The sequence below is a fragment of the Paraburkholderia sp. RL17-381-BIF-C genome, from assembly GCF_046026435.1.
Classification (GTDB): domain Bacteria; phylum Pseudomonadota; class Gammaproteobacteria; order Burkholderiales; family Burkholderiaceae; genus Paraburkholderia.
On record NZ_JARESX010000004.1, the window covers coordinates 1 to 111,824 of the forward strand.

The 111,824-nt window shown below is 62.6% G+C and carries 115 protein-coding genes, 4 tRNA genes and 1 pseudogene (1 of these 120 running past the window's edge); 73 read left to right on the forward strand and 47 right to left on the reverse strand.

Features of this window, described 5'->3' with window-relative positions:
- The first annotated feature begins 80 nt into the window (after positions 1–80).
- On the forward strand, positions 81–455 hold the full coding sequence (locus P0D70_RS04315) for an MAPEG family protein (RefSeq protein WP_408182960.1): 375 nt from the start codon (positions 81–83) through the stop codon (positions 453–455).
- A gap of 155 nt (positions 456–610) precedes the next feature.
- Positions 611–1,942 carry a chloride channel protein gene (locus tag P0D70_RS04320; protein ID WP_408182963.1) on the forward strand — a complete coding sequence of 444 codons (1,332 nt, stop codon included), beginning with the start codon at positions 611–613 and terminating at the stop codon, positions 1,940–1,942.
- A 144-nt stretch (positions 1,943–2,086) separates the two neighbouring features.
- On the opposite strand, the gene P0D70_RS04325 is transcribed toward P0D70_RS04320, so the two are convergent.
- Positions 2,087–2,173, reverse strand: a tRNA-Leu gene (locus P0D70_RS04325).
- 251 nt (positions 2,174–2,424) lie between these two features.
- Positions 2,425–2,511, reverse strand: a tRNA-Leu gene (locus P0D70_RS04330).
- A 338-nt stretch (positions 2,512–2,849) separates the two neighbouring features.
- On the opposite strand from P0D70_RS04330, the gene rnr reads away from it, so the two are divergent.
- Together rnr and rlmB are read left to right on the forward strand one after the other, a co-directional pair.
- Positions 2,850–5,351, forward strand: coding sequence for a ribonuclease R (gene rnr / locus P0D70_RS04335; RefSeq protein WP_408182966.1), 2,502 nt, complete (start codon positions 2,850–2,852; stop codon positions 5,349–5,351).
- Between the two features lie 197 nt (positions 5,352–5,548).
- Positions 5,549–6,292: a 23S rRNA (guanosine(2251)-2'-O)-methyltransferase RlmB gene (gene rlmB / locus P0D70_RS04340; protein ID WP_011488090.1), complete on the forward strand. Its 744-nt coding sequence runs from the start codon at positions 5,549–5,551 to the stop codon at positions 6,290–6,292.
- 193 nt (positions 6,293–6,485) lie between these two features.
- On the opposite strand, the gene P0D70_RS04345 is transcribed toward rlmB, so the two are convergent.
- Positions 6,486–7,100, reverse strand: a complete 615-nt coding sequence (locus P0D70_RS04345; RefSeq protein WP_408182968.1) for a hypothetical protein — start codon at positions 7,098–7,100, stop codon at positions 6,486–6,488.
- A 119-nt stretch (positions 7,101–7,219) separates the two neighbouring features.
- Between P0D70_RS04345 and rpiA the strand changes: the two genes are divergently transcribed.
- Positions 7,220–7,915: a ribose-5-phosphate isomerase RpiA gene (gene rpiA, locus P0D70_RS04350; protein WP_091794751.1), complete on the forward strand. Its 696-nt coding sequence runs from the start codon at positions 7,220–7,222 to the stop codon at positions 7,913–7,915.
- Positions 7,916–7,997: 82 nt separating this feature from the next.
- Here the strand turns inward: rpiA and P0D70_RS04355 are convergent, their stop codons facing one another.
- Entirely contained in the window at positions 7,998–9,326 is a 1,329-nt protein-coding gene (locus P0D70_RS04355) for a glycosyltransferase family 4 protein (RefSeq protein WP_408182971.1), read from the reverse strand.
- A gap of 168 nt (positions 9,327–9,494) precedes the next feature.
- Here P0D70_RS04355 and P0D70_RS04360 point away from each other — a divergent pair, with 168 nt between their 5' ends.
- The 3 genes from P0D70_RS04360 to P0D70_RS04370 all read left to right on the forward strand — a co-directional run bounded on the left by P0D70_RS04360 (position 9,495) and on the right by P0D70_RS04370 (position 11,689).
- Positions 9,495–10,712 carry a glycosyltransferase family 4 protein gene (locus tag P0D70_RS04360; RefSeq protein ID WP_408182973.1) on the forward strand — a complete coding sequence of 406 codons (1,218 nt, stop codon included), beginning with the start codon at positions 9,495–9,497 and terminating at the stop codon, positions 10,710–10,712.
- Between the two features lie 258 nt (positions 10,713–10,970).
- Entirely contained in the window at positions 10,971–11,270 is a 300-nt protein-coding gene (locus P0D70_RS04365) for a type II toxin-antitoxin system HigB family toxin (RefSeq protein WP_091794742.1), read from the forward strand.
- Positions 11,267–11,689, forward strand: a complete 423-nt coding sequence (locus P0D70_RS04370) for a helix-turn-helix domain-containing protein (RefSeq protein ID WP_408182975.1) — start codon at positions 11,267–11,269, stop codon at positions 11,687–11,689. Before P0D70_RS04365 ends, P0D70_RS04370 begins: the two co-directional genes overlap by 4 nt.
- Positions 11,690–12,041: 352 nt before the next feature.
- Here the strand turns inward: P0D70_RS04370 and P0D70_RS04375 are convergent, their stop codons facing one another.
- The 9 genes from P0D70_RS04375 to P0D70_RS04415 form a co-directional block, all read right to left on the reverse strand.
- A complete protein-coding gene (locus P0D70_RS04375) occupies positions 12,042–14,450 on the reverse strand; it encodes a polysaccharide biosynthesis tyrosine autokinase (protein WP_408182977.1) in 2,409 nt (802 codons plus the stop codon).
- Between the two features lie 158 nt (positions 14,451–14,608).
- Entirely contained in the window at positions 14,609–15,562 is a 954-nt protein-coding gene (locus P0D70_RS04380) for a glycosyltransferase family 2 protein (RefSeq protein WP_408182980.1), read from the reverse strand.
- A gap of 2 nt (positions 15,563–15,564) precedes the next feature.
- Complete coding sequence (locus tag P0D70_RS04385; protein WP_408182983.1) at positions 15,565–16,950, reverse strand: undecaprenyl-phosphate glucose phosphotransferase; 1,386 nt, start codon at positions 16,948–16,950, stop codon at positions 15,565–15,567.
- 35 nt (positions 16,951–16,985) lie between these two features.
- Complete coding sequence (locus tag P0D70_RS04390) at positions 16,986–17,720, reverse strand: Crp/Fnr family transcriptional regulator (RefSeq protein ID WP_006048767.1); 735 nt, start codon at positions 17,718–17,720, stop codon at positions 16,986–16,988.
- A gap of 631 nt (positions 17,721–18,351) precedes the next feature.
- Positions 18,352–20,988, reverse strand: a complete 2,637-nt coding sequence (locus P0D70_RS04395; protein WP_408182985.1) for a glycosyl hydrolase 2 galactose-binding domain-containing protein — start codon at positions 20,986–20,988, stop codon at positions 18,352–18,354.
- A 40-nt stretch (positions 20,989–21,028) separates the two neighbouring features.
- Entirely contained in the window at positions 21,029–22,105 is a 1,077-nt protein-coding gene (locus P0D70_RS04400) for a DUF1839 family protein (protein ID WP_408182987.1), read from the reverse strand.
- Positions 22,102–23,166, reverse strand: a complete 1,065-nt coding sequence (locus P0D70_RS04405) for an amino acid--[acyl-carrier-protein] ligase (RefSeq protein ID WP_408182989.1) — start codon at positions 23,164–23,166, stop codon at positions 22,102–22,104. The genes P0D70_RS04400 and P0D70_RS04405 overlap by 4 nt, the downstream gene beginning before the upstream one ends.
- 1 nt (position 23,167) lies before the next feature.
- Positions 23,168–24,451, reverse strand: a complete 1,284-nt coding sequence (locus P0D70_RS04410; protein WP_408182991.1) for an acyl-CoA dehydrogenase family protein — start codon at positions 24,449–24,451, stop codon at positions 23,168–23,170.
- Positions 24,448–24,699, reverse strand: a complete 252-nt coding sequence (locus P0D70_RS04415; RefSeq protein ID WP_408182993.1) for an acyl carrier protein — start codon at positions 24,697–24,699, stop codon at positions 24,448–24,450. Before P0D70_RS04415 ends, P0D70_RS04410 begins: the two co-directional genes overlap by 4 nt.
- A gap of 348 nt (positions 24,700–25,047) precedes the next feature.
- On the opposite strand from P0D70_RS04415, the gene P0D70_RS04420 reads away from it, so the two are divergent.
- Genes P0D70_RS04420 through P0D70_RS04445 form a run of 6 tightly spaced genes read left to right on the forward strand, consistent with a single transcriptional unit; the run spans position 25,048 to position 33,054 of the window.
- The gene (locus P0D70_RS04420; protein WP_091794713.1) at positions 25,048–25,581 is read left to right on the forward strand and encodes a GNAT family N-acetyltransferase; all 534 of its coding nucleotides are present in this window, start codon (positions 25,048–25,050) and stop codon (positions 25,579–25,581) included.
- Entirely contained in the window at positions 25,581–27,131 is a 1,551-nt protein-coding gene (locus P0D70_RS04425; protein ID WP_408182996.1) for an O-antigen ligase family protein, read from the forward strand. The genes P0D70_RS04420 and P0D70_RS04425 overlap by 1 nt, the downstream gene beginning before the upstream one ends.
- An 11-nt stretch (positions 27,132–27,142) precedes the next feature.
- Positions 27,143–28,321 carry a glycosyltransferase family 4 protein gene (locus P0D70_RS04430; RefSeq protein WP_408183287.1) on the forward strand — a complete coding sequence of 393 codons (1,179 nt, stop codon included), beginning with the start codon at positions 27,143–27,145 and terminating at the stop codon, positions 28,319–28,321.
- Positions 28,318–29,475: a glycosyltransferase family 4 protein gene (locus tag P0D70_RS04435; protein WP_091794705.1), complete on the forward strand. Its 1,158-nt coding sequence runs from the start codon at positions 28,318–28,320 to the stop codon at positions 29,473–29,475. The genes P0D70_RS04430 and P0D70_RS04435 overlap by 4 nt, the downstream gene beginning before the upstream one ends.
- Before the next feature lie 13 nt (positions 29,476–29,488).
- Positions 29,489–31,903, forward strand: coding sequence for an NHL repeat-containing protein (locus tag P0D70_RS04440; protein ID WP_408182998.1), 2,415 nt, complete (start codon positions 29,489–29,491; stop codon positions 31,901–31,903).
- The gene (locus P0D70_RS04445) at positions 31,900–33,054 is read left to right on the forward strand and encodes a glycosyltransferase family 4 protein (protein WP_408183000.1); all 1,155 of its coding nucleotides are present in this window, start codon (positions 31,900–31,902) and stop codon (positions 33,052–33,054) included. The genes P0D70_RS04440 and P0D70_RS04445 overlap by 4 nt, the downstream gene beginning before the upstream one ends.
- 44 nt (positions 33,055–33,098) lie before the next feature.
- On the opposite strand, the gene P0D70_RS04450 is transcribed toward P0D70_RS04445, so the two are convergent.
- A complete protein-coding gene (locus tag P0D70_RS04450) occupies positions 33,099–34,559 on the reverse strand; it encodes an oligosaccharide flippase family protein (RefSeq protein WP_091794695.1) in 1,461 nt (486 codons plus the stop codon).
- Positions 34,560–34,895: 336 nt separating this feature from the next.
- On the opposite strand from P0D70_RS04450, the gene P0D70_RS04455 reads away from it, so the two are divergent.
- The 6 genes and pseudogenes from P0D70_RS04455 (at position 34,896) to P0D70_RS04480 (ending at position 40,891) form a co-directional block, all read left to right on the forward strand.
- Positions 34,896–35,888, forward strand: a complete 993-nt coding sequence (locus tag P0D70_RS04455; RefSeq protein WP_408183003.1) for a glycosyltransferase — start codon at positions 34,896–34,898, stop codon at positions 35,886–35,888.
- A gap of 162 nt (positions 35,889–36,050) precedes the next feature.
- Positions 36,051–37,955, forward strand: a complete 1,905-nt coding sequence (locus P0D70_RS04460) for an alpha/beta fold hydrolase (protein WP_408183005.1) — start codon at positions 36,051–36,053, stop codon at positions 37,953–37,955.
- Positions 37,956–37,991: 36 nt separating this feature from the next.
- Positions 37,992–38,150 (forward strand): annotated as a pseudogene (locus tag P0D70_RS04465) (mannose-1-phosphate guanylyltransferase); the annotation flags it as partial.
- Positions 38,125–38,691: a flavin reductase family protein gene (locus P0D70_RS04470; protein WP_408183007.1), complete on the forward strand. Its 567-nt coding sequence runs from the start codon at positions 38,125–38,127 to the stop codon at positions 38,689–38,691. The pseudogene P0D70_RS04465 and the gene P0D70_RS04470, both read left to right, overlap by 26 nt.
- Positions 38,692–39,025: 334 nt before the next feature.
- Entirely contained in the window at positions 39,026–39,745 is a 720-nt protein-coding gene (locus tag P0D70_RS04475) for a FadR/GntR family transcriptional regulator (RefSeq protein ID WP_408183009.1), read from the forward strand.
- 147 nt (positions 39,746–39,892) lie between these two features.
- Positions 39,893–40,891, forward strand: coding sequence for a Gfo/Idh/MocA family protein (locus P0D70_RS04480; protein WP_408183011.1), 999 nt, complete (start codon positions 39,893–39,895; stop codon positions 40,889–40,891).
- 127 nt (positions 40,892–41,018) lie between these two features.
- Here P0D70_RS04480 and P0D70_RS04485 read toward each other — a convergent pair whose 3' ends face one another.
- From P0D70_RS04485 to P0D70_RS04515, 7 genes are all read right to left on the reverse strand, one after another.
- Positions 41,019–41,678, reverse strand: coding sequence for an amino acid ABC transporter permease (locus tag P0D70_RS04485; RefSeq protein ID WP_091794684.1), 660 nt, complete (start codon positions 41,676–41,678; stop codon positions 41,019–41,021).
- Positions 41,679–41,785: 107 nt separating this feature from the next.
- Positions 41,786–42,580 (reverse strand): cystine ABC transporter substrate-binding protein, encoded by a 795-nt coding sequence (locus tag P0D70_RS04490; RefSeq protein WP_408183014.1) that lies wholly within the window; start codon positions 42,578–42,580, stop codon positions 41,786–41,788.
- A 127-nt stretch (positions 42,581–42,707) separates the two neighbouring features.
- Positions 42,708–43,769 carry a quinone-dependent dihydroorotate dehydrogenase gene (locus P0D70_RS04495; protein WP_408183017.1) on the reverse strand — a complete coding sequence of 354 codons (1,062 nt, stop codon included), beginning with the start codon at positions 43,767–43,769 and terminating at the stop codon, positions 42,708–42,710.
- A 79-nt stretch (positions 43,770–43,848) separates the two neighbouring features.
- Positions 43,849–44,670, reverse strand: coding sequence for an arginyltransferase (locus tag P0D70_RS04500; protein WP_091794680.1), 822 nt, complete (start codon positions 44,668–44,670; stop codon positions 43,849–43,851).
- Positions 44,671–44,784: 114 nt separating this feature from the next.
- Positions 44,785–45,522, reverse strand: coding sequence for a leucyl/phenylalanyl-tRNA--protein transferase (gene aat, locus P0D70_RS04505; protein WP_408183019.1), 738 nt, complete (start codon positions 45,520–45,522; stop codon positions 44,785–44,787).
- Positions 45,523–45,531: 9 nt separating this feature from the next.
- Positions 45,532–46,077, reverse strand: coding sequence for an NUDIX hydrolase (locus P0D70_RS04510; protein WP_091794676.1), 546 nt, complete (start codon positions 46,075–46,077; stop codon positions 45,532–45,534).
- 411 nt (positions 46,078–46,488) lie between these two features.
- Positions 46,489–46,565 (reverse strand) — tRNA-Met (locus P0D70_RS04515).
- A gap of 238 nt (positions 46,566–46,803) precedes the next feature.
- Between P0D70_RS04515 and P0D70_RS04520 the strand changes: the two genes are divergently transcribed.
- Positions 46,804–47,301 (forward strand): heme-degrading domain-containing protein, encoded by a 498-nt coding sequence (locus P0D70_RS04520; protein WP_408183022.1) that lies wholly within the window; start codon positions 46,804–46,806, stop codon positions 47,299–47,301.
- 10 nt (positions 47,302–47,311) lie between these two features.
- Positions 47,312–47,644: a DMT family transporter gene (locus P0D70_RS04525; RefSeq protein ID WP_408183291.1), complete on the forward strand. Its 333-nt coding sequence runs from the start codon at positions 47,312–47,314 to the stop codon at positions 47,642–47,644.
- 43 nt (positions 47,645–47,687) lie between these two features.
- Here P0D70_RS04525 and P0D70_RS04530 read toward each other — a convergent pair whose 3' ends face one another.
- Together P0D70_RS04530 and P0D70_RS04535 are read right to left on the reverse strand one after the other, a co-directional pair.
- Positions 47,688–48,077 carry a hypothetical protein gene (locus P0D70_RS04530; protein ID WP_408183024.1) on the reverse strand — a complete coding sequence of 130 codons (390 nt, stop codon included), beginning with the start codon at positions 48,075–48,077 and terminating at the stop codon, positions 47,688–47,690.
- 72 nt (positions 48,078–48,149) lie between these two features.
- Positions 48,150–48,341, reverse strand: coding sequence for a hypothetical protein (locus P0D70_RS04535; RefSeq protein WP_091794665.1), 192 nt, complete (start codon positions 48,339–48,341; stop codon positions 48,150–48,152).
- A gap of 299 nt (positions 48,342–48,640) precedes the next feature.
- On the opposite strand from P0D70_RS04535, the gene P0D70_RS04540 reads away from it, so the two are divergent.
- Both P0D70_RS04540 and P0D70_RS04545 read left to right on the forward strand, forming a co-directional pair.
- The gene (locus P0D70_RS04540; protein ID WP_408183027.1) at positions 48,641–48,919 is read left to right on the forward strand and encodes a hypothetical protein; all 279 of its coding nucleotides are present in this window, start codon (positions 48,641–48,643) and stop codon (positions 48,917–48,919) included.
- 176 nt (positions 48,920–49,095) lie between these two features.
- A complete protein-coding gene (locus P0D70_RS04545) occupies positions 49,096–49,389 on the forward strand; it encodes a DUF1488 family protein (protein WP_091800569.1) in 294 nt (97 codons plus the stop codon).
- Positions 49,390–49,586: 197 nt separating this feature from the next.
- Here the strand turns inward: P0D70_RS04545 and P0D70_RS04550 are convergent, their stop codons facing one another.
- Positions 49,587–50,585: an NAD-dependent epimerase/dehydratase family protein gene (locus P0D70_RS04550; protein WP_408183029.1), complete on the reverse strand. Its 999-nt coding sequence runs from the start codon at positions 50,583–50,585 to the stop codon at positions 49,587–49,589.
- 133 nt (positions 50,586–50,718) lie between these two features.
- On the opposite strand from P0D70_RS04550, the gene P0D70_RS04555 reads away from it, so the two are divergent.
- Both P0D70_RS04555 and P0D70_RS04560 read left to right on the forward strand, forming a co-directional pair.
- On the forward strand, positions 50,719–51,609 hold the full coding sequence (locus P0D70_RS04555; RefSeq protein WP_408183031.1) for a TetR/AcrR family transcriptional regulator: 891 nt from the start codon (positions 50,719–50,721) through the stop codon (positions 51,607–51,609).
- 46 nt (positions 51,610–51,655) lie between these two features.
- A complete protein-coding gene (locus tag P0D70_RS04560; protein ID WP_408183033.1) occupies positions 51,656–52,789 on the forward strand; it encodes an enoyl-CoA hydratase/isomerase family protein in 1,134 nt (377 codons plus the stop codon).
- A 117-nt stretch (positions 52,790–52,906) separates the two neighbouring features.
- Here the strand turns inward: P0D70_RS04560 and P0D70_RS04565 are convergent, their stop codons facing one another.
- A complete protein-coding gene (locus tag P0D70_RS04565) occupies positions 52,907–53,332 on the reverse strand; it encodes a hypothetical protein (protein ID WP_091800563.1) in 426 nt (141 codons plus the stop codon).
- Positions 53,333–53,954: 622 nt separating this feature from the next.
- Here P0D70_RS04565 and ssuD point away from each other — a divergent pair.
- The 4 genes from ssuD to P0D70_RS04585 are packed head-to-tail and all read left to right on the forward strand — an operon-like array spanning position 53,955 to position 57,275.
- Complete coding sequence (ssuD, locus tag P0D70_RS04570) at positions 53,955–55,115, forward strand: FMNH2-dependent alkanesulfonate monooxygenase (protein ID WP_091794655.1); 1,161 nt, start codon at positions 53,955–53,957, stop codon at positions 55,113–55,115.
- Positions 55,116–55,171: 56 nt separating this feature from the next.
- Positions 55,172–56,014: an aliphatic sulfonate ABC transporter permease SsuC gene (gene ssuC, locus P0D70_RS04575; protein WP_408183036.1), complete on the forward strand. Its 843-nt coding sequence runs from the start codon at positions 55,172–55,174 to the stop codon at positions 56,012–56,014.
- Positions 56,011–57,012 (forward strand): ATP-binding cassette domain-containing protein, encoded by a 1,002-nt coding sequence (locus tag P0D70_RS04580; RefSeq protein WP_091794651.1) that lies wholly within the window; start codon positions 56,011–56,013, stop codon positions 57,010–57,012. Before ssuC ends, P0D70_RS04580 begins: the two co-directional genes overlap by 4 nt.
- Positions 57,013–57,059: 47 nt before the next feature.
- Positions 57,060–57,275, forward strand: coding sequence for a TOBE domain-containing protein (locus P0D70_RS04585; RefSeq protein WP_011488137.1), 216 nt, complete (start codon positions 57,060–57,062; stop codon positions 57,273–57,275).
- Between the two features lie 8 nt (positions 57,276–57,283).
- On the opposite strand, the gene P0D70_RS04590 is transcribed toward P0D70_RS04585, so the two are convergent.
- Positions 57,284–57,610: a hypothetical protein gene (locus P0D70_RS04590; RefSeq protein ID WP_408183039.1), complete on the reverse strand. Its 327-nt coding sequence runs from the start codon at positions 57,608–57,610 to the stop codon at positions 57,284–57,286.
- 165 nt (positions 57,611–57,775) lie between these two features.
- On the opposite strand from P0D70_RS04590, the gene P0D70_RS04595 reads away from it, so the two are divergent.
- From P0D70_RS04595 to P0D70_RS04605, 3 genes are all read left to right on the forward strand, one after another.
- The gene (locus P0D70_RS04595) at positions 57,776–57,973 is read left to right on the forward strand and encodes a hypothetical protein (RefSeq protein WP_091794647.1); all 198 of its coding nucleotides are present in this window, start codon (positions 57,776–57,778) and stop codon (positions 57,971–57,973) included.
- A 111-nt stretch (positions 57,974–58,084) separates the two neighbouring features.
- Entirely contained in the window at positions 58,085–58,339 is a 255-nt protein-coding gene (locus P0D70_RS04600) for a DUF6566 family protein (RefSeq protein WP_408183042.1), read from the forward strand.
- Between the two features lie 108 nt (positions 58,340–58,447).
- Entirely contained in the window at positions 58,448–58,813 is a 366-nt protein-coding gene (locus tag P0D70_RS04605; protein ID WP_408183044.1) for a glyoxalase superfamily protein, read from the forward strand.
- A 211-nt stretch (positions 58,814–59,024) separates the two neighbouring features.
- Here the strand turns inward: P0D70_RS04605 and P0D70_RS04610 are convergent, their stop codons facing one another.
- Positions 59,025–59,291, reverse strand: a complete 267-nt coding sequence (locus tag P0D70_RS04610) for a hypothetical protein (RefSeq protein WP_091794641.1) — start codon at positions 59,289–59,291, stop codon at positions 59,025–59,027.
- A 311-nt stretch (positions 59,292–59,602) separates the two neighbouring features.
- Between P0D70_RS04610 and P0D70_RS04615 the strand changes: the two genes are divergently transcribed.
- The 18 genes from P0D70_RS04615 (at position 59,603) to P0D70_RS04700 (ending at position 72,701) form a co-directional block, all read left to right on the forward strand.
- Positions 59,603–59,827, forward strand: a complete 225-nt coding sequence (locus tag P0D70_RS04615) for a hypothetical protein (RefSeq protein ID WP_091794638.1) — start codon at positions 59,603–59,605, stop codon at positions 59,825–59,827.
- 158 nt (positions 59,828–59,985) lie between these two features.
- Entirely contained in the window at positions 59,986–60,231 is a 246-nt protein-coding gene (locus tag P0D70_RS04620; protein ID WP_091794635.1) for a hypothetical protein, read from the forward strand.
- Positions 60,232–60,566: 335 nt separating this feature from the next.
- Positions 60,567–61,940: a tyrosine-type recombinase/integrase gene (locus P0D70_RS04625; protein ID WP_408183047.1), complete on the forward strand. Its 1,374-nt coding sequence runs from the start codon at positions 60,567–60,569 to the stop codon at positions 61,938–61,940.
- A gap of 30 nt (positions 61,941–61,970) precedes the next feature.
- Positions 61,971–62,249 (forward strand): type II toxin-antitoxin system RelE/ParE family toxin, encoded by a 279-nt coding sequence (locus tag P0D70_RS04630; protein ID WP_408183049.1) that lies wholly within the window; start codon positions 61,971–61,973, stop codon positions 62,247–62,249.
- A 5-nt stretch (positions 62,250–62,254) separates the two neighbouring features.
- Positions 62,255–62,548 (forward strand): HigA family addiction module antitoxin, encoded by a 294-nt coding sequence (locus P0D70_RS04635; RefSeq protein ID WP_408183294.1) that lies wholly within the window; start codon positions 62,255–62,257, stop codon positions 62,546–62,548.
- A gap of 141 nt (positions 62,549–62,689) precedes the next feature.
- On the forward strand, positions 62,690–62,929 hold the full coding sequence (locus P0D70_RS04640) for a hypothetical protein (RefSeq protein ID WP_408183051.1): 240 nt from the start codon (positions 62,690–62,692) through the stop codon (positions 62,927–62,929).
- Between the two features lie 65 nt (positions 62,930–62,994).
- Positions 62,995–63,801 carry a hypothetical protein gene (locus tag P0D70_RS04645; protein ID WP_408183053.1) on the forward strand — a complete coding sequence of 269 codons (807 nt, stop codon included), beginning with the start codon at positions 62,995–62,997 and terminating at the stop codon, positions 63,799–63,801.
- Between the two features lie 93 nt (positions 63,802–63,894).
- On the forward strand, positions 63,895–64,116 hold the full coding sequence (locus P0D70_RS04650; RefSeq protein ID WP_408183056.1) for a DNA-binding protein: 222 nt from the start codon (positions 63,895–63,897) through the stop codon (positions 64,114–64,116).
- On the forward strand, positions 64,116–64,385 hold the full coding sequence (locus P0D70_RS04655) for a helix-turn-helix domain-containing protein (protein WP_408183059.1): 270 nt from the start codon (positions 64,116–64,118) through the stop codon (positions 64,383–64,385). The genes P0D70_RS04650 and P0D70_RS04655 overlap by 1 nt, the downstream gene beginning before the upstream one ends.
- Positions 64,382–65,251 carry a helix-turn-helix domain-containing protein gene (locus P0D70_RS04660; RefSeq protein WP_408183062.1) on the forward strand — a complete coding sequence of 290 codons (870 nt, stop codon included), beginning with the start codon at positions 64,382–64,384 and terminating at the stop codon, positions 65,249–65,251. The genes P0D70_RS04655 and P0D70_RS04660 overlap by 4 nt, the downstream gene beginning before the upstream one ends.
- 25 nt (positions 65,252–65,276) lie before the next feature.
- Entirely contained in the window at positions 65,277–65,945 is a 669-nt protein-coding gene (locus P0D70_RS04665) for a hypothetical protein (RefSeq protein WP_408183066.1), read from the forward strand.
- 162 nt (positions 65,946–66,107) lie between these two features.
- Complete coding sequence (locus P0D70_RS04670; RefSeq protein WP_408183070.1) at positions 66,108–66,770, forward strand: terminase small subunit; 663 nt, start codon at positions 66,108–66,110, stop codon at positions 66,768–66,770.
- Complete coding sequence (locus tag P0D70_RS04675) at positions 66,763–66,948, forward strand: hypothetical protein (RefSeq protein ID WP_408183073.1); 186 nt, start codon at positions 66,763–66,765, stop codon at positions 66,946–66,948. Before P0D70_RS04670 ends, P0D70_RS04675 begins: the two co-directional genes overlap by 8 nt.
- A 282-nt stretch (positions 66,949–67,230) precedes the next feature.
- Entirely contained in the window at positions 67,231–67,875 is a 645-nt protein-coding gene (locus tag P0D70_RS04680) for a hypothetical protein (protein ID WP_408183075.1), read from the forward strand.
- 181 nt (positions 67,876–68,056) lie between these two features.
- On the forward strand, positions 68,057–68,866 hold the full coding sequence (locus P0D70_RS04685) for a hypothetical protein (protein WP_408183077.1): 810 nt from the start codon (positions 68,057–68,059) through the stop codon (positions 68,864–68,866).
- Positions 68,867–68,973: 107 nt separating this feature from the next.
- Complete coding sequence (locus tag P0D70_RS04690; protein WP_408183079.1) at positions 68,974–69,621, forward strand: XRE family transcriptional regulator; 648 nt, start codon at positions 68,974–68,976, stop codon at positions 69,619–69,621.
- 722 nt (positions 69,622–70,343) lie between these two features.
- Positions 70,344–71,693, forward strand: coding sequence for an AAA family ATPase (locus P0D70_RS04695; protein WP_408183081.1), 1,350 nt, complete (start codon positions 70,344–70,346; stop codon positions 71,691–71,693).
- A gap of 3 nt (positions 71,694–71,696) precedes the next feature.
- The gene (locus tag P0D70_RS04700; protein ID WP_408183083.1) at positions 71,697–72,701 is read left to right on the forward strand and encodes a DUF4435 domain-containing protein; all 1,005 of its coding nucleotides are present in this window, start codon (positions 71,697–71,699) and stop codon (positions 72,699–72,701) included.
- 461 nt (positions 72,702–73,162) lie between these two features.
- Here P0D70_RS04700 and P0D70_RS04705 read toward each other — a convergent pair whose 3' ends face one another.
- The 7 genes from P0D70_RS04705 to P0D70_RS04735 form a co-directional block, all read right to left on the reverse strand.
- Positions 73,163–74,428 (reverse strand): radical SAM protein, encoded by a 1,266-nt coding sequence (locus P0D70_RS04705; RefSeq protein WP_408183085.1) that lies wholly within the window; start codon positions 74,426–74,428, stop codon positions 73,163–73,165.
- Positions 74,429–74,509: 81 nt separating this feature from the next.
- Positions 74,510–74,815 carry a hypothetical protein gene (locus tag P0D70_RS04710; RefSeq protein ID WP_408183087.1) on the reverse strand — a complete coding sequence of 102 codons (306 nt, stop codon included), beginning with the start codon at positions 74,813–74,815 and terminating at the stop codon, positions 74,510–74,512.
- A gap of 533 nt (positions 74,816–75,348) precedes the next feature.
- Positions 75,349–76,176 (reverse strand): TIR domain-containing protein, encoded by an 828-nt coding sequence (locus P0D70_RS04715; RefSeq protein ID WP_408183089.1) that lies wholly within the window; start codon positions 76,174–76,176, stop codon positions 75,349–75,351.
- A gap of 579 nt (positions 76,177–76,755) precedes the next feature.
- Positions 76,756–77,124, reverse strand: coding sequence for a hypothetical protein (locus tag P0D70_RS04720; RefSeq protein WP_408183091.1), 369 nt, complete (start codon positions 77,122–77,124; stop codon positions 76,756–76,758).
- Positions 77,125–77,298: 174 nt separating this feature from the next.
- Positions 77,299–77,374, reverse strand: a tRNA-His gene (locus P0D70_RS04725).
- Between the two features lie 88 nt (positions 77,375–77,462).
- On the reverse strand, positions 77,463–78,464 hold the full coding sequence (gene dusA / locus P0D70_RS04730; protein WP_408183093.1) for a tRNA dihydrouridine(20/20a) synthase DusA: 1,002 nt from the start codon (positions 78,462–78,464) through the stop codon (positions 77,463–77,465).
- 136 nt (positions 78,465–78,600) lie between these two features.
- Positions 78,601–78,966 carry a hypothetical protein gene (locus tag P0D70_RS04735; protein ID WP_408183095.1) on the reverse strand — a complete coding sequence of 122 codons (366 nt, stop codon included), beginning with the start codon at positions 78,964–78,966 and terminating at the stop codon, positions 78,601–78,603.
- A 346-nt stretch (positions 78,967–79,312) separates the two neighbouring features.
- Between P0D70_RS04735 and P0D70_RS04740 the strand changes: the two genes are divergently transcribed.
- Both P0D70_RS04740 and cysC read left to right on the forward strand, forming a co-directional pair.
- Positions 79,313–80,905 (forward strand): tetratricopeptide repeat-containing sulfotransferase family protein, encoded by a 1,593-nt coding sequence (locus P0D70_RS04740; RefSeq protein ID WP_408183097.1) that lies wholly within the window; start codon positions 79,313–79,315, stop codon positions 80,903–80,905.
- On the forward strand, positions 80,902–81,441 hold the full coding sequence (gene cysC, locus P0D70_RS04745) for an adenylyl-sulfate kinase (protein WP_408183099.1): 540 nt from the start codon (positions 80,902–80,904) through the stop codon (positions 81,439–81,441). The genes P0D70_RS04740 and cysC overlap by 4 nt, the downstream gene beginning before the upstream one ends.
- Positions 81,442–81,468: 27 nt before the next feature.
- Here cysC and P0D70_RS04750 read toward each other — a convergent pair whose 3' ends face one another.
- Positions 81,469–81,837 (reverse strand): hypothetical protein, encoded by a 369-nt coding sequence (locus tag P0D70_RS04750; RefSeq protein WP_408183101.1) that lies wholly within the window; start codon positions 81,835–81,837, stop codon positions 81,469–81,471.
- A gap of 108 nt (positions 81,838–81,945) precedes the next feature.
- Positions 81,946–82,158: a DUF3820 family protein gene (locus P0D70_RS04755; RefSeq protein ID WP_091794623.1), complete on the reverse strand. Its 213-nt coding sequence runs from the start codon at positions 82,156–82,158 to the stop codon at positions 81,946–81,948.
- A gap of 146 nt (positions 82,159–82,304) precedes the next feature.
- Here P0D70_RS04755 and P0D70_RS04760 point away from each other — a divergent pair, with 146 nt between their 5' ends.
- Positions 82,305–83,357, forward strand: a complete 1,053-nt coding sequence (locus P0D70_RS04760; protein WP_408183103.1) for an NADP(H)-dependent aldo-keto reductase — start codon at positions 82,305–82,307, stop codon at positions 83,355–83,357.
- Between the two features lie 150 nt (positions 83,358–83,507).
- On the opposite strand, the gene P0D70_RS04765 is transcribed toward P0D70_RS04760, so the two are convergent.
- Both P0D70_RS04765 and P0D70_RS04770 read right to left on the reverse strand, forming a co-directional pair.
- Positions 83,508–84,791: an MFS transporter gene (locus tag P0D70_RS04765; RefSeq protein WP_408183105.1), complete on the reverse strand. Its 1,284-nt coding sequence runs from the start codon at positions 84,789–84,791 to the stop codon at positions 83,508–83,510.
- Positions 84,792–84,933: 142 nt separating this feature from the next.
- Positions 84,934–86,337 (reverse strand): M20 family metallopeptidase, encoded by a 1,404-nt coding sequence (locus tag P0D70_RS04770; RefSeq protein WP_408183107.1) that lies wholly within the window; start codon positions 86,335–86,337, stop codon positions 84,934–84,936.
- A 260-nt stretch (positions 86,338–86,597) separates the two neighbouring features.
- Between P0D70_RS04770 and P0D70_RS04775 the strand changes: the two genes are divergently transcribed.
- Together P0D70_RS04775 and P0D70_RS04780 are read left to right on the forward strand one after the other, a co-directional pair.
- On the forward strand, positions 86,598–87,560 hold the full coding sequence (locus P0D70_RS04775) for a LysR family transcriptional regulator (RefSeq protein WP_408183109.1): 963 nt from the start codon (positions 86,598–86,600) through the stop codon (positions 87,558–87,560).
- Positions 87,561–87,878: 318 nt separating this feature from the next.
- Positions 87,879–88,301: a hypothetical protein gene (locus P0D70_RS04780; RefSeq protein ID WP_091794614.1), complete on the forward strand. Its 423-nt coding sequence runs from the start codon at positions 87,879–87,881 to the stop codon at positions 88,299–88,301.
- Positions 88,302–88,389: 88 nt separating this feature from the next.
- Here P0D70_RS04780 and P0D70_RS04785 read toward each other — a convergent pair whose 3' ends face one another.
- Positions 88,390–89,217 carry an ABC transporter permease gene (locus P0D70_RS04785; protein WP_408183112.1) on the reverse strand — a complete coding sequence of 276 codons (828 nt, stop codon included), beginning with the start codon at positions 89,215–89,217 and terminating at the stop codon, positions 88,390–88,392.
- A gap of 99 nt (positions 89,218–89,316) precedes the next feature.
- Entirely contained in the window at positions 89,317–90,231 is a 915-nt protein-coding gene (nodI, locus tag P0D70_RS04790; protein ID WP_408183114.1) for a nodulation factor ABC transporter ATP-binding protein NodI, read from the reverse strand.
- 284 nt (positions 90,232–90,515) lie between these two features.
- On the opposite strand from nodI, the gene P0D70_RS04795 reads away from it, so the two are divergent.
- Positions 90,516–90,980: a universal stress protein gene (locus P0D70_RS04795; RefSeq protein ID WP_091794608.1), complete on the forward strand. Its 465-nt coding sequence runs from the start codon at positions 90,516–90,518 to the stop codon at positions 90,978–90,980.
- Positions 90,981–91,065: 85 nt separating this feature from the next.
- On the opposite strand, the gene P0D70_RS04800 is transcribed toward P0D70_RS04795, so the two are convergent.
- The 3 genes from P0D70_RS04800 to lexA form a co-directional block, all read right to left on the reverse strand.
- Complete coding sequence (locus P0D70_RS04800; protein ID WP_408183117.1) at positions 91,066–91,734, reverse strand: DUF2939 domain-containing protein; 669 nt, start codon at positions 91,732–91,734, stop codon at positions 91,066–91,068.
- A 96-nt stretch (positions 91,735–91,830) separates the two neighbouring features.
- On the reverse strand, positions 91,831–92,175 hold the full coding sequence (locus tag P0D70_RS04805; RefSeq protein ID WP_408183119.1) for a hypothetical protein: 345 nt from the start codon (positions 92,173–92,175) through the stop codon (positions 91,831–91,833).
- A 130-nt stretch (positions 92,176–92,305) separates the two neighbouring features.
- A complete protein-coding gene (gene lexA, locus P0D70_RS04810; RefSeq protein ID WP_091794602.1) occupies positions 92,306–92,956 on the reverse strand; it encodes a transcriptional repressor LexA in 651 nt (216 codons plus the stop codon).
- Between the two features lie 311 nt (positions 92,957–93,267).
- On the opposite strand from lexA, the gene P0D70_RS04815 reads away from it, so the two are divergent.
- The 6 genes from P0D70_RS04815 to P0D70_RS04840 all read left to right on the forward strand — a co-directional run bounded on the left by P0D70_RS04815 (position 93,268) and on the right by P0D70_RS04840 (position 99,593).
- Positions 93,268–94,308 (forward strand): sulfate ABC transporter substrate-binding protein, encoded by a 1,041-nt coding sequence (locus P0D70_RS04815; protein WP_091794600.1) that lies wholly within the window; start codon positions 93,268–93,270, stop codon positions 94,306–94,308.
- Positions 94,309–94,452: 144 nt separating this feature from the next.
- The gene (cysT, locus tag P0D70_RS04820; RefSeq protein WP_091794598.1) at positions 94,453–95,355 is read left to right on the forward strand and encodes a sulfate ABC transporter permease subunit CysT; all 903 of its coding nucleotides are present in this window, start codon (positions 94,453–94,455) and stop codon (positions 95,353–95,355) included.
- Positions 95,352–96,389 carry a sulfate ABC transporter permease subunit CysW gene (gene cysW, locus P0D70_RS04825; RefSeq protein WP_408183125.1) on the forward strand — a complete coding sequence of 346 codons (1,038 nt, stop codon included), beginning with the start codon at positions 95,352–95,354 and terminating at the stop codon, positions 96,387–96,389. The genes cysT and cysW overlap by 4 nt, the downstream gene beginning before the upstream one ends.
- Positions 96,389–97,447, forward strand: coding sequence for a sulfate/molybdate ABC transporter ATP-binding protein (locus tag P0D70_RS04830; RefSeq protein ID WP_091794594.1), 1,059 nt, complete (start codon positions 96,389–96,391; stop codon positions 97,445–97,447). Before cysW ends, P0D70_RS04830 begins: the two co-directional genes overlap by 1 nt.
- 97 nt (positions 97,448–97,544) lie before the next feature.
- Positions 97,545–98,471 (forward strand): CysB family HTH-type transcriptional regulator, encoded by a 927-nt coding sequence (locus P0D70_RS04835; protein ID WP_408183132.1) that lies wholly within the window; start codon positions 97,545–97,547, stop codon positions 98,469–98,471.
- A 78-nt stretch (positions 98,472–98,549) separates the two neighbouring features.
- A complete protein-coding gene (locus tag P0D70_RS04840) occupies positions 98,550–99,593 on the forward strand; it encodes an asparaginase (protein WP_091800560.1) in 1,044 nt (347 codons plus the stop codon).
- Between the two features lie 154 nt (positions 99,594–99,747).
- Here P0D70_RS04840 and P0D70_RS04845 read toward each other — a convergent pair whose 3' ends face one another.
- The 4 genes from P0D70_RS04845 to gcl form a co-directional block, all read right to left on the reverse strand.
- On the reverse strand, positions 99,748–100,149 hold the full coding sequence (locus P0D70_RS04845; protein WP_091794589.1) for a DUF3597 domain-containing protein: 402 nt from the start codon (positions 100,147–100,149) through the stop codon (positions 99,748–99,750).
- 564 nt (positions 100,150–100,713) lie between these two features.
- Positions 100,714–101,622: a 2-hydroxy-3-oxopropionate reductase gene (locus P0D70_RS04850; protein WP_408183135.1), complete on the reverse strand. Its 909-nt coding sequence runs from the start codon at positions 101,620–101,622 to the stop codon at positions 100,714–100,716.
- Positions 101,623–101,729: 107 nt separating this feature from the next.
- On the reverse strand, positions 101,730–102,539 hold the full coding sequence (gene hyi / locus P0D70_RS04855) for a hydroxypyruvate isomerase (RefSeq protein ID WP_408183137.1): 810 nt from the start codon (positions 102,537–102,539) through the stop codon (positions 101,730–101,732).
- Positions 102,540–102,653: 114 nt separating this feature from the next.
- The gene (gene gcl, locus P0D70_RS04860; protein ID WP_408183139.1) at positions 102,654–104,429 is read right to left on the reverse strand and encodes a glyoxylate carboligase; all 1,776 of its coding nucleotides are present in this window, start codon (positions 104,427–104,429) and stop codon (positions 102,654–102,656) included.
- Between the two features lie 301 nt (positions 104,430–104,730).
- Here gcl and P0D70_RS04865 point away from each other — a divergent pair, with 301 nt between their 5' ends.
- The 10 genes from P0D70_RS04865 to P0D70_RS04910 form a co-directional block, all read left to right on the forward strand.
- Positions 104,731–105,645 (forward strand): LysR family transcriptional regulator, encoded by a 915-nt coding sequence (locus P0D70_RS04865; protein WP_091794579.1) that lies wholly within the window; start codon positions 104,731–104,733, stop codon positions 105,643–105,645.
- A gap of 223 nt (positions 105,646–105,868) precedes the next feature.
- The gene (locus P0D70_RS04870) at positions 105,869–106,609 is read left to right on the forward strand and encodes an RNA polymerase sigma factor (protein WP_408183142.1); all 741 of its coding nucleotides are present in this window, start codon (positions 105,869–105,871) and stop codon (positions 106,607–106,609) included.
- Positions 106,599–107,561: an anti-sigma factor family protein gene (locus P0D70_RS04875; RefSeq protein ID WP_408183145.1), complete on the forward strand. Its 963-nt coding sequence runs from the start codon at positions 106,599–106,601 to the stop codon at positions 107,559–107,561. Before P0D70_RS04870 ends, P0D70_RS04875 begins: the two co-directional genes overlap by 11 nt.
- A gap of 305 nt (positions 107,562–107,866) precedes the next feature.
- The gene (gene rpsF, locus P0D70_RS04880) at positions 107,867–108,241 is read left to right on the forward strand and encodes a 30S ribosomal protein S6 (RefSeq protein ID WP_408183149.1); all 375 of its coding nucleotides are present in this window, start codon (positions 107,867–107,869) and stop codon (positions 108,239–108,241) included.
- Positions 108,242–108,291: 50 nt separating this feature from the next.
- Entirely contained in the window at positions 108,292–108,591 is a 300-nt protein-coding gene (gene priB, locus P0D70_RS04885) for a primosomal replication protein N (protein WP_007182110.1), read from the forward strand.
- 2 nt (positions 108,592–108,593) lie between these two features.
- Positions 108,594–108,869: a 30S ribosomal protein S18 gene (gene rpsR / locus P0D70_RS04890; RefSeq protein WP_007182109.1), complete on the forward strand. Its 276-nt coding sequence runs from the start codon at positions 108,594–108,596 to the stop codon at positions 108,867–108,869.
- 27 nt (positions 108,870–108,896) lie between these two features.
- Complete coding sequence (rplI, locus tag P0D70_RS04895) at positions 108,897–109,349, forward strand: 50S ribosomal protein L9 (RefSeq protein ID WP_091794572.1); 453 nt, start codon at positions 108,897–108,899, stop codon at positions 109,347–109,349.
- Between the two features lie 134 nt (positions 109,350–109,483).
- Complete coding sequence (locus tag P0D70_RS04900) at positions 109,484–110,869, forward strand: replicative DNA helicase (RefSeq protein ID WP_408183154.1); 1,386 nt, start codon at positions 109,484–109,486, stop codon at positions 110,867–110,869.
- 127 nt (positions 110,870–110,996) lie between these two features.
- On the forward strand, positions 110,997–111,623 hold the full coding sequence (locus tag P0D70_RS04905; protein WP_091794570.1) for a DUF47 domain-containing protein: 627 nt from the start codon (positions 110,997–110,999) through the stop codon (positions 111,621–111,623).
- Positions 111,623–111,824, forward strand: partial view of an inorganic phosphate transporter gene (locus tag P0D70_RS04910; protein WP_091794568.1) — the 5' end (the start) only. 809 nt of this gene lie beyond the right edge of the window; 202 of the gene's 1,011 nt are visible here — the first part of the coding sequence; its start codon is at positions 111,623–111,625; its stop codon lies beyond the right edge, outside the window. The genes P0D70_RS04905 and P0D70_RS04910 overlap by 1 nt, the downstream gene beginning before the upstream one ends.

Genomic DNA, 111,824 nt, shown 5'->3' on the forward strand with positions numbered 1-111,824 from the left:
CGGTTGGCGACGGCGCGCACCGGCGGGTATAACAGCGGCTCGCGCGGCATTCGCGCCGCGCATACAAGGGAGACTAACCAATGACGATTCCGCATATATGCCTGCTCATCGTGGCTCTGCTGCCATTCCCGTGGACCATGCTGGCGAAGGTCAGCAAACGCTACGACAATCGCACGCCGCGCGCTTATCTTGCGAACCTCGAAGGCTGGCGAGCGCGAGCTCATGCGGCGCATCAGAATGCGTGGGAGGCATTGGCGATGTTTACCGCCGCGATCGTCGTAGCCGGACAGGCAGGCGGATCGAGCACGTGGATCAACTGGCTGGCGATCACCTTCGTGGTCACACGGGTGCTGCACGGCGTGCTGTATGTGGCTAACCTGGCGTCGCTCAGGTCGCTGGTCTGGTTCGTCGGTGTCGCGTGCGTGGTGTCGATGTTCTTTGTGTCTGCTCGCTAGGCAAGCGTGAAGGCGCCGCGGCTTTCGCGCGGCGGGTTGGACCGTCTTATATATGCGTGCAGTGAATCAGTCGAGCCAAAAAATCAATTTGATTCATGTTGCGTCGCGGAATAACATGGTTGGCATTCCACTTGTTTCGCCGTAGCCCACGCGCCATGTCATTCAAATCAATCACTTCCGAGCCAGTACGCCGCGAGCGGAGTCCGTTTGCCGTAGTCGCCGCCGTCACGCTGCTCACGGGTCTCGGCGCCGGTCTCGGCGGCATGCTGCTCGCGTTGCTGCTGCATGGCATTCAGCATCTCGCTTACGGCTACAGCGTGACGCACGTGATCAGCGCGGAGAGTTTTCTGCAGGGCGTAAGCGGCGCCTCGCCTGAACGCCGGCTGCTCGTGCTGACGGTTTGCGGACTCGTGGCCGGGCTCGGCTGGTGGGCGCTGTACCGGTTCGGCCGGCCGCTCGTGAGCATTCGCCAGGCCGTCAAGTCCGACGATCCGCAGATGCCTGTAGCAAGCACGACGGTCCATGCCGTGCTCCAGATCGTCACCGTCGCGCTGGGCTCGCCGCTCGGTCGTGAAGTGGCGCCGCGTGAAATCGGCTCGGCGTTGGCCGGCTGGCTGTCGCGGCGGGCGGGCCTGTCGGTCGCGCAGAGCCGGATCATGGTGGCGTGCGGCGCGGGCGCCGGGCTGGCCGCCGTCTATAACGTGCCGCTCGGCGGCGCGGTGTTCGTGCTCGAAGTGTTGCTGGGCAGCTTCGGCTGGCCCGTTCTGGTGCCGGCCATCGTGGCTTCGTCGGTGGCCGCGCTGGTCGCTCAGGTGGGCCTCGGCAACGAGCATCAATACCTCGTGCCTTCGCTGACGCTGAGTTCGTCGCTCGTGGTGTGGTCCGTGGTGTGCGGTCCGATTTTCGGCGCGGCGGCGTGGAGCTTCGCGGAACTGATGCAACGCTCGCGTGCGGCCGCGCCGAAGAATTGGCGCCTGCCGGTTTTGTCGCTGCTGAACTTTGCGATGATCGGCGTGCTGGCAATGCATTTCCCGCAGTTGCTCGGCAATGGCAAGGGCCCCGCGGGACTGGCATTCGATGGTGGCCTGACCGTGAGTCTTGCCGCGATGCTGCTGGTGCTGAAGGTGGTGATCACCGCGAGCAGTCTGCGGGCAGGCGCGGAGGGTGGCTTGCTCACGCCGGGGCTTGCGAACGGTGCGTTGCTGGCGATCGTGCTCGGCGGATTGTGGAGCGTCGTGTGGCCGGGGGCGTCGCTGGGCGCATTCGCGGTGGTCGGCGCGACCGCCTTTCTCGCTGCCTCGATGCAAATGCCGATCACGGCCGTGGTGCTGATGTTCGAATTCACCCGCGTGAGCCAGGATTTTCTGATTCCCGTTCTGTTCGCCGTGGGCGGCGCACTGCTGGGGTTTCGCGCGTGTGCGAAGTGGGTGCCGGCGTTGCAGTCGAGCTTTGGCTTGAACTGGAGCGGGGCAGGTAAAGCGCGATGAGGATTCAGCCTTTGGCCGGGTGGCATGTTGAATGTCACTCTGCCGCAGGCGAAGTTGGGCAGGTATCAAGAAGCGTCGCCGGAAACAAAAAACCCCGTGAAGCGCAGAGGCTCAACGGGGTGTTTCGTTTCACTTGAAAAGGGGTGGTGCCCAGGAGAGGACTCGAACCTCCACGGTGTTGCCACCGCTAGGACCTGAACCTAGTGCGTCTACCAATTCCGCCACCTGGGCACGTCTTCAAGCTAGACCGCTATTTTAGCGTGATGATGCAGCGTGTCAATCCCTACATGCAAACTAACTTCGCTTCACTCAACCGCCCGGATAAGTCGTGCAGCGAAGCGATACTTCACCGCTCAACAACCGTCCTGCAGACTACCTCCAACTACCTCTTAACCACGCAATCCACTCCGATCAACCGGAAGCGGATCACCAGGTCTCACACAAAAAGTAAAGCCGCTCGTAAGCGGCTTTACTTTTGAATCTGGTGCCCAAGAGAGGACTCGAACCTCCACAGTGTTGCCACCGCTAGGACCTGAACCTAGTGCGTCTACCAATTTCGCCACCTGGGCAGGTGATGAACAGCAAAGAACGCCATTATAGCGACAGATTAGGGCCTGTCAAGCGTTTCTCAAAACTTGCTTAAACATGGCGACGACGTGCCTGCAAGCGCTTCACAGCAACTGCCCAACGACTATTGTTGGGGCCGCTTGGCGCGCAATACGGGTGTTAGAATGCCTCGCAGTAGTTCGTTGGCACGGTGCACACGCCCGTCGGACTCAGCCTTGAACGAGCCGGACCCGAGCAGTCTTTTCTGTGCATTTGCAGGTGCAATTCAAGTGCGGTTCAAGCGCAACCGAAGCGCACCGTCATCGCTTCCTAGACCGAGCCACATCGCCGACCGACGTCCATGCAACGAGAAAAAATCATCGATAAGCCCTTGAGCAAATTTCCGTATCCGATTCCAAGCCGCGAAGAAATTCTGGGCGTCCTGCGCACGAGTGAAGCGCCGCTTGCCGCGAACGACATCGCCGAAGCGCTGTCGATCAAGCGCCAGGAGCGCGAAGGATTTTTCAAGCGCTTAGGCGCGATGGAGCGCGACGGCCAGATCCGGCTCGATCAGCGCAATCTCTATCAACTGACTCATCCGTCGAACTTCGTTGCGGGCCGCGTGCAAGGCCATCGCGACGGCTACGGTTTTCTGATTCGCGACGACGGTCAGGACGATCTGTTCCTGCCCACCGGCGAAATGCAGAAGGTCATGCACAACGACCGCGTGCTCGCGCGCATCGTCGGCTATGACCGGCGCGGCCGGCCGGAAGGGCATATCGTCGAGGTCACGGACCGCGCCAACAAGCGCGTGATCGGCCGCCTGCTCAACGAGAACGGCGCGCTGATCGTCGCGCCCGAAGACAAGCGCATCGGCCACGACATTCTGATCACGCAGAACACCAAGAAGGCCAAGGTCGGCCAGGTGGTGGTGGTCGAGCTGACCGATTTCCCGAGCCGTCATTCGCAGCCGCTCGGCCGCGTGGTGGAAGTGCTCGGCGATATCGACGACCCCGGCATGGAAATCGAAATCGCGGTGCGCAAATACGGCGTGCCGCACGAATTCAGCCAGGCCGCGCTCGACGAAGCCTCACGCTTGCCCGACGAAGTGCGCCCGGTCGACGCGCGTCATCGCATCGACCTGCGCGATGTGCCGCTCGTCACGATCGACGGCGAAGACGCCCGCGACTTCGACGACGCCGTGTACTGCGAGCCGGTTCAGGTGGGCCGTGGCGAGGGCTTCCGGCTGATCGTCGCGATCGCGGACGTCTCGCACTACGTGCACCCGAAGAGCGGGCTCGACGCCGACGCGATCGAGCGCAGCACCTCGGTGTATTTCCCGCGCCGCGTGATTCCCATGCTGCCGGAGAAACTGTCGAACGGCTTGTGCTCGCTGAACCCGAACGTCGACCGTTGTGTGCTGGTGTGCGACATGATCGTCACCGCGCGCGGCGAAGTGAAGGCGTATCAGTTCTATCCCGGCGTGATGCACTCCGCCGCGCGGCTCACCTATACGGAAGTCGCCGCGGTCCTGAAGAACACCAAGGGTCCGGAGGCCGCGCGCCGCGCCGCGCTGCTGCCGCAACTGCAGAATCTGTACGGCGTGTACAAGTCGCTGTTCGCCGCGCGTCAGAAACGCGGCGCGATCGACTTCGATACGACCGAGACGTACATCGTCTGCAATGCGCAGGGCAAGATCGAACAGATCATTCCGCGCACCCGCAACGACGCGCACAAGCTGATCGAGGAGTGCATGCTGGCCGCGAACGTCTGCGCGGCCGACTTCCTCAAGCGCAACAAACATCCGGGGCTGTTCCGCGTACACGCCGGACCGACCGCGGAAAAGCTCGAGAATCTGCGCACCTTCCTGCGCGGCATGGGCCTCACGCTCAACGGTGGAGAGACGCCGCACGCAAGCGATTACGCCGCGCTGATGGCGCAGATCCGCGAGCGGCCCGACGCGCAGATGCTGCAAACCATGCTGCTGCGCTCCATGCAGCAGGCCGTCTACAGCCCGGACAACATCGGCCACTTCGGTCTCGCGTACGAGGCGTATGCGCACTTCACGAGCCCGATTCGCCGTTATCCCGATCTGCTCACGCACCGCGCGATCTACGCGATCCTGCAGGGCCGCAAATATCAGCCGGAGCCACCGCAAGGCGTCGAGCTGAATACGGCGCTCTCGCCGCGCGCTCGCGCCATGCAGCAGGCTGACGACGAAAAACGCGGCCGCGTGCGCGGCAACAACGTGGCGATCTGGGAAGAACTCGGTCTGCATTGCTCGGCCAACGAGCGCCGCGCCGACGAAGCCTCGCGCGACGTCGAAGCGTGGCTGAAGTGCTACTTCATGCGCGACAAGCTCGGTGAAGAGTATGGCGGCATGGTGAATGGCGTCACGTCGTTCGGCATTTTCGTGCAGCTCGACTCGCTGTTTATTGAAGGCCTCGTGCACGTCACGGAACTCGGCTCGGACTACTTCCAGTACGACGAGATCAAGAACGAGTTGCGCGGCGAGCGCACCGGCATTCGTTATCGTCTGTCGGATCGTGTCCGGGTGCAGGTGAGCCGCGTGGATCTCGACGCACGCAAGATCGACTTCCGGCTCGTGCGCGACACGCCGATCAAGCCGCCTTTGGTGCGCGGGCCGGCGGCCGACAAGTCATCCGGTGAAAACGGCGGTGCACGCGTGCGTGCGTTGCCGCCGGCGGAAGGTGGCGCGGCCGCGCCGGGCGCGCGCCGCAAGAAGCCTGCGCCCGCGCAAACCGCGGCGGTGAAGGAAGCACGCGCGGCGCGCGGCGCGGCGAAGAAGCATGGTGCCGCGACCAAATCGGCGTCGAAACCGCAGGCACGCAAGAAGCGCTGAAGTCGCCTGACTGCTTGAACCGCGCGCATCGGGCACGTAGCAACGTGCCGGTTGCGCGCGGTCTGCATTTCATCGCAGCCTGCCGTCCGAACGCGGCTTACGAACGCGGCAAGCAGGCGCGGAAGACAGGTTCGCACAGGTTCATATTCATCACAGCAGCGCGCGTAGCGCGCGCTCAATCAAAGGTTGTATCAGTTATGGCACGTCTCAAGGTTCTATACGGTTTCCACGCAGTGACGGCACGTATCCGGCACGATGCGTCGACGGTCGAAGATGTCTACTACGACGCGACGCGCAAAGACCGCCGCATGACCGAATTCCTGCACGCGGCGAAAGAAGCCGGCGTGCGCCTGATCGCCGCCGACGAAACGCGTCTGTGGGGCCTCGCGCACACGGAGCGTCACCAGGGCGTGGTCGCGCGCGCGGGCGACATGCCGCTCGCGCAGAATCTGGCTGAGTTGCTCGACGGCATCAACGGTTCGCCGCTGATTCTCGTGCTCGACGGCGTGACCGATCCGCACAACCTCGGCGCGTGTCTGCGTGTTGCCGACGCTGCCGGCGCGCACGCGGTGATCGCACCGCGCGATCGCGCGGTCGGTTTGAACGCGACGGCCGCGAAGGTGGCGAGCGGCGCGGCCGACACCGTGCCGTACATCACGGTGACGAATCTGGCGCGCGCGCTGCGTGAGTTGAAGGACGCGGGGGTGTGGGTCGTCGGCACGGCCGGCGAGGCCACCAAGAGCCTCTACGACACGGAACTGGACGGTCCGGTGGCACTGGTGATGGGCGCCGAAGGCGAGGGCATGCGCCGCCTTACGCGCGACACCTGCGACGTGGTCATGCAGATCCCGATGGCGGGCACGGTCGAAAGCCTGAATGTGTCGGTGGCAAGCGGGGTTTGTCTGTTCGAAGCGGTGCGTCAGCGGTCGGTGAAGAAGTAACGCCGATAAAGCAAGAGCTTGCGCAAGTTCAAGCAGCCGCTTTCGGACAGTAGCGATTGAAGTGGTCTGCAACTGTCCGGCGAGTGAGTGGCAAATGCAAGCCGGGTTACGACGCGCGTGTGCTGGCTCGAGTGCCGCAAACACGCGCGGTTTCGTCAGTGCTTCGTTTTCCCGGCCGCCCTGTCCCGTTCGATTACGACGCAACTTTTTCAACGGCCTTTACCAGCGTGAATCCGGCCCTGTCCAGGCGGTAATAGTACACACCGGCGCCTGCCTCATTCCGGCTTCCGTGGACGATGATCAGGCTGCTGTCGCGTTTGAACTCGATCGGTTCGCTTATATCGCTGTCCCAGCAACACACGGTAAAGGGAAGCCACGCCACCTTTCCTGTCTTCGCATCAATTGCGACCGTCTGAATGCAGGACGCGCCGCATCCCCAACTGGCGAGCGTATAGTGCCCCGCAAAATTCGGACGCTGACCACTTAACGCGTGTAGTCGAGTGGCGAATTTTCTATCTCGGGAAGAGATAATTCTGACTTTCGACGGTTTGCCATTAAATAGGTCTGTGGCTGGAAAATCGTTAAATTTGGGCGCCGCTTCATCAGCGTAGGGCTGCCCGATAGAGAAAGCCGACAACGCAAGAAACGCAAAAAATAGCTTTTTCATTTTCAATACCAGTGATGTTTTTCCCAGAACGTCCTGGCCATCCGCGCCGTGTGATCTTTCGCTACCCAACCTTTTTTCTTGTGTTTTATCTCGCGATGATTGTGTGCATGCTTGCTCATGCGGGCGACTTGCCGTATCCACTCGGTTCCGCCGGCTGGACGCAATGCGGCAGCCCCCGCCGAAGAAGAGAAGTATTCCCGACGGGCGCTCGCGCGCCACTCCGGTAAACTAGCGTTTTTTACTGCTCGCCTGCCTCCCCCATGACTCAAGACGAACTCAAGCAACTGGTCGGCCAGGCCGCCGCCGACTACGTGAACGCCAACGTGCCCGAAGGCTCGGTGATCGGCGTCGGCACCGGCTCGACCGCGAACTGTTTCATCGACGCGCTGGCCGCCGACAAGACGCGCTATCGCGGCGCGGTGTCGAGTTCGCTCGCCACCACCGCGCGGCTGCAATCGCACGGCTTCAAGGTGCTCGATCTCAACGAAATCGATTCGCTGCCGGTGTATGTGGACGGCGCCGACGAGATCGACCACAGCGGCGCGATGATCAAGGGCGGGGGCGGCGCGCTGACACGCGAGAAGATCGTCGCGTCGGTGTCGGACGTGTTCGTGTGCATCGCGGACGCCAGCAAGCTGGTCGAGACGCTCGGCAATTTCCCGCTGCCGATCGAAGTGGTGCCGATGGCGCGTACCGCGATCGGCCGTCGCGTCACGGCGCTCGGCGGCGTGCCGGTGGTGCGCGTCACGAAAGAAGGCGTGCCGTTCATTACCGACAACGGCAATGAAATCATCGACGTCAAGGGTTTGCGCATCAGCGACCCGCGCACGCTGGAAACCCATATCAACGCATGGCCGGGCGTGGTGACGGTGGGCCTGTTCGCCACCCGCGGCGCGGATCTGTGCATGCTCGGCACGGATACCGGCGTCGAGACGATCCAGTACAGCAAGGGTTGAGCAACGCTGTCTGAGCACCGCGCGCGAGCCTGGGTCAACCGGCTCGCGTCGGCGTCGGGCATGGAGTTCGCAACGACAACCGTTAGCGTGCGGCTTGCCTGATTTCTTGCGTCATCCGCTGCAAATACTGCTCCACTGAAAATTCCGTTTGTGCGTCGGTCAGCGCCTGTTGTGCAAGGCGTTGCGCCAAGACCGGATCGGCGCGCAACGCGCCGATCGCGTCGGCCAACGCGGTGGCGTCGCCCGGTTTCACCAGCCAGCCATTGCGCCCGTGCCGCACGATCTCGGTCACGCCCCCGGCCGCCGAGGCGATCACCGGGCGTCCCGCCGCCATCCCTTCGACGACCACCCGCCCGAACGGCTCCGGTTCGGTGGATGTGTGCAGGATCACGTCCATCGCTTTCATCCACGCGGGCACGTCGTCCTGAAAGCCCGCAAAATGCACGCGATCCGTCACGCCGAGCGCCGCAGCCTGCTCGCGCAGGCGCTGCGCGTAGGCTTCCTCGCCGAATAGCGGTGCGCCCACCAGCACGAGATGCGCGTCCGGCAGGCGCGCGAGCGCATCGAGCGCGATATGCTGACCTTTCCACGGTGCGAGGCGGCCGAACAGGCCCGCTATCCATGCCTCTTCAGGCAGGCCGAGACGCCTGCGCAACGCGGCCACGTCGTTGCCGTTCACCCGGCTGAACGCGGCGGCGTCGATGCCGTTGTAGACGACCGGCGCCGAGCCGGCCGCGATACCTGTCAACGCCGCGAGCGAGCGCGCCGACGCCTGCGAATTCACCACCACGTGATCGACCGCGATACGCACGAGCCATTTGACGACGCTCAACTGCACGCGGCCGAAATGCTCGCGCGTGAGAATGTCGTGCTGATACCAGATTACCGGTTTGCGATGCAGCGGTTTGCCGAGCGCGCCGAGCACCAGCGCTTTTTGCGTGTTGAGAAACAGCACGTCGAACTGTCGTGCGCGCGTTGCGATCGCACGCACCTGACGCAGGATGCCGGGCACGACGCGCAGACAGCTCAACACGGACGCTTGCCGCTCGACGTTCGACACCCGCGCGTCGTTGATCACCTGGACGCGCACGCCGAGTGTTTCGAGGCGCGCGCGAAACGGACCATCGGAAAGCAGCACGACTTCGCTGCGCGCAGCGCAATGGTGCGCCAGTTGCAGCAGCGCGAATTCAGCGCCGCCGAGCTGGCCGCTCTGATCGACGAATAGCACGCGCGGTATCGCGGGCGCGGCGCCAATCGCCGCCGGCGAGGAAGGCGCTGACGCAGGCGCAGACGCAGGTGCGGACGCGCCAGCGGGATCGATCAGCGCGGGCTGAACCCGGGGCAAGGAATGCGCGAGCGGGGAGCGTGGAGCGAGAGGGGCGAGTGGCGTGGCGTCGATCGTCGGGCGCATAGGAAGGCGAAGTAATGGAACGCGCAGGTTCGCAATAGGCGAATGGCGATGCTTGATTATTCGCGTACAGTCGCGCGCCGAATGTGGGCACGCGCACGCACAGCTAACGATGCGCCACATACACTCGTTACCAGGCCCAAGAGGCATTAATTAAAAAACGGGGTGATCATGAAAGTGGCGATCGTGCACGACTGGCTGGTCGCGCCGGGCGGGGCGGAGAAGGTGCTTGAGCAGATCATCGAGTGCTTTCCCGACGCGGATCTTTTCAGTCTTGTCGATTTCCTTAAAGACCGTAGACCTTTGGGCGGCAAGCCCGTGACGACTTCATTCATTCAGCGTTTGCCGTTCGCACGACGCCACTATCGAACCTATTTGCCGCTGATGCCGCTCGCCGTCGAACAATTCGATCTGTCCGGCTACGATCTGATCATTACGAGTTCCTATGCGGTTGCCAAGGGCGTGCTGGTCGGCCCGGATCAGACGCATGTGAGCTACGTGCATTCACCGATGCGCTACGCGTGGGATCTGCAGCACCAGTACCTACGCGAAGCGAATCTGACGCATGGACCGAAGTCGTGGGCCGCGCGCGCGCTGCTCCATTATCTGCGCGGCTGGGATTCGCACTCGGCCAACGGCGTGGACCGTTTGATCGCGAACTCGCAGTTCGTGGCGCGCCGCATGATGAAAGCTTATCGGCGCGATGCGGCCGTGATTCCGCCGCCCGTCGACGTACACGAATTCGAACTGTGCACGCGCAAGGAAGACTTTTATCTGACCGCTTCACGGATGGTGCCTTACAAGCGCATCGATCTGATTGTCGAGACGTTCAACGCCACGCCGCATCGCAAGCTGATCGTGATCGGCGACGGGCCGGAGATGGCGGCGATTCGCGCCAAGGCGCGGTCGAATGTGACGATCCTCGGCTATCAGCCGTTCGAGGTCCTGAAGGATCATCTGCAACGCGCGCGAGCCTTCGTATTCGCCGCGGAAGAGGATTTCGGCATCGTCGCGCTCGAAGCGCAGGCCTGCGGCACGCCGGTCATTGCATTCGGCAAGGGCGGCGCGCTCGAAACCGTGGTGCCGATCGGCGAGGCGCATCCCACCGGCGTGTATTTCGCGCGCCAGACCGTGGTGTCGATGCTCGACGCGATCGCCCGCTTCGAGCGTCAGTGCGAGCAGATCACGCCGGCGGCGTGCCGCGCGAACGCGGAGCGCTTTTCGGCGGCGGTTTTCCGGCGCGCGTTCATGGCGGAAGTGACGCGCACGATCGCGGCGGCGGGGCTGCGCCATCGGGTCGGGGTGGTCGAGCGGGCCGAACCCGATCTGGCCACCCAGGAACTCCGGTGGCCCGCCGAGCCGACGCCGAAAAGCAGTTGGGGCCGCTGACGGGCGCGAAACGTGAGCTCGTCGGATGGGTCCGGTAGGGGTCGGGGGGAGCAGCCCGGAGAAGCGCTGGGTTGTCTCGTTATTCGCATATTGCGAACTTCGCGATATGCGAATAAAATGCTGTTCGTGGTACCGCAGTAAGCTGTAAACAGCCGTTCGGACTATGCCGTCCGGCCGGCTATCGGTGTCGATTCGCTCCGTTTAGCCTTGCAGGTGAAGCGCGCATGTTCAGCGCGCGAAAACGTGCGAGGAAATCCGATGCGGGTCATTTCAAAGAAAGCGTTGCTGGACTTCATAAAGAGACATCCGGGCGCGCGCAGTGCGCTATTGACGTGGTATTCACTGGCGCAGGCATGCCTCGCGTATGGCTATAACGACCTGAAGCAGACGTTCGCCCGCGTGGACTACGTGCCGCCTCAATACACCGTTTTCGATGTAGGCGGCAACCGGTTCCGGATCGTTGCGGCGATTCACTACAACAGGCAGTCGTTATTCGTTCGTCATGTCATGACGCATGCGGAGTACGACCATTGGACGAGGAAGAATCTAAACTCATGAATGCCGATCGCCTTCCGGGAGCCTTTCCCGACATCGCTCAAACCTGGGCGGCACTGCGAACCCAGTTGCCGATCACACCCATTCGTAACGAGCAGGACTACCAGACCATGGTGCGGCTCGCCAACTCGCTTGCCGATCATCTGAATGGCAACGAGGAAGATCCGCTGTCCGATCTGTTCGCGATCGTGACCGATCTGATCGAAAACTGGGAAGCGCACAACGTGACGATTCCCAAAGCGGAGCCGCGCGAGGTGTTGCGTCATTTGCTGGAAACGCATGGCTTGAGGCAGAAGGACCTGATAGGTATCGCGTCGCCTACCGTGGTGAGCGATATCCTCGCGGGCCGCCGCGCCATCAGCAAGAAGGTGGCCAAGGCGCTGGCCGTGCGTTTTCATACCGACGTCAGCGCGTTCCTGTAAACGCCGCGCAGCGTCGGCCTCGTGCTGTGCGCTGTGCCGGCCGGCAAGCCTTTTCTCGTCCATTCACCTCAGCCTGTCCACGCCGCACCGGCGGCATTGTTAACCGCCGGTGTCGGTGCTCGGCGCATTGGCGCTGTTCCTGTTTTGATCACGCGAAGCATGCGAAGCACCTTCGCGTAAGAAGCGCGTGCGCGCCCGCATCCTCGATCCACACGCAAGGATAGGCACACGCGAGCAGCGCGTTCTGAGCTCGCGCGTCGTCTTGGTCTGAATACCCCGCGCAAATACAAAAGGGCTGCGCCTTCATGCGGCGCAGCCCTTTCTTTGTCCAGCGCCCAACGCTCAACGCGCTTCAGCTCGGCGCATGAATGTCAGGCGGGTCACCGGCTGAGTAGGTGTACGCATAGGCATAGTCGTACGTGCCGTTGCGATTGTGACTCTTGAGCGGCACGGCATTCATTACGCCGCCCACCACCCGCGCACGCGCGCGCCGCAGTTTCTTCAGCGCGTCGGCCACGTGGCCCTCGGTGTGTGCGCCCGAGCGCATCACCAGCACCGTGGACCCGGCGATATGCGCGACCACCGCGGCGTCGGCCACCGCCAGCAGCGGCGGCGTATCCACAATGACCAGATCGAACTCCTGCTCGAAGCGCGCGAGAATTTCGCTGAAACGCGGCGAGGTCAGAATCTCCGACGGATTCGGCGGATAAGCGCCCGACCCGATGAAGTGCAGGCCATCCACGCCGGTCGCGCGCGCCACGGCTTCCAGATCCGCCTGGCCGGTCAGCAGTTCGGTCAGGCCGCCGTTAGGCGAGCGGCCAAGATAGTGGGCGAGCCGGCCGCGTCGCAGATCGGCGTCGATCAGCAACACGCGCTTGCCCGATTCCGCCATCAGCGCGGCGAGGTTCGCGCACAGGAAGCTCTTGCCGTCCGAGGGCGCCGGGCTCGTGATCGCAACGATCCGGTTGGGCGCGTCAAGCAGGCCGAATTGCAGCGTGGCGCGCAGCCCGCGCAAGCCTTCCACTGTAGTGTCGTACGGATGCGTCTTGACCAGCAGCGGCCGTATCGGCGTCTTGCCCGAACCGATGACGGTCTGCGTGCCCACCGCCACCTGGGCTTGACTGTCGGCCGCCGAACGCGAGCGCAGCAGGCGCATGACGCCGGACGGCTCGTGCGCGACCGCGCGTACTTCGGTCGGCGTGGAGCGCGGTCCGGGCAGGGCGGCGCGGCGCATCGCGCTCAATTGCCGGTCGCTGCGCGCCTGTTCCGGACTGAAGGCGATCGAGCCGAAAATCGGCAGATGAAAGCGCCGTTCGACGAACTCGGGGTCGGACACGCCGGTAAAGAACGTACGGCGGCAGAACGCGAACAGAATCCCGCCGATCACGCCGAGCACCGTGCCGGCCGAAATGATCAGCGCCGACTTCGGCCGCACCGGCTGGGACGGCAGCAAAGCTTCGTCGATGATATGCACGTTGCCGATCGTGCCGGCGCGCGAGATAGAAAGCTCCTGTGTTTTGTTCAGCAGCGTCACATAGATTTCTCCGGCCACTTTCGCGTCGCGCTGCAAGGCGATGGCGTTGCGCTCGGAACTCGGCAAGGAGGCGAAGTGATCCTCGAAGTTTTTCTTCTCGCGCGTCATCGCGGCGATTTGCGCGTCGACCTGCTGCACCTCCTGGGACGCTTCGGTGAAACGCTGCAACAGTTGCGCGCGCTGAATGCGCAACGTGCCGAGCTGCTTGTCATAGTCGAGGCCACCGGCGAGGTACACACCGGCTTCCTGAGTGGGCTGGAACGAGAACGAGCCGACTTTCGACTGATACTCCGACAACGCGGTTTCCGTCCGCTTCACTTCTTCGCGCAGACGCGGCAATTCGCCGTTCAGGAAGGTCAGCATGCGGCTCGCTTCTTCCTGCGCGCGTTCGGTGCGTTGCTTCAGATACGAGTGGGCCACCGCGTTGGCGATGTCGGTGATCGCGTGCGGGTCGGTGCCCGTGTACGACAGTTGCACGACGCCGGTGTCGCGGCCTTTCTCCGTGACCTGCAAACCGGCGGCCAAGCCGGTGACCGCGTCGAGCTGGTTGTAGCGCGTCACGTAGAACTCGGTGCCCGGACGCGCCACCAGCGTCTTCACGAACAGCGTGACGCCGCCGCCTTCGGCTTCCTGGCCGGCGACGCCGGTGAGGATCTGTTGGCCGAACGCATCGGTCAGTTCATAGCGGCCGTATTCGAGCACGCGCAGCGTGAGGCGCGCGCCTTCGAGCGACTTCGGCACGCCGATCGACTTGACCTCGAATTGCTCGCCGCCCCACGCATACGAATCCAGGCCGAACGCCACGCCGAGCGGATGGCCCGGCCGCGCGAACAGCGCCGAGATCTTGCCGAGCACCGGCACGGTCTTTTCAGACGTGGTGAAGTTCAGCTTGAACTGTTCGACCACCGGCTCGACCACCGCGCGACTCTTGATGATTTCGATTTCCGCGTCGGTGCGCATCGGTCCGACCGACGGCGTGAGCGTCGGCGAATTTTGCGACTGCGTGCTGCCGTTGTTGTTGCTTTGCGCGTCGACCTGGAGCAGCGCGTCGGCGGAATAGATCGGTGTGGCGACCTTCGTGTAGAGCACGGCGGCGAGAATCACGCTCGCGGCAATGCCGATCACCCACCAGATCTGATCCATGACCATGCGCAAGAGGTCGCGCATCACGGCGTCTTCGTCGCTGCTGGACGCCGGTCCCGGTTCCAGCATGTCGTATGTACTCATAGTGATACCCCGTTGCGAGCGATTGTTCTGAACAACTGTGGTGTGTGGAAAAGCGATGCTGCCGAGAGCCCGACGGCCATCGTTCTGATAGTCATGTTGTGGTCCCCCCGCGAGAAACCGGTGTGTCGATCAGTTGCGTTGATCAGTTGCGTTGAGCGTCAGCGCATCGCTTCCTGCCATGCCCCGCGCATTGCGCGTAGGCCGACTCGCCATTTGCGCAGCGCAAGCGCTACGCCTCCGCGCTCGAATGCCAGTGACAATGCGCGCAGAAACCCCGGGTCCGCGCGATCGCCGATCAGCGTCGAGTAAGCGACGAACGCCCATCGGCCAGGCGGCGTCAGGTATTCGCACATGATGAGTCGGAGATTGAACGACGCGTTATAGAACGCCGCGTCGTTGAATGTGAAACGCTGGTCTTCGTCGCTGCGCTGCGCCGGGAAGTGCTCTACCAGGAGCGCCGGGTCGTAGATCAGTTTCCAGCCGCGCCGCTCTATGTCGAGACTGAAGGCCATCTCGCAGTGAACCTGTGCGCCGGTGCCGCGCAAGCGGCCGTCGAAGCGCAACGCGCCGATCGCCTCGCGGCGAAACGACATGTTCACGCCTTTGAGCACCTGCACTTCGCGCGCCTTGCCGTGGCCGATATGGTGATTGCCGATAGTCCGCCCATACCAGCGCACGAGGCCCACGCGCGGCTTCTGCCCTTGCAGGATGCCGTGGCGTTCATGCACGATGTCGCGCCCGCCCAGGCCGCCGAGCGTCGCATCGCGTTCGAAGGCGCGCGCGATCCGCGCGACCCAGTCGGAATGCGGCGCGGCGTCGTCGTCGGTGAAGCAGAGCACGTTGCCGCTCGCGCTCTCGATGCCGAGGTTGTATGCGGCGACCACGCCGGGCTTGCGCACCAGTACGACCGAGCGGCGCGGATCGGGCCGGTTGGCCTCGCGGGTGCGTAGCCAGTCGAGCGTGGCGTAATCGTCGTGACGGGCGATCACGATCACCTCGTCGGCGCGGCGCTCCTGCGCGTCGAGTGCCGCGAGGCAGCGCGCCAGGTCGGCGGTGCGCCGGTAGGTCGGCACGATCACGGAGACTTTCACGAACGGTTCCCGTATTGGCATGATCAGTATGCGTTGCGGCCGACAAAGCCCTTGAAGATCGTAATGAACACGATCTTCATGTCGAACCAGAACGACCAGTTATAGATGTAGAAGAGATCGAACTTGACGCGCGCTTCCATTTTTTCCACCTTGCTGGTGGCGCCGCGATAGCCGTTAACCTGCGCCCAGCCGGTGATGCCGGGCTTGATCCGGTAACGGTACATGTAGCCGTACACCTGATCCTTGTAGAGATCGTCGTGTTCGACCGCATGCGGACGCGGGCCGACCACCGACATCTGGCCGAGCAGCACGTTGAGAAACTGCGGCAGTTCGTCGAGGCTCGTGCGGCGCATGAAGCCGCCGAGCTTCGTGATGCGCGCGTCGTTGCGTGAGGCCTGGGTGAGCTGGCCCTGCGCTTCGTGATGCACGGTCATCGAACGGAACTTGTAGATCGCGAACGGCTGACCGTCCACGCCTTTGCGAATCTGGCGAAAGAACACCGGCCCAGGCGAGCCGAGCTTGATGCCGATCGCGAGCACCACGAACACCGGCGCGAGCGCGAACAGCGCGGCTGCCGCGAACAGGCGGTCGAAGATCAGCTTGGGCCACATCTGCGGCGGCGAGAAGGGCGTCGCGCTCAGGTTGAGCGTCGGTAAACCGACGACATCGACCAGCGCGTGATTGAAAAGCGAGAGGCTGCGCACATCGGGAATGAAGCGCAGATTCACAAAGTCATGCCGGAACATGCGCGTGAACCGGTAAATCGTGTGTTCTTCGGAAAGCGGCAACGCGAGCCACACTTCGTTGACGTGTTCTTCGCGCACCTTGGCGGCGAACGCGTTCAGATCGGTCAGTACCGGCAGACGGTGCGGACGCGCACCGTAGTTCCCGGCCGCTTCAAGGCTGGTGTCGAACAGGCAGACCGGTTTGAAGCCGGCTTGCGGCGCATGTTCGAGATGTGCGAGCAGCGTGCGTGCGAAGCCGGGTGCGCCGACTATCGCGACGGTGCGGTAATTCATCCCGCGGCTGCGCACGAAGCGTAATGCCACATGCACGAGGCACTTGGCCGCGATGATCAGCGCGCCGGAAATCAGCGTGGAGTAGCCGAACCACAAACGCGACACGGCATCCATACGATGCAGCGTGAACGCGAGGATCAGCGCGGTGGCGACCACCACTATCCATGCGGCGGCAACTCTTGCCAGCATGGAGGACAAAGGTTTGCCGCGCCAGGTTTCATAAACCCCGAAGCCGGGAAACAGCAGCAGAACCAGCACGCAGTTGAAGGCGATCAGAAGACGCTCGGTGTCCGACACCGCGCTCGGCGTCGAGAACCGCATCCAGTGAGCGAGCAGGCCTCCCGCAATCACGAAGAGTGCGTCGAGGAATCGCGCAGTATTCCTGAACATGTTTGACTCTACCCATTAGTCGGACGAACCAGCGCTTACTCGACAGTTTCAGCCTGGCGCAGACGGGGTAGAAGGCGGTCGAATTCGCGCTTGACGAGGCCATAGCATTCGCAGGCGCGTGCTTCGAGTCCTTTACGGTCGAGCACCTTGATATGGCCGCGGCTATGGTGAATCAGGCCTTCGTCGTGCAACTTGCCGGCCGCTTCGGTAATGCCTTCGCGGCGCACGCCGAGCATGTCGGCGATCAGTTGCTGGGTCACGGTCAGATCATTCGACGCGACACGGTCCACCTCGATCAGCAACCAGCGGCACAGTTGCTTGTTCAGCGCGTGGTGGCGGTTGCAGGCGGCCGTTTGCGCGACTTGCGTGAGCAGAGCGTGCATGTAGAGCAGCATCAGGCGGCGCAGAAAGTCGGAGCGGGCGAATTGTTGCTTGAGCGCCTGTGCGCTCATCCGGTACGCGAAGCCGGCGCATTGAACCTGTACGCGATTCGGCATGGTCTCGCCACCCGTGAGAACCGGCACACCCGTCATGCCTTCGCGGCCCACCGCGGCGATTTCGACCGAACTGCCGTCTTCCATCGTCGAGAGCATCGAGATGATCGCAGTGGTCGGGAAGTAGACGTGATGAATGCGTTGACCGGAGTCACACAGCAATTGCTCGGTGCGCAGGTGAACCAGTTCGAGATGAGGAGCCAGGGCCTGCCATTCGTGGGACGGCAATGCGCCGAGCAAATGGTTACCGTGCAAATCGGATTGAAGTGTCAACATGATCGGTCCTCGCGTGAAAGTCGCGCTCTGCGTGACTTTCTGTTTTTGATCCGATGCCTGCATCCCTTGTTAGACGACTTGCTGCCTGGCGAGCAGCGAAGGATGAACAGGACCGGCCCCGTATTGGCCTGATGCGCCGCCGCCGTTGTTGTCGATCTCATCTGCGGTGACGCTGTGTTGCGCTCTTCTATTAGCGAGGAGCGTGCCAGCGATAGAGGAAACGAGGACTGGTGCGGGGTAACGTACCAAGTCTTAGCGGCGCGCGAAGCCAAACGCGCCTTTTTGTTTCAAATCTGTACAACGGCCTCGCGCTCCGAGGCCGCTTCGCGGGGTCTGTCGATTCGGATCAACGCCTTGCTGGGATTGGCCTGGCGGGTGCTGGGAGGGGCCTGGTGCCCGGTGTCTCAGGGTTGAATCAGCCCATCAGGATGCGTTTTGATGCGGCGTCCGGGATGTGCCGGATTTGATTCAGATGTGTTCGACACGCTGCGTGCGGTGGCGTACCGATGAGGTTTTTGGCGACGCAAAAGTCTGAGAAAAACCAACAGTGATTCCGCAGACCAGACAGATGGATCCGCGCAGCGCGAGGTTTTACGCGCTTCGCGAAGGGGTGGCTAGATCAGGGAGACGTTCAGCCGTAGAACGTGGCGGATATCGCATTGACCGCGCGAACTTCTCCGGCGGGCGCCGCATATGTTGCATCAGCTTTAAACACGGCATTCGATGCGTGTGCAACCAAACCGTCCGGCGGTGTGAGCGGGATGAGCGGCACGACGCAACGGCGGTTCGGTGGCAGATGGAACCAGTCGTGCGCGGCACGGTAGTGTGTGTCAACGATATGAAGGAAGCGCGCAAAACGCTTTGTTTCGATCACGAGCTGCCAGCCGTCGCCGTCACGCTCCGCGGCGACCGTCAAGCCCAGGTCGTGCCGTTCGCCAATGCGACGCTCCGGCAGATGAAACGCTTCCGAAACGATCCGGCCGCTTGCCTTGTCGCGCAGCGTGGCGATCGTCACGTCGTGCGCGCGCGGGCCGAAGCGGTACGCGTGCGTGAAATCGAAGAACTGGCCAAGGCACGCGGCCGCGCCCAGACGCTGTGCGCTATGCGGTGCCAGTTCGATAGCGCAGCTGGCGGAGGCGACCTTGACGCTGCCGTCGCGCAGACACAGCAGATCGAGTTGCGCGTGCAGTGGCTGTGCGCGCTCATTGAGCAGATGAATGTCGAGCCCGTTGAGGCCCTCGTCGGTGATGACCACCTGAATGGGTTGCAGCGCTCCGGCAAGGCCGTGCAGGGCGCTTTTAGGCCGTCCTGTGGCATCGATCAAGCCCCAGCCTGCGCCGGGTCGCAAATCCTGAAGCTGCCAGACGAGCGCGCCGCCGCATGACGAGCCGGCGCGTCGCCACTCGGCGAACACGTCTGCCATCAATTCGGCGACCACCGCGCGCGACAGGTCCAGATAGCGCTCGGGGTCTTCGTAACGCAGGCGGGCGGGCTCGACGCCATACAGCGTTTGCAGATAGTGGTCGCGCACGTCGTCGAAATCCCAGCCTGCGCCGGGATCGCGCGGCACGGCGGCTTTCCAGCGCGGATCGTGCAGATGGATCGTGCCCAGTGCGTCGCGCAAGGTGGCGTCGTCGGGTACGTTGGCGAAAGCGAGGCATTCGGCGGCAAAGCGCACTTGCGAGCGGCGCACGTCGTCGAGCGGACGCTGATAGGCGCCCACGCCATAGTAGTGAGTGACACCCTCGTTAGTCGAAAACGGCCACACGCCTCCCGATGGCGAGTTGCTCACATACGGCACGTCGGAGCGCTCACGCGCGACGATGGCGGGCAACTGTTCGGTAAAGAGTGGTTGCGCGCGCATGGAAGGCGGCAGGCCGAACATGGCCGCCTGCTGGTCGACTTCGCTGCCGCCGCACAATACCGCGAGCGAAGCGAAGCGTCGTGTGCGCGTGAGAAACTGGGTGGCCTCGCGTTCGATCGACGCGCTGAATGCGGCGTCGTTCGGGTAGTCGAAATTCGCCAACGTGAAGTCTTGCCAGACGAGCATGCCGTATTCGTCGGCAAGCGCGTAAAACGCGTCGGACTCGTACACCATCGTGCCGCCCACGCGCAACATGTTCATGCCTGCATCGCGTGCGAGCGTAAAAGCGCGACGCAATTGCGCCTCGCTACCGCTCAGGGTGACGAGGTCCGCGCTGGTCCAGCATGCGCCACGGCAGAACACGGGCAGGTCATTTACGCGCAATGCGAAGCCCATGCCGTCCGCGCCACGCTCCACCTCAATGCTGCGGAAGCCGACCAGACCCAACGCGTGAGATATCGCGCGCCCGTCATCAAGCTGCAACGACAACGCATATAAAGTGGGTTCGCCGTGCGTGTGCGGCCACCAGCGCTGCACGTGCGGCACGCGCACGCTGCCGGTCAGTGTATATGCATCGCGCCATTGCAAAGACGAAACAGCATCCCCGCATTTAAGTGAAGCGCGGCAGTTCGCATCATGATGCGGATGCAGGAAACGTAGCGTCAACGAAACAAGGCCGTCGTCGCCGTCGAGCCGGCTTGCTATGTCCACGGTGTCGAATGCGTGGGGCGCGTCGCTCAGGAGTTCGACGGGACGCCATGGGCCGACCGCCTGCACCGAAGGACACCAGCCAGGCATATGGCCAAGCAGGGTGGTGCGCACGTTGCGCAAGGTGGGCGGCGATACGAGCCGGGGCCGCCAGCGCGCGCGCGAACGTTTTGCCGCCAATGCCGGCGCGAGAGAGCGGAAGCACAGCGCGAGCGTCGCGCTGCCGTTCAGTTCGATGTCGAGATCGTGCGCGACGAACATCGAATCGGAGTCGAGAAGCCTGATGCCGCCGAGCCAGACTTCGGCGAGCGTGGCGAGCCCGTGCAGGCGCAAGCGGCGTTGGCCGGCGCCTTCGAGTGTGAGCCGATACCAGTGATCGTCGAAGGCGAGCGGTGGCGGATTGGCGAGGTCGAGAAGACCTGCGGCACGCCGCGCGCTCGCCACGGTGCCCGGCACTTGCGCGGCGAGCCAGCCGTGCGCGGGCAAATCGGCGGGCGACGCGCATGCGCCCGCCGCCGTGCTCAAACATTCCCAGCCGATCTCGAGGCGCTGCGGCCAGAGTGTTTGCGATGCCCGCGCCAATGCGGCATCGGTTTGAACGGCATCGCCAGAATCGCCGGCTTCGTGATGAACGTTCGCGAGTACGCCGCTCGCATCGCCATTGTCAGGCACCAGGTCGATCGTCAATGCGTCCACGGCGAGTTCCCGAGAAGTCCGCGAAGCCGTGCGCGGTGCGTCACAGCACCAGCGCGGCGAGCGGCGGCAGCGTCTTTTCGTAAGCGCTTTCGAGCACGTCGAAACAGTCTTCGCACAGATCGCGGCGTCCGCGCGCAATGGCCCGCACGAGCCGGAACTGCATGATCATCGACTCCGACGCGATGCTCTGCGCCGCGGCCGGAATCGATGCCGGAATCTCGAAGCCTTGTGCGGAAAGCCACAGCAGATACTTCGAGAGGAACTCGAAGTTCGCGCCGAGCTGCCGCATCAGGTTGAACGAGTACGGGTGGAAGAATTTTTCGCCGCGTTCGAGCAGCGTATCGAGATGCGCGGGAAATGCGGCACGCCATGACGAAATCGGATTGGTCAGCGGCCGGCGTCCCAGGTGCGCACACAGTAATTCCGCCGACGCTTCCGCCAATGCGGTGCCTTCGAGCGCGGGCCGCGCCTGCTTGGCGAACTCCACGTACGGAAACAGCAGGTCGGGCTGGTGCGCGAATTGCGGCAGCTTGCGGAACACGCCGTCGTAGTCCTCGCCGTCGAGCAGGTGATAGCCGGTGTTGTGGAAATAGCCGAGACGGCGCGCGTCGGGATCGATGAAGTCGATGCCCACCGTGGTTTTCGGATGCTCGCGCCGGTACGACGTGGCGCGCGTGTTCGGCAGGTAATAGCCGTCTACTTCCACCAGCACCGTATGGCCGCGCGAAGTCTGCGCGAGCACGCGCGCTTCGAGCGAATCGTAGATGGCCAGTTCCTGCACCTGGGTGCCGTAGAGCCGTTCGAGGTCTTCGAGCGGAAACTTGAAGAATGTGAACTGATCGCCTTCGAAATCCTGCGTGACGGTAAAGCCGAACGCCGCGCGCGGATCGAGCCCGAAGCCGTGCAGCAGTTCGATCCACAGGTCCACGTAGCAATTCGTTTCTTGCCACACGCGCTCGCCTTGATGCAACGCGTGCGGCGCATGCTCGCGCAAACGCGTGGCGGGCGCGGCCGGCGTGGCCGCGGCAACGCCGCCCGCGGCGGACAGATCGACGCGCCGGGTCAGCGGGAAGGTGGTGTGCGCGCCGTTCGGCACGGGTGTCAGCGACGGATTCATACGCGCTCTCCGGCGTCTTGCGCCGCCACGCCTGTTTCCGTCTGCATGGAGGCGATGCCGTGCGCCACGCGTGCTTCGGTATCGCCCCACAGCAGCGCGCGCACGTCGTCCGGCCAGGCGTTCACATCGAGCCCGTGATGACGGAACAGCGCGAGCGTGATGCGTTCCATGCCGAAGCCGACGCAGCCCGTATGCGCAACCGTACCGTCGTCGCACTCGATCTTCCAGATCGCGCCGAAGTGTTCCATGTGATAGTTGAACGACAGGCAAGCGGTCTTGCCGCGCGGATCGGCCACCGGAATCAGCAGTTCGAACTTGAGTGCCTGGGCGCGCTGGCTGTCGGCGACGATCTTGCCGCCGCGGCCGAAGAACGGGTCGTTGGCGAGATCCACTTCGACCGGCAGTTGCAGCAGTTTCACGAGCAGCGAGCCGCGCTCGATCCACATCTGGCGGAATGCCATCACCTGTTCGCCGCTGCCGAGGCGCACGTATTCGCGCTGACGGAACATCTGCATGCGGCCGGGATCGAGCGACGGCTCGTGACGGAAGCAATACGACAGCACGTCGATGGTGCGGCCGCCGGCGGGCAGCGGACCGCGTCGCGCCATCACCGGGTAGATCGGATAGCAGGCGGCCGGCGTGAGCACCACGCGGGTCGGTTTCTGCTGCGCCATCCACGAGTCGCTGCGGTCGTCGTCGCTTTCGGTCATGGCGTCGTCGAGCGCGCGCAGCAGGCGCCGGTGGCCCATGTCGTCGCCGCAGAACGAGTGGATCGTGCCGGCCAGATTCGGGAAGCTCTTCAGATACTCGCTGTCTTCGAAGTCGGTGCGGCGCATGGCGGGCGGAAAGCGCAGCACTTCGGGTTGCTGGTCCGCGCCCAGATGCGTGATCGCCACGTTCAGACGGTCCACCACGTCCTCGAAAATCTGACTACGGCCGTACAGGCCGTTTTCGCCGGTATCGATCAACAGGCCCGCGGCCAGCAGTTCGTCGCGAAAGCCCGGCGCTTCTGCTGCCTGAGCGGCAGCGGCGAGGGCGGCGGTATCGGTCATCGTGTTCATGTCAGGCTCTCCCCGGGGCGGCAGGACGTTGCGCGAGCAACAGGCTCGCGGTGTTCTGCGCAATGCGGTCGTTGTTGATCATTAGCGGCGCGGAGTACAGGTCGCGCAAATGGCGTCCCACGCTGTACGGCGTGCCGTTCTTGTAGCCCGCCATGCCGCAGATCATCAGCACTTCCTGCACGACCTGCAGCGCGGTGGTGGAGATGCTCGTCTTCAGCGTGTTCATGTCGGAGGCGAAGCCGAGCATGGCCGCGAGCGGCGCATCGGCTTGCGAGCCGCCGTGGCGTGCCTGGTGGGCGGCGCGCGCCGCCTCCAGCGCGACCGCGAGGCGCGCCTGCATCATCTGCAGCAGACCGACCGCTTCGGCGAGACGCAAGCCGGCCGGCGGAATCGCACCGGGCTTCGAGCGCGCCTGCGCGCGAAAGAACACTTTCGCGCGATTCACCGCGTCGCTGGCCACACCCGTCCAGACCGAGGCCCACAGCGTGTGCGAGACCGGCAGCATGGTCTGATCGGCGATCTCGGCAAAGGGCGTCGGCAGGATCTGTTCGGCCAGACCCGTGGCGACGAGCCGGAAGCCCTCGCTGCAGGTGCCGCGCATGCCCATCGAATCCCAGCCGCCGCGCTTTTCCAATTGCGTGTCGGCGCGCAACGCGACGATCAGCACCTGATCCGCCGCAGCCGACTCGGCGGTGCGGCGGGCCGTGACCAGAATGCCGTCGGCGTGCGCGCCGTAAGAGATCGTCGGTGCGAGCTTTTCGATGCGAAAGCGCGCAGCGTCGAGCTCGACTGCGCATGCACTGGTGCGCATGTTGCCGCCGATGGTTTCTTCGGAGGTGGCCGAAGCCAGCAGCCATTGGTTCTCGACCAGTTGCGCGAGCAACTGCCGGTGCCACGCCGAGTCGCTGCCATGCGCCTCGATACAGGCCACCTGGATCTGGTGCATCGCATACACCATCGCGGTGGACGCACAGCCTTGCGCAAGCGTTTCGCAGATCGCGCCGACGTCCGCGAGCGACAGCCCCGCGCCGCCGAATGCGGCCGGCACCATGGCCGAAAGCAGGCGCTCGCGTTTGAGCGCGTCGAACGCTTCGCGCGGAAAGCGTGCCTCACGATCCACCGAATCCGCGAACTGCGCGGCCACTGCGGCGCAGCGTTGCGCCGCCGCGCGCCAGCCGGGTTCGGCTTCGACCGCGCTCAGCACGGCCGGCGGGTCGCCTTCGTCGAGGGCCGGCACCTGGGTAGGGGCGAGCGAAGCCGCCGCATCCAGCAGCGGGGCGTTCATGCTGCCGCCTTCGCCTGTTGCAGTTCGGTTACCGCGGCGGCCATCGAATCGATGCTCGAAAAAAGCCGCCGCGTCAACAAACGGTCTGGAATTTCAATGCCGAATTCGTCTTCGATGGCCAGCATCAGATGCACGGTCGCGAGTGAGGACAAGCCCGCGGCGTACAGGTCGGCGTCGTCGGCGAGGCTCTCCGGCGCGACGTCGAGGCGGGCCGATTCGGAAAGGATGCGTCGCAATGCGGTTTTCATGGTGTGGTCCCCCAGTTGTTCAACGGTCTCGAATGTCGCGGACATCGATCTAACGCACGTGATCGTTTTTGTGTCGATTGCGCGCGGCGCTTGCCGGCGTGGTCGATTTGCCAGCGGCGGCGCGGTCACAGTGATTGCGTGCGGTTTCAGGCGGCGCTTTGCCACGCCGTGCCCGATGTCCCGTATTTAAGAATTGTCAAAGCCCAGCGTCAGTGCGATGGCGCACGGAAACACGCGGTTTGCGGACGTACCGTGTAGCCATCAGAACGGACCGGCGCAGGCAGCCAGGCCGTCGAAGCCGGCGCGTAAAGCCGGTCTCGTTGAACTTATTGACCGCTGGGGAACGTGATGAACTGGAAAACGCTGGAATTCGATCAGCTTTCGGCACGCGAGTTGTATCTGATCCTGCGGGCGCGCAGCGCGGTGTTCGTAGTCGAACAGTCGCATGTCTGTCTGGACGCCGACGGCCGCGACGAAAATGCGTTGCACGTGTTCGCGGTTGAGGACATGGCGCGCTCCATGCCGATTCTCGCTTACGCACGCGTGCAGCCCGGCGACGCGGAAGACCCGGAGATCACCATCGACAAGGTGCTGACGAGTCCGCTGCGACGCGGCGACGGCACCGCCGAACTGCTGCTCGAACGCGTGCTGCAGGCAATCGCCGAACGTTGGCCGGGACATGCCACGCGTGTCAGTGCGCCGCTCGGTTTGCGCGGCTTCTACGAGCAATTCGGCTTTCGCAAGACGGAAGGACCTTATCTCGAACATGGCGTGCCATTCATCGGCCTCACACGCCAGGCGCGCGTCAGTCAGCCGCTCTTCGGCGTGCGCCGCCGTGAGCGCGGCGCCGCCGTGCTCGTGAATACGTTCGAGTTGCTGTGATGGGGCGAATGCTCGTCACGCCTTCCAGCGCACAGCTTGCACTCGCGAGACCGACGTCGGACATACCACGCACTTCGCCGGGCGCGGCACCTGCTTTTGCCGCGCCGGCCGCCGGTGCGCGGGCGAGGGGCCTGCGCCATCCACTGCGCCTGCCGCTACTGCTATTTGCGGTGACGTTGGGCTTGGTCGCGCTGCATCAGGGCAGGGTGGTCGAATACTTCTTTCCGCTCGGCGCATTCGGCATTGCATTGTTGTTCTACTGGCGCTCGCCCGCGCATTATCTCGGCTTCGTCTGCTGGCTGTTTTTCCTGACGCCGGAAGTGCGCCGTCTTGCCGACTTCGTCAACGGCTCGTTCAACGATCAAAGCCCGATCATGATCGCGCCTCTGCTCGCGGTCGCGCTCACCGGCCTCACCTTGCTCAAGCACGTCTCGCTGCTGGGGCAGCGCCGCGCGGCGCCGCTCGTGCTGATCGTGATCGCGCTGCTGTACGCGTATGTGGTCGGCATGGCGCAGGTCGGTCCCGCTGCCGCGACCTACACGCTCATCAACTGGCTGTATCCCGTGATGGTGGCGTTTTATCTCACGGTCACATGGCGCCACTATCCCGACTATCACCGCGTGTTGCTGAAGACATTCGTTTATGGCGGACTCCTGATGAGCGTATACGGCCTGCTCGAATTCGTTTCGCCGATGCCGTGGGACGCGTTCTGGCTGATCGCTTCGAAAATGCAATCCGAAGGGCAACCGGTGCCGTTCGGCATGCGTGTGAGCAGCACGATGAATTCGTGCGGCCCGTTCGCTGTCACGCTCATGACGATTCTGCTGATGTCGCTCGCGGCGCGCGGCAAGGCGCGCATCGTGCTGGGCTGCGTGGGCATTCCCGTGCTGCTGCTCACGAGCGCGCGCAGCACGTGGGGCGGTTTTGCGATCGCGATCGTGTACTCGTTCCTCATGCTCGACGGCAGGAGCCGCATGCGGTTGATGGCCGGCGTGCTTGGGCTCGCCGTGATGGCCGCGCCGCTGATGATGATCGATCAGGTTGCCGAACCGGTGATCCAGCGCTTCAGCACGATGCAGAACCTCGGCGAGGACAACAGCTATCAGGCGCGCGCCGAGTTCTACAAGAGCTTTTTCTCCTCGGCGTTTACCGACATCGCAGGACAGGGGCTCGGCACGATTGGCCTCGGCACCAAGCTCTCCGACGACAAATCATCCGCGGCGAGGGTCGATTTCGACAGCGGCCTGATGGAAGTCCCCTTCGTGATGGGGTGGCCGGGCACGCTGCTCTATGCCACCGGCGTATTCGTGTTGCTCTGGCGCGCGTACCGGGCAAGCCGGCGGCATCCGACCGACCTGCTGGCGATTTCCGGCGTGGGCGTGGCGGTGGCGATTTTCTCGATGATGATTTTCATCAATACGCTGACCTCCGTGTCGGGAATGTTTTTCTTTCTCGGTGTGACGCTGCCCGTGATTTCGCTGCGTTATGCGCGTGAACGGCAGGGCGCGGCCGCCGTTGCTTCACTACGGCACAACAAGATATCCAGATGAAGGACACAAGGATGCGGATTCTGATCGTCACCCACGTCGTGCGAAAAAACGACGGGCAGGGGCGGGTCAACTATGAGATCGTGCTGGCGGCGCTCGCCGCCGGTCATGCGGTGACGCTGCTCGCCGCCGAGGCCGCGCCTGAACTGGTGCAGCACCCTCACGTGCATTTCGTGCAGGTTCCCACCAGCGGTTTGCCGACCAAGCTGCTTCAGTACCAGATGTTCGCGTGGCGTTGCGGCGCATGGATTCGCGCGCATCGCGACGAATTCGACGTGGTGCATGTGAACGGCTTCATTGCGTGGGCGCGTGCCGATGTCAACGCCGCGCACTTCGTCCACGACGGCTGGTATCGCTGCGGCTTCTATCCGTTCAGGCTGCTGCACAACCTGTATCACGCGTACCAGGTCGTCTACACGTTGCTGAATATCCTGTGCGAAAAGTGGGCGTTCCGGCATGCCGAGGTGATCGTGCCGGTCTCGCAGAAGGTGGCTGGCGAAGTTCGCGCGCTGGGCATCGGCTCGGCACGGGTGCAGGTGATACACAACGGTGTCGATGTCGGCGAGTTCACGCCCGGTACACCGGAGCGGGCCCGTTTCAATCTGCCGCAAGCGCCGTTCATGCTGCTGTTCGCCGGCGACCTGCGCATGTCGCGCAAGAATCTCGATACCGTCCTGCATGCGCTCGTACGCACGTCCCCCGAAGTGCATCTCGCGGTCGCCGGGATTCTGCACAACAGTCCTTACCCCGCGCTGGTGGAATCGCTCGGACTGACGCAACGGGTCCACTTCACGGACATGGTGATGGACATGCCGGCGCTGATGCGCTCGGTCGATGCGTTCGTGTTTCCCTCGCGCTACGAGCCGATGGGGCTCGTGCTGCTGGAGGCGTTGTCCGCCGGATTGCCGGTCATCACCGTGCGCACAGCGGGCGGCGCGGAAGTGATCGCGCGCGGCAGCGGTATCGTGCTCGACGATCCCAACGACGCCGCCGCGCTTGCCGTGGCGATCGAACATCTCGCCAGAGAGCCGGATTACGCGCGACGTCTCGGGCTCGCCGCGCGCGCGGTGGCCGGCACGTTGAGCTGGCAGGCGATGGCTGAGCGCTATCTGTCCGTCTACGAACAGGTGCATGCGCGGCGCGCGGCGCGCGAGCTGCCGGCGGCGTGTGCGACCGCATCGGCGGAACTATGAGCGATACGTCGATCGAATCACTGCAAATCGGAATGCACTGGTTCAACGAGCGGCCGGGCGGGCTCGACCGCATGTTCAAGGCATTGATCGATACGCTGCCCGAGCAGGGCGTCAATGTGCGCGGCATGGTGGCGGGCACACCGGGCGTGTTCGATGCGTCGGGCGGCCGCGTGCTGGCTTTTGCCGGCGCGCAGTCGCAACTCGGCACGCGGCTGTGGGGTTCGCGCGTGCAGTCGCGCGCGCTGCGCGCCGCGAAGATGCCCGATGTGGTCGCCTCGCATTTCGCGCTCTACGCGGCGCCGACTGTCGGCGTGTTCCGGCGCGTGCCGAAGGTCGTGCATTTTCACGGACCGTGGGCGGCCGAATCGTTTCCGGGCGGTGGTGGCGGCTGGTCCCGCGCCATGCGCGTCGCGCTGGAGCGCTTCGTCTATCGCAGCGGGACACGGCATATCGTGCTTTCGCAGGCATTTGGCCGGCTGCTTCACGAGAACTACGGCGTGCGTGAGGACAGCATTCGTATCGTGCCGGGCTGTGTCGACGTGGCGCACTTCAATACGCGGGCGACCAGGCGCGAGGCGCGGGGGCGTTTGCGTTTGCCGCAGGACAGGCCGCTGCTCTTTTGCATGCGGCGTCTGGTGTCGCGCATGGGCCTCGAAGACCTGATCGACGCCATGGCGCTCGTCAAGCCGATGATCCCGGACGTACTTCTCATCATCGCCGGCAAGGGGCCGCTGGAAGCTCAGTTGCAGGCGCGCATTGTTTCGCGCGGGCTCGAACGCAATGTCCGGCTGGCGGGTTTCGTGGCCGACGAGAAAGTGCCGCTGTGGTATCGGGCCGCCGATCTTTCGGTGGTGCCGACGGTGTCGCTCGAAGGCTTCGGGCTCACCACGATCGAATCGCTCGCCGCGGGCACGCCGGTGCTGGTGACGCCGGTGGGCGGACTGCCGGAAGCGGTGGCGCCGCTGTCGTCCGAACTGGTGCTGCCGTCGAGCGGTTTCCGCTCGCTCGGAGAAGGGATTGCCGACGTCCTGCTCGGGCGCCGCGTGGTGCCGGATGCCGAGGCGTGCCGTGCGTATGCGAGCGCGCATTTCGACCGGCCGGTGGTCGCCGCGCAGGTTGCGCGCGTCTATCGCGAAGCGATCAGCGCATTCTGATACGCCCGTGATCATGCGAAGCACCGCACGCAAAACCTTCGAGCGCCTGGTGTGCGTAATCGCCGTGGCCTTGCCTGTGCTGGTGGTGATCGGCGCGGCTGGTTCGGGATGGACGATTCACGGGCCGGCGCTGACCACTGAGGCGGCGGCAGCCATTACCACTCCCAACGCAACCGCAACCGCAACGACCGTCGCCGCAGCCGCGGCCAGCCGGCCCGCCGCCGAAGTGCAGGCGGCGTCCGCCCATCCTTCGCTATCCTACCGAACCTCGTGGATCGGCAATACGTGGGGTTATGCCGATCATCGCTGGATGCAGATCGACGTGCAGGCACTCGCCGTCACGCCGGATGGCGACGTATTCACGAACGCGCCCTGGGACGAAGGCGGCGGCGAACTCGGCCAGTACCGCAACGGCGAGCTGGTGCGGCACGGCGGCGAGTCGCATGGCTGGGGCATGATGGGGGGCGATGCGATCGCCGTGAACAGCGAGTACGTGTACGTCGCGCAGACCATGGTGAGCCTCGGCAACGAAGAGGCGAAACACCGCGCGACCCCGCGCGAGGGCGAAGTGTGGACGGGCGTGGCGCGCCGCAGCCGGGCCGACCTACGCGACGGCGTGCCGTTCGCCGGCCAGGTGAAGTTTCCCGCCGGCAGCCGGCTCGCGTATCTGCTGATCTCCACCTATTCCGACAAGACGGATTACGCGGTCCGCGGCCTCGCCGCGGACGGCACGCGGCTGTTCGTTTCGAATCTGCTCGATAACCGCGTGCAGGTGTACGACGCGCAAACCATGCAAGCGGTCGGTGCGTTCCCGGTGCCCGAGCCTGGCCGGCTTGCGCTCGCTTCCGACGGCTCGTTGTGGGCCATTGAGAACAGCCGCACGGACAGCGCGCGGCGCGTCGTTCACCATGCACGCGATGGCGCCCGTCTAGGCGAACTCGCAATGCCCGACGGCGTGGTGCCCGTAGACCTGACGGTCGACGCGCGCGGGCGCCTGTTGATCGCCGACAACGGCGTGCGCCAGCAGATCCTGATCTTCACGGCGGTCCCCGGCGCGACGACTCAGCAGGGAGCGGGCATGCAATTGTCGGCGAGCTTCGGACAGGAGGGCGGCATCTACGCGGGCCGGGCCGGCGCGCCGGGGCCACGGCGCTTCAACGGGCTGACGGGAGTGGGCGTGGACCGCGGCGGCAACGTCTATGTGTCGATGAACGGCGCGGGTCCGCGCCCGTTCGGCACGGGTCCGAGCACCTACGACGGCGCGCTGCTCGAAAGCTATACGCCCGATGGCAAACAGCGCTTCAGTCTGCAGGGACTGTTATTCGTCGACGGCGCGCAGTTCGTGGATGGCGAGCCGCCTTCGGTGTACAGCGGCAGCAAGCGCTTCACGCTCGATCTTTCGCGGCCACTCGGGCAGGAGTGGGCGTATGCCGGCTACACCGCGGACCGTTTCCGTTATCCGTACGATCCATATTTTCATCTGTATCTCGGCGGTCAGCGCGGTATGCCGATGGTGCGCGACGTGCGCGGTCACCGTCTGCTCTATACGACCGACATGTACTCCTCGTATCTGCGGATCTATCGTTTCGCCGACGACCGCGAGACCGCGATCCCCGCAGGGCTCTTCTCGCAGTCGCATATCGACGGCGCGTGGCCGCCCAATCAGCCGCGGCAAGGCGAATGGATCTGGCGCGATACGACGGGCAAGGGCGACTTCTCTCCACAGGCATTCGACCAGAACATTCGCAACGCCGACGCGCCGCCAATGCGCGGCTGGTGGGTAGATAGCCGCGGCGATATCTGGCAGGGCACCGAATCGCAGGGCATTCGCTGCTTTCCGCTGCAGGGCTTCGATCGCGTCGGCAACCCGATCTACCGCTACTCGGCGATGCGGCAGTATGCGCCGCCCGCGCCGTTTTACCGGGTCGCGCGCCTGAATTATTTCCCCGACGAAGACAGCATGTTCGTCTCCGGCTCGACACCCGCGCATCCATTCGTTCAGGAGAACTGGAATGGCGCGGGTTCGCAGTTGGCTCGTTACGACCACTGGAAAAGCGGCAAGCCCGTGCTGCGCTATGTGATCGGCTTGCCCGATCGCGGCGCGCCGGACTGGTCGTCGATCAGCGGCTTTACCGTGGCGGGCGACTACGTGTTCGCCGTCGAAACGCGCGGCGCCGTGGTGCGTGTGTACGACCGCGCGAGCGGACGCGATATCGGCCGCCTCTCGCCGGGCAAGGAAGTCGGCTCGACGAGCGGCTGGGTCGATGTGCCCATGCCGATGACTGCGCATCGCCTCGCCTCGGGCGAATACCTCGTGCTGGTGGAAGAAGACGCCTACGGCAAGGCGCTGATGTACCGCTTCACGCCGCCCTCGGCGCCGCTTGTCGCGGCTGCCCCTCATTCAACGACTGTCGCGCAGACTCCATGAAAATCATTCACCTCGCCAATCACGCGCAATGCGTCGGCAATGGCATCGTCAACGTGATGGTCGACCTTGCCTGCCTGCAGGCGCGCGCCGGCCACGACGTGACGGTGGCCTCGGCGGGCGGCGGCTTTGAAGCGCTGCTGGCGCGGCACGGCGTGCGTCACGTGCTGTTGCCGCAATCGCCCAGACCGTCGCGTGTCGCGAGCATGGTGGCGGGCTTCAGACGGCTGGTCGCGCAGGTCGACCCCGACGTCGTGCACGCGCACATGATGACCGGCGCGCTGATCGCTCGCGTGAGCGCGCTGCGGCGGCGCTACGTGCTGATCACCACGGTGCACAACGAGTTTCAGCGCAGCGCCACGCTGATGGGCGTCGGCGATCACGTGGTGGCGGTCAGCGATGCAGTGGCCGCGGCGATGGCGCGGCGCGGCATTGCGCCGGCGCGCCTGAGTGTCGTGCGTAATGGCACGATCGGTACGCCGCGCCTCGCCGACATGCCGGTGCCCGCGCAACCGCAACTGGCGCATCCGTGTGTCGTCACGGTGTCGGGCATGTATGAGCGTAAGGGGATTGGCGATCTGCTGCATGCCTTCGCGCTGCTGCGCGAGCGCGTGCCGGAGGCGCTCCTGTATCTCGTCGGCGACGGTCCGGATCGCGGTGCCATGGAAGCGCTGGCTCGGCAACTGGGTGTCGCCGCTCAGGTGCGTTTCGAAGGTTTTGTCGCTGACCCGCGTGCGTATCTCGCGCAGGCCGACGTGTTCGTGCTCGCCTCGCACTACGAGGCGGCCGGCCTCGTGCTGTGTGAAGCGCGTGAATTAGGTAGGGCGATCGTGGCGACGCGCGTGGGCGGCATTCCCGAGATGCTCGACGGCGGCGAAGCCGGCGTGCTCGTGCCGGTGCAGGACCCGACTGCGTTGGCGCAGGCGCTCGGGCATCTGCTGAGCGCGCACGATGCGCATGCGGCGCTGTCCGCACGCGCGCTCTGCAAGCTCGACAAATTCAGCGTGCAGCAGGTGAGCGACGGCTATCTGTCGATCTACGAACGCACTTTGGCGAGCTGCCAGCCGCGCCGCTTTGCGAGCATCGCCACACGCGGTATGACGGCGGTTGCACGAGTAGTGCCGGACACTGTCACGCACTCGAGCTCGATCTGAGAGAGCGGGCCGCGCTCAGCAGCGGCCCGCTTCAATCCTATGGACTAGCTGGTGGTGGACGGCGTAAAGCGCGCCCAGAGCTTGCCGACCAAGCCGCGAAGTTCACTCGACCCGTGCAACGATAGCCCCAGGTTCGCGAGGGCCAGCACGAGCGCCGCGACGATGAGCGTCGGCACCGCGCTGATCGAATCGGCGAGCGCGACTGCTACTAGCAGGAACGCGAGGTGGGCCAGCATATTGCGCACGATGGACCACACGTGCAGCCGCGCGAACACCAGCAGCACCGCGTAGTCGAATAGCGCTTTCAGCGTGACGACGACACCCGCGCCCATGATCCCGAACCAGTGAATCCCGCACCACAGCGCGCCGGCGAATACCGGCAATTCGAGCCAGCTCACCGTGGCGACGGCGGCCGGGCTGGTCTGCGCCTGGATCAGGATCCCCAGAATGCCGCACTGGCCGCTCAGCCACACGCCGAGCACGAGCACGCTGGCAACCGGCGCGGCGGCCGCGACCGTCGGCCCCAGCCAGAGCAGGAGGAAAGGCTTGAGTGCGAATAGCGCGACGATCACGCACGGCGTGAACGCGCCGTTGAGAAACGCGAGGGCGCTATGCGCCAATGCGTCCGCATCCGCGCGGGACACGGCCGACAGGCGTGGGAACAGTGTGCGCACCATCGCGATGGGCAGCAGATTCAGGCGCGTAATCAGATTCTGCGGCGTTGCGTAATACGTCACGTAGCGCGCGCCGAGCAGCGCGCCCACCAGCACCCGGTCGAGTGTCGACGCAATCATGTTGGCGCCGGAAAACATCAGCATCCAGCGGCCATAGCGGAAGAGTTCGGTCATCACATGCCATTGCGGCATCCGCACGCGGCGAATCCCGAGCGCGCGAAATGCGGCCGCGCCGAGCATCAGGCCGGCCACGAGGCGCGCCACTACCGCCGCCGGAATCACCACCGCGAGCGAGGGCGAAAAGCAGAAGATCGCCGCTAGCGGCAGTAACTGGAACAGCGCCGTGCCCAGTGTCTGGTTGATGTTGAAGCTGGTGAAGCGCTCCACGCCGTTGATGGCGCCGGCAAACACCCATGAGACGTTGGCGATCGGCACGGCCACCGCGATCCACGGCAGGCTCGCCATCACTTCGCGCTGGAAGGCGGGTTCGATCTTCACGCCGTGCGTGATATAGACAACCGTGCCCACGTAAATGAGAAGGCCGCCCACAATGCCGGTGCCCAGATTCATGAACCACGCGCTCCAGAAGATGCGCTCGATCGAATCGTCCGTGGCGGCGCGTGCTTTGGATATCTGATTTTCGGTGGCGAGACTCGTGCCGAGATCCAGCACGCTGAAGTAGCCGATCAGGGTCCACACCAGATTGATCACGCCGTATCGTTCGACGCCCATCAGGTGAATATAGGCGGGTACGGTGACGAGGGAGATAAACGTTGGAGCGATCGCCCCGGCGAAATTGATGACGATGTTCCTGACGATACTTCTTTCCATGGTGCGCTTTTCCGGCGTCTGAATTCCTGCAATTGTGTGGTCCGTTCTGGCCGCTGTCGGTGCGCAGTCGCACCCTGCAGCGCGCTTGACACGACGGTGTCGGCCCGTCGCAGGTTTCGATATTGCCCTGGCCCCTGGCGTGTCTATGTGTGTGCCCGTACAGATACTTGCCATCCGGCGGGGTTAAATGAAAATCATCAGAAGGTAATGCCGCGCGGCTGTGTTGTTGCCGCGTAATCATCGAACGGGGTTTGACAATGAAACGTGCCGGATTCGAGCGCCGCTCGTCGGCCAGAATGCAACGGGACCTGGGCGCGAGCGGTTTGCGGGGCATCCATGGCTGAGCGCATCGACGAACAGGGCGGGAGCGGCGCGAGTGAACTGGATGCGCTGCTCATCTCCATCTGCATTCCCACCTGTAACCGGCCTGCGTTGCTCGAACAGGCCATCGACAGTTGCCACGCGCAGGATTATGGCGAGTTCGAAATCGTGATCGGCGACGACTCGACCGACGACAGCGCGCGGCATGTCGTGGAACGCTGCCGCTTGCGCAGCGACCGGCCCATTCGTTACGAACGCAACGTGCCCCGGCTCGGTCAGGCGTCCAATGTGAATCGCCTGTTCGCGCGTGCTCGCGGCGCCCGGCTCGTGCTCCTGCACGACGACGATCTGCTGGAACCGCATGCGTTGAATCGTCTCGATGCATGCTGGCGAACCTCCCCCGACCTGACAGCGGCGTTCGGCAAGCAGCGCGTGATCGCCGACGACGGCACGCCGCGCCCCGAAGCCAGCGAACGCCTGAATCGCGATTACCGGCGCGTGCCCGAGCGTGCCGGCCGTTTGCCCATACCGGCGCTAGCCGGCATCGACCAGATGTTCCCGAACAACGGTTTTCTGGTCGATACGTTGGCGGCACGCCGCATTGGGTATCGCCCGGCCGCCGAAGTCGGCGAAGCATGCGACTTCGATTTCGGCTTGCGGCTCAGCGTCGACGCAACGGCGATCTGCTTCGTGAACGAGTGCGTCTCGGTATCGCGCGAAACGGCGCTGTCGATTTCAACGCATGCGTTGCCCGCGATGCACGCGTTTGCGCAACTGCGCGAGAGCCATGTTCCGGCTGCGGCACAGGCCGCGCGTGATGATGCATTGCGCCGCGTGGCGCCGCGCGCGGCCTCCGCCTATGCGCGAGCCGGCGAGCCCGCTGCCGCGTGGCGTGTGCTGCTGTCGAAGCATTACCCGATGCGCGACAGACTGCGCGCGCGGTTCTTCTATCACTTGCTGCTCGCCGCGCGCTCGACGTTCGCGCTGCGTGCGCCGCACGGCAACTGAATACGCTGGCCGTTTCCGATCACCCGCATCGAGCGGGATCAAGCGGGATCAAGCGCATTCGCCGATGAATCGGACTCCGAGACAATGTGGCAGGACGTACATATGAGTCATGTGACGTTTGTTGTAATGCGTTGAAAGGGAGGACCCCGTGAGGAGCATAGCGTGAGGCCAGTAGTCTTCGATGGCCAGTTCGGCTGGTTGCATCCGGCGAGTGGGCCGGACGGGGTGGTGTTGTGCTATCCGTTCGGCTACGACGCACTGTGCACGTATCGCGGCATGCGCAGGCTGGCCGAGCGGCTCGCCGCGCGCGGCGTGCCGGTGCTGCGTTTCGATTACCCGGGCACGGGCGATTCAGCAGGCGAGGCGAGCGAACCCGGCCGCTGGCGCGCGTGGATCGACAGCATCAAGCAAGCCGTGGCATTGCTGCGCGAATCGTCCGGTGTCGAACGCGTGACGTTGTGCGGATTGCGGCTCGGCGGCACGCTCGCGGCGCTCGCCGCTCAGGAACTCGGCGGGGTGAACGGCCTTGTGCTGCTCGCGCCGGTCCTGTCGGGCAAGAACTATCAGCGCGAGCTGCGCGCGCATTATCGTCAATGGCTGTCGATTCCGGCTGCGATGGACTGCGTGCCCGAGCCGGATACCGACGCTTTCGTCGAGGCGTACGGCTTTCGCCTCTATCAGGATACGTTGGAGAGTCTGCGTGCTGTCGATCTGACCCGCGACGCACCGCGGCCGGCCGGTCGCGTGCTCATGCTCGATTCGCTGGACCCCGCGCGAGTCGACGCGCTGGCTGCGCGCTATCGCGAGCAAGGCGTCGACGTTGAACGGCAGCCTTTCGATGAGTACAGCAGGTTCATGATGGAGTCGCTCGATAGTGAGATTCCGCAGTCCGCGTTTCAGTCGATAGAGAACTGGTTGGCGGATGGCGCGGCTCATGCGATTGCATCCGGGCGCGCGGGCACGATCAGCGATACCCATGGCGGCGCCCCACACACTTCTAATCGCGAGACGACCCACGTGGTCGAGTCCGGCGTGGTTGAAACGCCGATATGGCTCGACGGCGGCAGGCTGTTCGGCATCTATTGCCGGCCTGAAGCTCACGGCGCCGTTTCTGCGCCAGCGGCGCTGCTGCTGAATACAGGCGCGGTCTCGCGAATCGGCAATGCGCGGCTTGGCGTGCGCTTTGCCAGGCGACTCGCGCGACAAGGCATTGCTTCGCTACGAGTCGATCTCGGCGGTCTGGGCGACAGCATGCCATCTTTGGATGCGTTGAGCCTCGACGCGCTGTACGCGCAGTCGGGCGTCGGCGACGCCGCCTGTGCGGCGCGCTGGCTGACAGCGCAGGGCCATCGCGGCGCGGTGCTGCTCGGCATCTGCGCCGGCGCTTACGTCGGCCTGCATGCGGCGGCACGCGAACCGGCGGTGCTCGGCGCGGTGCTGGTGAACTTGCAGAAATTCACGTGGCAAAACATCTGCGACGCGCATGGCAAGCCGACCGTCGCGGTCGCGGCTTTTGGTTCGACACGCAGCTATCTGCGCTCGATGTGCGAGCCGCGCAAATGGCTGCGCGTGCTGAAGGGGCAGACGGGCGGATGGCCGGTCGCGCGCGAACTCGCGGGACGCTTCGCGGCACGGTTCGGCGCGACGCTTGCCGATCGGATCGAACGTATTTGCGGCATTGAACTCGGTGCACAGGAAGAACGGAGCCTCCTCGCCGCAGTGGACGCGCACGGTGTCGAGACACGGCTCCTCTTCGGAGTGCTCGACGAAGGCGTCGAAGAACTCGAGCGCCATTTCGGCGTGTGTGGCGCGCGGTTGCAGCGCTTCAGGCACATTCGCGCGGCGTTTTGCGAGCACACCGATCACGCGATCCTGTCGGCCAGCGCGCAGGAAAACGTGATGTCGTATTTCGAAGCGTTCTATCGCGACACCTTCAATGAGCGGCGCGTGCCCGACGCCGTCACCGCTCGCGAGCCGCTCGCGAGGCGCGCCGGTGGGCGGCGCGCGCGGGCCACGCAATGGCTTGTCAAGCGTGCGCGCGCGTTTCGTTTATTCGGGCAGGCGTAATGCCTGCGCCTGAATTGTCGGCTGACGTGTAGACACGGCGTCACGCACCGGCTCGACAACCCGGGCAAGATTCCGCTGGAAATAATCGAGGTGCAATCGGGCGGGCATCTCGGTGAAGACGACATCGTCCGTTTCGACGATCAGTACGGTCGCGATCAGGAGAACGGCCATGCAGGCAAGGGTACTTCACGCTGAAACGCCGCAGCCCGCGCAGGCCGCTTTCGACGAGCAGCGCTTTCGCCGTGCATTGGGGCGCTTCGCGACCGGGGTCGTGGTGATCTCGACCGGCAGCGGCGACAGTCTGCACGCGATGACCGCCAATGCCTTCATGTCGGGTTCACTCAAGCCGCCGCTCGTCGTCGTCTCGGTCGGACACCGGGCGCGTATGCACGAACGTCTGATGGACAGCGCGTTGTTCGGCGTGAGCGTATTGTCCGAGGCGCAGGAGCCGCATAGCCGCCACTTCGCCGGTGAGCCGCAAAGCTGGCTCGCGCCGCGCTTTGCGGCGGTCGAGGGGTTGCCGGATGTCGTGCTACTTGAACACGCGGCGGCGCGTTTCGCGGCGCGCGTGGTGGACCGGCATCCGTGCGGCGACCATACGTTGTTCGTCGGCGAGGTGCTGGTGTTCTCGCTGGATGAGCACGCGCCCCTGATTTTTTTCGGCGGACGCTACGGATCCGTGTCGGCTCAGGATGGCGCACTGAACTCGCCGCCGCTCGCGGCGACTACGCGTTGATGCGAATGCCAACCGTCGCTTTCCGCCAGTCCATATCCGCCTCGATCGTTGCAGATCAGACAATTCGTCTCGCAACGTGCGTCTTCGCACTATGCAAATTTCACGACGCAGGCACGCTTGAAACGCAAGCTTATGGCCCGTCAAGATATGCGGCGTTTCACGGAAGAAACAATTCTTCAGAGGGATAACCCTCTCAGGAAGTGTCCCAACTGGCGCAAGCGTTTTGAAGCTAGCAACGTATCGTAGAACAACATTGTCACACCAATAAAACGACACACAGGGCCGCTCGATCAACAGGCTACGCGGGGGCAAACACCGCTTCGGGGAGAGTGTGATGGAACACGCAAACAAAGATCGATCGCTCGTGAGCAAGGTCATGGATGGACTGGTCACGGGCATCGTCGAAGAGAAGTACGGCGCCATACTGCCACCGCAGGATGTGCTGTCGAAGGAGTTCGACGTCAGCCGCACCGTCATGCGCGAGGCGCTGTCGATGCTGCTCGCGCGCGACATGCTGGACGTGCGGCCAAAAATCGGCACGCGCATCCGGCCGATGAGCGATTGGCGCATGATCGACGAGGACGTCGTGCAATGGCGTTTTCGCGCGAAACCCGATCCGCTGTTTCTGCGCGACGTGATCGAGTTTCGCATCCTGATCGAACCGCGCGCGTCGGCGCAGGCGGCCGCACGCGGCAGCGCGGCGGATATCGCCGCGATTCGCGAGGCGTTCGAGGCATTCCGCGGTATTCGGCCGAGCGAGCCGGGCTATCAGGAAGCCGACGAACTGTTCCATACCCGTATCGTGGTGGCGAGCGGGAACCAGTTCTTCAAGCAGATGGCGGCGATCATTCGCGGCGCGCTATCGACCGTGAACCCCATCGTCACCGATCGGGATGGGCTGTGGGAAACGGCGGTGAATTCGCATCAGCGCGTAGTCGAAGCGATTGAACGGCGCGATCCGAAGGAAGCGGAAATCGCCTCGCTCGCCATGATCGACTACACCGCGGAAGAAGTCGGCAGCCAGTTTTCTGCGGACCCGCCGGCGCACGGCTGAGCGCGACCGCCGCGGCGGCACGCCGGATTCTGGTTTTTTCCTTGTGAGACTGCGCAGCACGAAAAGGCGCGAGTTCAGCCCTACGCGAGAGCGTGTGGCATGCGCGACAATAGCGCCTGTTCTGAACTGCATGGACTCGAAGGAACGATGACAATCGCAACGCAGGAAGCCTCGCCGGACGGCATGGTCCGCTGGGGAATCGTCGGGACGGGCCGCATTGCCCGTCGCTTCGCTCAAGGACTCGCTCATGTGCCACAGGCGCAACTGACCGCGCTGTGGTCACGCCGCGCGGAACCGGCCGCGGCTTTCGCCGCGGATTTCGGCGGCGAGGTTTGCGCGAGTTTCGAGGCGCTGCTCGCAAGCGGTATCGACGCGCTCTATATCGCCACTGTCCAGGACAGTCACGCCGGCTACGCGATCGACGCGCTGCAAGCCGGTCTGCACGTACTGTGCGAAAAACCCGCCACCATCAATCAGCCGCAACTCGAGCGCGTGCTCGACGCCGCGCGCGCCGCGCAACGGCTCTTCATGGAAGCCATGAAGCCGCCGTTCTATCCGCTGTACAGAAAGTTGCGCGCGCATCTAAGCGCCGACCCGATCGGCACGGTGGGGCTGGTGCGGGCCGGTTGCTCAGTGCCGGGCGTGCCGGACGATCACCCGTCGCTGTCGTTCGAGCATGCGGGTGGCGCGCTGCTCGATATCGGGATCTACGAGATGTTTCTCGCTGTCGACTGGTTGGGCGCGCCGCATGAGGTGCAGACGCTCGGGCGGCTCGGCAAGACCGGCGTCGATACCTTTGCGAGCCTGAACAGCCGGCACGAGGGCGGCATCGCCCAGCTGTTCTGCGGGCTCGATCTGCACGGCAAAGGCGATGCGTTGTTGATGGCGAGTCATGGCCACGTCACGATTCATGAGCCGTGGTGGAACCCGTCGCGCGCGACGGTCCGCTATGCCGATGGACGCGTGATCGAACTCGACGAGCCGTTCGAAGGCGGTGGCCTGAACTACGAGACGGCGCACTTCTGCGAATTGATCCGGGCGGGGCAGGTGGAAAGCCCGGTGATGCCGCATGCCAAGTCGTTGCAGATGATCGCGATGGCCGACGCGGCGCGCGCGGCGCTCGGGCTGAAGTTCGCCGGGGAGTGAGCGCGGGCTGGGCATGCGGCGACCCGCAGGCGCCGCGTTATCCGGCGCTTATCCGGGCGGATGCCTTCTGGGTGCGCCCTGTGCATCCCGGCGCTTCGGTGCGCCGCCGTGGTGGCGCGCCGGTTCTTCAGTGGCGCGACGGCAGCGCGAGGCGACGTTCGTACCAGCGCTGCACGCTTTCGAGTACCTGGCAGAGCACCCAGTAAACCGCAGCCGCCGCGAGATACAGCGGCAGCGGCTGATACGTCGAGGCGATGATCTCCTGCGCGCTGCGCAGCAGTTCGGTCACGGTAATCACCGACACCAGCGAGGTGTCCTTGATGAGACTGATCAGACTGTTCGACAGACTCGGCACGGCAATGCGCAAGGCCTGCGGTGCGATCACATAGCGCAGCGTCTGGCGGCGCGAAAGTCCGAGACTATAGGCGGCGAGCCACTGACCCTTGTGAATCCCCAGAATCGCGCCGCGCATGCTTTCCGACAGGTACGCCGCGACATTCGCCGACAGGGCGATCACACCGGCGGGCGTGGGGTCGAGTGAAATGCCGAAACTCGGTAAGCCGTAGTAGATCACGAAGATCTGCACCAGCAGCGGCGTGCCGCGCATCACGCTTACGTAAATGCGCGCGATCCAGTTCAGCACGCGGCTGTGGCTCACGCCCATCAAGGCGAGCACGGCGCCGGCAAGCAGGCCGAAGAACATCGACAGAACCGCGAACTTGATCGTCAGGACGGCGCCTTGCGCGAGCACGGGCAGCGATTCAACGAGCAGGGAAGTGGTGGACATGAGCGGTGGTCGGGTTGGCGCGCAAAAGCGCACATCATAAACGTTGCCGTCAAAGCGCGAAGGGCGGCATCGCCGACGATGCCGCCCTTCGTTTCAGTCAGCGCGTGTTACTTGACCGGCTTCGTGACGTCGATACCGAACCACTTGTCCGAGATCTTCGAGAACGTGCCGTCGGCTTCGAGTTGGGTCATCGCGTCGTCGATCGCCTTGGCGAATTTCGGGTTGCCCTTCCTGAACGGGATGCCGGACGGGTTGCCTGCGCCGACGTTTGCGCCGGTGCGCAGCGGCAACTGCGAGTTCTTCATCAGGTACGCGAGCATCAGGCGGTCGTTGAGCGCCGCGTCGAGACGCCCGGCGGCCAGATCGCGCAGGTACTCGGGCGCGCCCGGATATGTCTTCACGTCGATGCCCGGCACCGACTTCGCCATGTCCATGTAGTTCGTGCCCAGACCGACGCCGAGCTTCTTGCCCTTCAGATCGTCGAGCGACTTGAACTGGCGCGTGTCGTCCTTACGCTGGATCAGTTGCGCGGCCGAGTACGTGTAGGCCGGCGAGAAGTCGAGCGCCTGCTTGCGCGCGTCGGTGATGCCCACCTGGTTGACGATCACGTCGAACTTGCCCGCCTGCAGACCGGCGATGATGCCGCTCCATTCGGTCGTGACGAATTCCGGCTTCACGCCGAGCTTCGAGGCCACGGCCCTGGCGATGTCGACGTCGTAGCCGACCAGTTCGCCCGACGGCGCTTTCGAATTGAACGGCGGGAAGGTGCCCTCCAGGCCGATACGCAGCGTGCCGCGCTGCTTGACCTGATCGAGCAGGTCGTCGGCGTGGGCGGTCACGGCGGTGAACGACGCGCCGATCAGACCGGCGACCAGAATCTTTTTCAACAAGCCAAATTTCATCGAGTTCCTTTTTTTACGTCTGGCGTTTTAGCAGACGAAAGCATAACAAAGCAGACTATCGAAACCAAAATATCGTTTGTTTATGTCTATATTACTGGCGCGGTTGCCGCGCTGCGCACGCGTGCGCTCAGCGCAGTGCTTGCACGCATTCGCGCACCAGTGCTGGTCCGCGGTAGATGAAGCCGGTATAGAGCTGCACCAGCGACGCGCCGGCCGCGATCTTGGCGCGCGCATCGTCGCCGGAGAAAATCCCGCCCACGCCGATGATCGGCACCGTCTCGCCGACTTCCGCGCGCAGCTTGCGGATCACTTCGTTCGACGCGTCGAACACCGGCTTGCCCGACAGGCCGCCGGCTTCGTCGCCGTATTGCATGCCCGCGACGGCGGTGCGCGACAGCGTGGTGTTGGTGGCGATCACGCCCTCGAAGCGGTGGCGCAGCAGCGTGTCGGCGATCGATTTGATCTGTTCGTCGTCGAGGTCCGGCGCGATTTTCAGCGCGAGCGGCACCAGCTTGCCGTGCATGTCGGCCAGACGCTGCTGCTTGTCCTTGAGCGCGGCGAGCAGCGCGTCGAGTTCGCCCGCGCCTTGCAACTGGCGCAGATTCTTCGTGTTCGGCGACGAGATATTGACCGTCACGTAGCTGGCGAACGGATACACGCGTTCGAGGCAGTACAGGTAGTCTTCGGCGGCGCGTTCGATCGGCGTGTCGGCGTTCTTGCCGATGTTCAGGCCGAGAATGCCGCGGTAGCGCGCGGCCTGCACGTTCTTCACGAACTGGTCGACGCCGGCGTTGTTAAAGCCCATCCGGTTGATCACGGCATTCGCCTGCGGCAGACGGAACATGCGCGGGCGCGGATTGCCCGGCTGCGCGCGCGGCGTCACCGTGCCGACTTCGATAAAGCCGAAGCCGAGCGCGGCGAGACCGTCGATGCAGGCGCCGTCCTTGTCGAGGCCCGCGGCGAGCCCGACCGGATTGCGGAACGTCAGCCCCATCACGGTGCGCGGCGCATCCGGCACATGCGGCGCGAGCACGCCGGCGAGGCCGGTGCGGCCGGCGGCGCCGAGCATGCGCAGGGTCAGGTGGTGAGCATCTTCCGCGTCCATGCGAAAGAGTTGGGCGCGTACGAGCGGGTAGAGGGAACTGAACACGGGACGAAGCCGGGCGGCCGAAAAATGGGAACCCGCCATTTTACCGGCTTTGAGGCGTTACCTTGACGCATTAATGAGGCCGGCTTGCGCGAGTGCGCCGCGACCGGCCAAAGCGGGCTTACGGCTTGAATGGCGGGCGCCTGCCGTGAATCGCCAGATCGACCGGCGGCAGGTCGATGCCCGTGGGATCGAGCACCCGCCAGGCGCCGTCGATCAAACCTTCGAGCGGGCGAAAATTCGCCTTGTACGCCATCTTCGGACTCTCGCGGATCCAGTATCCGAGGTACACGTAAGGCAGCTTCAGGCTGCGCGCCTGCTCGATCTGCCAATAGATGTTGTAGGTGCCGAAGCTCGTGTTGGGCAGACCCGGCTCGAAAAACGTGTACACCGACGAGAGCCCGTCGCCGAGAATGTCGATCATGCTGATCATGCGCAGAATGCCCGGCGCATCCGGCCGGTCCGGCAGCGGCTCGCGGAATTCGACCAGCCGCGAATTGATCCGGCTCTGCAGCAGGAACTGTTCGTACTGGTCGCGGCTGTCGCGATCCATGCCGCCGCCCGCGTGCCGCGCCGACTGATAGCGCATGTAGAGCGCGTAGTGTTCCTCGTCGTAATGGAGCGGTGCGACGGTGGCGATCAGCTCGCCATGTTTCTTCCAGACGCGGCGCTGCGTGCGGTTCGGCTCGAACTGGTCGACCGGCACGCGCACTGGCACGCAGGCGCGGCAACCGTCGCAATACGGCCGGTAGGTGAACACGCCCGAGCGCCGGAAGCCGGCCTTGACGAGGTCGGTGTAGACGTCGGAGTTGATCAGGTGACTGGGGGTGGCGACCTGCGAGCGCGCGATGCGCCCATCCAGGTAACTGCAGGGGTAGGGCGCCGTTGCATAAAATTGCAGCGCCGAAAGCGGGGAAAGAGGCAGCTCGTTGGGATGAGTCACGTTGGCAGCTCTCGAAGCGTCTCTGGTAATGCAAACCCGGCGCCTTGCGGTTGACCACCCGCGGCGTGACCCGCGGCTCGGTGGGCGGCGGATCCGGATTCGGCCTGATTCTTCCTACGCCGCTGGCGCGACGATCTCGAGCAACACGGTCTTGTCGAAGCGCCAGGGAATCGGCGGTGCCTCGACCGACGCGCGAACATGCGCGATGAACGCCTTGCGCGCTATCTCGCGGCCGCCCAGCGACGCCAGATGCGACGTGTTCTGCTGGCAGTCTATCATTTCTATTTCGTGACGGCGCAAGTGTCCGACAAGCGCGGCCAGCGCCATTTTCGACGCGTCGGTGACGTCCGCGAACATGGATTCGCCGAAGAACATCTTGCCGAACGACACGCCGTACAAACCGCCCACGCGCTTGCCTTCGAACCAGGTTTCGATGCTGTGCGCGTCGCCTGCACGATGCAGCGACGAATACGCTTCGACGACGTCCGCGGTGATCCAGGTGCCGCGCTGTCCGCGTCGCGGCGCCTGAGCGCACGCGCGCATCACGGCGGCGAAATCATGGTCGACGCGGATTTCCCACGCGTCCTCGCGCAGCACGCGCCTGAGCGTTTTGCGCAGCGACGGCGACACTTTGAATTCGGCCGGGCGCAGGATCATGCGCGGGTCGGGACTCCACCACAACACGGGCTGGCCGTCCGAATACCACGGGAAGATGCCGCGCCGATAGGCGTCGATCAGTCGCGACGGCAGCAGATCGCCGCTGGCGGCGAGCAGGCCGGGCGCGCCACTGGTCGCGCCGAGCGCGCGCTCGACGGGCGGAAACGGATCGTCGGGGCCGAGCCAGGGAACCATGCGCGCCGCTCAACCTTCGCGCAGCGAGCGGAAGATGTCGCCCGTGTGCAGGCCGAAGCTGCCGGCGGCACGGTCGGCGAAAAAGAAACGCAAAGTCTGGCCAACCGTGGGAAAGGCAATCTCGTCCCAGGGGATTTCGTGTTCCTCGAAGAGCTTCACTTCGAGACTTTCCTCGCCGGCGGCAATGTCCAGATCGAGCAGGCGCGCCATATAGAACAGATGCACCTGATGCACGTGCGGGACGTTCAGCAGCGAAAAAAGGCTCTGCACCTCGACGCGCGCGCCGGCTTCTTCCAGCGTTTCGCGCGATGCCGCCTCGGCGGTCGTCTCACCCATTTCCATGAAGCCCGCGGGCAGCGTCCAGTAGCCGTAGCGCGGTTCGATCGCGCGACGGCACAGCAGCACCTTGTCGTCCCAGACCGGGACGGTGCCGACCACGTTGCGTGGATTCTGATAATGCACCGTGCCGCAACTGACGCAGACGAAGCGCTCGCGGTTGTCGCCCGGCGGAATGCTCAGACTGACGCCGTGGCCGCAGACAGAACAGAATTTCATAGGAAGGGGACAGGAAAGGGTGATAGGAGTTTATCACTGGGGCGCGTTTTTACTCACGTCGGAAAATAGGGATGCGCGGTATTCGGCAACGATTGGGTTAGGTGGCAAGGGGCATGCCGAAGACTGGGCGCAGGAGGCGGTATTTTTAATTTGGGGTGCAGAATATCTTGAGCCCGGGACTTGAACCGTGAGGGCTTATCGTGGTGTGGGTTGTGCACGTGGTGATCGCGAACCGCTGATGAAATGCGAGTGCGGAAGCGGGAAAGACGTGTGCGCCGCGCGGAGCGCGCAACACTTCATGAAAGATTTGGAAAGAAAACAAAAAAGGCCTGCCGGTTGGGCAAGCCTTCAATGTTTTGTTTCGACGTCTCGAACCTTTTTGCGCACCACGTTGAACACGCTGAATGCACTTGGTTGCGGGGGTAGGATTTGAACCTACGACCTTCGGGTTATGAGCCCGACGAGCTGCCAGACTGCTCCACCCCGCGTCCGTCGAAGAAAAGATTATAGAAGAAGTTGGACGCGGATGCAATAGCTATTTAAGAACCGGCTTCAATCCAATGCATCGTGCGGCTCGCGTAAGCTTGCCAAGGTCGCGGCACGCACTGCGCGCGTCGCATGCCGGAAGGCCGGCGTAAGGCGCTACGCTAGAATTCAGATTCTTCTCGCGACGCCGCCCTGCATGCACGCGGCGCACGCTTCATCTCTACCTTTGATCCGAACCCCATGGATATCGCTCACGATCTGCAGGTGATTGCCGCCCAGGAACACGCGCTAGTGTTTCCCCACTTCGATGCCGACCGCGCATGGCAAGTCGGCGCCTACCTGCACGAGGTCGCCAAGGCGCGTGGCATCCCCGTCGCGATCGACGTGCGCACGTTCGGTCAGCCGCTCTTCTTCAGTCTGCTCGGCGGCGCGACGCCGGACAACGTCGATTGGGCGCGCCGCAAGGGCAACACGGTCGCGCATTTCCGCCGCAGTTCGTACGCGATCGGTCTGAAGATGCAGCAGGCCGGCAGCACGCTCGCCGACAAGCACGGCTTGCCCGCCACGGAATATGCGTCGCACGGCGGCGCGTTTCCGCTGACGGTGGCGGGCGCGGGCGTGATCGGATCGATCACGGTGTCCGGCTTGCCGCAGCGCGCCGATCACGAACTGGTCGTGGAAGCGCTGTGCGCGCACCTCGGTCACGACTACAGCAAGCTCGCGCTTGCAAAGGCCTGAGGCGATGCGGCTGCCTGCTTATGCATTGCTGGGCATCGCGATCGTGGCCGAGGTGATCGCGACCTCCGCGATGCGTGCGTCGGAGGGCTTCTCGCGGCTGGTGCCTTCGGTGGTGGTCGTGCTCGGCTATGGCGTGGCGTTTTATTGCCTGTCGCTGACGCTCAAGAGCGTGCCGGTCGGCATCGTCTATGCGGTGTGGTCCGGCGCCGGCATCGTGCTGATCACGCTGGTTGCGGTGGTGTTGTACCGGCAGGTGCCCGACGTGCCGGCGATTATCGGGCTCGGTCTGATCATTGCCGGCGTCGCCGTGCTGAACATGTTTTCGAAGATGCAGGCGCACTGAGGAATCGCGCACCGAATCGCGCACCCACACGCGCTGCGGGCGCTTACTTGCAGCGCACGATCATCGAACGGTTCTTTACGTTGGCCGAGACGACGTTGGTGACGCTGCCGCCCGCGGCGCCGCCTTCGTCATTGTCTTTCGACACGATGTCATAGCCCGTCGCGCCACATGCCTTGCCGGCCTGCACGTAGCACGAGGCCCAACTGGAAGCGGCGTCGGCGCCGCTGCAATTCACGGCGAAGCCGGTCTGGCCGTTCGGCAGATTGATCAGCGATGTGGTGTTCGACGATGCGCAGCCGGCCAGCCCCGCGCCCAACAGCACGGCTGCGGGCAAAGCCGCCGCGAGCGACGTCCGGCGAACCAGGGTAAGCGCTGCGCTGGTTCGAAGGCGGTTGAGGCGGCCGGCGCGGCGCAGTTGCGTCATGAAATGCATCGTGATGTTTCCTTTCAGAGTGATAGTGGGCATGCCACGCAGACGAGAAGCGTCTGTTCGTTGGGGGCAAGCTCAGGGCGTTTCGATCGTAATGCCCGCTGCGCTGACCAGCCGACGGCTTTCAGCGCCTGTTTCCGTGGCCGCGTCTTCCCAGATGCTGATGGCTTTCGGAATGTCGATGCCGTGGCTTTCGGCGTAGGCAAACCATGTGTTTGCCGCATCCGGCTCGGGCAGTTCGTGGTTCTGCAGAAAATATTTTCCCATATTGCGCTCGCTGACTTGAAAAGGGCGTCGTCGCGGCAGCACGGATCGTGCCGACTATGTGGTTCGACCGGCGTGGGCCGCACAAGTGCGATTGGGCGCCTCGCTGGCTGGCTGTACAGAACTAATCGGCTTGCGAGGCGCCTTACATAGTGGTTAGCCGTGGCGCTCCGACGCCTGTTCCGTATGGACGAGGCGCGCAAGGGTCGACACGGCGCTCAGACACGGGGTCAAAGTGAGCAGGCGTCCCGGACACTCGCCCACGCGGCATCCGCTCATGAATTGCAACGAGGAGAACGAATATGGCTGAACGGGTCAGCGGCCCCTATCGTGGTTACTACATCAGCGCCACCGCGCGTCTCGTGCACGCGGCCGATACGCCGGCCACGCCTGCGGGCGGTGCGAGCGGGACTTACGTCGGCTCGGTGAGTCTCGCCGAACACGGCCCGGACGATCCTCACCGCATGGAAACCTTGCTCGATCTCGGCGACGGCCAGCGCTTCGGCAGCGAAGAGGAGGCGCTCGTCTTTGTCGAGCAGGCCGCGCGGGATTACGTCGACCGCCTGCTGGGAGGCGCTTGATGGCGGTGTTTCCAAGGGAGCAAGGCATCGCCGGGAGCAACGTCGAAACTGCTGAAGAAAGCGCCGCCGCAGGCTGGACCGCGGTCCGGCCGCGCGAGTACCATATCGACGTTGTCCGGGGCCGGCCCTCTCTCGCCGGCGCTGGTTTCCTGCCGGACCTTTCTGATGAGGCGACCATGGAAATTCGGTTTCCCGCGGACGCGCCTGCCTACCGCGACTCCAATCTGACCGTTGTGTTTCCCGCGCTGGTGGACGGCGAACCGGTGCCGTGCGCGATTTCGGTCGAAGCGCTCGAAGATCATTTCGGCGCCTACTCCGAAGACCTGGAAGGGTGGATGCGCGCGTTCGACGCCGGCCGTCCGCGCATCGAAGCGGTGGCGCGCGAGCACTTGCAGATCAGTAACGGCACGCCCGTGCTGCTGAAAAGCGGCCATTTTCCGCCGGGCAACGTGAGCGGTGTGGGCGGTTGATGCCGCGTGAGTGCGACTCATTGGAATAGAGTGCTGCCGAACGTTCCGGACTGCTCCGGATTGCTGCCGCGTGCGGCTGATCGGTGGCGCGGGCCGAGGCGATCCGTCATGCGTTGGCATAAACGGCCGCTAGCCGGCTGGCAACTGGCCGCGCGAACACCGCTCACGGTTTCCTCCACAGCTCTCGTCGCCCTCGTTCAAACCGCGTTCGCCGCGCTTCTGTTTGCCCCAGCGCTAGAGGCTGCCGCCTCGCGTGCCGCATCGAACGCATGGCGGATACCTTCCTCGTAAGACGTTTTGACGATCGGGCCGATCAGTTCCGTCAACGCCGAATCGTCGAGCACGACCGGTTCGGTCATCAGGTAGTTCATCTCCACCAGTTCCCGCATCAATGGATTGAACAGGCCGAGCAGGCGCAGCAGCGTTTTGCCGGCGACTAGCAGTTTCGGCTCGCGGCCCGCCAGCGCGTAGGCCTGCCGCGCCACGTCGCGCTGCGTGATGGTGCCCGCGCCGGCAAGGTGCCACCAGCGGCCATACGCTTGCGGCGTGCGCGTGAGCTTTTCGACCACCGGCCCGATATCCGGCAGATAGATGAATTCATGCGGCACATCCACTGGGCCGATCACCTGGGCGCGCTTGCCGTTCGCCGCGCCCTCGAAAACGCCGTTCAGCAGACTGCGCTCGATACCCGGGCCGTAGAAGTCGGGCAGGCGCAGCACGAGGGTCGAGAGGCCGTTCTGTCCATGCGCCGCCAGCACCAGATTTTCCTGCGCGAGGCGCATCCGTCCTTTGAACGTGTGCGGCTCACGCGGATGATTTTCGCTGATCGGATTGCCGCGCGCGCGGCCGTACGGGTACACGGTGCCGATCAGAATGAAGCGCTCGACGCCTGCCGCCTTCACGCCGGCAAGGGTCCGCTCCATGAGCGGCGGATGAGCGGCGAACTGGTCGTACGGCACGCCCACGAGGTAGATCACCGTCTGCAGACCTTGCGCGGCCGCGCGAATCGAAGCGGGGTCGTCCGGATTCCACGTGACGATCTCCGCATGCGGATCGTTTCCGAACGCGGCCTGGAGCGCCTCGCGGGAGCGGCCGACCACGCGGTAGTCGCGGCCCGCCGCACTGAGCGCCGCTGCGATGATCTGACCGGCCGCGCCCGCGGCTCCGAATAAACCCACCTTGCCTATGGCTTGCATGACGACTCCTCGAAACGGCGCCGCATCGCGCCTGCATGAATGGATTGACGAATGAAAATTTAATGAACACCGTTTAGTGAACGGTGTTCAGTTTAATTTGACTTTTCAGTTTGTCAACCGGAAAATGTTCGCCATGGGAATCGCTGAACGAAAGAACCGCCAGAAGCAGGCACTGCGCGAACGCATCCTCGATGCCGCCCGCCGCATCGTGATGCGCGAAGGCTTTGCCGCGCTGTCCATGCGCAAGATCGCCGACGCCATCGAATATTCACCGGCCACGCTCTACCTGCACTTTGCGAGCCGCGACGAGATCGCGCAGGCATTGTGCGCGGAAGGCTACGCGCAATTGCTGGAGACGTTCGTGCCGCTCGCGGGCATCGCCGATCCGGCTGAGCGGCTCAAGGCGCTCGGGCGGGCTTATGTGGCGTTCGGGGTCGCGCATCCGGAAACCTACCGGCTGATCTTCATGGAAGATCCGAGCTATACCGGCGCGGCTTTGGGCGGCGCGCTCAAGGGCAGGGCGGCGGACGACGACACGGCAGTCACGCCAGCGGACGCGGCGGGTGGTGATTCGGCCGAACCCGAGGACGACCCCGGCGAGGCCGCGTTGCACATCATGATCTCCGCTTTGGAGGAACTCAAAGCGGCGGGCGGGCTGCCGGCATCGACGGATGTGGCGGTATGGGCCGAGGCCTTCTGGGCGACCTTGCACGGTATCGTTGCACTGAACCTCACCTGTCCCGTGTTTCCGACCGCGCCGCTCGACACGGTCGTGGGCGTCGCTTTAGATACCTGGCTGGGCGTGTCGGATGCGACGCCAAACAACGCGCCGTCGCAGCGCATCGCGACGACCGCGGGCACACGCAAGAAAAAGCCCTCCGGCGCGAGCACGGAGTTGCCGGCGGAGCAAGACAACGAACCTGCCACGCAGACGCCGGGCAGGAAGCCGGCGCAAGCGGCGACGGCCAAGGTTCCCACGCCCGAACCCGCGCCCGCTTCAAGGCGCAAACCCACGCGTGCGTGATACCGTTCAATTCCACCTCATACCGCGCCGCTGCGCCTAGCACTCCATGTCCATTCCCGCCTCGCCCGCCATCAGCGACGAAGTCGCGACCTACGTAGCCAACCGAATCGGCTTCATCGAACTGGAAAGGCCGAAGGCGCTCAACGCGCTGTCGACCGGGATGATTCGTGCAATGCACGCGGCGCTCGACCAGTGGCGCGAAAATCCCGATGTGCTCGCCGTCGTGGTGCGCAGCCAGCACCCGCGCGCGTTCTGCGCGGGCGGCGATATCCGCTTTCTGTATGAGACGGCGCAGCGCGGCGAGCAGGACGCGCGCGACACGTTTTTCAGCGAGGAATACCGGCTCAATCACGCCATCTTCACTTATCCCAAGGCGTATATCGCGTTGATGAACGGCGTCGTGATGGGCGGCGGCATGGGTATTTCACAGGGCGCGCATCGTACCGGCGGCCTGCGCGTCGTCACCAACTCGACCAGGTTGGCGATGCCCGAGACCCGCATCGGGCTATTTCCCGATGTCGGCGCAAGCTGGTTTCTGGCCCGCACACCTGGCGCGATCGGGCGCTATCTGGCCGTGACAGGCGAGACGATCGACGCGGCCGATGCGCTCTACGCGGGTCTGGCCGACGCCTATATCGAGGACGCGGCATTGCCCGCGCTGATCGATACCTTGCGCAGCGAACTGTTCGAGCGAGGCGTGGACGTAGTGGCGTGCATCGAGCGTGAGGCGCTTGCGTACCAGGTCGTGCCGCAGCCGGAGGCCTCATCGCTCGCACAGGCGCGTGCGTTGATCGACCGTCACTTCGCGTTGCCGGATGTCGCGCGCATTCTCGCCTCGCTCGAAAGCGAGCGCGACAGTGGCGAGGCCGCCGATTGGGCCGAACAGACGATCGCGATATTGCGCGAACGTTCGCCGTTGTCGATGGCGGTGTCGCTGGAAGTGGTGACGCGCGCCGAGGGTTCGATGGCGGACGTGCTGCGCGGCGATCTCGATCTGACGCGCTCCAGCTTTCTGCAGGGCGACACGATCGAAGGCATTCGCGCGCGCATCATCGACAAGGACAACGCGCCGCGCTGGCGCTTTGCGCGCATTGAAGACGTGAGCGCCGCCGAGGTCGAGAAGATGTTCGAGAGCCCGTGGCCGGCCAGCGAACACCCGTTGCGGGATTTGCGCGGTTAGGCCCTAAGCCTGAAACGCCGGAAAGTCATGCCGCCGTTGCGAGCGGCATGTCAGCGTGGCGCGTGACGTGCGGCGAGCGTGCGGGGACCGTTCATTGCCCACGCGCATTGTCCACACTCACTCCTCATCTTCGCTTGCCATGAAGGCGCGCATGAACACCAGCGCGCCCCAGCCCCACATGGCATTCGCCGCGAAACCGACCGCGAGGCGCGGCAGCATATTGCCGCTCGGCCAGATGCCGCGCAGCGGATCGACTACAAACACGCTCGCCGCCGTCAATGCGATGCCGCCGAACACGAAGGCCGGCACCCAGGGCGCGCGACGATGCGGCGCGACGCGCAGGAGCCACGCCATCAGCACGGCCCAGAACGCGCTCCAGATCGCGTTGGCGATGAACTCAGGCAGCCCGAGCGGTAGAAACGGGGCGGTCGAAAAACCGGTCGGGTCGATCATCCCGGCTGCGTGCAGCAGCGCCAGTGTCGATTCGTGGAAGAACAGGGAAGCCAGAAAACCGGCGACGAACGGCAGGATGAGTTTTTGCATGCATTGCACCGCCAGGGTACAGGCGGCGTGGTGTCGCGTGGCCTGCACCGGATTATTGGAAACGTGCGCCATTATATAGAGCGGCCCCAGACCTGTCGCTTCGCGCCGGGGCTGGCGGGAGGGCGGTACACGTCGCGCGGCCCGGCGCGTTAGCGAGCGTGACACGCTTGCTCGCCGCAACTCGGTTCCAAAAAGGCGTCCACCACGCGTCCACCAGGCATCCACAAAGCGCGCCATCCGTATGCTTTAGCGTCGGGCTAATCACGAAAGTGGAAAACCTAAGCTAAAAAAAATCGTTCAAAAGCCGCGGCCCGATCCATAGACTCTTTCACCATACAGACGGCGTTTGCCGCCGTCGCCGTTTAATCGACGCGCGCATGACGCGCACGTTTGGTCGAGGGAAGCCGTCGCGATGTCCTGCCTGATGCCGATCTTCACCTGCCACATGGCGCACGCGCGCCGGCGGGTCCGCTGCCGCCGCTAGCCGGCGCCGATACCGCGTTTTCCGTCTTCTTGCGCTGCACCGTCCGGCTGTGTGCCGGATGGATGCGCGCGGCCGCGCGCGCCGGCACTCGACGCACCGTTTCCATTCAATCCAGTTTCGATCATGCAGGAGCAGCAAATGAATGTGTTCTGGTTCATTCCGACTCACGGCGACAGCCGCTATCTCGGTACGTCCCAAGGCGCACGCGCAGCCGATTACGACTACTTCCAGCAGATCGCCGTCGCCGCCGATACGCTCGGCTACGAGGGCGTGCTGCTGCCGACGGGCCGCTCATGTGAGGACGCGTGGGTCGTCGCGTCGAGCCTGATCGCCGCGACCAAACGGCTGAAGTTTCTCGTGGCGATCCGCCCGGGCATCTCGTCGCCGGGTCTGGCCGCGCGTATGGCAGCGACGTTCGACCGTCTGTCGAACGGGCGTCTGCTGATCAATGTCGTGACCGGTGGCGATGCGGCGGAACTGGAAGGCGACGGCGTGTTCGTCGACCACGACACGCGCTATGAAATCACCGACGAATTCCTGCACATCTGGCGCAAGCTGCTGAGCGCCGCGCATACCAACGACGCGATCGACTTCGAGGGCAAGCATCTGAGCTCGAAGGGCGGCAAGGCGTTGTATCCGCCGGTGCAGCATCCGCATCCGCCGCTGTGGTTCGGCGGTTCGTCGCCGGCTGCGCACGACATGGCGGGCGAGCATATCGATACCTATCTGACGTGGGGCGAGCCGCCCGCCGCAGTGGCGAAGAAGATCGCCGACATTCGCGCGCGCGCCGCGGCGCACGGCCGCGAGATCAAGTTCGGGATCCGTCTGCACGTAATCGTGCGCGAGACCGAAGAAGAAGCGTGGGCCGCCGCCGACAAGCTGATCAGCAAGCTCGACGACGACACCGTTGCGCGTGCCCAGGCTTCGTTTTCGAAGATGGACTCCGAAGGGCAGCGCCGCATGGCCGCACTGCACGGCGGCAAGCGCGGCGGCCGCGCGGAGCTCGAGGTCTATCCGCACCTGTGGGCGGGCGTGGGCCTCGTGCGCGGCGGCGCGGGCACGGCGCTGGTCGGCAACCCGGAGCAGGTGGCGGCGCTCATGAAGGAATACGCGGACCTCGGCATCGACACCTTCATTCTGTCGGGCTATCCGCATCTCGAAGAGTCGTATCGCTTCGCCGAACTCGTGTTTCCGCTGCTGCCGAACCGGCTGAACAAAGTCTCGAACGGGCCGCTGTCGGGTCCGTTCGGCGAGATCGTCGGCAACAACTATCTGCCGAAGGCGGCGAGTTCGAGCTGAGTGCAGGTGCTGCAAACGGCACGCGCGATCATCGATAAGCAATGAGGAAGGCAAGCATGGCTCAATCCACTGTAAGTACGGATCGGGACGAAGGCGCAACTGGCGGCGCGGGTTTCAATACGTTGCGCCGGATCGGCGCGCATCTCGCGCCGTGGCTCGCGCCGCTCGCGATTCTGCTGGCGTGGGAGTTCGCCGCGCGCAGCGGCGTGCTGTCCACGCGCGTGCTACCCGAACCCCTCGCGGTCGTGAAGGCCGCGTGGTCGCTAATCCAGTCCGGTGAAATGTGGGCGGACGTAAAGGTCAGCACGTGGCGCGCGGTGTCGGGTTTCGCGATCGGCGGCGGCATCGGACTCGTGCTCGGACTCGCCACGGGGCTGTTCAAGCCCGCCGAGGTCGCGCTCGATTCGACCGTGCAGATGATCCGCAACATCCCGGCACTGGCGATGATTCCGCTCGTGATTCTGTGGTTCGGCATCGAAGAGGAAGCGAAGGTGTTTCTCGTTGCGTTGGGCGTATTTTTCCCGATCTATGTGAACACTTTCCACGGCATCCGTTCGGTCGACGCCAATCTGATCGAAATGGCGCGCAGTTATGGCGTGAAGGGTTTTGCGCTGTACCGGCATGTGATTTTGCCGGGCGCGTTGCCGTCGATTCTGGTCGGCGTGCGCTTCGCGTTCGGGCTCATGTGGGTCACGCTGATCGTCGCCGAGACCATTTCCGCGCAATCCGGTATCGGCTATATGACGATGAATGCGCGCGAATTCCTGCAAACCGATGTGGTGGTGGTCGGCATTCTGCTCTACGCCGCGCTCGGCAAACTCGCCGATGTGGTGGCCAAGAGCCTCGAGCGCGTCTCGCTGCGCTGGCACCCGGCCTACCAACGAGGAGCGAAGCCATGAACGCAACGACCTTGTCGGCGTCGTTCGGCGGGATCGCCGGCAGCGACCTCGAAGCCGAACTGGTGCAAGCCCGCACCGTCGAACATGACGCGAACGAAGCCGCGGACTTCGAGCATGCCGATGCGGCGCATCATCAACAGGCGCGCGCCGATTCGCGGCTGCATGGCGGCGCGCTCGCGCGCGACGACGTGCGCCGCGCGGCGGACTATTCGGTGGAGTTGCGCGGCGTCGGCAAGCGGTATGGCGAGCGCGAGGTGCTGGCCGATTTCAATCTGTCGATCGAGCGCGGCAGTTTCGTGGCGATCGTCGGCCGCAGCGGCTGCGGCAAATCCACCTTGCTGCGGCTCGTCGCCGGTCTGGAAAAGACTACTTCGGGCGTGCTCGAAAAGCGCACCGAAGACGGCGGCCCGCTCGACACCCGCATCATGTTTCAGGACGCGCGTCTGTTGCCCTGGAAGAGCGTGCTGCAAAACGTGATGCTCGGCTTGGGCCGCAGCGCGCGTGAGGACGCCCGCGCCGTGCTCGCCGAAGTCGGCTTGCTGGAGCGCGCCAACGATTGGCCCGCGCAGCTTTCCGGCGGCCAGCGTCAGCGCGTGGCGCTGGCGCGGGCTCTGGTGCATCGGCCGCAACTGCTGTTGCTCGATGAACCGCTCGGCGCGCTTGATGCATTGACGCGCATTGAAATGCACGCGTTGATCGAACGCCTGTGGCGCGAACATCGATTTACCGCGCTGCTGGTGACGCACGACGTACATGAAGCCGTGGCGCTCGGCGATCGGATTCTGCTGATCGAAGAAGGGCGCATTGCGCTCGATCAGCCGGTGCCGCTGGCGCGTCCGCGGGCGCGCGCGTCGGCCGGTTTCGCCGCGCTCGAAGAGCATGTGTTGCAACGCGTACTGAAGACGGCGCCGAACGACGACGCGCTGTCCGACCGTGCGTACGACACACGTGACGAAGGCCGCGCGAGGCGGCCGACAGACGTCCGCTGGGCCGTCTGATATTCCTGGACTGACTGTTCTCAATCGCTTCTCTGGAGCCACTCGAAATGAGCATTTCCGCAATCAACGTACGCAATCAGTTCAAAGGCAAGGTCAAGGAAATCATCCGCGGACCTGTGGTGTCCGAAGTCGATGTCGATACGCCGTTCGGTATCGTCACCTCGGTGATCACCACGCGCTCCGTCGACGAACTCGATCTGAAGGTCGGCTCGGAAGTGGTCGCGCTGGTGAAGTCGACGGAGGTCTCGATCGCGCGCCTGTGAGGCTTGCGCTATTTCGCGTTCGCGCCGCTGGCGGGCGGCTCGTGCATCATCTTGTCGTTGGTCGGCTTCTCGGGGCGCTTGATCGGCATATTGTCAGGATTGATCGAGCCGCTTGGGCCGCTTGAGCCGTTCAAGCCCGGGGCGGACTGAGGCGGCCTGACCATCGACGAATTGGCGTCCGGCGCCGCTGCCTGCGCGGGTTTTTGTGCGGGTTGTTGTCCTGATTGTTGCCCTTGTCCCGGCTTCGCCGTCTGCGCGAATGTCACCGTTCCGCGCGCGCCGGCTATTGCCAGCGCGATGCCCGCTATCAGCGCGGCCCATCTGTTTCGCTCCATGATCGTCCTCCTTGGCGGTGCCGCCTGCCGGGTTCCGGTTGCCGGTGTCGACGCCGTCGTGCTTGCGGAATCATTTGCGCGACGCAACCCGCGTGCCTCGACGCGGCACCTGCATACGTCCCCGAAACTTGCTAGGATGAATTGAGCATGTAGACGGAGGCAGCCATGTCTAAGTCATTGAGTCCCGAATCGGTCGAGGCCTTGCGGCGTCTGAACGACGTCGGTGTCGGACAGCCGGCGCCGAAACTCGAGCAGTCCGTGACCGCTGAATTGCTGGCGGGTGGCCTGGTTGCCGAAGCGAGCGGCGGCGAAGTCGAGATCACCTGCAACGGCCGGCAATACCTTTCGGGCGATTGCGATTGATCGTCGAAGCGGCAACGGCCTGACGTTCGGGCCGAATCGTTCCGCGAGCCGCTGGCGTGCTCGCCGGACGAGTCTGGCCGTCAGATTCGCGCAGGTATCACGGAGGAGACCATGGAGCCGAAGGGCCTCGATATGGGGGACTACCAGGAGCGCTATCAGGACTACGACATCGAGGTCGCCGTCGAGCAGGTGCTGACGGGCGTCAAAACGCATTTTCGGGTGTTGCGCAACGGCGCGGTGGTGGTCGACTGGCGGCTCGTGCATATCGACAGCCTATGGTCCACCGAGCATGCCGCGGCCGAGGCGGCCTTGCGGGCGGCGCGCGAAGTGATCGACGCGGGGTTTGCCGAGGGGTTGCCCGGTTAGGCGCCCAAGCGGTTTGGTCGCAGATCGGGGCGCCGAGGCGCGCTGCCGTGAAATCGCGCACGGGTTCGGTTAATCTGCTTGTCCCGTCAAGACTTTCCGGAGACCGCTTTGCATTTTGCGCGCGCCATCCCGATCATCCGTATTTTCTCCGAGGAAAAAGCGCGGGAGTTTTACGTAGACTTTCTCGGCTTTACCGTCGAATGGGAGCACCGGTTCGAAGAGAGCCCGCTCTATGCGCAGGTGCGGCGCTTCGACCTGATCCTGCACTTGAGCGAGCACCACGGTGACGCCACACCCGGATCGACGATTTTCGTGCCGATGCAGGACATCGACGCGTTCCATGCCGAACTTCAGCGCAAAGACTACAAATATGGGAAACCTGGCATTGAGACGTTGCCGTGGGGCAGGGTGCTCGAGACAGTCGATCCGTTCGGCAACCGGATCCGGTTTTGCGAATCGCCAAAAGAGAAATAAACCGCCGAGAAGTCGCGATGCGGTGACAATGAGCAGCGCGTCTCGCGCAACGGCCCCGCTGTGGAGCGGGTTTTGCAGCGGGGTTTTGCGGCGGCTTGCGGGACCGCTTGCGAAGCCAGGTAAACGCAACTGGGCGCCGGCATCGATACTGCATGCGCGGCGCCCAGTTTACCGGCCGCCCTCGTGAGGCAGCCGGTTCAACGGCAACTGCTTAGTGGCCGAAGAAAACCGATTGCGGGCCCGAAACCGGCTCTTTGGCGCCCGATTGCGACGACACGTTGTTCACGCCGCCGTAGGCATTCGATTCAGCGTTAGCGCGTTCAGCCGCGACGGTTTGTGCGTTCTGGCCTTGTTGCGAAGCCGGTGCGCCGACCGACGGACGATAGAACGGTGCCGGGCCGTAGCCGCTAGCAAAAGCGGGAGCGGCGATCGAGGCAGAAACAGCAACCAGCAGGGCGGCGATGAGCTTGGTCTTCATGGTGTGACTCCGATAACGTTACGACTTCATTTCAGGAAGGCGTCGCAGGGGCCGGTGAGGTGTATCTGCAACGTCGATGGAATGCAGTGTATACCCCTACTATCGAGAATTTGTATCGATAACTTGAAATTACTGTTCTCTATTCTGGAATAATCGGCGCAAGGCAGGCGGGACAAGCGTGAGCGATGGTCCGACCCCGTGCGGCAAGGGTTTTGAGGAATAAAGACCCGCGGCGCAACGAGGTTAAATGCATTGAATGAAGCGCGGCTCGATCGAATTCGATCGGATCCGTTGCTTGGGGGAGCACTCTGATGGACCTATGGATTCAACCATGCGCTGCCTGCGCTGACCTGTATGGCCAACCGGCCGCCAGTAGCCCGCACGACAGGTTGGCGCTGAATAATCGTGGGGCGGTGAAAGACGTGCGAGTGGAGGAGCACTACACCTGCGTGCGCTGCAACGCGGTGTTCGCTCGCATTCTGACCGGCGAGCCGCACAAGCAGATCTGGATGTTGCTGAACGCGAGTCAGCACTGACGGCTGACGGTTCGGCGATTTTTGCGGACGCACCGCCTCCCACGACAGCAGGGCGATGCCGACAATCGTATAGAGGATGACGCCTCGCAGCGGGCGGCTCGCTGAAACGTTGGCGGCGTTCCTGTAAAGTTTTCGGTGCGGCTGCCGAAAACGAAAGCATGAAATACTTCTTTGACTACAAACTCGCCGAGCGATACGGCTACGGGATCGCGGTGTATATCGCCGCCGAAACTTCCGATTTGCAACGTGCCATTGATTTGACAAACGCTCGACGCCTGCGCGCCGGTCGGCGCCCGCTCGAGGACGCGAAGATCGAGGACGTGCTATCGGCCATGCGCAACACGGGGCGGCTTTCGACCGAAAGGGATGAGGGCGGAGCCAACGTGTCGGACGCAACGCGGTGAAGCGGGATTCAAACCGCGAAGGAAAACCGCAAAGGCCAAAACAAAAACGGCGTAGTGATTTCTCACAACGCCGTTCGTAAAACTTGACTACTTGAATTCTTTGGGGTGGCTGATGGGGCTCGAACCCACGACAACAGGAATCACAATCCTCTCAAGATGGTATTTCTTAGCGTTGACTGAAATTCACAAAATCGGCTGAAACCGCTGATAGTTAATGTTCGTGGCCGATTCGGGTTACAAAATCCTGTTGACTTGCGTTGATTGGTTTGCCTAAAATCGGGTTACATAGAGGTTACATGAAGTGCGTGTAACCCAAAACCCGGATGGTGGCGACAGTGGCGAAGGTTAATTTCACGGCGGGGAGGGTCAACGGGCATAGCTGCCCTGCTGGCAAGTCTCAGGCGTTTCTCTGGGATAGCGGTGCGTCCGGCTTGGGCCTTCGTGCCACGGCGGCGGGTGCGCTGTCCTATATCTTCCAAGGCAAGCTGAACGGGGCGACGGTGCGCGTCACGATTGGCTCGCCGAAAGACTGGGGCATTGACGATGCGCGGGACGAAGCGCGCCGCCTGCAACGCCTGATTGACGCCGGCAAAGACCCACGCGAGGAAGCCGCCGAGCAGCGCGCCGCCCATGAGGCGCGAAAGGCTGAGGCGCGCCGCCAGGACGTGACGCTGGCAGACGCCTGGACGGCGTACATCGAGGCTCGCCGCTCGAAGTGGAGCGACCTGCATTACCGTGACCATGTAACGCTCGCTAGTGCTGGCGGCCAGCCGAAGAAGCGCGGCAAGGGACTGACGGAGCCGGGGCCGCTCGCCGCGCTGATGCCGCTGAAGCTGTCGGATCTGAGCGCAGATCGCATGGGCGAATGGCTGGCGGATGAGGCCGCCCAGCGTCCGGCTCGTGTCCGGCTAGCCTTCAATCTCCTGCGCATATTCACGACGTGGTGCGAATCGCGGAGCGAGTATCAGGGGCTCATCGACCCGCAGGCCGTCGCCACTCGCCTTTCGAAAGATGCCCTGCCAAAGCAGGCCGCCAAAACCGATTCCATCCAGCGCGAGCAACTGGCCGCGTGGTTCCTTGCCGTCCGCCAGCTCAGCAATCCGGTCATGGAAGCTTACCTGATTGGCCTGCTGCTAACCGGCGCGCGCCGGGAGGAACTGGCCGAACTGCGCTGGGAGGATGTGGATTTCCGGTGGCGGGGCCTGCGACTGAAAGACAAGGTGGAAATTGAAACCGGACGGGTTATTCCCCTAACACCTTATTTTGCCAGCGTGCTGCTAGAACTGAAGCGCATCAACGAGACGCCGCCGAATGTGCGGCAGATGCGCAGCCTTGAGGCCAAGGGCGAAAAATGGCAGCCGTCGGATTGGGTATTCGCCAGCAAAACTTCCGCCGATGGCCGCCTGGCGTCCCCGAACAATGCCCTGCACCGTGCCTGCCAGATTGCCGGTATCGCGCCAGTTACGTTGCACGGTCTGCGGCGGTCATTCTCAAGCCTCGCCGAATGGACGGAAATCCCGTCAGGCATAAAGGCGCAAATCATGGGGCATAAGCCGTCCGCCATCGCCGAGCGCCATTACAACGTACGTCCGCTTGACCTACTGCGCATGTGGCACGACAAGCTGGAGGCGTGGATTCTCAAAGAGGCCCACATTGACTTCAAGCCCGCACAGGCCCAGACCGGATGGCATACGGCCGCAAACCCTTGAATCGCGTAACGCTACGAGATACAATTAACCGTGATTAAGAGCTTCGCACACAAAGGACTGGAACGTTTTTTCAAAGCCGGCAGCAAGTCCGGAATCCGGCCCGACCACGCAGCTAAACTCGCCCGCCAGCTCGCCATTCTGAACGTGGCCAGCAAACCGGAGCAGATGGACATTCCCGGATGGGGGCTGCATCCGCTCAAGGGGGATTTGGCCGACCACTGGGCGGTGTGGGTCAATGCCAACTGGCGCATGACCTTTCGCTTTGTGGGCGAAGACGCCGAGATTGTGGATTATCAGGATTACCACTAGGAACCATCATGCGTATGCATAACCCGCCGCATCCCGGCGAAACGCTCAAGGAAGACGTGCTGCCTGCCTTGGGCCTGAGCGTGACCGACGCGGCCGAACAACTGGGCGTGTCGCGTGTTGCCCTGTCGCGCGTATTGAACGGGCGGGCGGCTATCAGCGCCGAAATGGCGATTCGGCTGGCGCAGTGGCTGGAGGGAAGTCCCGAAGTGTGGCTGCGCGCGCAGTTGCAATATGACCTGTGGCACGCCGAACAGCAAAGCACGGCCAAGGTGAAGCCGGCGAAGCGGTTAGCGGCCTGAACGGAGCTTGACCGCCGCCTGACGGTATCAGGAAGAACTGGCGAGAACTCTAATTCTTACCGTCCACAACTTAAAAAATCAGGATTGCGAAACGTGACAACATACAATCATGCCGAAGAGAATCGCCGGAGTATCGATACGATGATCGCGCTCGCTTGCGCGACGCTGGAAAAGCTTGAGCGGCAACGCTCGCGCGTGGTCAGTCTGGCAATCGCCGGGGAAAGGTGGGTCAAGCCACAAGCTCCCGATACGGACCACGACGGAGTTGCGTCCGAAATGTTCTGCGCGTTGCACGATGCGGCAAATTCGGACGGCGGCGCGCTCGTGAAGCTGCAAGACCTGATTGTCGAGTTGGAAGCTCTGCGTGCAGTGTCTCACTGAGGCTGGTACGAAAGGGGTGGCAGGCCGTTTTGCCGTCGAAAAACGCATTGACCCGGAAAAACACAATGAAGGCTCAACCAGCGCTCTTCAACACGATCCGCAAGTCGGTGGAATTACTGAACGATTTCGCGCAGAGTTCGAGCTTGCCCGACAGATTTGACGAATCGACTATTCTCACGATGGCGTACCAAGGTGCCATCCATTTGAGCGTGCTGCTGCCAGAACCGTTTCGATTTTCAAAAAAAAACGGGAAGCCGGTCAAACCGCAATTCGTTCCGAAAGGATGGGGGGAATTCAGAATCGACCGTATAACGGCGTACGATTTGATGGTCGCGGATGGCGGCCCCGTCGATCTAAAATCGATCTTAAATCACCGCCCCGACGGGGGCACAGACGTGTACCGCTCGACCGATCCGAAGTCGACACGCGTCGCGGTCGCTGACCTGAGGGTCGAGTACGCCGAACTCAATCGGCTAGCACTGGCCTTCCTGACGCGGCATCGTGATCGCGTCGGCGCGGTCAATTCCGAAAGCCCGGCAGATGACGCGGTAGCCAAGCCCAGGGAGAGCGCACCGGGCGGCTCGCCGCCTAGCACGGCAGGCGACGTTTGGCCGGTCACTTCGGAGTCGGGTGTCGAGGTCAAAGCGCCGGTCCCGCTCCAGCGATTTCAGGAGTCTGAGATTCTGCGGGTAATTGTCGAACTCGGTCACAATCCCAAGGCTATTCCCGCGAACAAACCGGGTAAGGCTGGCCTCAAATATGAGGTCCGTCGGAAGCTTGACTACACCAACAAGGTGTTCGACCTCGCATGGGAGCGCTTGCGGAAAAATGATGAAATAGTCAATTCCCTCGATAGCCATCCCTCAAATTGAGGGAGTGAGGGAAGCTTGCGAGGGACGGTATAGAGGGAGATTTAATAGGCATCGTCATCAACAAATCCGCGCGATGCGGAAAGGAAAAAGACGATGCAAGCCTTGCAATCCATCCCGCCTGGATTAGCAGCTGTAGCGCGTGGTCGCGACACCCTGCTGACCGCTGAAGCAGCCCCGGCGATCAGCCGCGCGCCGCAGACTCTCAGAAAATGGGCCTGCTTGGAAAGCGGTCCTATCCGCCCCGTACGCATTAATGGACGTCTCGCATGGAAGGTGGCCGATTTGGCCCGCCTGCTGAATGGTGATGCGGTGTAATGGCCGCCTCGAATATGGGTACAGCGGCACAGCGTGTCCGCGTTGTCGAAGCGCTGCGCGGCGGCCCGCAGACTACCTACAGCTTGCGTGCGCGTGGCGTCAGCCATCCCGCGATGCGGATCAAGGAACTCGTCGCGCTTGGTCACGCGATTGCATCCTCTCGCGTGACGGCCATCGATTCCGATGGCTTTTCGCACAATGGCGTCGCCATGTATGAGCTAGCCGAGTGTCGCCAGCCGGGCCTCTTTGACCAATGGGGGACCGAGTGAGCCGTTTCATTGTTCTTCCCGCGCGCTTGCTTAGTGATGCCCGTCTCACGTCTGTGACCCATTTGCGCGTGCTGATGGCTCTGTGTTCGTACACGGACAAGCATGGATGGGCGTGGCCTAGCCGCAAGAAACTCGCCGAACGCATGTCGGTGGATGGCTCGACCGTTTCGCTCGCTCGGGTGTCCCAGTGCGTTGCCGACCTGAAATCGTGGGGCTACCTCGAAGCGCATTCGTGGACGCGTGAGTCGGACGGCGGGCAGACGAGTAATCGCTATCGAGTCCTGTTCGACATCGGCGAGCCCGATGCAATACCGGACGGCGACGACGCACCCTCCGGCGATAGCCTTACCCCCGTAAGCAGCGCTTACCCCCCAGTGAGCCCTAAGGATTTACCCCCGAGTAAATCCCATGAGATTTACTCCATGAAGGTACCAACGAACGATTCATTGAAGGGAGGGGTATATAGCGCGGGCGAGAAAGCTGCGGATGAGCAGTTCGAGCAGGCATGGGCCGCATACCCAAAACGCGCCGGTAGCAACAGCAAGCGCGACGCGCTGAAGGCATGGAAGGCTCGCCTTGCCGCTGGTGAGTGTTTCGAGACTTTGATGAGCGGTGTGGCGCGCTACGCGAAGTATTGCGAGGACACCGGCAAGACCGGGACCGAGTACGTGAAGATGGCAGCAACGTTCTTCGGACCCAGCCGCCACTTCGCTGAGGCATGGGAACCGCCAGCAAAGACCCTGCAGCGTATTTCGTCGAACATCGGCCCGACCAACCATCGCGAAGCATCCCGCGCCGCCGCAGCGGCGTCCATCGGCTTAGGAACCCCGAGCTATGACAACGAACCTTTCACCATCGACGCTTAATTCGGGCGCAATTTCTGCTGACCCGATGGATTGGCTCTTCGGCCAACTGCACGGCTTGTTCGGCAACAAGTTTTTGGACGCATTTCGCAGCGGGCATATCATTGATGGTCGCGATTCGGGTATCGAGAACATGAAGTGCGTATGGCGCGAGAAGATCCGCAGCAACGCGCTGAAGTTCGCCGACGTGCGCCGTGGTCTAGCCGGTGCAGAGCGCCTTAAGTGGCCGCCCAGTTGGGGCGAGTTTCTCGAACTCTGCAAGCCGGCGCTCGACGTTGACGAGTCGATTCGTGAGGCGGTGGAGCAGATGGCGGCGCGTCGAAACGGGATCGACCAATGGTCGAGCCCGGCGATTTACTGGGCGGCAGTGCGGATCGGTGAATTCGATCTGCTCTCGCTGTCGCACGCGCAGATCAAGCCGCGCTTCGCATCGGCACTCGCGAAAGTGATCGAAGGCGGCGAAATTCCGCCCGTTCCGGCACGCGTACCGGCTCTTGCGGCACCCGGCAAAAGCGAATCGACGCGCCAACATGGCCGCCAGCAACTCGACGCCCTAATCAACGATTCCGGCCTACTGCGTTCCGTGAAACAAGGCGGTGGCCGCGAATGGGCGCATCGCATCATCAAGGCACATGGGCGCGGTGAGGCTATGCCCGCGCACAGGATCAATTTCGCGCACGAGGCACTTGCAGCATGAAAGCGACCGCCAGCGAAACGCAAGCTGCCGCGATTGCCGCGCTTTTGCGTCGCGCCAGTCTGCCGGAGGCCGAAGTCCAGCGCCGGACCCGTCGTGCGCTGGCGGCTGGTCTAACGCGGACGCCCGCAGAGAGCAAACCGACCGAATCAACGGGGAACACAGATGAAGAAATTTAGTAAGGAAAACCAGGAGTCTTCGAGGGATGGCACGTCGGCGATGCGTACCACCCCGGCAATGGGCAAGGATGCGCGCGCAACGGGTTCGAAGGATGCGGGCAAGGGCATGGTAGCGCCTGCACCCACAAAGCCCGCAAAACGCCGCGCAGGTCGTCCGAGTCGCTACCGGCCGGAGTTTTGCGAGGCGCTGCTCGCACACTTCGACGGTCCCGCTGAACGCGTCTTCGAGGTGGTGAAGCAGGACGGCCGAGGCGGCACGATTGTCGTGCATGAAGCGCGCGCCAAACCCTTCCCCACGCTCGGGAGGTTCAGCGACACCATCGGTGTCGCGGTCCAGACGCTGCGAAATTGGGCAAAGCGGTACCCCGATTTCGGTTTTGCCTTCGAGCGCGCGCGGGACCGGCAGGCAAGTTTGCTGATTGAGGGCGGCCTGTCCGGCGCGTACGACTCGCGCTTTGCCGTGATGGCGGCCAAAAACCTGCTTGGCTGGCGGGATAAGGCCGAGCTGACCGTGACGGCGACCGTCACGCAAGCGAGTGTCGGCGAACTGGACGCCATCTACGAGCGCGGCATGGCGGAGGCAGCGGCGGGCAAGGCGACCGTGGCAGCGCGCAAGCAACGCAGCGAGGGCGGGCCCCGCCATGACTAAGGGCACCGCGCACGCCGCGCTTGTCACTCGCCTCCGCCAGGTGGCCGAGCTTCGCCATGCTTTGGTCGAGCGCGACGCCACCCGCACGAGCGCGACGAGCGGCCGACCGGCGGACGTGTTCGTGCGCTTGAAGGCAAGTCACCGCGTTTTGACAACTGCGCGCAAGCTGGCAGAGTGACGCCCTGCCGAGTTCGTTGCTCAAGCAGCGTCGCGGGCGCGCTCAACCGGCTGAAACGTCCGTCGAATATGGGCGGACGGCTCTCCTGTTGATTCAACGGCCCACGAATTATTTGCGCCCAGTGCGCGCGCCCGCGCGCCCGCGCGCTCGCGTGTGCGCGTGATAACAGAGCGCTATCGGCCGAGCAATTTTCCGTTTCTGTCGGTTTTAGGAAAACTGCTGGATTTGCTAGTCCGCGGCGCTGAGATATTGGGTGCCTCTCCCAATTGAAGTCAATTTGCTATGAAAAAACTCCCGTCGTTCAAGGGTCGCGCCGCACCCGTCATCGAAATCGCCGCCGCACCCGTTACAGAACCCGTCTCCGCACCCGTCACAAACGGTGCAGGCGAACGGGCCGAGCCCGTTGGCTCCGGAAAATACACGGGATTGCTGACCTTGCTCATAAGGGAGCGCAGCGCGCTGCTCGAAATGGTGGGTCCGGAAGAGGAATTCGCACAGGCGAAAGCCGTAGCCGTCCAACGTGGCTGCACGATTGACGAATCGCTGCGCGAGCGCCTTGCCGACGTGCGGGGTCAGCGGGAGGCCGCTTGGTCCGCGCAGCGCGTGTTGCGAGCCAAGCAGGCAGACCAGATGAGCAAGGCCGGAACGGAGGTGCATGCCGCGATTGAAGAGCGTTTGCGCCTCGGCGAGGTCGTTCGCGGCCTGAAAACGCGTATCTCGAACTTCGACGCGGCCCGCCGTGCTTTTATCGGCAAACTGGTTGACGCGGGCATGAGCCTCGAAGAGGCGTCGAGCGTTGAGCCGAAGCCGTCGGCCGACGATCTCGCTGGATGGTGCGCGCAACTGGACGATGCGTTGGCGCGCGATGCCGAGTTGGCGGCACGGCTACGGATTGGCGCGACGGCGTTCCTGTCGGAGGCTGCGTGATGGCTGGCCTTCGAAGAATGACGCCCAAACTGTGGTTGGCCGTGCGTTTAGCATACACGAACGGCGAGTCAGCGAAGTCTATCGCGGCACGCTATCCGGTCGCGGTCCAGACCATCTACGGGCGCGCGTGTGCTGAGCGCTGGCGTGATGCGACCCATCAGCCCGCCGCAATGGAGCCTCAATGACCGCTCAGACGCCAACCGCCAAAATCCTGTCCTCAAAATGGGACGGGCTCAATCCGAACCTGATCGCGAAGTTCTATCCGGTCAAACGTGCCGATAACGGCAATGACTGGGTGCAGAGCTTTGGCACGCGCACGCTGTCAGCCGCCGATAACTTCACCGTTGACGATGGCTACGAGGTGTGGACGCCGATCACCGACGGCTCGCAGGAAATGACGTTGAACTGGACAAGTCCGTTTGAAGGCGCTGGCGCTGAATCGAAGGTGCCGACTATCTCTGCGATGTTGCAATCGGGCGTGCTGTCGGCAGATGTAGCAGCGCTCGTAACAAAATTCAGTAAAGACGGCGGTGAGGACGCCATCAAGCTGCTGCGCAGCGCGACCGGCCGCACCGGCATCACGAAATTGAATTCGACGCAGGTTTTCTCTGGTATGCCGCCCGTCAAGTTCTCTTTCACGGCACATTTTCGCGCGCTCATCGACCCGAAAAGCGAGGTGCGTGACCCCATCACGCAACTCGAACAATGGGCGGTGCCGCAGTATCTCGCCGATCAGGGCGTAATCGCAGGCGCGCTGCAAAATGGACTGAAGAACCTCGGCTTGGAAACCATATTTCCGTCGGTCTCGCCTCAATTGCTCGCGATGAAATACGGCGATCAGACCATTTTGCCTATCGTCATCGAGAGCATTTCCAAGCCCTTCACCGTGCCGCGTTCAAGCAAGGGTGAAGCCATCAATGTGGCCGTTCAACTCACCGTCGCGACGCTCACGGCAATCGACCGCCGCGACATTGCGGGGTTTTATGGGTAAGCACTTGCCTTCTGAAGCAAGGGGGAGTCGAGATGAGTGATCTGAAAGACGAAAGCATTTCCGATTCGCGGCACGACGCACAGGCACGGCAAGCCATCAAGCGCTTCGTGCGCGACAAGAACAAGCCTGAAGAACTGGAGACGCTGCGTTACAACCTGATCGTTGCGCGGGTGCTGTCAGGTATGACCGCAGTCGAGGCGGCGGCGGGCTTTGGCTACGCGAACTCGACGCAGGTGAGTCTTATTGAATCGGGGAAGCGGCAGATTCCTCGCGACCATCAGTTTCTGCGGCAGGCGTCTCAGGTCTATGCCGTCTCGTGCGATTTCCTGCTCGGACTCTCGCCGCATACACAGTTCGACCCGCGCGTTGCTCACCAGCACGCCCTCATGCGCGGTACGGAATCGATACTGGGCGACATTGCCGCCCAGTTCGCTACGGTGATGATCGAGTTCACTAATCAGGCGCAGCCCGTCCGGGAGGATTTCGCGCGCGTGTGCGAAGCCGCGCAGAACGTTGAGCAGGCGCTTGCCACCGCTCGTAAGCATGGGCTTGACGAAGTTCGCGGCAGTTCTGCGCTCGTGGTCGCGGCCGACAAACTCGCGCAGGCAGCCGAGCCGCTGCGCCGGAAGGTCATGCGCAACCAACTCATCGACAACTATTTCAGTGAATTGCGCGCTGGACGGATGCAGCCGATTCCGTATTTGGTCGAGCGCTACGTCCCTGATGGTTGGGCCGAAGAGGGGGCCTCGGCATGACGATTAAAACCGACTCCAAGGGCCTTCTGATCACGGAAGGCCGAGTAGATACCGCGTCGATACTGCGCAGCACGAGTTTCTAGATGGAGGTCTGCGGCACGTCCGAATAACAGGCTCGCCGAAGATGATCCTCTGGCGCAATCAAAGCTTGAAGCGCCAAACTCGCGTTTCGCGGCATCGCCACACTCGCTTCGGCCGACAAGATCGAGATGGGGCGGCAGGTACCGGAGGTCGCGCGCAAAGATGCCGGACTCGCGGCTGACCCGAAAACCGAGCCAAGCCTGACTTTCCATTGACCTTGGCGCCTTCGGGTTGCGTTAAGCTATTTGCTTGAAAAGGCCGCGCCGTGCGGCGATCTCCGCGCTTGGTCGTCGGGCGCTTGCCGGCCAACTGCGGCCCTTCGTACATCCCATTGGTTGCTTAGCTGAACGTCTGCTCTGCGCCCGGTTAGCTAACCCTTACGCAGCACCCTAGCGAGTTTGTGAAGCCCGGCCCAAACACAGACCGGCCGTCACTCGTTCACCGAGTCTCCGAGAAATTGCACCGTTTTTCCGTGCTCCCCCGCGCATGCGACGCGGGAGAACGGACCGCAAAGTCGCGTGCTACTGGCCGTCCCGCAAGAATGTTCCTGGAGGGTTCTGATAGACCGGCATTACAATCAAACATGTGTGCCGCCCAGTCGGTCGCGTACGGTGACGAAAAATAATGCGAAAGGAAATCAATTGATCTCAAAATTCATAATCGAAGGCTTGCACGGCTACAAAAGAGTGGAAATCTCATTCAGCACGCCTTATATGGTACTGCTCGCTGAGAACGGGCAGGGAAAAACGACTATATTGAATTTGCTGTATGCATGCCTCTACGGAGACACGAAAAAACTCAATCGAATTCAATTTGATCGCGCCACGCTTATTTTCGATAATGCGGCACCCGTAGTGATCGTAAAGAATGACCTCCCTCCGGACGTCGAAATGCCTAGCATTGGCAGCGGGCGCGCATTGGGTTATCTGAAAAGACAGCACACAAAAGCAGAGTTGGAGTTTGTGTTGTCGAGAACCAATGAAGGTGTTCCACATGAAGAAATCGCGCGACTCTTCACTCGAAATTTTGGAAAAACGATTGTCAAAGCGGCATTGCGCGACTTAGCCAATGAACTCAAGCCTAGTCGCGAATACAACAATGTCTCAGTGTTCGATCTGGCCCTAGAAGCATTTAAATCGAAGCCTTTATATCTCCCCACGTTCCGGCGAATCGAGGAGGATTTGGCAAGACTGGGAATTGAAAATGCAGAAATAGGTGAAGGCGGAATAAATTTCGGGATTCACGATGTGCAACAGAGACTCAACGAAATACAGAAAGAAGTTCTTCTCTCATCGAATGAATGGTTTTCAAAAATTAACGGCGAAATACTCTCGAAATTGGTGAATGGGTTCGCCCTTGATGAAAGCGATGAAAAACGTGTTGCTTCTCTCGAAAAAATCGATGTCGTACTTGAGAGAATCGGAAAGAACATAGGCTTGGACGACAAAGAAGAAATCAAGCGAATATTTCGCAGTAGAGAGCTTTTTGCGGAAAGTAAATATCAACCGCTCGTCTATTTTCTGTCAAACATGGTAAAAGTGTACGAAAAGCAGAAAGTCAATGACGTTGCGGTGAAGGAGTTTGCTCAACAATGTCAGAAATATTTGGTTGAGAAGCAAATCGACTACAACGAAAGTACTCTTTCCGTTACCGTCACGAATGCGACGACCCATGAGCCGGTGTCGCTGGATCAATTTTCGTCGGGCGAAAAGCAGATCGTATCGCTATTTGCGAAGCTATATTTAGGTGAGAAAATAGAGACACCTAACTCCAGCGACGGCGCGTCCTTCCGGTCATCAGAAAAGCTGGCAATTTTTTATGATGAGCCTGAACTTTCCTTGTCCGTTGAGTGGCAGGAAATGTTACTTCCGGACATCATTGATAGCGGGCGGTGTGCCTTCCTTTTCGCTGTGACGCACAGTCCATTTATCTTGAAGAACGTAAAGCAATACGCTCGCGATCTTACCCGTTTCGTGACGGTGGAACAATAAATCATGGATAGGGTAAATTATTTCTCTGATCTACTCGAAAGCGAAGCACCCCTCTTTAAAAAATATGTCTCAAGAAGGAAAAAATGGAAGACGGATGCCGTGTTTGTGTTTGAGGGCGATGACGAAAAATACTATAGCTCAGTGATTGGTACAATTTTTTCGACTGAATATCATGGCTTTGTGTCAGGGTCTCGCGGTAATTCGATCGCACTGCATAAAGCGCTCGCGTCGAACGATCAACTTTCTGACGATGTAACCTATTTTTTCATCGACCGAGACTTTGTGTTAGAAGATGATCTCTCTGAGAAGGTCTATGTAACATCCGGCCATTCGATCGAAACCTACTACTGCGACGAACTTGCGGTAAAACGGATGATCCGAAGCGAGGCTGGGCTTGGTAAGGCGAAAAATGAGCATGCAGACGAAGATGAAGTACTTGCAGACGTAATGTCGTTGTACGGAAGATTTCATGCGGAATTAATGAAATCGCGCGAGCTGAAAAAGGCAAATATTTTGCTTTTCTTGTTTTCGGCTACGGGCAGCGAACTTAAGCTTAATCTTAATCAAAACATTTCTCTCGTTTCTCAATTTTATGCGCATGCGGGATTCGTGAGAATGACAGTATCACTAACGGTCGGAAAGCATCTCTCCGCAATATTGAATCAGCACGTTCGCGGAAGGGGGAAAGAGCTTTTTTCGATGCGGTCTCATTTGAAAGATTTCCGGGAAAATCCAATATGCAGAGGTAAGCAGGAATTGGAGTTCCTGAGGGAGTTTCTTGTTAGCTGCGGCGGCGGAGTGCTACATCGTTATGTAAAGGACAAATTTGGCTATTCTGTATCACTTCGATTTAACGGCGGCTCTTCAGACCTGCTTTCGTTTGGCGCTCAATACGCTATTAAGCCACAGAAATTAATCGATTTCATAAATCACGCCAACTTGCGCGCCGAATTAGCGCGCAAAAATCGAGCAGCGGAAGCCAGCGCCGGCTGCCAACAACAATCTTAGAGCTGACCGGTGCCTGACGCCGATTGGTAGTCGATTGGTACGATTGAGACATGCTATTTCGTGACTCTCGGTGCGGGCACCTTTTTGCTGGCCGCTCGGGTCTGCACTGTGAGCGTTTTCGGTGACTGCAGCAATCTCGGTAGCCGCCGTTGAGATGGTGTTCATCTCAACGGCAGAAGTGGGTCGCGTGCTGTCGATGGCTACCTTGTGGCATTCGGTTTGCATGCCGTTTGCATGAGGCAGTGGTCGGCCAGAAGCAGTCGTTGTCGGGCGACAGCAGATCCATAATCGAACGTCGGCTTTGTCGCAGATACCAGGCTTACTCCGATCTTCCAGCATCGCCATACAAAGACGTTAAATGATAACGTTCAGTCGACCGGGATCACCGGTTACAAATAGCTTCGTCGAATCCGGTATACACTTTATATGGAGAAGTGTACTACCATGACTGCATTTCATCTTCAAAATGTATACTGCGATGAGAGCATTATATTTGCGACTGTGCGAAAACGGTCTGCCTCTGTCATTAACAACATGTAGATGTTGCGGCGATCCGGGCAGGCGTAGAAGTCCGATTTCATGGATCGATCACGCGCTCTCAACTCATGAAAATCGCCGGTATAACAAAAACCGCTTACAAAGCACTTTTTGCACCGCGGCGACGAGAGTCCAAATTCCTCTTGAAGACTTTCGAGCTTTTTTATGTCGAAATCATCGGCTGTGCCTATACAAAATTCTGCGTCAATCAAACCGTCCATCGGATAGACATTGCCGTCGTCGTGGAGATACAAGGTAAAACGTGGAAGTGCGCGTGCGCGGCGAAGAAAGAGAGTCTTGAGAGTCCATCCAAGTGGTGACAGCTCGATTGTTTGGATAAGATGAGGTTTTCTCGAGAATACCTCGACCAAATACGACGCCACGTGAAATTCATTAAGCTCCCTCTTTATTCCATTCTTTATCGCGTTGCCGACTGGAAGCAGTGTGCCATACGTAACCTTAAAGCCATTTGAGTAAGCAAATTCCAGGTAGCTTTCGAGGTTCGAAATGTTACTCTTCGTGAGAACGGGTTTTAGCGACACGTTGGCACCAACGCTTCGTAGATAATCGAGGTTCCTCAGGATTGCATCAAAAGTTCCTTTTCCCCGTGACTGATCATTGATTTCCGGATCAACAGCATCAAGACTGATCCGCCACTCTACCCCGGGATCGCCAACCGCTTCGCGGTATTCAGAAGACCTTATGCGCGTGGCCACCCCGTTTGTAGATATGCGCGCCTGGAGATCCCGATTCCGCGTATGTGCAATCATTTCTGGGAGTCGGTCATGCATCGTCGGCTCCCCGCCGAAGTATTGCACCGAGAAAACATCTTCGCCCCCTACCTCAAGAACCTTGTCAACGAAGGCAGTAACGTTTTCATAGCTGAGCGTTCGAAACTGGGCTGCCGTGAACGACGGTGAATTTACGTAACAATATTGGCACTTCAAAAAGCATCGATTGGTCACGCTAACAATTGGGTTTCTGAATAATGTCCTCTTGTTTGGCTGCTCGTTTTGGTTCGAGAAGTTTAGAAAGTAGGCGAGCATTGCCTCAATACTTTCGGTTCCAATTGTTGCTCTGCCTGTCAACTCATGCAAGACAGGCGTCGAAAGATCATCCAATGAGTACAATGTTAAATGCACGCCGAAACGACCAATAATGTGGAGCAGCTGGGCTTCCGAGCAGTGCATCCATGTAGAAGTCTCCGGGATAACGCAAAGCAGTTCACCGGAGCGCAATTTTGAGCAATATAGGTTCACGGTGCGTGTGGCTCACTCGCCCCCTTCACCCCACATGGCCTTGATCTTTCTTGCGTCGGCGACAGTCACTAAATCAATGCCGAACGTCTTCGGATTTGTCTCGAAGCCGGCGATGTCGGGCGTCCCGACCACGCTCTTCCTTAACGTTTTCACTTGATCCGCGGTAAAACGGACAAGCCCGGGCTTTCGCGGTCGGACCAGTTCAGCCGATCCAGTTTTTGCATTGATTGAAATCTGAGCCGCCTCGATGCCAAGTTTTTGCAATGCTGCTTGTTGTTCTTCGCTCAGTTCAATCAGGACTTGCGCGCTAGCAGCCATTTGTTGTCTCCTTGACATTGATTGCCAGATTGCTTACGGACTTGTTTTTTTGCGAAGTCTCACTCGACTTGGAACAGCGTCTATTGATTCCGAATCTTGAGCGTAGTCTGGCAAACGGAGCGGGTCAAGGACTGCCGATCGCTGGCGGGCAAAATGGCATTGCCCCGCCCTACGGCGCAGATCCTGAATGTCTGCGTGCCGTGCTAGCTGCCGTTGCTTTGGCGGAGCTTCGACTGGCAGAAGTGGGTCGAACTGAGCCGGACGCATGCCGAGCAACTGAGGCTCGCAGCCATCCAGCATCGGACCGGGTTCGGCCGAGGCCGTGTGAAAACGCGCGCTGAATGTGGCCTGAAAAATCGACCCTTCAGATCGCGCTGTATTGGCTTGGTTGCCACTTGGGAAGGGCAAAGCGACACCCAAAAACCGAGTACTTTCGCGTTTTCACACGGCCTCGGCCAGTTGAGGGCATTCAATACTTGAGATCAGATCGCCGACAATCGGCGCACTAGTTCATATTGTGTTCTCGGGCAGCTTCATTCGGCTCCCGGGGGCGTCAGCACCTTTGACGTAAACTCATCGCTTGCCTTCGAAAGTCTGTCCACGCTCGAAATCATGGCGTGTAGGGTATCTTTGTGTTCGAAAATATCGCCAGCCAGCATTCCCGGCGATCCCAGTCCCTGCGACCCGGGAGACAACATGACTGATGCGCTTTGCATGATTTGGGCGAAACCCTTCATGACGTTAGTCATCTCATCCATTTCTTTGTCGCGGGTTTGCTGCCATTCGAGTCTTAAGTTTTCGCGGCGAATCTGCTCGCGCGTATTAGTCACAAGCTCATCAAGTATTTCGTCTGTACTGCGCGCAGCCGGCACTTTTTGGTCGGCAACTGGTGTCGATGCAAGACGAGCTTCGAGCCTTGGCCACCAAACATCAAAGCTTTCGTCTAAATCAGCTTGTGCGAGCTCGCCCACTTGCAATGCGCGATTTATCGTTGTCACGATTCGTCGCATACCATCCCGAGTCAACGGGTTTGCTTGAAACTGTGCCAGTGGGCCACTTAACTGACTCGGTGCCATCTCATAGAGGAGAGGACAGACGGACGCCTCGTTGAGCGCTTTTGACAATGCTCCTGCCTCAAACAACAGCCATGCGTTGCTTTGATTCTCAGGGGTAACGCATAACAACCCGAAATTTGTAGTTGCCAGTTCGGAAGAAACCTCGTTTAGCCAACGGCTTCCTGCGAATATGTCGGCGTCCGACATCCATGGCTTCACTGTTTGCATCACTTTAGGAAGCCACTCCCTGAGCGCCTCGGCGATATATCGGCTACGATCACCCGACCAACTGATGAAGATCTTCATTTCACGCCCCAAGTTGCTCAGCGAATGTGTTTGAGATAAGTCTGCCGAATTCTAAAGCAATTGGAGTCCAGCCTGAATCCGACAACTTTGCTGGCACCACTGGCTGTCTGCTTACGGGGAAGTCGACCGGCTGGAGCGGTTCGGTATGCGCCAGATGTCCCGCACATGCCCAGGGAGTTCGATTGACGCAACGCTGCACGCATTGCGAACGTCAACCGCTGAATCCGAACTTCGTCGCACTCGGGGTTACTCATCGAAAAGTCCACATGCAGCGGAATCCGCATCCGGACAGCAATATGGAGGCGCCGACTTTGTGTGGCAGGTGTCGGGGGAACCCCGCGCCAGCAGCCCATCCTGAGATTTCGCCGCGCCGGAGGCGGGTGCTTCACTCAGGCCCGCCAGCGGTGATACTACCGAATGCTGGCGACCCTTGTCGATTCGCTCAGGCAACAAGAGCACGGGGTAGGCCTCTTGGCCATCGAGCCGCGCTCGCCCTCGCTCGCCCGTCGTCGGTCCCACCAGACATGCAGAGTGTAATTAGAGTGGGCGTTACTGGAGCCCGAACATTTGCACCCGCCACTATCGCGGTACCAGCGTCAGGTCCGCCTCGTTGAATTCGCGCGCCTCGTAGACGACGTTTGCAACCACGCGTTGCTTGTGGTCATAGAAGCCGACGTAGGCCAGATACCCGTCTTGCGTGCGCACGAGGTCACCGCGCTTTAATGCGCGAGGCGGCGGCTCAATACCTTCTATTTCCTCTGCGGGCTCGCCGCCCGGCTCGAACTGCTTGCCAAACAGGGCAAAGCCCGTTGCGAAGCGCTTAGCGCGCACGCTGTTCAGCAGGTTTTCGAGCCGTTCGAGCAGCGCTTCGCGGTCCCCATCACCTGCCTCGACGGACTTCATCGCAGCCTCTAGCTCGTCCTCGATGTTCCGAAAGTGCTGATACACGCGTCCCCCGTTGACGCCCCCGATCTACTTTCCGGGGCGGATGCGGGATTATGCTCGAATCGAAAGGGGGCACTGGCCAACTGCGATTGACGGAATCCGGTTACATGCTGGTTACACGGATTCCAAAAAGCAAAAAGCCCAGTCGCGATGACCGGGCTAAGTGCTTGATTCTTTTGGGGTGGCTGATGGGGCTCGAACCCACGACAACAGGAATCACAATCCTGGACTCTACCAACTGAGCTACAGCCACCACTGACATCTGCTTGACTTGCCGTAAAACCTGGCTCGTCGATGAAGAAACGAGATTATACGAACAAGAATCTCGTTTGCCTAGTCCTTTATTCAAAAATTTCGGCAGGCTCGCGCAGATGCTGCCTTGCCTCATCGAAGATGCTCAAATCGCGCGCGGCGAGACGTTTGCTATCGGACAGCACACGGCGCCACCCACGCGCGCCCGCCTCACCGCGATAGAGGCCGAGCGCATGGCGCGTAATCGCGCCGAGATACGTGCCGCGCGCCATTTCGGCCGCGCAATACTCGATCAGTTTCGCTTCGACCTGCTGGCGAGTGAGCGGCGTTTCTGTCGAACCATAGAAGCGCGCATCGACATCGGCCAGCACATACGGGTTGTGATACGCCTCGCGCCCGAGCATGACACCGTCGACGTGTTGAAGATGCGTCTCCACTTCATCAAGCGTCTTGATGCCGCCGTTGATGATGATCTCCAACTGCGGAAAGTCGCGCTTCAACTGATACGCGTATTCGTATTTCAGCGGCGGAATCTCGCGATTTTCCTTTGGGCTCAAACCCTTCAGAATCGCGTTGCGCGCGTGCACGATGAACACATGGCAGCCGGCGTTCGCAATCGTGCCGACAAAGTCGCGCACGAAACCATAGTCCTCGACGGCATCCACGCCGATGCGGTGCTTGACCGTCACCGGCACGGACACCACATCGCGCATGGCCTTGACGCAGTCGGCGACGAGTTGCGGCTCGTTCATCAGGCACGCGCCGAATGCGCCACGTTGCACGCGCTCGGATGGGCAGCCGCAGTTCAGATTGATTTCGTCATAGCCCCATTGTTCGCCGAGTTTCGCCGCGCGCGCGAGATCGTCGGGTTCGCTGCCGCCGAGTTGCAGAGCAACCGGCGCTTCTGCCGGCGTGAACGCGAGATGGCGCGGCACGTCGCCATGCAGCAGCGCGCCGGTCGTCACCATTTCCGTGTAAAGCCAGGTATGGCGAGAGATCACGCGATGCAGGGAGCGACAGTGACGATCAGTCCAGTCCATCATGGGAGCAACCGAGACGCGGCGCGGACTGGGAGTTTGAGGTGAAGACATGGGGCGGCCAGACGGCTTGATTCAAAACACCGATTTTACCGCAACGCGTGAAATCGCCGTCCGGGCGAGACACTCGCGAGCCGTGCTGTCCAGAAGCCATGCCATTGACTGGCCCGCGAGTCAGGTGCGGGCCGCGTCAATGCCCGTGTCCTCCTCCGTGACCGCCGCTGCTGCCCCAAGAGCTTCCGCCGCCGCTGCCGCTACCTGCGCCGTGGTAGCCGCCGTAACCTCCGCCATGCCAGCCGCCGCCGTGGCCTCCGTCCCCGCCGTGCCACCCATGGCCGCCATGCCATCCGCCGCCATGGTAATAACAGCAGGACCCACCCCAGCCGCCGTAGATGCCGACGCTGCCGTAAACCGGCGCATACGGTGGTCCGTAAGCGTAGCCGTAGCCGGGGTAATAAGGTTGCGCGTAGCCGTAGTCGGATGCCGGTGCGACGACGCATCCGGTCAGGCTGGCCATCACCGCCAACAGTGCCATTGATGCAATGAGCCTGCTCACGATTTTCTCCTTCGGGTAAGAGTGAGAAACCGCGCACGCTCAGGAGTTCAGCAGCATTTGTGTCCGCACATTACGGTTTGCGCGCGACATAGCGCGTCCAGAGATCACGCGTTGCGATTGGCGACCACTGCTTAAGGCGCGGCGACAAGTTTCGAAAACTTACCCATTCACCCCGCTGTAACAGTTAGTTAAATTTTCGCAACGCAACTGTAGGGCGCGCCTGTTACGTTCCCTCCAGACAATTACCTCGAATCCAGCCGATGCCAATTTGCCGGACGGATGAAAAGACCGCACCCGCTTACCGTCAGGATCGCTCGAAGCGAAGCCTGCGAAGATCCACCCTTTAATGACGCACGATCCCCAGCCGGCCACTGCATCAGAATGGCGCGCCGCAGGCGACGCCTTTGCTGCGCGCGGCGAACTCGACGCCGCGCTGCAACGTTTCGAAAACGCGCGCGCGCTCGCGCCTCGCGACGTGCTCGCGCACCAGCGCATCGCGGCGACGCTCGCCGCGCTGAGCCGCTTTCCCGAAGCCGTGCTCGCCTATCGAGCGGCAATTGCGCTCGATCCGCGCGACACGGATTCGCATCACGGCCTCGGCTGGACGCTCGAGCAGATGCATCGGCTCGAGCAGGCGGTGGATGCTTACCGCGAGGCGGCCCGCCTGAATCCGCTAGCCGACGGTTCGCACAACAATATGGGCAATTGCCTGCAGGCGCTCGGCCGCTTCGACGAAGCTCACGCCGCCTATCGCCGGGCGATCGAGGCCGCGCCGCAGGTGCCGCTGTATTACCGCAATTTCGTGCAGACCAAGCGCCTCACCAGCGAAGATCCGGTATTCATCGCGATGGAGCGTCTTGCCGGTAACGCCGCTTCGTTGACGCCGGCCGATCAGGCGGAGATTCACCTCGCGTACGGCCAGGCGCTCTCCGATTTGGGCCGCAACGACGCGTCGTTCGATCATTTCCTGAAGGGCAACGCATTGCACCGCGCCGGCGTGCGCTACAACGAGGCGGAGACGCTCGGCCTGTTCGCGCATCTGCCTGAGCTGACGACTTCGGCGGTGCTGGACGCGAAGCGCGGCCTGGGTGATCCGTCAGAAGCGCCGATCTTTATCGTCGGCATGCCGCGCTCGGGTTCGACCTTGATCGAACAGATTCTCGCGAGCCATCCTCAGGTATTGGGCGCGGGTGAGCGCACGGAATTCGGCGAAGCGCTGGTGAACTGCATCCGCCGCGATCCGCAAGATCCTTTGCGGATCGATATCGAGGCACTAGGGGAGGTCGGCGCCGCGCCGTTGCGCGCGCTCGGCGCGGACTATTTGCGTCGCATGCGCGGCGCGTTGCCGGAGATTCACGACCCCGCACAGAGCGAAGACGCCACGCCGACCTCGCGCTACACGCACTTCACCGACAAATATCCGTTCAACTTCATCAACCTCGGCCTGATTCATCTGGCGCTGCCGAAGGCCCGCTTCGTTCATAGCAGCCGCGCGCCTTTGCCAACGTGCCTGTCGATCTTCTCACGGATTTTTCATGACGTGCCATTCAGCTATGATCTCGGCGAACTGGGCCGCTACTACCGCGCCTATGACGCCCTGATGGCCCACTGGCAACGCGTGCTCCCGGAAGGGGTGATGATCGAGGTCAAATATGAAGAACTGGTCGACGATTTCGAAGGCAATGTGCGCCGCCTGCTCGCGCATTGCGGGCTCGACTGGGACGAGCGCTGCCTGTCCTTTCATCAGAACAGGCGCCAGGTGAACACGGCCAGTTCCGCGCAGGTGCGCCGTCCGCTTTACAGGACGTCGTTGCAACGGTGGCAGCCGCAGCAGGCCTTGCTTCAACCGCTGTTCGACGGTCTCGGCCCGAAGCTGGCTCCGGCGCACGGACATGAGGCTGACGAGGTTGCGGCACCCGGCTCGGAGCGTCGCGCATGAGCGCATCCCGCGGCGCCGTGATCTGGATGACGGGACTTTCCGGCGCCGGCAAGTCGACGTTGGCCAACGGCTTGCTTGAGCGGCTGAAGCAGGCAGGGCATGCCGCGATCGTGCTCGACGGCGACGTGCTGCGGCGTGGACTGAACGCCGACCTCGGCTTCACGCCCGAGGACCGCACCGAAAACCTGCGGCGGGTCGCGCACGTCGCGGCGCTCTTCATGCAGCAGGGCTTTGTCGTGATTGCCGCCGTGATCTCGCCGGAGCATCGGCATCGGCGCTCGGCGCGCGAAATTGTCGGCGAAGGGTTTGTCGAGGTCTTCGTGAAGGCCCCGCTGAAGGTCTGCGAAGCGCGCGATGCCAAGGGGCTTTATGCACGCGCGCGACGCGGCGAAATTGCGCATTTCACCGGAATTTCCGATCCGTTCGAAGCGCCGCTCGCATCCGACGTGGTGATCGAAACCGACCGGATGCCGGTCGACGAATGCGTAGACCACGTGTTCGCGTATCTGGCCGCGACGGGGCGTCTGGGCGGCTAGCGCATTTTGTGCTGACGCCCCAGCGTATTACCGCAACAAACTACCCGAATGATGCAGGGCCGGGTACACGCCGATGATGAACGCCGCGTAGATCGCGGCCATCGTCACGCCGGCCGCGGTGCCCCAGATGTCGCGCGATGCGGCGCCCTGGCGGAAATGAACGGGTAGTCCGACGATGAGGTAGCCGATCAGAAAGAATGCGATGACGGCACGCACGGGCGAAAGGTCGTGGCCGATAAATTCAAGCAGCGCGGACAAGCTGAAATCAGACATGGACGGGCAGGCAGGATGAGATGCGAATGATGGGGCGAACCACGGCGCGAACCACGGCGCGAACCACGGCAAAACGCGCGAAGACCTACGTGGATTAAAGTCCATCCAGTGCGCAAGGTACAAGCAAAACTCTGTATAAATTTGTACAGGCTTGCATTACTTGCACGATGCCTGCGCGGCAACTTTCAACCGCGCTTCACGACACTTCACGCGGCTTTCACCGCGAAGCGATCAGCGTTTGCGCAGAGGATCGAGCAGCGACTTCAGGCCGTTGTGATCGATCTCCTGCATCAAGGCCAGCAGCCGGCCGATTTCTCCCGGCGGAAAGCCCTGACTGGCAAACCAGTTTAGATAATGACCGGGCAAGTCCGCAATCAGGCGGCCCTTATATTTTCCGTAAGGCATGACACGCGTGACCAGCAGTTCGAGGTGTTCGGGATTCATTGCACAGGGTCGGGGCGCGGAGAAACGTTGCGTGTGGAAAAACGGGCAGCGCCCGTTGCAGCATGCATTTTAGCGTGCCCTGCAGGTATCGCGCCGGCGTGGTAACGTCAGCGCTTTTCGTTCAACCAAATAACAGGACAAGTTCAATGGAATACCGCAGACTCGGCGACTCCGATGTGCAGGTCAGCCTGATCGGTCTCGGCACCATGACATGGGGCGAGCAGAACACGGAGCAGGAAGCGCATACGCAGATCGATTACGCACTCGATCACGGCGTCAACCTGATCGACACCGCTGAAATGTACCCGGTGCCGCCGCGTGCCGAGACGCAAGGTTCGACCGAGCGCTTCATCGGCACATGGCTCGCGCAGCATCGCGGCGCACGCGAGAAAATCGTGCTCGCCACCAAGATCGCGGGCCCCGCGCGCCAACCGCATAACCCGCGCCATATTCGTGGCGAAGGCAACCAGTTCGACCGCAAGAATCTGACCGAAGCGCTTAACGACAGCCTGAAGCGTCTTCAAACGGAGTACGTCGATCTGTATCAGCTGCACTGGCCGGATCGCAACACGATGACGTTCGGCCGCCCCGCGTATCCGTGGGTCGACGACGCTTATACGGTACCGATCGAAGAAACCCTGTCCGTGCTCGCCGAATTCGTCAAGGCGGGCAAGGTGCGCCACATCGGCGTGTCGAACGAAACGCCGTGGGGTGTCGCGCAGTTTCTGCGCGCGGCCGAAAAGCTCGGCTTGCCGCGCATCGTCAGCATTCAGAATCCGTATAGCCTGCTCAATCGCACGTACGAAGCCGGTTTGTCGGAATACGCGCATCGCGACAACATCGGCTTGCTGGCTTATTCGCCGCTGGCCTTCGGCTGGTTGTCGGGCAAGTACGAAGGCGGCGCGCGTCCGGCCGGCGCCCGCATCTCGCTGTTCGAGCGCTTCCAGCGCTACAGCAAGCCGCAAGCGGTGCAGGCCACCACGCGTTACGTGGAACTCGCGAAGCGCCACGGGTTGTCGCCCGCGCAACTCGCGCTCGCGTTCGTCAACAGCCGGCCGTTCGTGACCAGCAATCTGATTGGCGCGACCTCGCTCGATCAGCTGAAGGAAAACATCGCCAGCGTCGACGTGAAACTCTCGCCGGAAGTGCTCGCGGAAATCGATGCGCTGCATGAGTTGCAGCCGAATCCCGCGCCTTGATGCGCGATTACCGGCGCTGCGATTCGAGCCGGGTTTGATGGAACACGCAGTTCCGCTCGAATCGCTGCGTTATCTGGCTGCCCCGGCTAGTTGGCCGGGGCGCTTGCCAATTGATCCGCTTCTGCAATTGCGTCGCACCTCGACGCACGCTCAGCGAATCTTCAACTTTGCGCGTACGGCATAAAGCGCGAGCAAACTCGCCACTGCGCAGAACATCAGATAGAAACCGGGCGCCAGTTTGTTGCCGCTTGCGTCGATCAGCCAGGTAATCACGAACGGCGCGAAGCCGCCGAACACCGTCACGCCGATGTTGTAGCTCACCGCCAGGCCAGTCGCGCGCGTCTGCGTCGGGAAGATCTCCGACATCAACGCGGGCAGCGCGCCGAAATACGTCGCCTTCAATACGCCGATCCAGATCAGCGCGAGCAGCATCGTCACGAATGACGGATGCGCGTTCATATAGACGAAGGCCGGATAGATCGTCATCAGCATCAGCACGGCGGCCGCCGCCATGATGCGGATGCGCCCGAGGCTGTCGGACAGGTGACCCGCGAAAGGCGTCAGCACGGTGAGCACGACGCCGGTGGCAAGCGTCGCCGCGAAGCCGGTCGAGGCGGGCAGGTGCAATTGCTTGATCGCGTAGGTCGGCATGTAGAGGATCATGTAATTGGCCGCCGTCGAAATGACCAGCGAGCCGACCGCGAGCAGCATGCGGACCTTCTGCGTGCCGAACAGGTCGCGCAGAGGCGTGCGGGCTTTCGGCTCGGCATTGAACTCGGCGCCTTCGTCCACGTAACGGCGAATATAGAAACCGACCGGGCCAATCGCGAGGCCGAACAGGAACGGCACGCGCCATCCCCAAGATTCGAGTTGCGCTGCGGTGAGCTGGCTTGTCAGCAGCGCGCCGAAGCCGGAGGCGAGCAGCGTCGCCATGCCCTGGCTCGCGAACTGCCAACTGCCCATGAAGCCGCGTCGCTCGGGAGCATGTTCGACCAGGAATGCCGTGGATGCGCCAAACTCACCGCCTGCCGAAAAACCTTGAACGAGGCGCGAGAGCATGATGCCGGCAGGCGCCCATAGCCCGATCGCCGCGTACGGCGGCATCACGGCGATCGTCAGGGTGCCGATCATCATCAGCGCGATAGAAAGCAGCAGCGACGCCTTGCGTCCGGCGCGGTCGGCGAGCGAGCCGAGCACGAGTCCGCCGAGCGGCCGGATCAGGTACGAGATGCCGAAGGTGCCGAGTGTGAGCATCAGCGAGATCGCTTCGGTGCGTGCCGGGAAGAACAGCTTCGCGATGGTCACCGCGAAGAAACCGTAGACGACGAGGTCGAACCATTCGAGCGCGTTGCCGATCGACGCCGCGAGAATGATGCGATGGACCTTCGCGGCGGAAGGCCGCGCGGCGCTGGCTTGCAAAGTGGACGTGCTCATCGTGGACGTGCCTCGTGAGATAAACGGATAACGGCGTGCCGGGCCCGAGCGCGTGGATGTCGCTCGGGCTTTGCTCAGGTGCTGCTCGGGTGCTGCTCGGGTGCTGCTCAGATGCTCAGATGCTCAGATGCTCAGGCGTCGCTCAGATCGCGCCGCGGGTTGTCGCGCGCGGGGAGTTCTCGCCGAGATCCCAGAAGAGGCCCGCCATGATCTGCAGACCTTCGCGCACGACTGGTCCGAGCAGGTGCTCATTCGGCGCGTGCTGCGAACAGGCCGGGTACGAGTGGGGCACCCACAGGGTCGGCAGGCCGAGCGTATCGGCGAAGACTTCGTTGGGCAGCGTGCCGCCCAGATTCGGCAGCACGGCGGTCTTCTTGCCGGTGGTCTGTTCGAGCGACTCAATCGCCCACGTGACCCATGGATCGTCCGGGTTCAGACGGGTGGCCGGCGCGCCGCGCTCGACTTCGATCTGGACCTCGGAGAAACCGTGCGCATCCAGATGCGTGCGCAGATACCGTTCGAGATTGTCCCAATCGGTGCCGACCACGAAGCGCAGCTGGCAATGCGCGAACGCCGCCGAAGGAATCGCATTGACCGGGTTCTCCGGGTTGCCGGCCTTGAACGCAAGTATTTCGAAGCTGTTCCAGCCGAACACGCGCTCAGGCGCACTCAGGCCGGGCTCGCCCCAGTTGTCGTCGACCGCCGGATCGCCCGGGCCGCCGCCCACCGTGATATCGGCGAGCGCACGGCGCACCGCCTCGGGAATCGGCGGCGGACGCAAACCCTCGACGGCGATCACGCCGCGCGCATCGACGAGGCTCGACAACGCATTCGCCAGCACGGTGGCCGGATTGCGCAGCAGACCGCCCCAATTGCCGGAATGATGCGCACCGTCGCGCAGATTCAACGACAGCTTGAAATTCACCGAGCCGCGCGAGCCGAGGAACACGGTAGGGCGGCGCGCGGCGAGACGCGGGCCGTCGGAGGCGATCAGCACGTCGGCGGCGAGTTCTTCACGGTGCGCGCGGCAGATTTCGTCGAGTCCGGGCGAGCCGGTTTCCTCGCCCATCTCGATCAGCAGCTTTGCGTTGAAGCCGAGCTTGCCGCCGCGCGCGGCCAGCACGCTCGCCAGCGCGGCAAGGTTGATGGTGTGCTGACCTTTGTTGTCGGCGGTGCCGCGGCCGAACCAGCGCTCGCCTTCGACGGTCACGGCCCACGGTGTCAGCGGCGCGCGCCACTGGCTGTCGTAGCCGCGCACCACGTCGCCATGTCCATAGATCAGCACGGTCGGCAGGTCGTCGGCCTCGTGGCGGCTTGCGATCAGGAACGGCCCGAAGCCATCCACCGGGTTCGCGACGATGCGTGTGCTGAAACCGAGGGCCGCCGCTTCGGGCGTAATCTCGTCGGTCAGATACGACAGCAGCGCGGCGGCGCGATCACTCTCCTGACTTTCCGTGCGAAAACCAACGCGACGGTTCAGCGTGTCGAGAAAGGCGCCGGATTCGAAATGGTGTGTGGCGTGCTCGATGGCCTCGGTGCGGCTCATAGGTGTCTCCAATGCGGGCGAATGTGGGGCGGGCGGCGCGTGGTCTCGGGTTCGATCGCGGGGCGATTGCGGGTCGGTTGCGGGTCGATTGAGACAGGCCTCGGTCTGCAGCGTCGAATCGATTCTAGGAGGCCGTTTTTTTTGTCACAATGATCGTCTTTCGAAGCTTGCGTTGCCGAAAAGGCAAAACTCAGCGCAAGCAGTAAAACTGCCGGCGGCCATCGGCCTGGCAGCGCCTACCGTTGAATGAGGCATCACTCATGGCACTTTCGCTGCATGGCATCGCGCTGCGCTATTTCGTCGAAGTCGCGCGCACCGGCTCGATCAGCGACGCGTCCGCACGTCTGCATGTCGCCGTGTCGGCAATCAGCCGCCAGGTGGCGCGGCTCGAAGGCGACCTCGGCGTCGCGCTATTCGAGCGGCGGCCGCGCGGCATGGCGCTTTCCGAAGCCGGCGAGCGCCTGCTTGCGTACGCGCAGCGCAGTCTGCTCGAGGCGGAGCATGTGATGAAGGAGATCGGCGGGCTCGAAACCTTGCACGGCAGCATGATCAAGCTGGCCAGTTCGGAAGGATTCGCCGCCGATTTCCTGCCTACCGCGATGGCGGGCTTTCGCGTTCAGTATCCGGGCATCGACTTCACGCTGTCGGTCATGTCACCGGACGCGGCGACCCGCCGGGTGCGCGACGGCGACGCCGATCTTGCGTTGACCTTCAGCCTCGCGCCGGAAAAAGGCGTCAAGGTCGAGCACACGGAGCGCGCGCCGGTGCTGGCGCTGCTGCGCGCCGATCATCCGTTGGCCGCGCGCGCGAAAGTGTCGCTCGCCGACTTGCAGCGCTATCCGCTGGTGCTGCCCGAGCCCGGCACGACGATTCGTCAATTGATCGACATTACCTGTGCGCTCGAAGGCATCCTGCTCGAGCCCGATCTCACCTGCAACAATAGCGGCGCCATGTACCGTTACGCGCAGAAGTCCGGCGCGATCATGTTCACGGGTCTGCTGTCCGTGCGCGACCGTTACGCGAATGACGGCTTCGTCGTGATGCCGCTCACGCATCCGCAAATGCGCCAGCGCAGCATTCAGGTTCAGACCATGGCGGGGCGTGAGTTACCGCCGTCGGTGCGAGCCTTCAGGGACTATCTGATCACGGAAATCGCGGGTGCGAAGCCGGCGCAGGGGACTGCCATGAAGGCCGTTCGAAAGCGAACCACGCCCCCGCGCTGAACGCGCAAAGGCCCGGATAGCCCGCCCGGCTTCCAGGCGGCAAGGCTACGTTTGCGGCCGGCCGCGAACGTTAGGGCGAAGGTATGGCGTGCGTGCGATAGCGATCCATTCAGCGCCGATTGAAAGGCAAATGTCCCTGCCGGATCACGAATCACGACCTAAACTGTGGTGGACGGGGCCGGCTGAAAGCGCCGGACTGCGCGGCAGGGATTGCTGCAGCGCACACCAGTGGTAGGATTCAGCCCGAAAAATGGAGAGCGGCGCGCGCTCGATGCAGCGCGCCGTCCACAACAGAGCGATAGGAACTCAGGACATCGAATGGCGCAACAAAAAACAAACCCAAAACTTGAGCAGGCGCTGACGCGCGGGGATCTTGCAATCCGTCAGGCGAATTCGGCGCGAGCGACGGCATTGCTGCGCGCGTTGGGCAAGATGATCGTGGAGGCCTCGGCGACGATCGGCGTGGAAGCCTTTACGCTGATTCCCGACGGCGACAAGATCTATGATCCGGCAGACGGGCTGTGGCCGCAGGAATTGCAGATCTCGCTCGACGGTCCGGTGGAAGAAGCCGATCCGGACGAGGTTCGCACGGTTCGACTGATCGCCGATGAGCCGGGCACGATGTTCCGCGTCGAATGGCAGCGTGCCGACGGCAAGATCGGCCGTCAGGACGGCGGGCCGTTCGCCACGGTGGCGTTCATTTCCGACGTGGACATTCCATGGACCGACGACGAGGACTGAGCCGGTCCGGGTCGCGGCAGGCGCTGATACGTTGGGATCGACACTGAGCGACCCGGCCTCAGCGCCTATGGTTATCGAAAGCCGAAGCCTACTTCATCATCCTGCGGCGAAACAGAATCGCCGCCACGACAAACCCGCCTACCGCATACGCCGCCAGCACGGCCACATGCAACAGCGCGTGCTCGACCGGGCGCCCGAGCATGGCCGGCCGCATCAGGTCGACGGCATGCGCCAGCGGCAACACTTCGGTGACGCCGCGCGCAACGGCGGGCAATTGCGATGCCGGAAAGAACACGCCGGACAGCAACAGCATCGGCGTCAACACCAGCGTCTGGTAAAACATGAAGAAGTCGTACGAAGGCGCGAGCGCTGTGACGACCATGGCGATGCTCGCGAATGCGAGGCCCGTCAGCACGACGACCGGCAAGGCCAGCAGCATCGACGGAAAATTTGCGTAGCCCAACGCGCCGGCCACCAGCATGATCGCCGCGCCGGACAGCATCGACTTGCTGCCGGCCCAGATCACTTCACCGAGCACGATGTCGCCGAGCGTTAGAGGCGTGTGCATGATCGCCTCCCAGGTGCGCTGCACATGCATGCGCGAGAAGCCCGAATACATCGACTCGAAACTCGCCGACATCATCACGCTCGACGCCACCGTGCCCGCCGCGAGAAAGGCGATATACGACACGCCGTCGACATGGCCGACCATCAGCCCCAGACCGAAGCCGAGGCCGAACAGGTAGATCATCGGATCGGCAAGATTGCCGAACATCGAGGCGAGCGCGAGCTTTCTCCACACCAGATAATTGCGGCGCCACACGGCGATCCAGTTGGTTGCGTTCGCGGGAAAAGCGGCGAAGGTTTCCTGTTTCGACGGGGTCTCGCCCGGGGAGTCGTAGGTGCGTGCGTCCATTGCGTGTCTCGTGCGGTGTCCCCGAGGGGACGTGCTTCGTCGTTATGGCTGTAGCGCGTTGCGTGCGATGCCGCTATTCATGCTTCTTCACGTGCTTCTTCAGTCCTGCATCTCGCGGCCGGTGAGCCGCAGGAACACGTCTTCCAGATTCGCCGGCCGGTGCAGATAGCGCAGATCCGCGCGCTGCTTGAGTCGCGCATGCACCGGTTGCGCGTCGTTGACGTAGCAGAACAGCGTTTCACCGCTGATCTCGGTGCGCTCGACGATCGGCGCCAGTTCATCGCGCAACGCGACCGGATCCGGTCCGAAGATCTCGATCACATCGCAACCGATCTCGGAGGCGATCAATTCGCTCGGCGCGCCTTCGGCGATCTTGCGTCCTTCCTCGATCACGCACAGCCGGTCGCAGAGACGTTCGGCTTCTTCCATGAAGTGCGTGGTCAGCAAAATGGTCTTGCCGCGCGCGAGCAACGAGCGCAGCCGCTCCCAGATCAGATGCCGCGCCTGAGGATCGAGGCCGGTGGTCGGTTCGTCCATGATAAGCACGTCGGGATCGTTGACGAGCGCGCGCGCCAGCGTGAGGCGCCGCTTCATGCCGCCGGACAGTTCGCTCACGCGCGCATCCGCCTTGCTCTCCAGGCGCGCGAATTCGAGCAGCGAGGGCACCATCGCACGGCATTGCGCGGCGCTCAAACCGAAGTAGCGGCCGAACACCAGCAGGTTCTCGCGCACCGTGAAGTCAGGATCGAGATTGTCGAACTGCGGCACCACGCCGACGCGCGCCCGCGCCACGCGCGCGCGGCTGGGAATCGGCTCGCCGCACAGGCGGATCGTGCCCGCATCCGGCGAGGCGATGCCGAGCAGCATGCGCAACGTGGTGGTTTTGCCCGCGCCGTTCGGGCCGAGCAGGCCGAAACATTCCCCGGCGTCGACATGGAACGACAGTCCGTCGACGACCGTCTTTTCGCCGTAGCTTTTTTTGACCTCGTGAAATTCGATGGCGGCTTCAGGCATGGATCGAACGAGTCTCCGGAACAGACATGGATGATTTTAATGGCCGGGAAGGCCGCCTATTCTAGGGCATCGGCGGCTCGGCGTTGGTGCGCGCCCGACGCTCCCGCACGGGTTTCCCGCACTGCGGCAACGAGCCGCAAGCAAGCCTGTTGGCGCGCGCACCTCTTTACAGCGTGGCTTGTGTGCCGTTACCGCACAGTTAGCGTTTTCCATCCCTTGCAACCTGAATTGCGGCGCACCATGATTCATTCAGATCGCGCGTCCCGCGCGAAGGGAGAAAAATCATGGCGAGCTACCAGAAAATCCTGCTGTGCTACGACGGCTCGCGCGAAGGCCGCAAAGCATTGCGTTGCGGCGCCGATCTGGCGTTGGATCTGAAAGCGGAAACGCACTTGTTGTCGGTCGTCGATATGCGTTCGAGCATTGCGCAAAGCGCGGGCCTGCTGACCGACGTGGCTTGCGGCAGCTTCGAAAAGACCGCCCGCGACATCCTTCAGGAAGGCGTGGACTGGCTCACCGAGCGAGGCGTGAGCGCACAAGGGCATTTCGCGTTCGGCCATCCGATCGACGAGATCGCCAACCTTGCCAATGAATTGCACGTCGACCTGGTTGTGGTCGGCCACCGCTGCCGCACCGGTTTGTCACGTTGGTGGATGGGCGCGGGCAATACGCCGCTGCTCGACCGCGTCTCGTGCAGCATTCTGGTGGCGTGTTCTTCGGCCCAGGAGCAGCAGCAGGCGGCGGCCTGATAGCGGCTGCGTATCGCGCCTGGGTACAGTGCTACCGCGAGCATGCTCAACGGGCCGGCCGCCTCGGCCCGACGACCCCAGGCGGTCACTCATTCAGGTTGACCGCGGCCAGCTTCCATGTGAAGACACCCTCGCGCTGAAAGATCGCCGAGTAACGCGCGTCTCCGGCGCCGTGCTGGTATGTGACGACGAACTCGTTGAGGCCGCGATAGCCCGCGGTGGTTTGCGGCGGTTGCGCAGGCGCGGCGTTGGTGTTGCCGTTGCCTGCGTTGCCTGCGTTGCCGACGGCAGGCGCCGTAGGTGTCGCCGGTGCGGGTGAGGCCGCGGCGCCATCCGCCGGCGTGTTCGCGGCCGGCGGTGCGGGCGGCCGTTCGCCCGGATCGCCGCGGGGCGGCATGCCGTTCAGCAAGGCCGCCACGCCGTCTGGTGTCGCATAGGCATCCACAAGCGGGCCAATCAACGCGACGCCGATCATCGCGCCAATGGCGGCCAGCGGATTGCCGTTGCTGTGCGCGTCGAGCCGCCGCGTGAGCAGCCCGGCGACCTGCTGCTTCAGGCTCTCGCGCAACGCGGGAAAGTCGACGTATTGATTGACCGTTTGCGTGTCGCGTGCATCGGCGGCGCGTTTGAGATTGTTCAGCGCGAGATACGGTGATGCGTACGTAAACCCAAGCGCCGCGATCACCACAATCACGATCAGCGTGACGATCAGCGGCCGGGTGGCGCCGCCTTTAATGCGTTTCGAAACTGCCATCGAACGGGACTCTCCATCAGGTGTGATCTAACGTGGACCGCGGCCACACGAAAACGATCCCATGCGATGCGATATCGCCGCCGGCCATACCTTCCATCAAGACTCGAATACCGCCCCGTGGACGTTTGCCTCGTCGGCAATGCAGCGGTCGATCATGCGGCACACAGCGTCCACCGTGCCGACCATGATGAGGCGCGACGGGCCGTGATAGACCCGCACTGGTGCGCGACGGGCCGGTTCGGCCGTATTCAGACCCGAGTTCAGCGACACGCGGGCAAACGCCGGCAACGACGATGGCAGGCTCGACACGCTGTCCGGCGCATCGAACAGCGACGGCGTGCTGGCCGTGGACGCCTCGATCAATGAGCAGGGCACCAGCTTGCGAAGATGGCGCAGACGACCGAACTGGCGAAAAGGCAGCAGGCGGGCAAGACGTTCCATGAGACTCTCCAGGCGATGCAGCGTTAATGCAGCGCTAATGCGGCGTTGGCGCGGCTTTCTACTCTGTCGAACGGGCAAGAAGGGGCTTGGATCGAAGTGCTGGGAAACAAGCCGCCTGGAACCTGACCGTTCAGAACTCGCCGGGGCGAATCAGCCCTACGGCGATACCTTCCAGCGCGAATTCCGCACTGCCGGTTTCAACGAAGATGTTTTCGTAATCGGGGTTCTCGGCGATCAACTCGAGCCCGTTCGGCCGGCGCTTCAGGCGCTTGACCGTGACGTCGTCGCCAAGCCGGGCAATGATGATCTGGCCGTCTTTGGCTTCCGTTCTCTTTTGCACCGCGAGCAGGTCGCCGTCGAAGATGCCCGCGTCGCGCATGGACAACCCGCGCACCTTCAGCAGGTAATCGGGCTTGCTCGAAAACAGCGCCGGGTCGCACGCGTAGTGCTGCGAGATATGTTCCTGCGCGAGGATCGGGCTACCCGCGGCCACCCGCCCGATCAGCGGCAGCGACAGTTGCATGATGCTGGCGTGCGGCAACGTGAACTGGTGCGGCGAATCTTCCGGGCCCGCCAGCAGGCGGATGCCGCGCGACGCGCCGGCCGCGAGTTCGATCACGCCCTTGCGGGCGAGCGCCCGCAGATGTTCTTCTGCCGAGTTGGCCGAGCTGAAGCCCAGTTCGGCGGCGATCTCCGCGCGGGTGGGCGGAAAGCCGGTGCGTTCGATAGCCCTGCGGATCAGATCGAAAACCTGCTGCTGTCGTGCGGTGAGTTTGGTCATGGCGCCACTGTATGTATGAACAGGTGACTGTATTTTTATACAGTATTCCGCGCAATTCAAGCTTTACTTTAAGTTCGTGCCGAGGGGTGGCGTTGGAGCGTCGTCAAACGACGCTACAACACCCGTTTTCGTGCCGCAACGCCTTATCCAGCTGTCATTACCACTTTTGCGTATTAAAGAATGAAGAAACATTATTTTTAATGATGAAAGCCCTTCGATAGACTGGCCTCCAGTTGGCGTTCATGTGCACGTGACCGCGACGCAAAAAGACACGACACGCTGTTTCAGCGCACAACGCGGAGAAAGTTGACATGAATCACCAAGGTACGGGGCTGGCAGGCAAAACGAAGAAACTCATCGCGGCGCTCGCATTGGGCGCGGCGAGCGCGCTCGGCGTGATGGCGCAGGCGCACGCTGCCGACACGACACTGCTGAACGTGTCCTACGACCCGACGCGCGAGCTGTATCAGGACGTCAACCAGGCGTTCGGCAAGGAATGGAAGGCGAAGACCGGCGAGACGATCACCTTCAAGCAGTCGCACGGCGGCTCCGGCGCGCAGGCGCGTTCGGTGCTCGACGGTCTGCAGGCCGACGTCGTGACGCTCGCGCTCGCTTACGACATCGACGCGCTGGCCAACAAGGGCTTGCTGGACAAGGGCTGGCAGAAGCGCTTGCCGGATAACGCGTCGCCGTACACGTCGACGATCGTGTTTCTGGTGCGCAAGGGCAACCCGAAGCACATCAAGGATTGGGACGACCTGATCAAGCCGGGTGTGTCGATCGTCACGCCGAATCCGAAGACCTCGGGCGGGGCGCGCTGGAACTACCTGGCGGCGTGGGCGTATGCGGAGCATCAACCAGGCGGCAACGATCAGAAGGCCAGGGAATTCGTCGGCAAGCTCTACAAGAACGCCGGCGTGCTCGATTCGGGCGCGCGCGGCGCGACCACCAGCTTCGTGCAACGCGGTATCGGCGACGTGCTGATCGCATGGGAAAACGAAGCCTTCCTGTCGCTGAAGGAGTTCGGGCCGGAGAAGTTCGAGATCGTGGTGCCGTCGGTCAGCATTCTGGCCGAGCCGCCGGTTGCGGTGGTGGACAAAGTGGTGGACAAGCACGGCACGCGCAAGCTCGCCGAAGCATATCTGAACTTCCTGTATAGCGAGCAAGGCCAGGAAATCGCGGCGAAGAACTTCTACCGTCCGCGATCGAACAAGGTGCCGGCCGAGCTGACCGCCAAGTTTCCGAAGCTGAAGCTGTACACGGTCGACGATTCGTTCGGCGGCTGGACCAACGCGCAGAAGACGCACTTTGCCGACGGCGGTGTATTCGATTCGATCTATCAACCGCAGTAACTATCGAGCCGTTGCCTTCACCGGCATAGGCAGCAAAGCGATGCGGCAACGCGTCACTCCGGAGCGCGCCCCAAGGGGCGCGCTTTTGGCCAGCCAGGGCCCGGCGGCCGGAAACACGAGCATCAACCTGAACGAGTAACGAGCATGACGACGTTGACCTTCCGAAAACCGAGCGCCTTGCCCGGTTTTGGCCTGACACTCGGCATCACGGTGGCTTATCTGAGCCTCGTGGTGCTGATTCCGCTGGCGGCGACCTTTCTGAAGACCGCGACGCTCGACTGGAGCCAGTTCGTGCGCGCGGTGAGTTCGCCGCGCGTGCTCGCGTCGTATCGCCTGACGTTCTTTTCCGCGCTCGGCGGCGCGCTGATCAACGCGGTGTTCGGCTTTCTGGTGGCGTGGGTGCTGGTGCGCTACACGTTTCCGTTCAAGCGCATCGTCGACGCCGTGGTCGATCTGCCGTTCGCGCTGCCCACCTCGGTGGCCGGCATTTCGCTTGCGGCCGTGTATGCGGGCAATGGCTGGATCGGACAGTTCCTCGAACCGCTCGGCCTGAAAATCGCGTTCACGCCGGCCGGCGTGCTGGTCGCGCTGACGTTCATCGGTTTGCCGTTCGTCGTGCGCACGGTGCAGCCGGTGCTCGAAGAATTCGAACGCGAACAGGAAGAAGCGGCCGCGTGCCTGGGCGCTTCGCGCTGGCTGACGTTTCGCCGCGTGGTGTTGCCGGCCGTGTTTCCGGCTCTGTTGACGGGCTTCGCGCTGGCTTTCGCGCGCGCGCTCGGCGAATACGGTTCGGTGATTTTCATCGCCGGCAATGTACCGATGAAGTCGGAAATCACGTCGCTTCTCATCATCACGAAGCTCGAGCAATACGACTACGCGGGCGCCACGGCTATCGCGGTGGTGATGCTGGTCGTGTCGTTCCTGATGCTGCTGCTGATCAATACCCTGCAGTGGTATTTGCAGCGCCGCACGGGCCGCGGTGGCGCGGGCCCGGTGCCGGCCGCCAGTGTGGCGAGCGTTGCGGCAATCGGCGGAGGTGTGCAATGAGCCGCCGAACCGTGAATGACGTATCCGCCGCGAGCGGTGCGAACAACGCCGCTGCGGTTGCCGTGGCGCCGCGCGCGCCGCTCAATGTAGCGCGCCGTCCCGATCCGGTCACCGAACCGCCGCTCGTGCGCTGGATTCTGACCGCCATCGCGCTGCTGTTCCTCGCACTGTTTCTGGTGGTGCCGCTCGTCGCCGTCTTTTATCAGGCGCTGGCCAAAGGTCTTGGTTTCTATCTGGAATCGCTCGCCGACCCGGACGCGCTCTCGGCGATCAAGCTGACCGTGATCACCGCCGCCATCGCCGTGCCGTTGAATCTCGTGTTCGGTCTCGCGGCTTCATGGTGTATCGCCAAGTTCGAATTCCGCGGCAAGGCGCTCCTGACCACGCTGATCGATCTGCCGTTCTCGGTTTCACCGGTGATCTCGGGCTTGATCTACGTGCTGATGTTCGGCGCGCAGGGTTGGTTCGGCCCGTGGCTGCAGGACCACAACATCCAGATCATTTTCGCGGTGCCGGGCATCGTGATGGCGACGATCTTCGTGACGTTCCCGTTCGTCGCGCGTGAGCTGATTCCGTTGATGCAGGCACAAGGCAACGACGAAGAAGAAGCCGCGCACGTGCTCGGCGCGTCGGGCTGGCAGACTTTCCGCCGCGTCACGCTGCCGAACGTCAAATGGGGCCTGCTGTATGGCGTGATTCTGTGTAACGCGCGGGCAATGGGCGAGTTCGGTGCCGTGTCGGTGGTGTCGGGCCATATTCGCGGCCAGACCGACACGATGCCGCTGCACGTCGAAATTCTCTACAACGAATACAACTTCTCGGCGGCGTTCGCCGTGGCGTCGGTGCTGGCGCTGCTCGCGCTCGTGACGCTCGGCCTGAAGCTGCTCGCGGAACGCCATATGTCGGCGGAACTGTCGGCCGCGCGAGATGTGCCCGCGTACGCCGGTCCGGTTACCACGCCGGTGGGCGCAACACCCGCAACCCACACAACGCATGCATCGCAGCAACACCCGCTCAAGCAAGGAGAGCTGTAATGGGTATCACCGTTCGTAACCTGCAGAAGCGCTTCGGCGATTTCGTCGCGCTCGATAACGTCACACTCGACTTTCCGCCGGGTGAGCTGGTCGCGCTGCTCGGGCCGTCGGGTTGTGGCAAGACCACCTTGCTGCGCGTGATTGCCGGGCTCGAATACGCGGACGGCGGCCAGGTCGTGCTGCAAGGCCAGGACGTGGCGACGGTCGGCGCGCGCGAGCGGGAAGTGGGCTTCGTGTTCCAGCATTACGCGCTGTTCCGTCATATGACGGTGTTCGAGAACGTGGCGTTCGGCTTGCGCGTGAAGCCGCGCAAGGAACGTCCCTCGGAAGCGGTGATCCGCGAGAAGGTGCATGAACTGCTGAAGCTCGTGCAACTCGACTGGCTCGCGCAACGCTATCCGTCGGAATTGTCGGGCGGCCAGCGGCAGCGTATCGCGCTCGCGCGCGCGTTGGCGGTCGAACCGAAAGTGCTGCTGCTCGACGAACCGTTCGGCGCGCTGGATGCGAAGGTGCGCAAGGAGTTGCGTAGCTGGCTGCGGCGCCTGCACGACGATCTGCATATCTCGACGATTTTCGTCACGCACGATCAGGAAGAAGCGCTCGAAGTGGCGGACCGTATCGTCGTGCTCAATCGCGGGCACGTGGAGCAGGTGGGCAGTCCGCAGGACGTGTATGACCATCCGCAAACCTCGTTCGTCTACGAGTTTCTAGGCGCCGCGAACCGTCTGCACGGCAAGGTCGACGCGAGCGGTTTCGTGGTCGACGGCGCGGCGCTGCCGGTGTCGATCAAGGCCGATTTCAGCGGTCCTGCGTTCGCTTATGTGCGTCCGCACGATCTGCAGTTGTATCCGCAGGCATCGGGCCACCGCGAAGGCATTGTGGTCGACGTGCGGCGCGTGGTGACCTTGGGCGGCTCGGTGCGCGTGGAACTCGCGGGCCGCGAGGGCAACCTGCTCGAAGCCGAACTCGATCGGGAAGCGTGGCGCGATCTGCAACTCTCTATCGGCGACGGCGTGACCGCGGTGCCGCGTGCCTTGCGCGTATTCCCGGCGCAATGAGGGCAGTGAGCGCGTTGCGGTCAGCCGCGCGGCAACACGACTCGGTGTTTCAATCAAACTCAAATAACTCAACTCTGGACGAACCGGAGACATACAGATGAATTTCCAGCAATTGCGCTTCGTGCGCGAAGCCGTGCGTCAGAACATGAACCTGACCGAGGTGGCGAACGTGCTGTACACCTCGCAGTCAGGCGTGTCGAAACAGATCAAGGATCTCGAAGACGAACTCGGTGTCGACATTTTCATTCGACGCGGCAAGCGTCTGACGGGCCTCACCGAGCCGGGCAAGGCGGTGCATCAGCTGATCGAGCGGATGCTGCTCGACGCCGAGAATCTGCGCCGCGTCGCGCGCCAGTATGCCGATCAGGATAGCGGCCACCTGGTCGTGGCGACCACTCACACGCAGGCGCGTTATGCGTTGCCGAAGGTGATCCGTCAATTCACCGAGGTGTTCCCGAAGGTGCATCTGGCGTTGCGCCAGGGCAGCCCGCAACAGATCGCGCAGATGATCATCAACGGTGAAGCGGACATCGGCATCTCCACCGAAGCGCTCGACCGCTTCCCGGATATCGTCACGTTCCCGTGCTATTCGTGGCATCACGTCGTGGTCGTGCCGAAGGACCATCCGCTGGTGGGCCGGCAGAATCTGACGCTCGACGAGATCGCCGAATTCCCGATCGTCACGTACGACCAGGACTTCACGGGCCGCTCGCATATCGACCAGGCATTCGCGAAAGCGGGGGCGCTGCCCGACGTCGTGCTGACCGCAATCGACGCCGACGTGATCAAGACCTATGTCGAACTCGGCATGGGTATCGGCGTGGTCGCGGCAATGGCCTACGATCCGAAGCGCGACACGGAACTGGTCGCGCTCGACACGCAACATCTGTTCGAAGCGAGCACGACGCGGGTCGGTTTGCGCAAGGGCGCGTTCCTGCGCGCGTATGCCTACCGGTTGATCGAGATGTTCGCGCCGCAGTTGAACGAAGCGGAGATCGCCGCGCAATTGCGAGAAGCGGTTTGATGGATGCGCAGGGGCGGTGAAGCGCCATTTGTTTATCCATGCATGGCGGCGCGCGGCGCATCGCTTACAATCGCCGCCATGAACACTTCGACTTCTTCCTCCGCTACGCCTTCAGACGAAGGCGCCACGCCGCCGTTGCCGCGTATCGCCGTGCTCGCGACCGGCGGCACGATCGCCGGCGCGGCTGCGGACGCCACCAATACGTCCGGCTATCAGGCCGGTGTGGTCGGCGTCGAGCAATTGCTGGCCGTGGTGCCGGCCTTGTCCACGGTGGCGCGCATCGCGCCCGAGCAGATTGCCAGCGTCGATAGCAAGGACATGGCGATGCCGCTGTGGACCACGCTCGCGCAGCGCATCAACACGCTGCTCGCCGACAGCGACATTGACGGTGTGGTGATCACGCACGGCACCGACACGCTCGAAGAAACCGCTTATCTGCTGCATCTGACCGTCAAGTCGGACAAGCCAGTCGTGCTGACGGCGGCCATGCGCCCGGCTTCGGCGCTGTCCGCCGACGGCCCGCTGAATCTGCTGAACGCCGTGACGGTCGCGGCGCACGCGGCGTCGCGCGGGCAGGGCGTGCTGGTGGCCTTCAACAACAAGATTCACAGCGCGCGCGACGTGGTGAAGACGAGCACCTACGCGGTCGATGCATTCCATTCGCCTGAAATCGGCGCACTGGGCTGGGTGCAGGACGGCCGCGTCGAATTCCAGCGCGGCGTGGTGCGTCCGCATACGCTCGCGACCGAATTCGTGATCGGCTCGAAGTGGCCGCATGTGGAGATCGTGGTGAGTTATGCGGGCGTGACGCGGATTGCCGTGGATGCGCTGGTTGCCGCCGGCGTGCGCGGTATCGTCGTGGCGGGCACCGGCAACGGCTCGATTCATACCACGGTACAACAGGCGCTGGCCGATGCCGCTTCGCAAGGCGTGGCGGTGGTGCGTGCCTCGCGTGTCGGCTCGGGGCATGTGATGCGCAACGGCGCGGCCGCCGACGACGCGCTCGGTTTCGTCAGCGCGGGTTCGCTGAATCCGTACAAGGCGCGCGTGCTGCTGATGCTGGCGCTGGCCGCGGGCGGCACGGGACCGGTGGCGCTGCAGAAGACTTTCGATAAGTATTGATTGTGCGCGGGCGGTCCGGTTCAAAGTCAGAACCGTGTCCCGCATATGACGCTTGAATGACGACGCGGCGCCCAGGTCATCGACCCGAGCGCCGCGTTGTCGTTTCATTTCAAGTTTTTTGCTTTAGCCGACCATAGGCGACGCCGCCAGACCGTCAGTCCGCCAGGTCCGGAGGCAACTTCCCGCCGTTCGCCGCCAGCGCCAGCATGACCTGTTTATGCAGCCAGATGTTCATGCTTGCGGAATCGTTCGTGTCGCCAGTGAACTTCAGCTCTTTTGCGAGCTCCTTGCGATGTTCGAGGCTGCTGTCCACGCCGAGCGCTTTCAGCGTGTCGACGATCGACGTGCGCCAGTTCAACGTTTGACCGCTCTCACTCACGAACTGGTCCATCACGACAGCAACGTCGACGTCGGCGAGCGGCGCGGGCGCCGGTGCAGCCGCCGGTGCGGCAGCTTGCGCCGCTGCCGGATCCGGTGTCGGCTCAACCGCGGGCGCAGGCTGGTCCGGTTTCGCTTTGCCGAAGAGCTTATGTACGATGTCACCGAAGATGCTCATTCTGAATCCTTTGCAGATAGGTTACTGGCGCAAGCACATTCCGCTCACGGGTTGAAAACTGGTTGGGAATCGGGCGAATGAAGCAGAGGACACGCGTTGCCATGATCGGCAAGCCGCACTTGAACGCTGAACCGCCCGCAACCAGACTTAACGAGTGTAGGAGAAAAGCGCGGAGCGATGTGTCAAAAAAGGTCTAGCCGGAAGGGCGGAGTTGCAAGCAAATGCAAGCGGACTTGCGGGCGCGCGCGAGGGGCCGGCAAAAAGAGGTGCTGGCAGGCGGCGCGCATGATGCACCCGCTGCGAGAGTTTGGCCGAAAAAGCATAAGCATCGGTAAAGCATGAAATCCGACAGCCGGACACCCGACGACGACGTCTGACCGACCAAGGCTTCCCCGGCGTCGCCGGGTGCCGCTGCGGACCCCACTTGCCGCTCTCAGCCCAGAGCGGCACGATTTGCCCGTTCCGCCGTGCCTATCGCACGACGAACCGGGCGCCCCACCTGCGACCGCCATGACGTTGACAATGCAACCATCACGGCGGTCCGTGTTACTGCATGATGCGCAATCAAGCTGCCTTGGCTTCGCTGCCCGGCGCTTGCGCGACTTCGAAGTTCGCCATGATTTCGAGGGCGCGCACCATCGCCGAGTGATCCCAGGCCTTGCCGCCATTCGCCGCGCACACGCTGAACAGTTGCTGCGCGCTCGCCGTATGCGGCAGAGCGATGCCGAGCTTGCGTGCGCCGTCGAGCGCGAGGTTCAGATCCTTCTGGTGCAGTTCGATGCGAAAGCCCGGGTTGAACGTGCGCTTGGTCATGCGCTCGCCGTGCACTTCGAGAATCCGCGACGAGGCGAAGCCGCCCATCAAAGCCTTGCGCACACGTTCCGGATCGGCGCCCGAGCGCGACGCGAACAGCAGCGCTTCGGCCACGGCTTCGATGTTCAGCGCGACGATGATCTGGTTGGCGACCTTGCAGGTTTGACCCGCGCCGTTGTCGCCGATCAGCGAGATGTTCTTGCCCATCAGTTCGAACAGCGGCTTGGCCGTGGCGAAGGCTTTTTCCGGACCGCCCACCATGATCGTCAGCGTCGCTTCGCGCGCCCCGACTTCGCCGCCGGAGACCGGCGCATCCAGGTAATCGACGCCCAGCGCGTTGATCTTCTTCGCGAACGCTTGCGTGTCGAGCGGCGAGATCGAGCTCATGTCGATCACGAGCTTGCCTTGCGAAAGGCCGGCGGCGACGCCGTCGTCGGCGAACAGCACGTTGGCGACGTCAGGCGTGTCCGGCACCATGATGATGACGATGTCGGCGGCCTGCGCGACAGCGGTCGAATTCCCGACGACGCTCGTCGTCTTGCTCAGATCTTCCGGCACCGGGTACGCGCCATTCACGAACAGCGAGTGGCCGCCCTTGATGAGGTTGCGCGCCATGTGCGCGCCCATGATGCCGAGGCCGATAAAACCGATCTTTGCCATGTGTCTAAATCTCCAGTGTTGTTGGGTGTCCCGCAAGAGGACGTCCTTCGGGGCGTCTTTCGGGGCTTAAAGCGCCTGATCCGGCGATCAATGCAGCGATGCGGCGCTCAGGCGGCGGCGTGGGCTGCGCCGCGGGTTTGCCCGGCCACGCTTTGAATCCAGCCGAGGCCGGCGGTCGTGGTCGTGCGCGGCTTATATTCACAGCCGACGTAGCCGTCGTAGCCGAGCGAGTCGAGCAGATCGAACAGGAACGGGTAGTTGATTTCGCCGGTGCCCGGTTCGTTGCGGCCCGGATTGTCGGCGAGCTGGATGTGCGCGATCTGCGGCAGATTCTTCCTGATGGTCGCCGCGAGTTCGCCTTCCATCCGTTGCATGTGATAGATGTCGTATTGCAGGAACAGATTGTCCGAGCCGACTGCGCGGATCACATCCAGGCCTTCAGCAGAACGATTCAGTGCGAAGCCCGGAATGTCGTAGGAATTGCACGGTTCGACCAGCAGCTTGATGCCGGCCTTCTTCAATTCGCCCGCGGCGAAGCGCAGGTTCTCGACAATGGTCGAGCGCGCCTTGTCCGCATCGACGCCGGCCGTCGGAATTCCGACGAGGCAGTTCAGTTGCGGCACCTTCAGCGCTTTCGCGTATTCGATCGCGCGGCCCACGCCTTCCTGGAATTCGCTCACGCGATCCGGCAGGCATGCAATGCCGCGTTCGCCAGCTTCCCAATTGCCCGCGGGCAGGTTGTGCAGCACCAGCTTCAGGCGATTCTGCTGCAAACGCTCGCTCAATTCGGCGATCTGATACGGATACGGAAACAGAAATTCGACGGCGTGAAAGCCCGCGTCCGCCGCAGCCGCGAAGCGGTCGAGGAACGGGATTTCGTTGAACAGCATGGTGAGATTCGCTGCAAATTTCGGCATGGTGCGTCTGTCTCTCTGGTCGGTCAGTGGAATAGCTTTCGTGAGGCGGTTCGGTGTGGCCGAACCGCGCTCACGTGATGCTCGTCGTTGCGATATGTGATGCAGTACGGCAGCTCAGTCGAGCATGCTGATCGCGGTCGGCGCGTCTTCGCGCGTGGCAGCCAGTTCTTCAAACTCGTTGATCGCGTCGATTTCGGTGCCCATCGAGATATTGGTGACACGCTCGAGAATCACTTCGACGATCACCGGCACGTTGAACTCGGAGAGCATCGCTTGCGCTTTCTGCAACGCGGGCTTCAGCTCTTCCGGCTTGAACACGCGGATCGCCTTGCAACCCAGACCTTCGGCGACCGCGACGTGGTCCACGCCGTAGCCGTTCATTTCCGGCGCGTTGATGTTCTCGAAGCCGAGCTGCACGCAGAAGTCCATGTCGAACGCGCGCTGTGCCTGACGGATCAGGCCGAGGTACGAGTTGTTCACCACCACATGCACGTACGGCAGCTTGAACTGCGCGCCGGCTGCCAGCTCTTCGATCATGAACTGGAAGTCGTAGTCGCCCGAGAGCGCCACGATCGGACGTTGCGGGTCAGCCGCACGCACGCCGAGCGCTGCCGGAATCGTCCAGCCGAGCGGGCCGGCCTGGCCGCAGTTGATCCAGTTGCGCGCCTTGTAGACGTGCAGGAACTGCGCGCCGGCGATCTGCGAGAGACCGATCGTGCTCACGTAGCACGTGTCGCGGCCGAACACCTGGTTCATCTCTTCGTAGACGCGCTGCGGCTTCATCGGCACGTTGTCGAAGTGCGTCTTGCGATGCATCGTGCGCTTGCGTTCCTGGCAATCGGCGACCCATGCGCTGCGATCCTTTAGCTTGCCTGCAGCCTTCCATTCCTGCGCCACTTCGACGAACAGTTCGAGCGCGGCCTTCGCGTCCGACACGATGCCCAGATCCGGGCCGAACACGCGGCCGATCTGCGTCGGTTCGATGTCGACGTGCACGAACTTGCGACCCTTCGTATACACCTCGACGCTGCCCGTGTGGCGGTTCGCCCAGCGGTTGCCGATGCCGAGCACGAAGTCGGAGGCGAGCATCGTCGCGTTGCCGTAGCGGTGCGAGGTTTGCAGACCGACCATGCCGGCCATCAGCGGATGGTCGTCGGGAATCGCGCCCCACGACATCAGCGTCGGGATCACCGGCACGCCGACGGTTTCAGCGAACGTGACGAGCAGGTCTTCAGCGGCTGCGTTCAACACGCCGCCACCCGAGACGATCAGCGGTTTGTCCGAGTTGTTCAGCAGCGTGAGCGCGGCTTCGATCTGCTTGCGCGTCGCTTTCGGCTTGTAGACCGGCAGCGGTTCGTACGTGTCGATGTCGAATTCGATTTCGGCGAGCTGCACGTCGATCGGCAGGTCGACCAGCACCGGACCCGGACGGCCCGAGCGCATCAGGTGGAAAGCCTGCTGGAACACGCGCGGCACCAGCGCCGGCTCACGCACGGTGACGGCCCACTTGGTCACCGGCTTGGCGATCGATTCGATATCGACGGCCTGGAAGTCTTCCTTGTACAAACGCGCGCGCGGCGCCTGGCCCGTGATAGCGAGAATAGGAATGGAGTCGGCCTGCGCCGAGTACAAACCGGTGATCATGTCGGTGCCGGCGGGGCCCGACGTGCCGATACACACGCCGATGTTGCCCGGTTGAGCGCGCGTATAGCCTTCGGCCATATGCGACGCGCCTTCGACGTGGCGGGCCAGTACGTGGCTGATGTTGCCTGCCTTGCGCATGGCCGAGTAGAACGGGTTGATCGCTGCGCCCGGAACGCCGAATGCGGTGTCGATGCCTTCTTTTTCGAGCACCAGCACGGCTGCGTCGACGGCTCTCATCTTGGCCATGAATGTCTCCTGAATGTCTGGGAATGGGCGAAATAAACGGGTTGATTGCACTTTAGGCCTGACCTAAAGGTTTGATAAGATCAGTCCGGGTCGCTTATTTCGAAACAAAAAGTATGGAATGGCTAGTGAGCGGGCGCCCGGTGTGGTGCGTGGGATCGGAGTAAGCGCTGAAGCGCTAACTCCGATCGACCGCCGTGCATGGGATCGGAGTAAGCGCTGAAGCGCTAACTCCGATCGACCGCGGTGCATGGGATCGGAGTAAGCGCTAAAGCGCTAACTCCGATCGACATAGGAGACAACGATGGACCGGTTCAAACAGATCGAAACCTTCGTGCGCGTCGCGGATGCCGGCAGCCTTGCGGCGGCGGCGCTGGAGGAGGGCGTGTCGCCGGTGATTCTCGGCCGCCGTATCGACGCGCTGGAAAAGCGCCTCGGCGTGAAGCTGATGTACCGCTCGACGCGCCGGCTGGTGGTGAGCGAAGACGGCGCCGCGTTTCTGGAGCGCTGTCGCGGGCTTCTCACCGAGTGGGATCAGGCGGAAAACGAACTGAGCGCCGGGCGGCGCGCGATCAACGGCCATCTGATCGTGTCAGCGCCGGCTGCGTTCGGACGCAAGCACGTCGCGCCGCTCGCCCCGGCGTTTCTCGCCGACAAGCCGGAATTGCAGGTGTCGTTCAATCTGACCGACCGGGTGGTGGATCTGGTGCGCGAGGGCTATGACCTGTCGATCCGCATTGGCGGCGCGGTCGATCCGAATTTCGTCGCGGTCAAGCTGGCGTCGAACCGCCGCGTGGTGTGCGGCACGCCAGACTATTTCCGCCGGCACGGCCGGCCGAAAACGCTCGAAGACCTGCCGCAGCACAACTGTCTCGCGTTCAATCTGCAAGGCGGGCAGAACCGCGGCTGGTATTTCCGCCGTAACGGCAAGCTGGCGACGGTGCGCGTGGGCGGCACGCTCGACTGCAACGACGGGGAGTTGCTGCACCGCTGGGTGTCGGAAGGGCTTGGGCTCGGCTGGCGCTCCACGTGGGAAATCCAGCAACAACTGGCGCGTGGCGAACTGGAGACCGTGCTCGACGAGTTCGCGCTGCCCGACTACGACATTCTCGCGGTCTATCCGCAACAGCGGTATGTGCCGGCCAAGGTGCGGTATTTCATCGATTATCTGAAAGACGTGTACGCCAGCGCGGATTACTGGAACCGGCCGGCTTATTAGGCGCAGCAGACTCAGCAGACTCACCAGAGCCAGCAGAGCCAGCAGAGCCAGCCGGCGGCCCGGCACGGCGGCGGTCCTGTGGTCCGACACCCGGGCAGAACGGCCGGATTTTTTACGAATTGCACGCGGCGTGGGAATAAACTCGGCGGATGCCCGGTTATGTGCTGTACAGAGTGTCACGACAAGCAACATCGCACAGCCCGCAATGCCCTGGAGGGCCGAGGTGGTCCAGACCGATTCAGATCCTGCCCGCGCGCACGGCGAGACCGACGCAGCAAGGAGCCGGCGCTTTCAGCAGATGGCGCTGCCGCACCTCGACGCCGCGTACAACCTTGCGCGCTGGTTGTGCGGCAACGCCAACGATGCCGACGATGTCGTGCAGGAAGCCTTCATGCGCGCGTTCCGCTTTTTCGACACCTTTCGCGGCGATTCGGCGCGGCCGTGGCTGCTGGCGATCGTACGCCGCACCTGGTACACGGAATGGCGACGGCGGGCGTCGTCGCACGAAACGGTGGAGTTCGACGACACGATGGACGACGCGACCTTCGACGGCTGGACGGTGGGCGGCACCGACCCTCAGGCGCTGTTGATCCGCGACGAGGATTCGAAACTCGTGCACGAGGCGCTCGCGCAGTTGCCGGTCGAATATCGGGAAGTGCTGATGCTGCGGGAGCTGGAGGAGATGGGCTATCGGGAGATCGCGCTGGTGGCGGACGTGCCGATCGGCACGGTGATGTCCCGGCTTGCGCGGGGGCGCCGCAAGCTCGCCGCGCTGCTGACGGAGAAACAAGGGGGCGCCGCGGCGCCGCACCGGCCGTCGATGTGCGCGGCGGCGCCCGGCGCAAGCAAATCGGCCACGGCGAGCGTGACCCCGTTGCGGGCGTCCGCCAATGGCCGGCCACTCAACACGCCGGGCGGCACCGCCGCCGGCAACAACGCTCAGGAGACGCCAGATGGACTGTAACGAAGCGCGGCCGCTCCTCGACGCGAACGCCGATCACGAATTGCCCGCGCCGGATGCCCGGCGCATTCAGCAGCATATCGAGAGCTGCGCAGCTTGCCGGCGCGAAAGCGAAAACCTGTGGGCCTTGAGCGGCGCGCTGCGCGCGGCGCCTTACCATCGTGCGCCGCAGTCGCTGCGCGAGCGGATCGTGGCGGGGTTGCCGAGCGTCGACGAGCCGACTGGGGCCACCGAGCCGCCCGCTGTAAGTGTGCCGAGCGCCACGACGCCGCCGCGCGAACCTGCGCGGCGCGGCTGGCTTGAACGTTGGCTGGACGGCTGGCGCGCCCCGCAAGGCGGGTTCGGCTGGCCGTCGCGGGCGGGTGGCGCAGGCGGTCCGGTTGGCTCAGTCGGTTCAGGCGGCGTCTTTGCGCGCGGCTGGCTGGCGGCGCTTGTCCTCGCTCTGTGCGCGGTGGCCGCGGGCGTGGCGTTGAACCTGCGCCGGCCGGCGGACTTCGGGCCGTTTGCCAACGAACTGGTGGAAAGCCACGTGCGGGCGCAGGTGTCCGGTCGCGACATCGACGTGATTTCGACGGATCGCCATACGGTCAAGCCGTGGTTCAACGGTCGGCTCGATTATTCGCCGCCGGTCGAGGACCTGGCGGCAAGCGGCTTCGCGCTGGAAGGCGGGCGTCTGGACTACCTCGCGCATCAGCGGGTGGCTGTGCTGGTGTACCGTTACCAGAAGCATGTGATCGACGTCTATGTCTTTCCGCAGGCCGGCGCGGGCCGGGACGCGGATGGCGCGGCACCGGCCACGCTCGGTCGCGAAGGCTACTCGATCGCGCACTGGGACGCGGAAGGCATGACCTGGTGGGCGATCTCCGACGCGGCGCCCGACGCGCTCAAGGGACTGGAAGTAGCGCTGAAGGCGCGGCTGCAAAGCGGCAGCGAGCGTACGGAAACCGGCTCGTAGAAGGCGGACGGCGGCTTTGGCCGCCTGTTTCGGCCCCGACGCGCGATCGGGGACCGCCGGGCGGCGCGCGCTGGCGGGCCATCGAGTCACGTGCAAGGGCTGGCCACCGGTTTCAGGCTTCCCGGCACGAAATGTCGGGTCCGGCTTTGTGGTGTCACAGCCTAAACCCTTGAAAACACTCCCGATTCACGCGCCGCAACAACGGGATATCTTGCAACCCGGCCCTAATCGGGTTACACTCTTTGGCTTCTCACTTGCCACACCGGTTCCGACGCCCGGGTGGCTTTAATCCACAAGGAGTGTGTATGCGTCATTATGAAATCGTCTTTATCGTGCATCCCGATCAGAGCGAGCAAGTGCCCGCCATGATCGAGCGTTACAAGAGCACGATCACCTCGCACGGTGGCCAGATCCACCGTGTCGAAGACTGGGGCCGTCGCCAACTGGCCTACATGATCGAGAAACTCGCGAAGGCTCACTACGTCTGCATGAACATCGAATGCGACCAGACCACGCTCGACGAGCTGGAACACGCATTCAAGTTCAACGACGCTGTTCTGCGTCACCTGATCGTCAAGATGAAGAAGGCCGAAACCGGCCCGTCGCCGATGATGAAGGAAGTGCAGCGCGAAGAAGCCAAGAAGTCGGCTGCTACGCAACCGTCCGAAGCGCAGGCTTAAGACACACTATTTAAGCTACCAGAACAAGCGTCGCTCTCGACCAAGGTTACATGAATCGGCTGCAACTCACGGCCAGCGTCGTCGAACGCGAACCGGTGCGGTACACCCCCGCCGGCGTTCCGATTGCAGGCTGCACGTTGCACCACCGCACGGAAGTCGTCGAAGCCGGCATTGCCCGGCAAGTCGAACTGACCATGCAGGCGGTAGCCGCAGGCGAGGCGAGCGGTAAGCTCGAAAGCTGTCAGATGGGCGTGGAAACGCTCTTCACAGGCTTTCTGGCAAAAAAGCACCGCAACGCAAGAACTCTGGTATTTCACATCACAGCATTGCAGGACATTGGAAAGGACTGAACATGCCCCGCCCGACTGGTAAGAAATTCGACAAGCGTCGTCAGCAACAAAATCCGCTCTTCAAGCGCAAGAAGTTCTGCCGTTTCACGGCCGCTGGCGTCGATCACATCGACTACAAAGACCTCGAAACGCTGAAGGACTTCATCGGCGAAAACGGCAAGATCACGCCGGCGCGTCTCACGGGTACGAAGTCGCACTATCAACGCCAGCTGGACACGGCAATCAAGCGCGCACGTTTCCTCGCGCTGGTGCCGTACACCGACCAGCACAAGGCCTAACCCGACGACGCGATAAGGAGTCTCCGAATGCAAATTATTCTTCTGGAAAAAGTCGTCAATCTGGGCAACCTGGGCGATATCGTGAAGGTCAAGGACGGTTACGCACGTAACTTCCTGATCCCGAACAAGCAAGCTCGCCGTGCAACGAAGGAAGCCCTGGCTGAATTCGAAGTGCGCCGCGCAGAACTCGAAAAGATCGCCGCTGAAAAGCTGGCGGCTGCTACCGCCCAAGGCGAAAAGCTGGGTGGCTCGACGGTGCAGATCAATCAGAAGGCTGGCGTCGACGGCCGTCTGTTCGGTTCGGTGACGAACGCGGACATCGCTGAAGCCCTGGTCAAGCAAGGTTTCGCAGTGGAAAAGGCGCAAGTGCGTCTGCCGGAAGGCCCGCTGAAGCTGGTTGGCGAGCACCCGGTTCAGATCTCGCTGCACACCGACGTTCTCGTCGATGTGACGGTGGCTGTGATCGGCGAACACGTCTAAGTATCAGCTAGTATTTGCCAGGATGTCGCTGGCGAAAGGCAGGGGCCGGGTAACCGGCCCCTGTTTTTTTTGTGCCCGTCTTTTTTGTTTTTCCTGCTCGCCGCAGCGGCTCGATTACCCGATAATTCCTCTCCATGAACGCACCGTCCAAAGATCCCCAACTCGAGTCGCTAAAAGTCCCGCCGCATTCGATCGAGGCCGAGCAATCGGTGCTGGGCGGCCTGCTGCTCGATAACGCCGCGTGGGACCGTATCGCGGATTTTCTGTCGCAGAGCGATTTTTACCGCTACGACCACCGCATCATCTTCGAGCACATCGGCAAGCTGATCGCGGCCACGCGTCCGGCCGACGTGATTACCGTGTACGAGGCGCTCGGCACTTCGGGCAAGGCGGAAGAGGTCGGCGGTCTGGCGTATCTGAACGCGCTCGCGCAGAACACGCCGAGCGCGGCCAATATCCGGCGCTACGCGGAAATCGTGCGCGATCGCGCGGTGTTGCGCAGGCTGGTGTCCGTCGCCGACGAAATTTCGGCCGACGCCTTCAACCCGCAGGGCAAGGAAGTCCGGCAGTTGCTGGACGAAGCCGAGTCGAAAGTGTTTTCGATCGCCGAAGACGGCGCGCGCGGTACGCAGGGTTTCCTCGAAATCGGGCCGCTGCTGACCGAAGTCGTCGAGCGGATCGACATGCTGTACCACACCGCCAATCCGAGCGACGTGACCGGCACGCCGACCGGCTTTGTCGATCTGGACCGCATGACTTCCGGTATGCACGGCGGCGAGCTGATCATCGTCGCCGGTCGTCCGTCGATGGGTAAGACGGCGTTTTCCATGAACATCGGCGAATACGTGGCGGTAGAGTACGGCTTGCCGGTCGCGGTGTTCTCGATGGAAATGCCGGGTTCGCAACTCACCATGCGTATGCTCGGCTCGGTCGGGCGGCTGGATCAACACCGCATGCGGACAGGGCGCCTGACCGACGAGGATTGGCCGAAGCTCACGCATGCCGTGCAGAAAATGAGTGAAGCGCAGATTTTCATCGACGAAACCGGCGGCCTGAACCCGATGGAACTGCGCTCGCGAGCGCGGCGGCTGTCGCGCCAGTGCGGCAAGCTCGGGCTGATCATCATCGATTACCTGCAGCTGATGAGCGGGTCGTCGTCGGGCGAAAACCGCGCGACCGAAATCTCGGAAATCTCGCGTTCGCTGAAAAGTCTCGCCAAGGAACTCGACGTGCCGGTGATCGCGTTGTCGCAGCTCAACCGCGGTCTCGAGCAGCGTCCGAACAAACGGCCGATCATGTCTGACTTGCGGGAATCAGGCGCTATCGAACAGGATGCCGACGTGATCCTGTTCATTTACCGCGACGAAGTCTACAACCCGGACAGTCCGGACAAAGGCACAGCCGAGATCATCATCGGCAAGCAGCGTAACGGTCCGATCGGTCCTGTTCGACTCACGTTCCACGGTCAATTCACGAAGTTCGATAACTTTGCCGGCGCACAGAATTTCTACAGTGATTGAGCGAAGAAGGGAAGCGATAACTGACGCGTCGTTGTAACGGCGCTTTCAAAAGTGCGGCGCGGGCCTCCCGACGGTACAATGTGGCGGTTTTATGTCAGCCATTATGTGACCAATTTTCGGGATCCCAATGTTCGGTCGATTCATGCCCACCGAGGGCAAGTTCTTTGAAATTTTCAATGCGCACGCAACGTGCATCGTCTCGGCAAGCCGTGAACTCGAGCTGCTGATCGACAACCTGCAGGACGCCGAAACCCACAAGCAAAACGTGCAGAAAGCCGAGAAGGCCGCTGACAAGCTCACGCACGAAACCATCGACCTGCTGCACAAGACGTTCATCACGCCGCTCGACCGTGACGAGATCCACAAGCTGATCACCACGATGGACGACATCCTCGACCTGATGGAGGACGTCGCCACCGCTATCTCGCTGTACGACGTACAGGCCGTGACTTCCGAGGCGAGCCAGCTTGCGCATATTTGCACGGCAACCTCCGAGCGCGTGCAATTCGCCGTCAGCCTGCTGTCCGACATGAAGCAGGCAAGCCAGATTCTGAAGGCCTGCGAGGAAATCGACCGTCTGGAATCGGAAGCCGACCGCGTGCTGCGCGCAGCCATGTCGAAACTGTTCCGCGAAGAAGACAACGTCAAGACCCTGATCAAGCTGAAAGCGATCTATGAATTGCTCGAAACGATCACGGACAAGTGTGAAGATGTAGCGAACATCATCGAAGGCATCGTGCTGGAAAACGCATAATGCAATCGATACAACTCGCAATCTGGGTCGTCACCGGCCTGGTCGCCGTCGCGCTGATTTTCGACTTCATGAACGGCTTTCACGACGCGGCGAATTCGATCGCCACGGTCGTCTCGACAGGCGTGCTGAAGCCGCAACAGGCTGTCGCCTTCGCGGCGGCGTTCAATGTCATCGCGTATTTCGTGTTCCATCTGAAAGTTG

Coding starts and splice junctions, on each gene's coding strand:
- P0D70_RS04475 (WP_408183009.1), top strand. CDS start 39,026: ATGGAACACGCAAACAAAGATCGATCGCTCGTGAGCAAGGTCATGGAT.
- P0D70_RS04615 (WP_091794638.1), top strand. CDS start 59,603: ATGGACCTATGGATTCAACCATGCGCTGCCTGCGCTGACCTGTATGGC.
- P0D70_RS04900 (WP_408183154.1), top strand. CDS start 109,484: ATGAACGCACCGTCCAAAGATCCCCAACTCGAGTCGCTAAAAGTCCCG.
- P0D70_RS04830 (WP_091794594.1), top strand. CDS start 96,389: ATGGGTATCACCGTTCGTAACCTGCAGAAGCGCTTCGGCGATTTCGTC.
- P0D70_RS04435 (WP_091794705.1), top strand. CDS start 28,318: ATGAGCGATACGTCGATCGAATCACTGCAAATCGGAATGCACTGGTTC.
- P0D70_RS04550 (WP_408183029.1), bottom strand. CDS start 50,585: ATGCAAGCCATAGGCAAGGTGGGTTTATTCGGAGCCGCGGGCGCGGCC.
- P0D70_RS04590 (WP_408183039.1), bottom strand. CDS start 57,610: ATGGAGCGAAACAGATGGGCCGCGCTGATAGCGGGCATCGCGCTGGCA.
- P0D70_RS04535 (WP_091794665.1), bottom strand. CDS start 48,341: ATGGGAAAATATTTTCTGCAGAACCACGAACTGCCCGAGCCGGATGCG.
- P0D70_RS04370 (WP_408182975.1), top strand. CDS start 11,267: ATGAATGCCGATCGCCTTCCGGGAGCCTTTCCCGACATCGCTCAAACC.
- P0D70_RS04380 (WP_408182980.1), bottom strand. CDS start 15,562: ATGCCAATACGGGAACCGTTCGTGAAAGTCTCCGTGATCGTGCCGACC.
- P0D70_RS04865 (WP_091794579.1), top strand. CDS start 104,731: ATGGACCGGTTCAAACAGATCGAAACCTTCGTGCGCGTCGCGGATGCC.
- P0D70_RS04755 (WP_091794623.1), bottom strand. CDS start 82,158: ATGAATCCCGAACACCTCGAACTGCTGGTCACGCGTGTCATGCCTTAC.
- P0D70_RS04565 (WP_091800563.1), bottom strand. CDS start 53,332: ATGCAAAAACTCATCCTGCCGTTCGTCGCCGGTTTTCTGGCTTCCCTG.
- P0D70_RS04785 (WP_408183112.1), bottom strand. CDS start 89,217: ATGGACGCACGCACCTACGACTCCCCGGGCGAGACCCCGTCGAAACAG.
- P0D70_RS04875 (WP_408183145.1), top strand. CDS start 106,599: ATGGACTGTAACGAAGCGCGGCCGCTCCTCGACGCGAACGCCGATCAC.
- cysT (WP_091794598.1), top strand. CDS start 94,453: ATGACGACGTTGACCTTCCGAAAACCGAGCGCCTTGCCCGGTTTTGGC.
- gcl (WP_408183139.1), bottom strand. CDS start 104,429: ATGGCCAAGATGAGAGCCGTCGACGCAGCCGTGCTGGTGCTCGAAAAA.
- P0D70_RS04390 (WP_006048767.1), bottom strand. CDS start 17,720: ATGTTGACACTTCAATCCGATTTGCACGGTAACCATTTGCTCGGCGCA.
- P0D70_RS04740 (WP_408183097.1), top strand. CDS start 79,313: ATGACGCACGATCCCCAGCCGGCCACTGCATCAGAATGGCGCGCCGCA.
- P0D70_RS04600 (WP_408183042.1), top strand. CDS start 58,085: ATGGAGCCGAAGGGCCTCGATATGGGGGACTACCAGGAGCGCTATCAG.
- P0D70_RS04700 (WP_408183083.1), top strand. CDS start 71,697: ATGGATAGGGTAAATTATTTCTCTGATCTACTCGAAAGCGAAGCACCC.
- P0D70_RS04430 (WP_408183287.1), top strand. CDS start 27,143: ATGCGGATTCTGATCGTCACCCACGTCGTGCGAAAAAACGACGGGCAG.
- P0D70_RS04555 (WP_408183031.1), top strand. CDS start 50,719: ATGGGAATCGCTGAACGAAAGAACCGCCAGAAGCAGGCACTGCGCGAA.
- P0D70_RS04760 (WP_408183103.1), top strand. CDS start 82,305: ATGGAATACCGCAGACTCGGCGACTCCGATGTGCAGGTCAGCCTGATC.
- P0D70_RS04620 (WP_091794635.1), top strand. CDS start 59,986: ATGAAATACTTCTTTGACTACAAACTCGCCGAGCGATACGGCTACGGG.
- ssuD (WP_091794655.1), top strand. CDS start 53,955: ATGAATGTGTTCTGGTTCATTCCGACTCACGGCGACAGCCGCTATCTC.
- P0D70_RS04560 (WP_408183033.1), top strand. CDS start 51,656: ATGTCCATTCCCGCCTCGCCCGCCATCAGCGACGAAGTCGCGACCTAC.
- P0D70_RS04805 (WP_408183119.1), bottom strand. CDS start 92,175: ATGGAACGTCTTGCCCGCCTGCTGCCTTTTCGCCAGTTCGGTCGTCTG.
- P0D70_RS04495 (WP_408183017.1), bottom strand. CDS start 43,769: ATGGCGGGTTCCCATTTTTCGGCCGCCCGGCTTCGTCCCGTGTTCAGT.
- P0D70_RS04765 (WP_408183105.1), bottom strand. CDS start 84,791: ATGAGCACGTCCACTTTGCAAGCCAGCGCCGCGCGGCCTTCCGCCGCG.
- P0D70_RS04905 (WP_091794570.1), top strand. CDS start 110,997: ATGTTCGGTCGATTCATGCCCACCGAGGGCAAGTTCTTTGAAATTTTC.
- P0D70_RS04455 (WP_408183003.1), top strand. CDS start 34,896: ATGGCTGAGCGCATCGACGAACAGGGCGGGAGCGGCGCGAGTGAACTG.
- P0D70_RS04385 (WP_408182983.1), bottom strand. CDS start 16,950: ATGTTCAGGAATACTGCGCGATTCCTCGACGCACTCTTCGTGATTGCG.
- P0D70_RS04450 (WP_091794695.1), bottom strand. CDS start 34,559: ATGGAAAGAAGTATCGTCAGGAACATCGTCATCAATTTCGCCGGGGCG.
- P0D70_RS04580 (WP_091794651.1), top strand. CDS start 56,011: ATGAACGCAACGACCTTGTCGGCGTCGTTCGGCGGGATCGCCGGCAGC.
- rlmB (WP_011488090.1), top strand. CDS start 5,549: ATGGCACGTCTCAAGGTTCTATACGGTTTCCACGCAGTGACGGCACGT.
- cysW (WP_408183125.1), top strand. CDS start 95,352: ATGAGCCGCCGAACCGTGAATGACGTATCCGCCGCGAGCGGTGCGAAC.
- P0D70_RS04610 (WP_091794641.1), bottom strand. CDS start 59,291: ATGAAGACCAAGCTCATCGCCGCCCTGCTGGTTGCTGTTTCTGCCTCG.
- P0D70_RS04315 (WP_408182960.1), top strand. CDS start 81: ATGACGATTCCGCATATATGCCTGCTCATCGTGGCTCTGCTGCCATTC.
- P0D70_RS04775 (WP_408183109.1), top strand. CDS start 86,598: ATGGCACTTTCGCTGCATGGCATCGCGCTGCGCTATTTCGTCGAAGTC.
- P0D70_RS04530 (WP_408183024.1), bottom strand. CDS start 48,077: ATGCATTTCATGACGCAACTGCGCCGCGCCGGCCGCCTCAACCGCCTT.
- lexA (WP_091794602.1), bottom strand. CDS start 92,956: ATGACCAAACTCACCGCACGACAGCAGCAGGTTTTCGATCTGATCCGC.
- P0D70_RS04355 (WP_408182971.1), bottom strand. CDS start 9,326: ATGCGCCCGACGATCGACGCCACGCCACTCGCCCCTCTCGCTCCACGC.
- P0D70_RS04850 (WP_408183135.1), bottom strand. CDS start 101,622: ATGGCAAAGATCGGTTTTATCGGCCTCGGCATCATGGGCGCGCACATG.
- P0D70_RS04835 (WP_408183132.1), top strand. CDS start 97,545: ATGAATTTCCAGCAATTGCGCTTCGTGCGCGAAGCCGTGCGTCAGAAC.
- P0D70_RS04680 (WP_408183075.1), top strand. CDS start 67,231: ATGAAAAAACTCCCGTCGTTCAAGGGTCGCGCCGCACCCGTCATCGAA.
- P0D70_RS04815 (WP_091794600.1), top strand. CDS start 93,268: ATGAATCACCAAGGTACGGGGCTGGCAGGCAAAACGAAGAAACTCATC.
- P0D70_RS04480 (WP_408183011.1), top strand. CDS start 39,893: ATGACAATCGCAACGCAGGAAGCCTCGCCGGACGGCATGGTCCGCTGG.
- P0D70_RS04710 (WP_408183087.1), bottom strand. CDS start 74,815: ATGGCTGCTAGCGCGCAAGTCCTGATTGAACTGAGCGAAGAACAACAA.
- P0D70_RS04410 (WP_408182991.1), bottom strand. CDS start 24,451: ATGAACGCCCCGCTGCTGGATGCGGCGGCTTCGCTCGCCCCTACCCAG.
- rplI (WP_091794572.1), top strand. CDS start 108,897: ATGCAAATTATTCTTCTGGAAAAAGTCGTCAATCTGGGCAACCTGGGC.
- P0D70_RS04665 (WP_408183066.1), top strand. CDS start 65,277: ATGGATTGGCTCTTCGGCCAACTGCACGGCTTGTTCGGCAACAAGTTT.
- P0D70_RS04415 (WP_408182993.1), bottom strand. CDS start 24,699: ATGAAAACCGCATTGCGACGCATCCTTTCCGAATCGGCCCGCCTCGAC.
- P0D70_RS04375 (WP_408182977.1), bottom strand. CDS start 14,450: ATGAGTACATACGACATGCTGGAACCGGGACCGGCGTCCAGCAGCGAC.
- P0D70_RS04595 (WP_091794647.1), top strand. CDS start 57,776: ATGTCTAAGTCATTGAGTCCCGAATCGGTCGAGGCCTTGCGGCGTCTG.
- P0D70_RS04800 (WP_408183117.1), bottom strand. CDS start 91,734: ATGGCAGTTTCGAAACGCATTAAAGGCGGCGCCACCCGGCCGCTGATC.
- P0D70_RS04705 (WP_408183085.1), bottom strand. CDS start 74,428: ATGCACTGCTCGGAAGCCCAGCTGCTCCACATTATTGGTCGTTTCGGC.
- P0D70_RS04715 (WP_408183089.1), bottom strand. CDS start 76,176: ATGAAGATCTTCATCAGTTGGTCGGGTGATCGTAGCCGATATATCGCC.
- P0D70_RS04445 (WP_408183000.1), top strand. CDS start 31,900: ATGAAAATCATTCACCTCGCCAATCACGCGCAATGCGTCGGCAATGGC.
- P0D70_RS04670 (WP_408183070.1), top strand. CDS start 66,108: ATGAAGAAATTTAGTAAGGAAAACCAGGAGTCTTCGAGGGATGGCACG.
- P0D70_RS04510 (WP_091794676.1), bottom strand. CDS start 46,077: ATGAAATTCTGTTCTGTCTGCGGCCACGGCGTCAGTCTGAGCATTCCG.
- P0D70_RS04645 (WP_408183053.1), top strand. CDS start 62,995: ATGAAGGCTCAACCAGCGCTCTTCAACACGATCCGCAAGTCGGTGGAA.
- rpiA (WP_091794751.1), top strand. CDS start 7,220: ATGACTCAAGACGAACTCAAGCAACTGGTCGGCCAGGCCGCCGCCGAC.
- P0D70_RS04490 (WP_408183014.1), bottom strand. CDS start 42,580: ATGAAATTTGGCTTGTTGAAAAAGATTCTGGTCGCCGGTCTGATCGGC.
- rpsF (WP_408183149.1), top strand. CDS start 107,867: ATGCGTCATTATGAAATCGTCTTTATCGTGCATCCCGATCAGAGCGAG.
- P0D70_RS04685 (WP_408183077.1), top strand. CDS start 68,057: ATGACCGCTCAGACGCCAACCGCCAAAATCCTGTCCTCAAAATGGGAC.
- P0D70_RS04320 (WP_408182963.1), top strand. CDS start 611: ATGTCATTCAAATCAATCACTTCCGAGCCAGTACGCCGCGAGCGGAGT.
- P0D70_RS04585 (WP_011488137.1), top strand. CDS start 57,060: ATGAGCATTTCCGCAATCAACGTACGCAATCAGTTCAAAGGCAAGGTC.
- nodI (WP_408183114.1), bottom strand. CDS start 90,231: ATGCCTGAAGCCGCCATCGAATTTCACGAGGTCAAAAAAAGCTACGGC.
- P0D70_RS04365 (WP_091794742.1), top strand. CDS start 10,971: ATGCGGGTCATTTCAAAGAAAGCGTTGCTGGACTTCATAAAGAGACAT.
- P0D70_RS04520 (WP_408183022.1), top strand. CDS start 46,804: ATGGATATCGCTCACGATCTGCAGGTGATTGCCGCCCAGGAACACGCG.
- P0D70_RS04655 (WP_408183059.1), top strand. CDS start 64,116: ATGGCCGCCTCGAATATGGGTACAGCGGCACAGCGTGTCCGCGTTGTC.
- P0D70_RS04675 (WP_408183073.1), top strand. CDS start 66,763: ATGACTAAGGGCACCGCGCACGCCGCGCTTGTCACTCGCCTCCGCCAG.
- P0D70_RS04795 (WP_091794608.1), top strand. CDS start 90,516: ATGGCGAGCTACCAGAAAATCCTGCTGTGCTACGACGGCTCGCGCGAA.
- hyi (WP_408183137.1), bottom strand. CDS start 102,539: ATGCCGAAATTTGCAGCGAATCTCACCATGCTGTTCAACGAAATCCCG.
- dusA (WP_408183093.1), bottom strand. CDS start 78,464: ATGTCTTCACCTCAAACTCCCAGTCCGCGCCGCGTCTCGGTTGCTCCC.
- P0D70_RS04405 (WP_408182989.1), bottom strand. CDS start 23,166: ATGAACACGATGACCGATACCGCCGCCCTCGCCGCTGCCGCTCAGGCA.
- P0D70_RS04420 (WP_091794713.1), top strand. CDS start 25,048: ATGAACTGGAAAACGCTGGAATTCGATCAGCTTTCGGCACGCGAGTTG.
- P0D70_RS04400 (WP_408182987.1), bottom strand. CDS start 22,105: ATGAATCCGTCGCTGACACCCGTGCCGAACGGCGCGCACACCACCTTC.
- P0D70_RS04440 (WP_408182998.1), top strand. CDS start 29,489: ATGCGAAGCACCGCACGCAAAACCTTCGAGCGCCTGGTGTGCGTAATC.
- P0D70_RS04770 (WP_408183107.1), bottom strand. CDS start 86,337: ATGAGCCGCACCGAGGCCATCGAGCACGCCACACACCATTTCGAATCC.
- cysC (WP_408183099.1), top strand. CDS start 80,902: ATGAGCGCATCCCGCGGCGCCGTGATCTGGATGACGGGACTTTCCGGC.
- P0D70_RS04780 (WP_091794614.1), top strand. CDS start 87,879: ATGGCGCAACAAAAAACAAACCCAAAACTTGAGCAGGCGCTGACGCGC.
- P0D70_RS04425 (WP_408182996.1), top strand. CDS start 25,581: ATGGGGCGAATGCTCGTCACGCCTTCCAGCGCACAGCTTGCACTCGCG.
- P0D70_RS04650 (WP_408183056.1), top strand. CDS start 63,895: ATGCAAGCCTTGCAATCCATCCCGCCTGGATTAGCAGCTGTAGCGCGT.
- P0D70_RS04640 (WP_408183051.1), top strand. CDS start 62,690: ATGATCGCGCTCGCTTGCGCGACGCTGGAAAAGCTTGAGCGGCAACGC.
- P0D70_RS04360 (WP_408182973.1), top strand. CDS start 9,495: ATGAAAGTGGCGATCGTGCACGACTGGCTGGTCGCGCCGGGCGGGGCG.
- P0D70_RS04545 (WP_091800569.1), top strand. CDS start 49,096: ATGGAAATTCGGTTTCCCGCGGACGCGCCTGCCTACCGCGACTCCAAT.
- priB (WP_007182110.1), top strand. CDS start 108,292: ATGAATCGGCTGCAACTCACGGCCAGCGTCGTCGAACGCGAACCGGTG.
- ssuC (WP_408183036.1), top strand. CDS start 55,172: ATGGCTCAATCCACTGTAAGTACGGATCGGGACGAAGGCGCAACTGGC.
- P0D70_RS04840 (WP_091800560.1), top strand. CDS start 98,550: ATGAACACTTCGACTTCTTCCTCCGCTACGCCTTCAGACGAAGGCGCC.
- rpsR (WP_007182109.1), top strand. CDS start 108,594: ATGCCCCGCCCGACTGGTAAGAAATTCGACAAGCGTCGTCAGCAACAA.
- rnr (WP_408182966.1), top strand. CDS start 2,850: ATGCAACGAGAAAAAATCATCGATAAGCCCTTGAGCAAATTTCCGTAT.
- P0D70_RS04845 (WP_091794589.1), bottom strand. CDS start 100,149: ATGAGCATCTTCGGTGACATCGTACATAAGCTCTTCGGCAAAGCGAAA.
- P0D70_RS04485 (WP_091794684.1), bottom strand. CDS start 41,678: ATGTCCACCACTTCCCTGCTCGTTGAATCGCTGCCCGTGCTCGCGCAA.
- P0D70_RS04470 (WP_408183007.1), top strand. CDS start 38,125: ATGCAGGCAAGGGTACTTCACGCTGAAACGCCGCAGCCCGCGCAGGCC.
- P0D70_RS04540 (WP_408183027.1), top strand. CDS start 48,641: ATGGCTGAACGGGTCAGCGGCCCCTATCGTGGTTACTACATCAGCGCC.
- aat (WP_408183019.1), bottom strand. CDS start 45,522: ATGGTTCCCTGGCTCGGCCCCGACGATCCGTTTCCGCCCGTCGAGCGC.